General features: G+C 60.9%; 102 protein-coding genes (1 of these 102 running past the window's edge). 24 read left to right on the top strand and 78 right to left on the bottom strand.

Translation table 11 applies throughout. The features are described 5' to 3' along the window. Positions 1–33 precede the first annotated feature (33 nt). Positions 34–804: an AraC family transcriptional regulator gene (locus OP496_RS00005; protein WP_280561870.1), complete on the top strand. Its 771-nt coding sequence runs from the start codon at positions 34–36 to the stop codon at positions 802–804. Positions 805–926: 122 nt separating this feature from the next. Here OP496_RS00005 and OP496_RS00010 read toward each other — a convergent pair whose 3' ends face one another. Together OP496_RS00010 and OP496_RS00015 are read right to left on the bottom strand one after the other, a co-directional pair. Continuing rightward, positions 927–1,304 (bottom strand): histone-like nucleoid-structuring protein, MvaT/MvaU family, encoded by a 378-nt coding sequence (locus OP496_RS00010; RefSeq protein WP_280561253.1) that lies wholly within the window; start codon positions 1,302–1,304, stop codon positions 927–929. A gap of 192 nt (positions 1,305–1,496) precedes the next feature. Then, the gene (locus tag OP496_RS00015; RefSeq protein ID WP_280561254.1) at positions 1,497–2,843 is read right to left on the bottom strand and encodes a Na+/H+ antiporter family protein; all 1,347 of its coding nucleotides are present in this window, start codon (positions 2,841–2,843) and stop codon (positions 1,497–1,499) included. Between the two features lie 461 nt (positions 2,844–3,304). Between OP496_RS00015 and OP496_RS00020 the strand changes: the two genes are divergently transcribed. The 5 genes from OP496_RS00020 to OP496_RS00040 all read left to right on the top strand — a co-directional run bounded on the left by OP496_RS00020 (position 3,305) and on the right by OP496_RS00040 (position 8,159). Next, positions 3,305–4,663 carry a hypothetical protein gene (locus OP496_RS00020; protein ID WP_280561255.1) on the top strand — a complete coding sequence of 453 codons (1,359 nt, stop codon included), beginning with the start codon at positions 3,305–3,307 and terminating at the stop codon, positions 4,661–4,663. Between the two features lie 318 nt (positions 4,664–4,981). Then, on the top strand, positions 4,982–5,632 hold the full coding sequence (locus tag OP496_RS00025) for a GGDEF domain-containing protein (RefSeq protein WP_280561256.1): 651 nt from the start codon (positions 4,982–4,984) through the stop codon (positions 5,630–5,632). 227 nt (positions 5,633–5,859) lie between these two features. Beyond that, positions 5,860–6,510: a hypothetical protein gene (locus OP496_RS00030; RefSeq protein ID WP_280561257.1), complete on the top strand. Its 651-nt coding sequence runs from the start codon at positions 5,860–5,862 to the stop codon at positions 6,508–6,510. Continuing rightward, complete coding sequence (locus OP496_RS00035; RefSeq protein WP_280561258.1) at positions 6,507–7,247, top strand: DUF3307 domain-containing protein; 741 nt, start codon at positions 6,507–6,509, stop codon at positions 7,245–7,247. Before OP496_RS00030 ends, OP496_RS00035 begins: the two co-directional genes overlap by 4 nt. Before the next feature lie 24 nt (positions 7,248–7,271). Continuing rightward, a complete protein-coding gene (locus tag OP496_RS00040; RefSeq protein WP_280561260.1) occupies positions 7,272–8,159 on the top strand; it encodes an N-acetylmuramoyl-L-alanine amidase in 888 nt (295 codons plus the stop codon). A 33-nt stretch (positions 8,160–8,192) separates the two neighbouring features. Here OP496_RS00040 and OP496_RS00045 read toward each other — a convergent pair whose 3' ends face one another. After that, positions 8,193–8,750, bottom strand: a complete 558-nt coding sequence (locus tag OP496_RS00045) for a helix-turn-helix domain-containing protein (RefSeq protein ID WP_280561262.1) — start codon at positions 8,748–8,750, stop codon at positions 8,193–8,195. 150 nt (positions 8,751–8,900) lie between these two features. Between OP496_RS00045 and OP496_RS00050 the strand changes: the two genes are divergently transcribed. Then, positions 8,901–10,079: a benzoate/H(+) symporter BenE family transporter gene (locus tag OP496_RS00050; protein ID WP_280561263.1), complete on the top strand. Its 1,179-nt coding sequence runs from the start codon at positions 8,901–8,903 to the stop codon at positions 10,077–10,079. Between the two features lie 29 nt (positions 10,080–10,108). On the opposite strand, the gene ppc is transcribed toward OP496_RS00050, so the two are convergent. From ppc to cysM, 5 genes are all read right to left on the bottom strand, one after another. Then, positions 10,109–12,760, bottom strand: coding sequence for a phosphoenolpyruvate carboxylase (gene ppc / locus OP496_RS00055; RefSeq protein ID WP_280561265.1), 2,652 nt, complete (start codon positions 12,758–12,760; stop codon positions 10,109–10,111). 122 nt (positions 12,761–12,882) lie between these two features. Then, on the bottom strand, positions 12,883–13,725 hold the full coding sequence (gene mazG / locus OP496_RS00060) for a nucleoside triphosphate pyrophosphohydrolase (RefSeq protein ID WP_280561266.1): 843 nt from the start codon (positions 13,723–13,725) through the stop codon (positions 12,883–12,885). Further along, complete coding sequence (gene relA, locus OP496_RS00065; protein ID WP_280561267.1) at positions 13,722–15,974, bottom strand: GTP diphosphokinase; 2,253 nt, start codon at positions 15,972–15,974, stop codon at positions 13,722–13,724. Before relA ends, mazG begins: the two co-directional genes overlap by 4 nt. Beyond that, entirely contained in the window at positions 15,958–17,385 is a 1,428-nt protein-coding gene (rlmD, locus tag OP496_RS00070) for a 23S rRNA (uracil(1939)-C(5))-methyltransferase RlmD (protein ID WP_280561268.1), read from the bottom strand. Before rlmD ends, relA begins: the two co-directional genes overlap by 17 nt. Position 17,386: 1 nt before the next feature. Then, positions 17,387–18,283, bottom strand: a complete 897-nt coding sequence (gene cysM, locus OP496_RS00075; RefSeq protein WP_280561269.1) for a cysteine synthase CysM — start codon at positions 18,281–18,283, stop codon at positions 17,387–17,389. Between the two features lie 183 nt (positions 18,284–18,466). Between cysM and OP496_RS00080 the strand changes: the two genes are divergently transcribed. Then, positions 18,467–21,238, top strand: a complete 2,772-nt coding sequence (locus tag OP496_RS00080; protein ID WP_280561270.1) for an ATP-binding protein — start codon at positions 18,467–18,469, stop codon at positions 21,236–21,238. A gap of 11 nt (positions 21,239–21,249) precedes the next feature. On the opposite strand, the gene pdxJ is transcribed toward OP496_RS00080, so the two are convergent. The 9 genes from pdxJ to rpoE all read right to left on the bottom strand — a co-directional run bounded on the left by pdxJ (position 21,250) and on the right by rpoE (position 30,702). Further along, a complete protein-coding gene (gene pdxJ / locus OP496_RS00085; protein ID WP_280561271.1) occupies positions 21,250–22,071 on the bottom strand; it encodes a pyridoxine 5'-phosphate synthase in 822 nt (273 codons plus the stop codon). A 57-nt stretch (positions 22,072–22,128) separates the two neighbouring features. Then, positions 22,129–22,833 (bottom strand): DNA repair protein RecO, encoded by a 705-nt coding sequence (recO, locus tag OP496_RS00090; RefSeq protein ID WP_280561272.1) that lies wholly within the window; start codon positions 22,831–22,833, stop codon positions 22,129–22,131. 30 nt (positions 22,834–22,863) lie between these two features. Then, positions 22,864–23,763, bottom strand: a complete 900-nt coding sequence (era, locus tag OP496_RS00095; protein ID WP_280561273.1) for a GTPase Era — start codon at positions 23,761–23,763, stop codon at positions 22,864–22,866. Next, positions 23,760–24,452: a ribonuclease III gene (gene rnc / locus OP496_RS00100; protein WP_280561274.1), complete on the bottom strand. Its 693-nt coding sequence runs from the start codon at positions 24,450–24,452 to the stop codon at positions 23,760–23,762. The genes era and rnc overlap by 4 nt, the downstream gene beginning before the upstream one ends. 81 nt (positions 24,453–24,533) lie before the next feature. Then, on the bottom strand, positions 24,534–25,337 hold the full coding sequence (gene lepB, locus OP496_RS00105) for a signal peptidase I (RefSeq protein WP_280561276.1): 804 nt from the start codon (positions 25,335–25,337) through the stop codon (positions 24,534–24,536). A gap of 11 nt (positions 25,338–25,348) precedes the next feature. Beyond that, complete coding sequence (lepA, locus tag OP496_RS00110; RefSeq protein ID WP_280561278.1) at positions 25,349–27,169, bottom strand: translation elongation factor 4; 1,821 nt, start codon at positions 27,167–27,169, stop codon at positions 25,349–25,351. A 191-nt stretch (positions 27,170–27,360) separates the two neighbouring features. After that, positions 27,361–28,794, bottom strand: coding sequence for a DegQ family serine endoprotease (locus OP496_RS00115; protein ID WP_280561280.1), 1,434 nt, complete (start codon positions 28,792–28,794; stop codon positions 27,361–27,363). 318 nt (positions 28,795–29,112) lie between these two features. Next, a complete protein-coding gene (locus OP496_RS00120) occupies positions 29,113–29,874 on the bottom strand; it encodes a sigma-E factor negative regulatory protein (protein ID WP_280561281.1) in 762 nt (253 codons plus the stop codon). Positions 29,875–30,096: 222 nt separating this feature from the next. Continuing rightward, positions 30,097–30,702, bottom strand: coding sequence for an RNA polymerase sigma factor RpoE (gene rpoE / locus OP496_RS00125; RefSeq protein WP_280561282.1), 606 nt, complete (start codon positions 30,700–30,702; stop codon positions 30,097–30,099). Positions 30,703–31,089: 387 nt separating this feature from the next. Between rpoE and OP496_RS00130 the strand changes: the two genes are divergently transcribed. Continuing rightward, positions 31,090–32,169, top strand: coding sequence for a 3-deoxy-7-phosphoheptulonate synthase (locus OP496_RS00130; protein ID WP_280561283.1), 1,080 nt, complete (start codon positions 31,090–31,092; stop codon positions 32,167–32,169). A gap of 101 nt (positions 32,170–32,270) precedes the next feature. On the opposite strand, the gene dinG is transcribed toward OP496_RS00130, so the two are convergent. Both dinG and OP496_RS00140 read right to left on the bottom strand, forming a co-directional pair. Continuing rightward, the gene (dinG, locus tag OP496_RS00135) at positions 32,271–34,436 is read right to left on the bottom strand and encodes an ATP-dependent DNA helicase DinG (RefSeq protein ID WP_280561284.1); all 2,166 of its coding nucleotides are present in this window, start codon (positions 34,434–34,436) and stop codon (positions 32,271–32,273) included. A 3-nt stretch (positions 34,437–34,439) separates the two neighbouring features. Beyond that, positions 34,440–35,714 (bottom strand): DEAD/DEAH box helicase, encoded by a 1,275-nt coding sequence (locus OP496_RS00140; RefSeq protein WP_280561285.1) that lies wholly within the window; start codon positions 35,712–35,714, stop codon positions 34,440–34,442. 230 nt (positions 35,715–35,944) lie between these two features. On the opposite strand from OP496_RS00140, the gene OP496_RS00145 reads away from it, so the two are divergent. After that, a complete protein-coding gene (locus OP496_RS00145; protein ID WP_280561286.1) occupies positions 35,945–36,193 on the top strand; it encodes a hypothetical protein in 249 nt (82 codons plus the stop codon). After that, positions 36,193–37,008 (top strand): exodeoxyribonuclease III, encoded by an 816-nt coding sequence (gene xthA / locus OP496_RS00150; protein ID WP_280561287.1) that lies wholly within the window; start codon positions 36,193–36,195, stop codon positions 37,006–37,008. Before OP496_RS00145 ends, xthA begins: the two co-directional genes overlap by 1 nt. Before the next feature lie 38 nt (positions 37,009–37,046). Here the strand turns inward: xthA and OP496_RS00155 are convergent, their stop codons facing one another. The 8 genes from OP496_RS00155 to OP496_RS00190 all read right to left on the bottom strand — a co-directional run bounded on the left by OP496_RS00155 (position 37,047) and on the right by OP496_RS00190 (position 44,131). Continuing rightward, positions 37,047–38,315 (bottom strand): hypothetical protein, encoded by a 1,269-nt coding sequence (locus tag OP496_RS00155; RefSeq protein ID WP_280561288.1) that lies wholly within the window; start codon positions 38,313–38,315, stop codon positions 37,047–37,049. Between the two features lie 3 nt (positions 38,316–38,318). Continuing rightward, positions 38,319–39,095, bottom strand: a complete 777-nt coding sequence (locus OP496_RS00160) for a TonB family protein (protein ID WP_280561289.1) — start codon at positions 39,093–39,095, stop codon at positions 38,319–38,321. Then, entirely contained in the window at positions 39,092–39,502 is a 411-nt protein-coding gene (locus OP496_RS00165; RefSeq protein ID WP_280561290.1) for a biopolymer transporter ExbD, read from the bottom strand. Before OP496_RS00165 ends, OP496_RS00160 begins: the two co-directional genes overlap by 4 nt. Beyond that, complete coding sequence (locus OP496_RS00170; RefSeq protein ID WP_280561292.1) at positions 39,495–40,028, bottom strand: MotA/TolQ/ExbB proton channel family protein; 534 nt, start codon at positions 40,026–40,028, stop codon at positions 39,495–39,497. The genes OP496_RS00165 and OP496_RS00170 overlap by 8 nt, the downstream gene beginning before the upstream one ends. Beyond that, positions 40,012–41,436 carry a MotA/TolQ/ExbB proton channel family protein gene (locus OP496_RS00175; protein WP_280561293.1) on the bottom strand — a complete coding sequence of 475 codons (1,425 nt, stop codon included), beginning with the start codon at positions 41,434–41,436 and terminating at the stop codon, positions 40,012–40,014. The genes OP496_RS00170 and OP496_RS00175 overlap by 17 nt, the downstream gene beginning before the upstream one ends. Continuing rightward, the gene (locus OP496_RS00180) at positions 41,433–42,269 is read right to left on the bottom strand and encodes a DUF3450 domain-containing protein (RefSeq protein ID WP_280561295.1); all 837 of its coding nucleotides are present in this window, start codon (positions 42,267–42,269) and stop codon (positions 41,433–41,435) included. The genes OP496_RS00175 and OP496_RS00180 overlap by 4 nt, the downstream gene beginning before the upstream one ends. A gap of 186 nt (positions 42,270–42,455) precedes the next feature. Next, positions 42,456–43,382 (bottom strand): FAD-binding protein, encoded by a 927-nt coding sequence (locus tag OP496_RS00185; protein WP_280561296.1) that lies wholly within the window; start codon positions 43,380–43,382, stop codon positions 42,456–42,458. After that, positions 43,379–44,131 (bottom strand): electron transfer flavoprotein subunit beta/FixA family protein, encoded by a 753-nt coding sequence (locus OP496_RS00190; RefSeq protein ID WP_280561297.1) that lies wholly within the window; start codon positions 44,129–44,131, stop codon positions 43,379–43,381. The genes OP496_RS00185 and OP496_RS00190 overlap by 4 nt, the downstream gene beginning before the upstream one ends. 399 nt (positions 44,132–44,530) lie before the next feature. Between OP496_RS00190 and OP496_RS00195 the strand changes: the two genes are divergently transcribed. Then, positions 44,531–46,171, top strand: a complete 1,641-nt coding sequence (locus tag OP496_RS00195) for an electron transfer flavoprotein-ubiquinone oxidoreductase (RefSeq protein ID WP_280561872.1) — start codon at positions 44,531–44,533, stop codon at positions 46,169–46,171. On the opposite strand, the gene OP496_RS00200 is transcribed toward OP496_RS00195, so the two are convergent. The 15 genes from OP496_RS00200 to OP496_RS00270 form a co-directional block, all read right to left on the bottom strand. Continuing rightward, positions 46,156–48,345 carry an ATP-dependent helicase gene (locus OP496_RS00200; RefSeq protein WP_280561298.1) on the bottom strand — a complete coding sequence of 730 codons (2,190 nt, stop codon included), beginning with the start codon at positions 48,343–48,345 and terminating at the stop codon, positions 46,156–46,158. The two genes, OP496_RS00195 and OP496_RS00200, sit on opposite strands and share 16 nt — an antisense overlap. After that, positions 48,342–48,896, bottom strand: coding sequence for a DUF1285 domain-containing protein (locus OP496_RS00205; RefSeq protein ID WP_280561299.1), 555 nt, complete (start codon positions 48,894–48,896; stop codon positions 48,342–48,344). The genes OP496_RS00200 and OP496_RS00205 overlap by 4 nt, the downstream gene beginning before the upstream one ends. Positions 48,897–48,917: 21 nt before the next feature. Continuing rightward, positions 48,918–49,745: a TatD family hydrolase gene (locus OP496_RS00210; protein ID WP_280561300.1), complete on the bottom strand. Its 828-nt coding sequence runs from the start codon at positions 49,743–49,745 to the stop codon at positions 48,918–48,920. Between the two features lie 87 nt (positions 49,746–49,832). Then, entirely contained in the window at positions 49,833–50,162 is a 330-nt protein-coding gene (locus tag OP496_RS00215) for a PilZ domain-containing protein (RefSeq protein ID WP_280561301.1), read from the bottom strand. A 71-nt stretch (positions 50,163–50,233) separates the two neighbouring features. Beyond that, entirely contained in the window at positions 50,234–51,211 is a 978-nt protein-coding gene (locus tag OP496_RS00220) for a DNA polymerase III subunit delta' (protein ID WP_280561303.1), read from the bottom strand. Further along, positions 51,202–51,840: a dTMP kinase gene (tmk, locus tag OP496_RS00225; RefSeq protein WP_280561304.1), complete on the bottom strand. Its 639-nt coding sequence runs from the start codon at positions 51,838–51,840 to the stop codon at positions 51,202–51,204. Before tmk ends, OP496_RS00220 begins: the two co-directional genes overlap by 10 nt. A gap of 18 nt (positions 51,841–51,858) precedes the next feature. Next, on the bottom strand, positions 51,859–52,860 hold the full coding sequence (gene mltG / locus OP496_RS00230) for an endolytic transglycosylase MltG (RefSeq protein WP_280561873.1): 1,002 nt from the start codon (positions 52,858–52,860) through the stop codon (positions 51,859–51,861). Positions 52,861–52,874: 14 nt separating this feature from the next. Then, a complete protein-coding gene (gene pabC, locus OP496_RS00235; RefSeq protein ID WP_280561305.1) occupies positions 52,875–53,690 on the bottom strand; it encodes an aminodeoxychorismate lyase in 816 nt (271 codons plus the stop codon). Between the two features lie 5 nt (positions 53,691–53,695). Then, positions 53,696–54,928, bottom strand: a complete 1,233-nt coding sequence (gene fabF / locus OP496_RS00240) for a beta-ketoacyl-ACP synthase II (RefSeq protein ID WP_280561306.1) — start codon at positions 54,926–54,928, stop codon at positions 53,696–53,698. A gap of 173 nt (positions 54,929–55,101) precedes the next feature. Continuing rightward, positions 55,102–55,335: an acyl carrier protein gene (gene acpP, locus OP496_RS00245; RefSeq protein WP_011506901.1), complete on the bottom strand. Its 234-nt coding sequence runs from the start codon at positions 55,333–55,335 to the stop codon at positions 55,102–55,104. A gap of 99 nt (positions 55,336–55,434) precedes the next feature. Further along, positions 55,435–56,178 (bottom strand): 3-oxoacyl-ACP reductase FabG, encoded by a 744-nt coding sequence (fabG, locus tag OP496_RS00250; protein WP_280561307.1) that lies wholly within the window; start codon positions 56,176–56,178, stop codon positions 55,435–55,437. Positions 56,179–56,198: 20 nt separating this feature from the next. Beyond that, a complete protein-coding gene (gene fabD / locus OP496_RS00255; protein ID WP_280561308.1) occupies positions 56,199–57,155 on the bottom strand; it encodes an ACP S-malonyltransferase in 957 nt (318 codons plus the stop codon). 5 nt (positions 57,156–57,160) lie between these two features. Continuing rightward, complete coding sequence (gene plsX, locus OP496_RS00260) at positions 57,161–58,294, bottom strand: phosphate acyltransferase PlsX (protein WP_280561874.1); 1,134 nt, start codon at positions 58,292–58,294, stop codon at positions 57,161–57,163. 24 nt (positions 58,295–58,318) lie between these two features. After that, positions 58,319–58,489, bottom strand: a complete 171-nt coding sequence (rpmF, locus tag OP496_RS00265; protein ID WP_040243667.1) for a 50S ribosomal protein L32 — start codon at positions 58,487–58,489, stop codon at positions 58,319–58,321. A gap of 29 nt (positions 58,490–58,518) precedes the next feature. Next, a complete protein-coding gene (locus OP496_RS00270) occupies positions 58,519–59,046 on the bottom strand; it encodes a YceD family protein (RefSeq protein WP_280561309.1) in 528 nt (175 codons plus the stop codon). Between the two features lie 122 nt (positions 59,047–59,168). Between OP496_RS00270 and OP496_RS00275 the strand changes: the two genes are divergently transcribed. Then, positions 59,169–59,750 carry a nucleoside triphosphate pyrophosphatase gene (locus tag OP496_RS00275; RefSeq protein ID WP_280561310.1) on the top strand — a complete coding sequence of 194 codons (582 nt, stop codon included), beginning with the start codon at positions 59,169–59,171 and terminating at the stop codon, positions 59,748–59,750. Between the two features lie 16 nt (positions 59,751–59,766). Here OP496_RS00275 and sppA read toward each other — a convergent pair whose 3' ends face one another. The 3 genes from sppA to OP496_RS00290 are packed head-to-tail and all read right to left on the bottom strand — an operon-like array spanning position 59,767 to position 62,558. Then, the gene (sppA, locus tag OP496_RS00280) at positions 59,767–60,846 is read right to left on the bottom strand and encodes a signal peptide peptidase SppA (RefSeq protein WP_280561311.1); all 1,080 of its coding nucleotides are present in this window, start codon (positions 60,844–60,846) and stop codon (positions 59,767–59,769) included. Next, positions 60,843–61,553 (bottom strand): HAD-IA family hydrolase, encoded by a 711-nt coding sequence (locus OP496_RS00285; RefSeq protein ID WP_280561313.1) that lies wholly within the window; start codon positions 61,551–61,553, stop codon positions 60,843–60,845. The genes sppA and OP496_RS00285 overlap by 4 nt, the downstream gene beginning before the upstream one ends. A 57-nt stretch (positions 61,554–61,610) precedes the next feature. Further along, positions 61,611–62,558 (bottom strand): RluA family pseudouridine synthase, encoded by a 948-nt coding sequence (locus tag OP496_RS00290; RefSeq protein ID WP_280561314.1) that lies wholly within the window; start codon positions 62,556–62,558, stop codon positions 61,611–61,613. Positions 62,559–63,285: 727 nt separating this feature from the next. On the opposite strand from OP496_RS00290, the gene rne reads away from it, so the two are divergent. Beyond that, positions 63,286–66,816 (top strand): ribonuclease E, encoded by a 3,531-nt coding sequence (gene rne / locus OP496_RS00295; protein ID WP_280561315.1) that lies wholly within the window; start codon positions 63,286–63,288, stop codon positions 66,814–66,816. Between the two features lie 161 nt (positions 66,817–66,977). Here the strand turns inward: rne and murB are convergent, their stop codons facing one another. The 7 genes from murB to OP496_RS00330 all read right to left on the bottom strand — a co-directional run bounded on the left by murB (position 66,978) and on the right by OP496_RS00330 (position 74,580). Further along, a complete protein-coding gene (murB, locus tag OP496_RS00300; protein WP_280561316.1) occupies positions 66,978–67,979 on the bottom strand; it encodes a UDP-N-acetylmuramate dehydrogenase in 1,002 nt (333 codons plus the stop codon). Next, positions 67,966–68,469: a low molecular weight protein-tyrosine-phosphatase gene (locus OP496_RS00305; RefSeq protein WP_280561317.1), complete on the bottom strand. Its 504-nt coding sequence runs from the start codon at positions 68,467–68,469 to the stop codon at positions 67,966–67,968. Before OP496_RS00305 ends, murB begins: the two co-directional genes overlap by 14 nt. Then, positions 68,466–69,239: a 3-deoxy-manno-octulosonate cytidylyltransferase gene (kdsB, locus tag OP496_RS00310; protein WP_280561318.1), complete on the bottom strand. Its 774-nt coding sequence runs from the start codon at positions 69,237–69,239 to the stop codon at positions 68,466–68,468. The genes OP496_RS00305 and kdsB overlap by 4 nt, the downstream gene beginning before the upstream one ends. Next, a complete protein-coding gene (locus OP496_RS00315; RefSeq protein WP_280561319.1) occupies positions 69,236–69,460 on the bottom strand; it encodes a Trm112 family protein in 225 nt (74 codons plus the stop codon). Before OP496_RS00315 ends, kdsB begins: the two co-directional genes overlap by 4 nt. Then, positions 69,453–70,457, bottom strand: coding sequence for a tetraacyldisaccharide 4'-kinase (lpxK, locus tag OP496_RS00320; protein ID WP_280561320.1), 1,005 nt, complete (start codon positions 70,455–70,457; stop codon positions 69,453–69,455). Before lpxK ends, OP496_RS00315 begins: the two co-directional genes overlap by 8 nt. Next, positions 70,454–72,193 carry a lipid A export permease/ATP-binding protein MsbA gene (gene msbA / locus OP496_RS00325; protein ID WP_280561321.1) on the bottom strand — a complete coding sequence of 580 codons (1,740 nt, stop codon included), beginning with the start codon at positions 72,191–72,193 and terminating at the stop codon, positions 70,454–70,456. The genes lpxK and msbA overlap by 4 nt, the downstream gene beginning before the upstream one ends. A gap of 110 nt (positions 72,194–72,303) precedes the next feature. After that, positions 72,304–74,580: a DNA internalization-related competence protein ComEC/Rec2 gene (locus tag OP496_RS00330; protein WP_280561322.1), complete on the bottom strand. Its 2,277-nt coding sequence runs from the start codon at positions 74,578–74,580 to the stop codon at positions 72,304–72,306. A gap of 120 nt (positions 74,581–74,700) precedes the next feature. Between OP496_RS00330 and OP496_RS00335 the strand changes: the two genes are divergently transcribed. Then, entirely contained in the window at positions 74,701–75,228 is a 528-nt protein-coding gene (locus OP496_RS00335; RefSeq protein ID WP_280561323.1) for a DUF2062 domain-containing protein, read from the top strand. Between the two features lie 9 nt (positions 75,229–75,237). On the opposite strand, the gene OP496_RS00340 is transcribed toward OP496_RS00335, so the two are convergent. Together OP496_RS00340 and OP496_RS00345 are read right to left on the bottom strand one after the other, a co-directional pair. Next, on the bottom strand, positions 75,238–75,966 hold the full coding sequence (locus OP496_RS00340) for an ATP-binding cassette domain-containing protein (RefSeq protein ID WP_280561324.1): 729 nt from the start codon (positions 75,964–75,966) through the stop codon (positions 75,238–75,240). After that, positions 75,959–77,200, bottom strand: a complete 1,242-nt coding sequence (locus OP496_RS00345) for a lipoprotein-releasing ABC transporter permease subunit (protein WP_280561875.1) — start codon at positions 77,198–77,200, stop codon at positions 75,959–75,961. The genes OP496_RS00340 and OP496_RS00345 overlap by 8 nt, the downstream gene beginning before the upstream one ends. Positions 77,201–77,426: 226 nt before the next feature. On the opposite strand from OP496_RS00345, the gene OP496_RS00350 reads away from it, so the two are divergent. The 3 genes from OP496_RS00350 to OP496_RS00360 all read left to right on the top strand — a co-directional run bounded on the left by OP496_RS00350 (position 77,427) and on the right by OP496_RS00360 (position 80,413). Further along, complete coding sequence (locus tag OP496_RS00350; RefSeq protein ID WP_280561325.1) at positions 77,427–78,509, top strand: agmatine deiminase family protein; 1,083 nt, start codon at positions 77,427–77,429, stop codon at positions 78,507–78,509. A gap of 4 nt (positions 78,510–78,513) precedes the next feature. Next, on the top strand, positions 78,514–79,413 hold the full coding sequence (locus OP496_RS00355) for a carbon-nitrogen hydrolase (RefSeq protein ID WP_280561327.1): 900 nt from the start codon (positions 78,514–78,516) through the stop codon (positions 79,411–79,413). Between the two features lie 139 nt (positions 79,414–79,552). After that, entirely contained in the window at positions 79,553–80,413 is an 861-nt protein-coding gene (locus tag OP496_RS00360) for a DNA replication terminus site-binding protein (RefSeq protein WP_280561328.1), read from the top strand. Positions 80,414–80,418: 5 nt separating this feature from the next. On the opposite strand, the gene OP496_RS00365 is transcribed toward OP496_RS00360, so the two are convergent. From OP496_RS00365 to OP496_RS00415, 11 genes are all read right to left on the bottom strand, one after another. After that, the gene (locus OP496_RS00365) at positions 80,419–80,703 is read right to left on the bottom strand and encodes a YrhK family protein (protein WP_280561329.1); all 285 of its coding nucleotides are present in this window, start codon (positions 80,701–80,703) and stop codon (positions 80,419–80,421) included. Positions 80,704–80,835: 132 nt separating this feature from the next. Further along, positions 80,836–82,254 carry a Si-specific NAD(P)(+) transhydrogenase gene (sthA, locus tag OP496_RS00370; RefSeq protein WP_280561330.1) on the bottom strand — a complete coding sequence of 473 codons (1,419 nt, stop codon included), beginning with the start codon at positions 82,252–82,254 and terminating at the stop codon, positions 80,836–80,838. 174 nt (positions 82,255–82,428) lie between these two features. Next, positions 82,429–82,686, bottom strand: a complete 258-nt coding sequence (gene nqrM / locus OP496_RS00375; protein WP_280561331.1) for a (Na+)-NQR maturation NqrM — start codon at positions 82,684–82,686, stop codon at positions 82,429–82,431. Beyond that, entirely contained in the window at positions 82,683–83,735 is a 1,053-nt protein-coding gene (locus tag OP496_RS00380) for an FAD:protein FMN transferase (RefSeq protein ID WP_280561332.1), read from the bottom strand. Before OP496_RS00380 ends, nqrM begins: the two co-directional genes overlap by 4 nt. Continuing rightward, positions 83,732–84,964 carry an NADH:ubiquinone reductase (Na(+)-transporting) subunit F gene (gene nqrF, locus OP496_RS00385; RefSeq protein ID WP_280561333.1) on the bottom strand — a complete coding sequence of 411 codons (1,233 nt, stop codon included), beginning with the start codon at positions 84,962–84,964 and terminating at the stop codon, positions 83,732–83,734. Before nqrF ends, OP496_RS00380 begins: the two co-directional genes overlap by 4 nt. Before the next feature lie 22 nt (positions 84,965–84,986). Next, complete coding sequence (nqrE, locus tag OP496_RS00390; protein WP_280561334.1) at positions 84,987–85,607, bottom strand: NADH:ubiquinone reductase (Na(+)-transporting) subunit E; 621 nt, start codon at positions 85,605–85,607, stop codon at positions 84,987–84,989. Next, entirely contained in the window at positions 85,607–86,281 is a 675-nt protein-coding gene (locus OP496_RS00395) for an NADH:ubiquinone reductase (Na(+)-transporting) subunit D (protein WP_280561335.1), read from the bottom strand. The genes nqrE and OP496_RS00395 overlap by 1 nt, the downstream gene beginning before the upstream one ends. A gap of 2 nt (positions 86,282–86,283) precedes the next feature. Then, positions 86,284–87,060, bottom strand: a complete 777-nt coding sequence (locus OP496_RS00400; RefSeq protein ID WP_280561876.1) for a Na(+)-translocating NADH-quinone reductase subunit C — start codon at positions 87,058–87,060, stop codon at positions 86,284–86,286. Further along, complete coding sequence (locus OP496_RS00405; RefSeq protein ID WP_280561336.1) at positions 87,057–88,292, bottom strand: NADH:ubiquinone reductase (Na(+)-transporting) subunit B; 1,236 nt, start codon at positions 88,290–88,292, stop codon at positions 87,057–87,059. Before OP496_RS00405 ends, OP496_RS00400 begins: the two co-directional genes overlap by 4 nt. Positions 88,293–88,294: 2 nt before the next feature. Beyond that, entirely contained in the window at positions 88,295–89,644 is a 1,350-nt protein-coding gene (locus tag OP496_RS00410) for a Na(+)-translocating NADH-quinone reductase subunit A (RefSeq protein ID WP_280561337.1), read from the bottom strand. 319 nt (positions 89,645–89,963) lie between these two features. After that, positions 89,964–91,418 carry a glyceraldehyde-3-phosphate dehydrogenase gene (locus tag OP496_RS00415; protein WP_280561338.1) on the bottom strand — a complete coding sequence of 485 codons (1,455 nt, stop codon included), beginning with the start codon at positions 91,416–91,418 and terminating at the stop codon, positions 89,964–89,966. 274 nt (positions 91,419–91,692) lie between these two features. On the opposite strand from OP496_RS00415, the gene mfd reads away from it, so the two are divergent. After that, entirely contained in the window at positions 91,693–95,145 is a 3,453-nt protein-coding gene (mfd, locus tag OP496_RS00420; protein WP_280561339.1) for a transcription-repair coupling factor, read from the top strand. A gap of 159 nt (positions 95,146–95,304) precedes the next feature. Then, on the top strand, positions 95,305–96,462 hold the full coding sequence (locus OP496_RS00425) for a L,D-transpeptidase family protein (protein ID WP_280561340.1): 1,158 nt from the start codon (positions 95,305–95,307) through the stop codon (positions 96,460–96,462). On the opposite strand, the gene OP496_RS00430 is transcribed toward OP496_RS00425, so the two are convergent. The 6 genes from OP496_RS00430 to topA all read right to left on the bottom strand — a co-directional run bounded on the left by OP496_RS00430 (position 96,444) and on the right by topA (position 102,623). Next, entirely contained in the window at positions 96,444–96,980 is a 537-nt protein-coding gene (locus tag OP496_RS00430; protein ID WP_280561341.1) for a L,D-transpeptidase, read from the bottom strand. The two genes, OP496_RS00425 and OP496_RS00430, sit on opposite strands and share 19 nt — an antisense overlap. A 259-nt stretch (positions 96,981–97,239) precedes the next feature. Continuing rightward, positions 97,240–97,503, bottom strand: coding sequence for an Lpp/OprI family alanine-zipper lipoprotein (locus OP496_RS00435; protein WP_280561342.1), 264 nt, complete (start codon positions 97,501–97,503; stop codon positions 97,240–97,242). A 381-nt stretch (positions 97,504–97,884) separates the two neighbouring features. Then, positions 97,885–98,997: a cobalamin-independent methionine synthase II family protein gene (locus OP496_RS00440; protein WP_280561343.1), complete on the bottom strand. Its 1,113-nt coding sequence runs from the start codon at positions 98,995–98,997 to the stop codon at positions 97,885–97,887. A gap of 189 nt (positions 98,998–99,186) precedes the next feature. After that, a complete protein-coding gene (locus OP496_RS00445; RefSeq protein ID WP_280561344.1) occupies positions 99,187–99,432 on the bottom strand; it encodes a hypothetical protein in 246 nt (81 codons plus the stop codon). A gap of 99 nt (positions 99,433–99,531) precedes the next feature. Continuing rightward, positions 99,532–99,993 carry a DUF6586 family protein gene (locus OP496_RS00450; RefSeq protein ID WP_280561345.1) on the bottom strand — a complete coding sequence of 154 codons (462 nt, stop codon included), beginning with the start codon at positions 99,991–99,993 and terminating at the stop codon, positions 99,532–99,534. Further along, positions 99,990–102,623 carry a type I DNA topoisomerase gene (gene topA / locus OP496_RS00455; RefSeq protein WP_280561346.1) on the bottom strand — a complete coding sequence of 878 codons (2,634 nt, stop codon included), beginning with the start codon at positions 102,621–102,623 and terminating at the stop codon, positions 99,990–99,992. Before topA ends, OP496_RS00450 begins: the two co-directional genes overlap by 4 nt. A gap of 414 nt (positions 102,624–103,037) precedes the next feature. Here topA and pyk point away from each other — a divergent pair, with 414 nt between their 5' ends. Further along, positions 103,038–104,507 (top strand): pyruvate kinase, encoded by a 1,470-nt coding sequence (gene pyk, locus OP496_RS00460; protein ID WP_280561347.1) that lies wholly within the window; start codon positions 103,038–103,040, stop codon positions 104,505–104,507. A gap of 145 nt (positions 104,508–104,652) precedes the next feature. Here pyk and oadA read toward each other — a convergent pair whose 3' ends face one another. After that, complete coding sequence (gene oadA, locus OP496_RS00465; protein ID WP_280561348.1) at positions 104,653–106,467, bottom strand: sodium-extruding oxaloacetate decarboxylase subunit alpha; 1,815 nt, start codon at positions 106,465–106,467, stop codon at positions 104,653–104,655. A gap of 13 nt (positions 106,468–106,480) precedes the next feature. After that, a complete protein-coding gene (locus OP496_RS00470; protein ID WP_280561349.1) occupies positions 106,481–107,896 on the bottom strand; it encodes an acetyl-CoA carboxylase biotin carboxylase subunit in 1,416 nt (471 codons plus the stop codon). 176 nt (positions 107,897–108,072) lie between these two features. Here OP496_RS00470 and OP496_RS00475 point away from each other — a divergent pair, with 176 nt between their 5' ends. The 3 genes from OP496_RS00475 (at position 108,073) to lipA (ending at position 111,477) form a co-directional block, all read left to right on the top strand. Next, positions 108,073–109,047 carry a LysR family transcriptional regulator gene (locus tag OP496_RS00475; RefSeq protein ID WP_280561351.1) on the top strand — a complete coding sequence of 325 codons (975 nt, stop codon included), beginning with the start codon at positions 108,073–108,075 and terminating at the stop codon, positions 109,045–109,047. An 88-nt stretch (positions 109,048–109,135) separates the two neighbouring features. Beyond that, positions 109,136–110,158, top strand: coding sequence for a zinc-binding alcohol dehydrogenase family protein (locus OP496_RS00480; protein ID WP_280561352.1), 1,023 nt, complete (start codon positions 109,136–109,138; stop codon positions 110,156–110,158). A gap of 266 nt (positions 110,159–110,424) precedes the next feature. Next, the gene (gene lipA, locus OP496_RS00485) at positions 110,425–111,477 is read left to right on the top strand and encodes a lipoyl synthase (RefSeq protein ID WP_280561353.1); all 1,053 of its coding nucleotides are present in this window, start codon (positions 110,425–110,427) and stop codon (positions 111,475–111,477) included. A gap of 134 nt (positions 111,478–111,611) precedes the next feature. On the opposite strand, the gene lipB is transcribed toward lipA, so the two are convergent. The 5 genes from lipB to mltB form a co-directional block, all read right to left on the bottom strand. Continuing rightward, on the bottom strand, positions 111,612–112,268 hold the full coding sequence (lipB, locus tag OP496_RS00490) for a lipoyl(octanoyl) transferase LipB (protein ID WP_280561355.1): 657 nt from the start codon (positions 112,266–112,268) through the stop codon (positions 111,612–111,614). A 6-nt stretch (positions 112,269–112,274) separates the two neighbouring features. Continuing rightward, complete coding sequence (locus OP496_RS00495; protein WP_280561356.1) at positions 112,275–112,568, bottom strand: DUF493 domain-containing protein; 294 nt, start codon at positions 112,566–112,568, stop codon at positions 112,275–112,277. A 118-nt stretch (positions 112,569–112,686) separates the two neighbouring features. Next, positions 112,687–113,889: a D-alanyl-D-alanine carboxypeptidase family protein gene (locus OP496_RS00500; protein WP_348521290.1), complete on the bottom strand. Its 1,203-nt coding sequence runs from the start codon at positions 113,887–113,889 to the stop codon at positions 112,687–112,689. Positions 113,890–113,913: 24 nt separating this feature from the next. Continuing rightward, positions 113,914–114,831, bottom strand: a complete 918-nt coding sequence (locus OP496_RS00505) for a septal ring lytic transglycosylase RlpA family protein (RefSeq protein WP_280561357.1) — start codon at positions 114,829–114,831, stop codon at positions 113,914–113,916. Then, positions 114,828–115,343, bottom strand: the 3' end of a protein-coding gene (gene mltB, locus OP496_RS00510; protein WP_280561358.1) for a lytic murein transglycosylase B. It continues 516 nt past the right edge of the window; 516 of the gene's 1,032 nt are visible here — the last part of the coding sequence; its start codon lies beyond the right edge, outside the window; it ends in the stop codon at positions 114,828–114,830. Before mltB ends, OP496_RS00505 begins: the two co-directional genes overlap by 4 nt.

Consider the following 115,343-nt stretch of genomic DNA (forward strand, 5'->3'; position numbering starts at 1 on the left):
ACTGCGGCCTTACGTTCTTCGGAGTACCTTGGCATGGAAGCTCTCATACCACCCTCTCTGAGTGGGATTCAGGCGAAATCGCCATCTGGACAACTAGGCTGGCAGAGAGGGATCTCGCCCGGCCGTTATCGCGACTCACTGCGGCTGGAACGCGCGGCCTTGCTGCTATGCCGAACGCCAATGCAGGTACTCGATATCGCCATCAGTTGTGGCTATCGCAGCCACGCTATTTTCACGCGTGCTTTTCATGGCTACTTCGGCGTATCGCCCAGCGACTATCGACGTCGCTTTCATGACCGCTTGCGCGACACGATTACACGGCGCGCCCCCGAGGCGTTGACGATCGAGGCGCGACCACAGATCCGTTGTTTCTTGACGCGGCATTACGGCGATGTACCGATGAGGGATCAGCCTTCCTTGTGGCGCCACTACGCACAACCATGGCGCCATCACTTGAAGGGGTGCGAGGTCACGCGAACCTGGATATATCACGATGATCCGAATATCACCCCCGCGGGCAGGATGCGGATCGACTTCGGTTTCAAGGTCGAAGGCGACTGTATGACACCTCCCGCAATGGCATTTAGGCAGGTCCGCATTCCTGCCAGACGGCAGGTCAAGATGCATGTGGCGGGTAGGGAGAACATCGCCGGCGCATTTGCTCACCTACTTTATGAGTGGCTACCCACGCATAATGAGTGGTTGAGTGGCGAACCGGTCATGGTGACGTGGCGGGAAACCTCATCACCACATGCGCAGCTCGAAAGGTTTGAACTGGGCGTGCCGCTCTTGACGATTCATTAATTCCCCGGTTCACCACAAGGCAAATAAAAAGGCTGATGCTCTAGAGCATCAGCCTTTTTCAGACAGTACGGCTTGGCGTACTTAATGCGCTTTCACTGATAAGCGCTTATCTCGAAGGACGCTTAGTCCTCGACGCGCACCAACCAAGACTCGACGGTCTCGTTGCCGTACTGATCTTTCCACGCCTTGAGCGTTTTTTGGTTACCACCCCGTGTTTCCACCACTTCACCGGTGTTGGGGTTCTTGTAGATCTTCAGCTTGCGCTTGCGGCGCCCGCCGGTGTTTGCCTGAGACGCTGACTCGGGACGAGAAGCCGGCTGCGGATCGAGCATTTCGATAACGGCGGCAGGCGTCTTGTCGTACTCTTTCATCAAGGCTTCGAGCTTTTCCTTGAACTCCAGCTCAGATGTCAGGCGCTGGTCCTTTTCCAACTGCTGCAACTCTTCGCTGAGTTGCTTTAGCAGCTGTTCCTTTTTCATGTACTCGCTCAACAGAGACATTTTTTACCTCTAGACAGTTGGGATGCCGCTATATTATCTCTATTTCTTTGCTTATTGCCAAGTCCTGTCTTTGTTTTTTAGTTATCCCAGCTCAAGCTTTGCCTTTTTCAGTCGCCTTTAATGCCTTCAAGCACGTTGGGCAACACTACTACGCCGCCCTTAAGCCGTTCCTTAAAATGGGCAAGCGCTCATTTAAAGCCACATTGCCGCTAGCCATCCAAAGACAATGAGCGGGATGTTGTAATGAATGAAGGTGGGAACGACCGAGTCCCAGATGTGGTCGTGCTGGCGGTCGACATTGAGCCCCGAGGTCGGCCCGAGCGTCGAATCGGACGCCGGCGAGCCGGCATCGCCCAACGCGGCGGCGGAGCCTACCAACGCCACCGTGGCCATGGGCGAGAAGCCGAACTGCACGGCTAGCGGAACGTAGATCGCGGCGATGATGGGAATCGTCGAAAACGACGAGCCGATCCCCAGCGTGATGAACAAACCAACTAACAACATGATCAATGCGGCGAGCCCTTGATGGTCACCGATAATGGCGAAGGCATTTTCAACCAGCGTGTCGATATCGCCCGTGGCTTGCATGACCGAGGCAAACCCCGCCGCCGTGATCATGATGAAGCCGATCAATGCCATCATGCGCATTCCGCTGGTGAAAAGATCATCGGCTTCACGCCATTTGAAGATGCCGCCCAGCGATAACAGGGCGAAACCGACGAGCCCACCCATAATCATCGAACCGCTATACAGTTGAATCGACAAGGCGGCGACGATAGCCACGACGGCCATCACCAATCCACGAGTGTGGAGACTGACCTCACCGGAATGATTCGGTGCGTTACTCGTCACGACATCGCGCACTTCATAATCTCGCGGCTTGCGATAGGAATAGAACACAGCCACCAAGAGCCCCAGCGCCATACCAGCGACCGGAATTCCCATCGCCAGCGGCACCATGCCACGCGTTACTTCAAGCCCCACGGCCTCACCCGCCGAATTGATGTTGGCCAACAGAATATCGTTGAGGAAAATCGCCCCGAACCCGACAGGTAACAGCATATAGGGCGCCGTCAGGCCAAAAGTCAGAACGCACGCCACCATGCGTCGATCCAGACGCAGGGGATTGATGATCTTGAGCAGCGGCGGGACCAGAATGGGAATGAAGGCAATATGCACGGGAATCAGGTTCTGCGAGCAAATCGCCACCAATAGCAAGGCTACGAGCAGGATGTATTTCACCGCCGATTGGCGTTTATATGACGCTTCGTGCCCGAGCAGACGAATCAAGCGTTGAGCCAACAAGTCGGGAAGCCCTGAGCGTGAAATCGCCACCGCGAACGCCCCCAGCGTTGCATAGGCCAGCGCCACCTTGGCGCCGCCTCCCACGCCATCGTTGAACGCCGCCAGCGTGTCCTCGAGCCCCAGACCGCCGACCAGGCCACCCACCAAGGCGCCCACTATAAGCGCAAACACTACCGATACTCGCGCCAATGCGAGCCCCACCATGACCAGAACGGCCAAAATAACCGCGTTCATTGCCGTGTTCCCGTTGAGTGTGTTGTATCAAAAGTGCGGAATATTAACAGAAGTGGCCATCAGAAGCGGTCATCAATAGCAGCTATCAAAGGTCGCCATCAGAAGTAGCTATCAGAGGTAACCATGAAAACGTCATATCCGTGACGCGACATTGCCCTTCATAAGCGCTCATACGGGGGTTTTCCTACCATTCCATAACACCTGTTTATGTAACGGCAGATTTTCGGTATGATGCGCTCCATAATTAAAAATGAAGAAAATTCAGGGAACGTTTGAACCGCATACCACTACATGGTTTGCCATCGCTCAATGCCCCCCACTCGCAGGGTGAATGCGCCTTCGTGCATCCCATGAACGAGGGGTCATGTGATACCCGGTTCGATGTTTCCTTGACGTCAGTTCGCAAGGGCGACCCAGCCCATTCGACGACTCACGACCCTAAGTAGGAAACGGAGAAAAAAGTGGCACAACTATCATTCAAGGCAGCCGGCCTCGCCATGGGCGTTACCGGCACACTGGCTTTTGCTGCACCGGCTTTGGCACAACAAGACACCGAGGCCATGCAGCGTCAGTTGGATGCCCTGCGCGCACAAGTCGAGCGCATGGAGCAGCAACTGGAAGCTCAGCAGTCGACCACCACTGCCGACAGCAGCCAGGCAAGTTCGCAGACGCGTGATCTGGCCGAGGAAAACCGCTCGCTGATCGACTCGATCCAGAATTCCCAGTTCAGCGGTACGCTCCAGTTGAAAGGCGTTTACAACGACTGGAATACAGCCGACAAGGACACCGCCGGCGACATGGACTTCGGCAAGTTCGTGCTCGGTGTCGACGGTCAGCATGGCAATTTCCTGTATTCGTTCGAGTATCGCTTCTACGACGGTTACCAGTTTCTCAAGAAGGGCTGGATGGGCTATCAGGCCAGCGATAACGACACCGTCAAGGTGGGTCTGGTCCAGACACCGTTCGGCAACATGGATTACGGCTATCTGGGCTGGTACGGCAACCTGCCTTATCTTGCCGGTTTCAACGACAACCAGAACGCGGGTATCAAGTGGGATCACACCCAGGGCGCCTGGAATACCTCACTGGCCTTCTTCAAGAGCGATCAGCTAGGTGATAGCAATGAGCACTACGGTGCCAACGCCATCGGCGGTACCACTGATGCCACTTATGAAGACAATGGCGATCTCGACACACGCGGCAATCAAGGCAATACCGAAGAAAATCAGGTAGCTGCGCGTGTCGCCTATACCTTCGGTCAGGGCACCGACTACACCACCGAGATCAACTTCTCGGCCAAGGGCGGTCAACTCTATAACAACCAGACCAACGACAGCGGCAGCAACTGGCAAGCCGCCGTGGGCTTGAACGGCAGCTACGGTTCCTGGCTGACGCAACTGCAGGCCACCGCCTACGAATACGATGCCGAGAATCCCGACGTCGAAGAAAGCGGTATCTCCGATGATGTGATTCAGATTGGCGCATTTGGCTTCAACTATCTGATTCCCGCCGAAGGCCAAATGTACTCCGCCAGCGTGGGTTACAGCATGAACGTCGACTGGGGTGACATCGACAATGTCTACTTCTACAACGACTTCAGCTATGTCAGCCCGAACGGCGATTATTCGCCGAACAAGGGCGGCTTCGGCGAGAATGCTGACGACCCGATGCTCAACGACTTGGGCATGAAGGTCACCGCCGGCCCCTACTACGCCTGGTTCAGTGTTGTTTCCAACAAGAACGCGCTTGGTTACTTCGGTTCGCCGGACGATGATGGCTGGCACACCAGCCTGCAGACCAACTTCGGTCTCAACTTCTAAGAAGACCTCTCTTGACTAGCTGACGTTTTAGCGCCCCGCTCTCCATGAGCGGGGCTTTTTTATGTCCTGAATTCAACTAATACGTACGTCACCTGCTCACAGGGAATGCAGCACGTCGCTTAGCACCGCACTGCACCGGACGCCCCCATTCGACTTTTCGAACAAAGCCTAGCTTTTATTAAATCGATACTTTACAAGATAACCGACACTTCGATACCTGGTTGGCCTTACACCATTTTCAAACGACCGTCCCACCTGATGTGAGTCAACTCACAGGAAGCTAATTTTATTTTACTTATAAGATACCTTACCCACCTCATGATGACGACTTATCTCACCGAACGTCACGATGAAGTCGGCGAGCTGACACGCCAATTCCAGCAGTTGGTCGAGGACCTCAAGACACACAATGCTCAATTGCTGGAACAATCACTGGTCGATCCGCTCACGAAACTGGGCAATCGCCGCATGCTGGAAAACCGTATCGATGTCGCCCTACCACTGACGCGCCGCTTGGATTGTGCGGTGTCGGTGTTGATGATGGATGTCGACCATTTCAAACCTTATAACGACTACTACGGCCATCCAGCCGGCGATGAATGCCTAGTGCAGATCTCTGGCGTATTGCGCGATACCTTCCGCCGTGAAACGGATATCGTCGTTCGTTTGGGCGGCGAGGAGTTTCTCGTCTTGCTCATCGATACCCCCAGCCAAGAGGCCTGGCGCTTGGCCGATGCCACGCGTAGCATGATCCAGGCCATGGGAATACCTCATGAATACTCGCCCACCGCCGACGTAGTGACCGTCAGCGTGGGGGGCGTCACCAGCCCACCCGGCACCAGCGCGGACATCGACGACATGATCGCCTGCGCCGATGAAGCCCTGTATTCCTGCAAGGCCCAAGGCCGCAATACCACCCAGGCGCAGATGCTCTCATCCCCCGCCGAGGCACTTGAAACGCAAGCCTGATAGCATCCGACCGGGAATGCCAGGGCGACAGATACCATGATCACCATCCCGCTCTACTGACACGGTGGTACCTTGCAGGGTTCGTCTGCCTCAATTACTGTATATAATTACAGAACATACAGTATCGTGCCAGCCTAGCAAAAAATCGTATAATTTTACGATTACCTAGACTTATATAATTATTATACTATTATTGCCATATATCGTATTTAAAGGCGATAAAAGACATGAATGAAACCCCGCTCGGCGTACTGACCGGCGACATCGTCGGGTCACGCCGCATCAAGGATCACACACGGCTCGATCAAGCGCTCGAGAGCGCACTAGGACTCCTCGAATCGCAATACGGGGCATACGTGGACCGCTACCGAGGCGATGGCTTTCAAGTCGCCTTGCGCTCACCCGCGCAGGTTATGACGGCCGCCGTACTGGCTCGTGCCGCGTTGATACGGCACTCCCCTTCTCGACGCGAGACCTGGGACGCCCGCATCGCAGTGGCGGTCGGTCCGGGGCATTTACCCGAGGCGGGACGTTTCGCCTCGGCCAATGGCGAGGTTTACGTGCGCTCCGGCCAGGCCCTGGATGCCTTGAGCGAGGGCGATACACGCTTTGCGCTGTCATTGCTCAAGCCCGATGACACCCTGGCCCTGTTGACCCGCTTCGCCGATGCCATCATTCAGGGCTGGACCCATAACGCCGCCGAAGTGACGTACTGGCAACTGCAGCAGGCCGAAACCCAGAAGGCTTTGGCCGAACGTCTCGAACGCGCGCAATCGACTATCCATCAGCGCTTGCACGCCGCACGTTGGCCGCTGATCGAAGAGTATCTCACGCATGTCGGCCAGCGTATCGCCACCATCTTGGAGGCTCCGCGATGATCGGTTCGCCCTTGACCACGCTATTGCTGTTGCTGATCGCGCATCTGGCCGGTGACTTTCTGCTCCAGAGCGCTGCCTGGGTTCGCGACAAGAACGCTCGTCGCCAGCGTTCCCGAGCCCTTTACTTGCATGCCGGCGTGCATGGCGCGTTGGCCTGGCTGGTATTCATCAGTTCTCAATCCCTTGCCACCGCTATGCTAGGGGCGGTTTTCATCGCGGTCACGCATCTCGTCATCGATGCCTTCAAGACCCACGCCCCGGCCGAACGCATACGTTACTTCGTCGTCGATCAGGCCCTGCATGTCACCGTGCTCGTCATCACCTGGGCATGGCTGGTCGATGACGGCGCTTGGCTCGGCCAGGCCATCGCATGGCTACTGCATCCACGGACCCTGCTGGTGGCCTTGGCGTATTTGATCGTCATGCGGCCGTTCTCGATTCTCATCGCTCTGATCATGCGGCGTTGGAGCCATAGCGTGGACAACAGCGGCACGCTCGCCGATGCGGGCGCGCGGATCGGCATGCTCGAGCGGTTTCTGGTGCTGACATTCGTGCTGGCTGGCCAGCTCGTGCCCATCGGATTCCTGCTGGCTGCCAAGTCAGTATTGCGTTTCGGCGATCTACGTGAGGATCGCGACCGCAAGCTCACCGAGTACGTCCTGCTGGGCACCATGCTGAGCTTCTCGTTGACACTCACACTGGGCATACTGATCGCTCACTGGTATGCCGCCCTGTAATACGTCAACGCCGGAGACGCCGCCATGCCGACGTCACGCCTTCATTTGCATCAATCGCCATGGCGACTCTCCGTGCCCTGCCTTCCGCTGGCCTGCATCGTTATCGCCTGCCTGCTCACGCTGACGGCGTGCAGCGGCACACCGACAACCGAATCACGTGACGGCTACCGAGTCGATCATCGTTATCAGTCCAGCGCGCAGAGCAGCCGCGTGCGCCACTTGGTGCTGCATTACACCGACAGCGATGCACGACGTGCGCTCCGCACCCTGACCGGGCCACACGTAAGCTCGCACTATCTGGTGACACGCACGCCGACGGTCTATCAACTGGTCGATGAATCGCGGCGCGCCTGGCATGCCGGGGCCAGCGCCTGGGGGTCGCGTTCGAACCTCAATGACACGTCCATCGGTATCGAAATCGTCAATCGTGGGCCGCGCGATACGTCCCATGGACGCACCTGGACGCCTTATCCCGCACGCCAGATCGATATGCTCATCGACCTGGCGCGGGACGTCATCGAGCGCCACGACATCGCCCCCATGGATGTCGTCGGCCATGCCGATATCGCCCCGCAACGCAAGATCGATCCTGGCCCTCGCTTTCCTTGGTACCGGCTTTATCGCGCGGGCATCGGTGCCTGGCCCGACGCCGACCGCGTCGCGGCTTATCAAGAATACTTCACGCAGCATCCACGGAGCGTGGGGCAGTTACAGCGTGCGTTGGCGGCTTACGGCTACCCGGTGCGTATCACGGGAACCTTCGATGCACTCACGCATGACACCTTGCGTGCCTTTCAGATGCATTTTCGGCCCGCGCGCTACGATGGATTCCCCGATACGCAAAGCGCGGCCATCCTCTGGGCATTGCTGGAGAAATATAGGCCCGAGGCCTTAGAGGACATCCGTAAATAGCACGTCGGTGGTTGAAACGACATGAACACTAACTCAAGTACTCGGGTAATGAATCACGTCGTGAAAGCGGACCACCCGATCGCCAAGGTTACGATAGCCGTGCTCGCGGTCGGCGGCGAAACGGCGCGCCTCGCCGGTGCTGAGCGTGTTCCACGTCCCATCGAGGCCCAGATCCAGCGCACCTTCGAGCACCACGACATGCTCGACAACGCCAGGTTCGTGGGGCGATGACTCGCTACACGCGCCCGGCGCCAGTTCGATCAGGAACATCTCGAAGCACAGGTCCGGGTCGAAGGCGAAGAGCGGTGTTACCGTCATGCCGGCGGCGGCGTCTTCCAATACCGCAGTGGCAGCGTTGTCCGGCGGAGCGCCCTGTATCGAGGCCTGGTCGAAGAACAACGAGAACGATACGCGGAACCCACCCGAGATTTTCCATAACGTTGCCACGGTGGGGCTCGACTCGCCACGCTCGATCTGGCCCAGCATCGCCTTGCTGACGCCCGTCACGTGTGATGCCCGATCCAGGCTCCAGCCTTGCGCGGCGCGCAGCGTCTTGAGTGTCGCGGCGATATGCGGTGTCGGTTCCTGCATATACCTAGCCTCCGATAAACCGTCCTTGGAATGACTGCACCGTGGATTAACTGCACCGTGGATCAATTGTACGTCATCGTCGGCGCTGCTACTGTGCGTTATAACGCACATCATGCCAAAATCCGCCGACCGCCTGAGCAAGGAGCCACCATGCGTCAGCCGTTTTTCCTACGCGATCTTTCCGTCTCGGCTATCGTGGCGGGGTTCGTGGCCGTGCTGGTGAGCTACGCCAGTTCAGCGGTGATCGTCTTTCAAGCGGCCGAGGCCGCCGGCGCCAGCCCCGCACAAATTGGCGGCTGGCTGAGCGTGCTGGGGCTGGGCATGGGCGTCACCTCGTTGGGGTTGTCACTTTACTATCGCGTGCCGGTGCTCACCGCGTGGTCTACCCCCGGCGCGGCGTTACTGGCGACGAGCCTCGGCGACTATACGCTCGCCGAGGCCATCGGCGTGTTCCTGTTCTCGGGGGCACTGATGGTGCTATGCGGGGTCACGGGAATCTTCGCGCGGCTCATGGAGCGCATTCCGCACGCTCTTGCCGCTGCCATGCTCGGGGGAGTATTGCTGCGCTTCGGGCTCGAGGCCTTCGCCTCGCTCGAGGATAACCTGTCCCTGGTAGGCGCCATGTGCATCGCGTATCTGCTGGGGCGGCGCTATTGCCCGCGCTACGCAGTGCTCGGTGTCCTTCTGGCGGGGTTGGCCGTCGCCGGATGGCAAGGCGGCATCGACACGACGCGCGTCACGCTGGCCATCGATATGCCCGAACCGATCGCGCCACGCTTCACACTGTCCTCGCTGATCGGCGTGGGTATTCCGCTATTCGTGGTCAGCATGGCCTCCCAGAACGCGCCGGGGGTGGCCACGTTGCGCGCAGCGGGCTATACGCCCCCGTTGTCACCGTTGATCGCCTGCACGGGATTGGCGACGCTGATATTGGCACCACTGGGCGGTTTCTCGATCTGCCTGGCGGCGATCACCGCTGCCATCTGCATGGGACCCGAGGCGCATCCAGACCCCGGGCGACGCTACATGGCGGCCGCTTGCGCAGGGGCTTTCTACTTGCTGGCGGGCGTCTTCGGCGGTTCCATCGGCACGCTGTTTGCCGCCCTGCCCGGCCCTTTAGTGCTGGCCATCGCGGGGCTGGCGCTATTGACCACCATCGGCGGTAGCCTGCATAACGCCCTGCATGACGCGTCCCAACGTGACGCGGCGCTGGTCACCTTTCTCATCACCGCCTCGGGCGTGACGCTACTGGGTGTCGGCGCGGCGTTCTGGGGCCTCGTCGGCGGCATGCTGACGCGGACGCTGCTGACGCCCGCCCGCCAGTCATGACCAACGTTCGGGGCAAGAAAAAGCAGCACTTACCCGGTATTACGCAGACCCGCGGCGATCCCCGCCATGGTGACCATCAAGGCCCGCGACAGCTCGGGGCTGATCGCGCCGTCAGCGTCGCGGTTACGCTGAAGAAGCTCCGCCTGCAGGCCATGCAAGGGGTCGATATAGGGGTTGCGCACCTCGATGGCCTGGCGAATCAGCGGCGTATGCTCGAGCAGCTCATCCTGGTCGAGAATATCCAGCAACGCCGTGTGCAGATGCGCCAGACGCTCGCGTAGCGACTTGCCCAGGGCTTGCAGCGCCGGTTCATCGACCAGACGGCGCTCGTAATAGGCGGCGATATCCGGGTCAGCCTTGGCCAGCAGCATCTCGAGCATGTCCAGATACGTGCCGAAAAACGGCCAGCGTTCACGCATGTCGCGCAGGCGCTCGCGACCGTCGGGTTCGGCAAGACGCGTGGCGAAGGCTTCGCCGCTGCCCAGCCAGGCCGGCAGCATGAGGCGCGTTTGGGTCCAGGCGAAGATCCAGGGAATCGCGCGCAGCGATTCCACGCCGCCCTCCTGGCGTCGCTTCGCCGGGCGCGAGCCTAGCGGTAGACGGCCCAGCGCGCTTTCCGGCGTCACCGAGCGGAAATAAGGCACGAAGTCGGGGTCCTCGCGCACCACGCCGACGTAGGCACGATGTGCGATATCGGACAGCCGGTCCATTTCCTCGCGCCATGCCGGTTCGGGGTCGGGAGGCGGCAGCAGTGTGGCTTCGAGCACCGCACAGGCGTAGATTTCCATGGAACGCAAGGCGATATCCGGCTGACCGAACTTGAAGCGGATCATCTCGCCCTGCTCGGTGACGCGCAAGCTGCCGTTCACCGAGCCCGGCGGCTGCGAGAGAATTGCCGCATGCGCCGGGCCGCCGCCGCGCCCCACGGTACCACCACGCCCATGGAACAGCGTCAACGCGACGCCGTGCTCGCGGCAGATGCCGACCAGTTGTTCCTGGGCGCGGTACTGAGCCCAGGCGGCAGCCAACTGACCGGCGTCCTTGGCCGAATCCGAATAGCCAATCATGACTTCCTGGCCATCGCCGGCCATGCGCCGGTAGCCCGGCAATGACAGCAATCGGGAGATGACGTCGCCGGCGCGGTTGAGGTCATCGAGCGTCTCGAACAGCGGCGCGATAGGCAGGTGCATGTCGCCGCCGACTTCTTTCATCAAGAGCGCCACCGCCAGCACGTCGGACGGCTGCCCCGCCATGGAGATGACGTAGGTGCCCAGCGCCTCGCGGTGCTCGCGAGCGATGACGCGGAAGGTATCGATGACCTCGCGGGTTTCCGACGAGCAATCCCAGCGCCGAGGAATCAACGGACGCGGTGATTCCAGCTCTTCGAGCAGGAAAGCCTGACGCTGTTCTTCGTCCCACTCGCGGTAGTGACCCAGCCCCAGGCAATCGCTGAGCTCGTCGAAGACCTGAGCATGACGACTGGATTCCTGACGGATATCCAGCTTGGTGAGCGAGACGCCGAATACCGCCACGCGCCGCAGGGTATCCAGCAGGCTGCCGTTGGCGATGGTATCCAGACCCACGTCGCACAACGAGCGATAGCAGGACAACAGCGGCGCATAGAGCTGATCGCGAGTTTCTATGATCGGTACATCGCTGTCGAAGGGACGTCCATCGAGGCGCGCCTTGGCCCAGTCGCGCGTCGCCTCGACCCTTGCCAGCAAGCGCTTGAGCAAGGCCCGATACGGCTCCGGGACACTGCCGACCTCGGCACGCAACGCGCCGTTGGCCTTCCACATCGAGAGCTCCGACTTGAGACGCAACAGGTCGCGGGCATAGAGATCGGCGGCCATCCAGCGGCCCAGCAGCAGGACTTCCTCGGTGACCTTCCCGGTGACGTTGGGATTGCCGTCGCGATCGCCGCCCATCCACGAGGCAAAGCGCAACGGTGCGGCGTCCAGCGGCAAGCGCTCACCGGCGGAGGCCAGCAACAGGTCATCCAGCTCACGATGAAAATCGGGCACCGCTTGCCACAACGAGTTCTCGATCACCGCGAAGCCCCATTTGGCTTCATCTACCGGGGTCGGACGTTCATGGCGAATCTCGTCGGTATGCCAGGCCTGGCCGATCAATTCCTCGAGCCGCCCGCGGGCGCGGTCGGCGATTTCCTCCCGCTCGGTAGCGCCTTCCATGGTGCTCAGGCACTCGTCTATGGCGTCGTACTTGCGGATCAAAGTACGTCGGATGACCTCGGTGGGATGCGCCGTCAGCACCAGTTCCACGCGCATGGCGGCCAGCGTCTCGACCAGCTTGCGCGGCGCATGGCCCGCGCTTCGAATGCGCCCGAACAGTTCGCCGAGATCGGGCTGGGTGCCGGGTTTGTAGTCCTCGACACGACGAAAACGCGCCCGGTAATGCTGCTCGGCGATATTGGAGAAGTTGAGAAACTGATTGAAAGCACGCGTCACCGGCAGCAAATCCTGCTCGGGCAGCGCGCGCAGGTATTCGATCAATTCACGGCGGCCTTCGCTGTCTTCCTGACGCCCTTGCTTGGCCAGGCTGCGAATGGTCTCGATCTTGTCGACGAAGCCGTCGCCCAGGTCATCGGCAATGGTGCGCCCCAGGCTATCGCCGAGGATGCGGACGTTATCGCGCAGCGATTCATGCAAGTCGTGACTCATGATGCCCTCCGTGGTGGATGTGCCGGTCATCTCAGTAACCAACATGGCAAGTCGTTGTCTTGACTATTGTTGTCTTGACTACATTACCCGGGCACGCCGACACCCACAACGGATGTTCTCCCTCAGGACGCAGAGGTTTCGCGGCGCTTGGCGGTTTGCCAGTGACGCTCCAGCTCGTCGAGGGAGGAGGCCTCGAGGGAATCGCCCTGCTCCGCCAGCGCACTCTCCACATGACGAAAGCGGCGCTCGAACTTGCCATTGGCTTCGCGCAGCGCGCGCTCGGGATCGACGTCAAAGCGCCTCGCCAGGTTGGTCACGGCGAACAGCAGATCGCCGATTTCCTCGCGCGCGTGGTCGACGTCCTGCTGCTCTGTGGCCTCCTGGACTTCCGCCAGCTCTTCGCGAATCTTGTCGAAAACGCCCCGCTCATCCGGCCAGTCGAAGCCGCCCCGCGCGGCGCGCTTGGAGAGCTTGGCGCCACGCGACAGGGCCGGCAGCGTGCGCGGCACGTCATCGAGTACCGAGACCGCCTCGCGGGTCTCGCGCTCCTGCGCCTTGAGGGTTTCCCAGCGCGTCTTGACATCCGCCGTTTCGACCTCATCGGCCGAGACGCCAGCAGGACGCCGTGAGTCAAGCGTTCCCTCGGGGAAAACATGCGGATGGCGCGCCACCATCTTGGCGGTCAGCACATCGATGACATCGTGAAAATCGAAGCGCCCTTCCTCGTGCGCGAACTGGCTGTAGTAGACGACCTGAAACAGCAAGTCGCCCAGCTCGCCGGGCAGCTCGTCGAAGGCGCGGCGCTCGATGGCATCGGCCACTTCGTAGGCTTCTTCCAGGGTGTGCGGGACGATGCTGTCCCAGTCCTGCTTGACGTCCCAGGGGCAGCCTTGATCGGCGTCTCGCAACACCGCCATCAACGTCAAAAGATCGTCGAGACCGTAACGCACGGGTGTGTTGCTCATGCCTTCTTGCCTCCTCCACTGCGCAGCCGCTTGACATCGATGACGTTGGGCAACTGCTGAATGCGCGAAAAGATGCGTTCCAGCGCTTCGAGACCGTCGACTTCCAGCGTGATCTTCATACGCGCCAGATTATCGTGCTTATCGGTCAGCGTATTGACCGACAGCACATTGAGGCGATCACTGGTCAGAATATGCGTGACATCACGCAACAACCCCGAGCGATCCCAGGCTTCGATCTCGATATCCACCGGATACTGAGCGCTGGCATTGCCCCACTCGACATCGACGATGCGGCGCGGCTCCTCGGCACGTAGCTGCAGGATATTGGGACAGTCCTGACGGTGGATGGTCACGCCGCGCCCCTGAGTGATATAGCCGACGATCTGATCGCCGGGTACCGGATGGCAGCAATTGGCCATCGAGGTCTTGAGATTGCCGACCCCCAGCACGGTGATGTCGTCCACCGCCGCTTTGGACGAGCGACGCGGCTTGGCCAGCAGGCGGTCGAGTTGTTCCTGATCGTCGGTATCGCCGAAGAGTTGCTGCGCCTGGTGCAGCACTTGCCCGATGCGCAGATCGCCGCCACCGATGGCGGCATACATGTCGTCGACCGTCTGGTAATTGACGGCCTGCGCCAGGGCATCGAAGTCCACGCCCACGATGTCCAGCCGCTTGAATGCCTTCTCGAACAGGCTGCGGCCTTCCTCGATGTTCTGGCTGCGCGCCTGGTACTTGAACCACGACTGGATCTTGGCCCGCGCCCGCGAGGTCTTGACGAAGCCAAGGTTAGGATTGAGCCAGTCACGACTCGGCCCGCCCTTGGTCGCGGTGAGGATCTCGACCTGCTGCCCGGTTTCGAGTTGATAGGTCAATGGCACGATGCGGCCATCGACCTTGGCGCCCCGGCAAAGATGACCGATCTCGGTGTGCACGCGATAGGCGAAATCGATGGGCGTGGCAATCTTGGGCATGTCGATGACATGGCCGTCCGGTGTAAAGACGTAGATACGGTCCGGCGCCACATCGCTGGTGAGCCCCTCGCTCAAGTCGCCCAGCTCGCCGACTTCTTCCTGCCATTCGAGCACCTGGCGCAACCAGGCGATCTTCTCCTCGTAGCTGCGGCTTTTCGAGTCGACATCGTGGCCCTTGTAACGCCAGTGGGCACAGACACCGAGCTCGGCCTCCTCGTGCATGGCGAAGGTACGGATCTGAATCTCCAGTACCTTGTTTTCAGGGCCAATCACGGCGGTGTGCAGCGATTGGTAGCCATTGCGCTTGGGGTTGGCGATGTAATCGTCGAATTCATGCGGCACGTGATGCCAGTTCGAATGCACGATGCCCAATGCGGTGTAGCAGTCGGCGACTTCCGGCACCAGAACGCGCACCGCGCGCACGTCGTAGACCTGCGAGAAGTCAATGTGCTTGCGCTGCATCTTGCGCCAGATCGAATAGATATGCTTGGCACGGCCATCGACATCGTATTGCTGGATGCCTTGCTGATCGAGCAATCCCTTGAGGGTTTCCACCACGTCATGGATGTAGCGGTCGCGGTCGAGGCGCTTCTCGGCCAGCTGCTTGGCGATGATCTTGTAATCGCTCTCTTGCAGATAGCGGAACGACAGGTCCTCGAGCTCCCACTTGAGCTGCCCGATACCCAGGCGGTGGGCCAGCGGCGCGTAGATATCGAAGACCTCGCGCGCCACCCGCAGACGCTTGTCGCGCGGCGCATCGCGCACCATGCGCAGCGCACAGGTACGCTCGGCGATCTTGATCAAGGCGACGCGTACGTCGTCGACCATCGCCACCAGCATCTTGCGCAGGTTTTCCTGCTGATTGTGCTGCGATAACCCCTGACGCGGCGCTTGCAATTGGCTGATCGCTGCCATGTGCAGCACACCGTCGATCAGCGAGGCCACTTCCGAGCCAAAGCGCTTCTCGATGGCCTCCAGCGTGATCAGCCCTTCGCGCACCACGCGATACAGTACTGCCGCTTCGAGAATTGCCTGATCGAGCTTGAGCTCGCCGAGGATATCGGCCATTTCCAGACCGGTACGGAAGCTCGAAGCCGGCTCGGCCCAATTGTGGTGCGGTTTCTCGGCGTTACAGGCCAGATGTCGGGCAAGCTCGCAGGCCTCGTGCATCTCCGCGACATCGCGTAGTGCGATATCGTCCTGGAGGCGCTGCAACCACAATGCGATATCGACATCGCCGGTCTGCGTCAGCGGCTGGTCTTCACGGACCTTGACCATGATCTTCCCTTTCTACGGACATGGACCGACCGCGCGACGACTCGCGGGTCAGCAACAGCATGGACTCCAAGTGTGCGGTGTGCGGAAACATATCGACCACCGCGGCACGTTCGATGCGGTAACCACCTTGCACAAGATGTGCCATATCCCGCGCCAGCGCGGCGGGATCGCACGACACATACAGCACCTTTTCCACTGGCTGCTCGGCAAGCCCCCGACACAGCGCTTCGGCACCGCCACGTGGCGGGTCGAGCACGACCCAGTCGACATCGTCGACATCGGGCATGCGCGTGGTCAGATCGGTCTGATGTGCCTCGACATGGTGCAAACCGGCACGGCGCGCGTTGTCGGCCAGGCGCTCGGCCATCGCCGGGCTGCCTTCGATGCCGCTGATCGCCGCCACATGCGGCGATAGCGCCAGCGTAAAGTTGCCCACGCCGGCGAACAGATCGAGCACCCGTTCGTGCCCTCGTGGTGCAAGCCAGCGTAGCGCCGTGCGTACCAACTGGGCATTGACCTCGGCGTTGATCTGCAGGAAATCGCCCGGCGCGCATCCCAATTGCAAGGTGGTGTCGTCCAGCGTCAGCGTGACGTGCAGCGTCTCGCCAAACGGCGCATGCAGCCAGCGCCGCGTGGGTGAGTCACGCCCCACTTGCCAGATCAGAGTGATATCGCGTTCGGCGGCGAAACGTTGCCAACGGGCTTCGTCACCGGGCACATCGCGCAATTGACGTATCACCACACAGGCGCCTTCGGCGGTGGCGAGCAGTTCGATGTGGCCAACGCGGCGTGGCGCCTCCAGTGTGGTCAGGCATTCGCGCAGCGGCGCAATCAAGTCCGAGAGTGCGGGCTCGAGCACCATGCAGTTGTCGATATCGACCAGGTGTTCACTGCCCCGTGCTCGAAAGCCGAGATGCGGCGTTCCCTCGGCATCGCATTTGACGCCCAGGCGAGCGCGACGCCGATAGCCCAGGCCTTCGCCGGCCAAGCGCTGCACCTCGGGGAGGTCGAGCCCCTGACGCGTGAACAGTTCCTCGAGCGTGCGCTGTTTATGGGTGCGCTGCTCTGCGAGCGCCAGATGCTGCAAGTCACAACCGCCGCAACGCCCGTAGTATGCGCAAGGCGGTGTCACCCGCTGTGGAGAGGGTTCGAGACACTCGACGACATGCGCCTCATCGAAGCGCTTGCGCTGACGATGCACGGCGATGCGCACACGCTCGCCGGGGAGCGCTTGATCGACGAACACCGTCTTGCCATGCGGGTCGCGTGCCACGCCACGACCATCATGCGCCAGGCGCTCGATGGTCAACGTATCTGCCGACTCGCCACTACGCGGCGCATTCGTCCCATTTTCTCTACGCACACGGTTTGTGGCGGCGCGCGGTGGACGCCGTTTGCCCAGCATCGCCATCTCAGCGCTCCGGGGCAAACAAACCGGTGGATAGATAACGATCGCCCCGGTCGCAGACGATGAACACGATCACCGCGTTTTCCACTTGCTCGGCGATCCGCAGCGCCCCCGCCAGCGCGCCACCGGAAGAGACCCCCGCCAGAATGCCTTCTTCGCGGGCGAGCAGACGCATATGCTCCTCGGCTTCCTGCTGGCCGATATCCAGGGTGACATCGACTCTTGAGGCATCGAAAATGCTCGGCAGGTACTCACGCGGCCAACGACGAATACCGGCGATGCTGGCGCCATCGGCGGGTTGCAGGCCGACGATCTGAACGTCGGAACGCTGCTCCTTGAGATACTGCGAAACGCCCATGATAGTGCCGGTGGTACCCATCGAACTGACGAAATGGGTGATTTGCCCGTCGGTCTGATCCCAGAGCTCCGGCCCGGTGGTGCGATAATGCGACAATGAATTATCGGTATTGGCGAACTGATTGAGCGGCTTTCCGTCACCGCGCGCGATCATTTCGTCGGCCAGGTCACGCGCACCTTCCATGCCTGCGTCCTTGCTGACCTCGATCAACTGCGCGCCATAAGCGGCCATCGCCTGCTTGCGCTCGCTGGAAGCGCTCTCGGGCATGATCAAGGACATGCGGTAGCCCTTGATCGCCGCCGCCATGGCCAGCGCGATGCCAGTGTTGCCCGAGGTCGCCTCGATCAGGGTATCACCAGGACTGATCTCGCCACGCGCCTCGGCTTCTCCTAGCATCGACAGAGCCGGACGATCCTTGACCGAACCCGCCGGGTTGTTGCCTTCGAGCTTGGCCAGTAGCGTGTTGCCATGACCTGCCTGCAGCCGGTTCAAACGCACCAGCGGCGTGTGGCCGACCACATCCGCGAGAGTGGGAAATTGCATGGATTCATCCTTTGCTGACCGCGACCCCCATCGATACGCCGGGCGTGAGCGATGCGCGTCGCGTCAAAACGCATTCGTGGGTTATTCGATGCGTCCAATTATATCCGGGACGGCCCGTCGGCGACAGGCGAACCCGCTGAGTGTGGCATACTGCCGATGGGGAACACGAAGGGAGCGGTCGGAATGTCACTAAGGCTGCGCTTGCTGCTTTTATTGCTGGGTTTGCCACTGGGCGTGGGAATCGCCTATGGGGCGTACGATATCTATGCCGGACGCCAGGAGGCGCGTCAGGCACTCGCCACACGCGTCGACGATGTCACCACGACGCTGGCGCCGGCCTTCACGCTGGCGCTCGATGAAGGGCGTGACGAACACCTCCGCCAGTTGGCCCAACATCTGCTGGATATCGATGAGATCCACGCCGTCAGCGTTCGCGACGGCGATGGCGAGGCCGTGCTCAGCCTCGGCGAAACGCAGCCCGCCCCCGCGCGACCGCTACCGGCCCAGGGTACATTGCAGGGGCACGCGCAACGCTGGCACTGGCTACAACCCTTGGGTACGGTCAATATGGACTCGGAGACAGCAAACGCGCCCACGGCCTACTGGCTGGATGTCGATCTGGGCACCACCGCGCTGACGCTGGCCTTTTATCGCCAGCTGGCCGGCCACGGCATAGTCGGTTTGGTACTGGGCCTGCTGCTGTTCTTGCTCGCTTACCCGCTGAGCCGCCGCCTGACCCGGCCGCTGCAACATCAGATCGACCTGCTCGAACGCCTTAACGGCGGCGATTACAGCGCCCGCCTGAAGCCTCGTGGTGCGCGTGAACTGGCCACGCTGGGGCACCAGCTCAACGCCCTGGGCGATCACATGATGCGGCTGCGCGAGGACACCCAGGCGCAAATCGATCAGACGACCTTCGATTTGCGCGAGTCGATGGAAACCATCGAGGTCAAGAACATAGAGCTCGACATGGCCCATCGCCGCGCGCTGGAAGCCAATCGCATCAAGTCCCAGTTCCTGGCCAATATCAGCCATGAAATTCGTACGCCACTCAATGGCATCATCGGTTTCTGCCAACTGCTCGGACGAAGTGCACTGGACAGCCGCCAGCGCGAATGGCTCGAACAAGTGCAAACCGCCTCGGACAATCTCCTCTCGCTGATCAGCGATGTGCTGGATTTCTCCAAGATCGAGGCCGGCAAGCTCGAACTGGAAACCGTACCGATAGACATGGTCGCCCTGATCGACGAAGTCCTCGGCCTTCAGGCCCCCAACGCCCAGCACAAGAGCCTGCATCTGCTGGGACTGGTCTACGACGATGTGCCCGATCAATTGCTCGGCGACCCCCTGCGCATCAAACAGGTGCTCACCAACCTGGTCAATAATGCCGTCAAGTTCACCGAGCGCGGCGAGGTCGTGGTACGCGTCATGCTCGATGAGCTCAGCACCACCAACACCAAGCTGCACATCAGCGTCCGCGATACGGGAATCGGCCTCGATCTGGCAAGCCGCGAGCGACTTTTCCAGGCCTTCAGTCAGGGCGATGCCAGCCGCTCGCGCCAATACGGCGGTACCGGGCTGGGGCTGATGATCAGCAAGCGCCTGGTTGAGCAGATGGGCGGCGAGATCGATGTCGAAAGCGAAAGCGGCGAAGGCACGACCTTCACGTTTTCGCTGACGCTGATCGCGACGCAACAGCGCGAGCGTCTGCCCGAGTTGAATCTGGGCGGCTATCGCGTCGGCCTGTTCGAACCCCACGCCGCCACCCGGCGAGCCTTCACGCACCTGCTCGAGCGCTGGGATGCTCACGTCGTGCCACTGCCCTCGCGGGATGCCTGCACGAACCCACCACCGGAGATCGACCTATTGTTGCTGGGGCTGACCCAGGATGACTTGCGACCTCGCGAGATCACCGCCTGGCGCGAAGCGCTGAATCACTGCGCGTGCCCCGGGCTGCTGCTGATCAATGCCGATCCCTTCGAGCTGCCCGACCTGGCGCTCCCCCACGGCGGCGAGATCACCACCAAGCCCGTGTCGCGACGCGGCCTGGGCAATGCCATCAACGCCTTGCTGATGGTCGAGGGCGAGCCGGCGCACGCACCAGCGGAGACTCCATCGCCAGCGCCGAGCGGCAAAGTGCTGGTCGTCGATGACACGCCCTCCAACCGCCTGCTGGTCAAGGAGCTATTGCAGGACCGCGGCTTGTCACCGCTACTCGCCGGAAGCGGCGAGGAAGCGCTGGCGATGGCGCAAAGCGAGTCCATTGCGCTGGTATTGATGGACATCCAGATGCCCGGCATGAACGGCGTAGACGCCATGAAAGCGCTCCGCGCGCTAGGCGACGACTGGCAGCGGCGGCCCATCGTAGCGCTGACCGCGCATGCGCTCGAAGAAGAGCGTCAACAGCTCCTGCACGTCGGCATGAGCGACTGCTTGATCAAACCCATCCGCGAACTGGCACTGAATGCCATTCTCGAGCACCACCTGGGTACAATCGCTCATTCCGCGCCCGAGCCTCATTCCGCGCCCGAGCCTCATCCCACGGCGCTTCCCGCACCACCTGGCGAAGCACCGGCGCAAGAGCCGCAGGACGATACCGCCGGGGATGAGTTGCCCGTGGTCGATATGCAACTTGGCATGCGCATGGCCGGTGGACGCGAGGCATTGGCACACGACATGCTCAGCCTGCTCTTCCAACATCTGGATGAATCCGAGCAGGCAATTCACGCCGCCTGGGTCGCTCAGGATGCCGAGGCTTTCCATGAACAGGTCCACCGCCTCAATGGCGCCTGCCGCTACTGCGGCGTGCCGCAACTGGCCCTATTGGCGGAGACGCTGGAAACCCGCTTCAAGGCACAGGGACTCGAAGCCTGCCAGGGACTCTACGCTGCGCTTCAGACCGCGATCACGCGACTACGCGAGTGGCAGGCCCAGCACTGGCAGACCGAGGACTGACGAGTGCAGGCTCAAGCGCCGCAGCACTCGCCGCTATCGTCATGCTCGTGGTCGTGGCTGTGGCCGTGCTCGTGTTCATCGAGCTGCGCCATGACCCCGGCTTCCTGCCCGGCGACCGCGAGGCGCTTCATTTCCGTCACGGCCTCTTTAAGGCCCACGAACAACGCCCGCGCGATAACGGCATGTCCGATATTCAGTTCATGAACGCCGGGGATCGCGGCAATCGCCTCGACGTTGTGGTAATGCAGACCATGACCGGCATTGACCGTCAGCCCCAGTTCGAACGCCATCTCGGCCGCCGCCACCAGGCGTTGGTACTCGATACGCTGTTCTTCGCCACTGGCTTCGGCATAGGCCCCGGTATGCAGCTCGACGGTGGGCGCGCCCAACTCGAACGCGGCCTGGATCTGGGCGGGCTCGGGGTCGATGAACAGCGATACGTCGCTGCCCGTTGCGGCTAGCCGGCGGCAAGCCTCATCCACCCGTTCACAGGCGCCCACGACATCGAGCCCACCCTCGGTGGTGAGCTCTTCGCGCTGCTCGGGCACCAGGCAGACATTGGCGGGACGCAACGCCTCAGCGAAAGCGATCATCTCCTCGGTCACGGCCATTTCCAGATTCATGCGCGTCGTCAGTGTCTCGGCCAGTATGCGCACGTCGCGTTCCTGGATATGGCGGCGGTCCTCGCGCAGATGCAGGGTAATGCTATCGGCGCCGGCTTCTTCGGCCAGCATGGCCGCCTGCACGGGATCGGGATAACGCGTCCCGCGGGTCTGGCGCAGCGTGGCGATATGATCGATGTTGACGCCCAACAGGATACGTGGCGGATTCATGGCGGATTCCTTTCAATGAAAAAGTATGAAATGCGCGATTAGGCTTGCGTTCAGTATTTAGTTGGCGCGTCGACGCTCGGCCAGTCGCCGCATCAATTCTCGCGAGCGCAGGGGGCGCTCACCCAATAAAGGCGCCAATGCCGCACGCGTGACATGCTTGGCAACGCCTGCCAGTCCCGGCGCCTCCCAGTCGCCCCGCGCCAACCACTTGAGGCTGCGCCCATCGATGCCGCTCTCTCCGGCAGCTACGGCGCGAAAACAATACCGCTCGGCGTGGTATCGATAATGCGTGTAGGCGTCCAACGGGGCATCGTGTTCATCGACGAAACGCGGTGCCATGTCGAGGCTCTCCAGCAGAGTGACTTCCAGACGTCTCAACGCTCCCGCCCGCTTGGCAGGCGATGGCAAGGCCTCGAGCGTCAGCGCGTAAAGCGAAAAAACCTCATTCACCGGATACTCCAGCGGCAATACGCGCGCCATGAGTTCGTTGGCGTAAAGTCCGCACAGCAACCCTTCACCGGCCAACAAGGCCGTATTGCCCTGACTTTCAAGCAGTCGCAAACGCTTGAGTTCGCCTTTGCCACTCCAGGTGACGTGCAGGGGGGAGTATGGCTGCAGGATCCCGCGCGCCTTGCTGCCACCGCGTTGCACGCCTTGGGCAACGGCACGCACACGCCCCTGGGTGAGCGTCAGCAACTCGACGATGGCGCTGGTCTCACGGTAGGGACGTTTGTGCAGTAGAAAGGCCGGTTCAGGCGTCATCGCGGCATCCATGCGCCAGGGCAAGCGCCATCAGTCGAGATCGTAACCCAAGCTCTTCAGGGCGCGATCGTCGTCGGACCATCCACCCTTGACCTTCACCCACAGGTTGAGCATGACCTTGGCATCGAAGGCACGCTCCATCTCCAGACGAGCTTCACGGCCGATGCTCTTGATACGTTCTCCCTGGTCGCCGATCAGGATTTTTTTCTGTCCCGAGCGCTCGACCAGAATCAAGGCACTGATGTGCAGCGTCTTGCCGTCATCCTTGAATTCCTCGATCTCGACGGTCATCTGATACGGCAGTTCGTCACCCAACTGGCGCATGATCTTTTCGCGCACCAACTCGGCGGCCAGGAAGCGCTGACTCTTGTTGGTGATCTGGTCTTCGGAAAAGTAATGCACGCTTTCGGGCAAGCGTTGGGCGACTTCGGCTTCAAGCTCGGGCACGTTGGTACCATTCTTGGCCGAGAGCGGCACTACGGCGGCGAACTCGCGCTTCTTGCTCACGCTATCCAGCCACGGCAGCAGACTGCTCTTGTCCTCGAGCCAATCGACCTTGTTGACGGCCAGAATCACCGGTGCCGGTACGTTGCTGAGCTTCTCGAGCACCACGTCGTCTTCCTCGGTCCACTTGGTGCGGTCGACGATGAAGATCACGCAATCGATATCGCGCAGGGCGTGCGTGGCGGCCTGATTCATGAAGCGATTGATCGCCTTGTCGCGACCTCGTGTCTGAATGTGCATGCCCGGTGTATCGACATAGACGAACTGGGTGTCTTCCTCGGTCTTGATACCCATCACCTGATGGCGCGTCGTTTGCGGACGCCGCGCAGTAATGGAAATCTTCTGGCCGAGAATCCGGTTCATCAGCGTCGACTTGCCGACATTGGGGCGGCCAACGATGGCCACGAAACCACAGTGTTGCGTCATGCGTGCCTGCTCTGAGAAGGTTCGAGTATTTCCAGCGCCTTTTCGGCGGCTTGCTGTTCAGCGTGGCGGCGGCTGGAACCGACACCAAGTGTATGATCCTCGAGCATCTCGACATGACACTCGATGGTAAAGACCTGCGCGTGCGCTTCGCCTTCGACCGAGACTACCTCATAGCGTGGCAAAGACGACTGCCGCGACTGCAAGAATTCCTGAAGTCGCGTCTTGGGGTCTTTCTGGTTGTCCTGTAGATCGAGGGTTTCCAGGCGCGTCGCGTACCACGACAGCACCCGCGCCTTGGCGACGTCCATGCCCGCATCGAGATAGATGGCGCCGATCAGCGCTTCGACGCCATCGGCGAGAATCGAATCGCGCCGGTGGCCACCGCTTTTCATCTCGCCGGAGCCGAGTCGCAGGCATTCGCCCAACTCGAACTCACGCGCCAGTTCGGCCAGGGTCTGCCCTTTCACCAGGCGCGCGCGCAAACGCGATAACTGACCTTCTCGCGCTTGGGGGAAGCGCTGAAAAAGCGCTTCACCGATCACGAAGTTGACGATGGAGTCACCCAGAAATTCCAGGCGCTCGTTGTTCTTGCCCCCATAGCTACGATGGGTCACCGCCAATTCAAGCCGCGCGGTATCGCGAAACTGGTAACCGATTCGTTTACTGAGGGCATGCAAAGGGCTACTCACGACACTGCCTTTTTCATCTGTTCTGGGTGAAGCGGCGGAGAGCATGGCTCTCCCCCAGTATGCGTCAGTCAAGAGTATGGTTCATTCGATGACTCTGACACTAGAGAAACTCGGCAAGCCGCTATCCCAGTGCATCCACACTGCGAACGCCTTGCCCACGATATTCTCTTCAGGTACGAAGCCCCAGTAGCGGCTATCGTTGGAATGATCGCGGTTGTCGCCCATCATGAAGTACTGACCTTCGGGCACCACGACCTCCCGCATGTGCGGACCGGGATCGTCGGGATTGTTATAAATGGCATGCGCCACACCATCCAACTGCTCCTCGAGCAGTCGCTCGCCGGGCGCTATCTCTAGATCAGAGTCGGTCAACGATTTGCCGACCGGCTTCCCGTTGACGTAAAGCTGCTTATCTTCATAACGAATGCGGTCCCCTGGCAAGCCGACGACACGTTTGATGAAGTCGACCGAGGGATCGTCCGGGAAGCGAAACACCATGACATCGCCACGCTCGGGCTCGCCGACATCGACGACCTTGGTGTTGATGACGGGTAGCCGCAGCCCGTAGGTGAACTTGTTGACCAGGATGAAGTCTCCGACCTTGAGTGTCGGGCGCATCGAGCCGGAAGGAATCTGAAACGGCTCGACCACGAAACTCCGCAGCACCAGCACGATCAGCAGCACGGGGAAGAAGGAACGCGCATAATCCACCGCCCAGGGTTCCTTGCCCAACTTGTCCCGCGTGGCGGTGTCCAGCCCACCTTCGACTTGCGATTCGGCCTTTTCCAGACGAGCACGGCGGGTTCGCCGCCACCATACGATATCAACCAGCCAGACAACGCCGGTGATGGCGACCGCCAACACCAGCAACAACGAAAAATCCATGGCTATGATTCCTAATCATTCATCTTGAGGACGGCAAGGAAGGCATCCTGTGGAATTTCTACTTTACCTACCTGCTTCATGCGCTTTTTGCCTGCCTTTTGCTTTTCGAGCAATTTCCGCTTGCGGGTCACATCGCCACCGTAACACTTGGCGGTGACGTTCTTGCGCAGCGCCTTGACGGTCGAACGTGCGACCACCTGCCCGCCCAACGTCGCCTGGATGGCAACGTCGAACATTTGACGCGGAATCAGCTCTTTCATCTTTTCCACTAGCGCGCGTCCACGCGGATGCGCATGATCGCGATGCACGATGGTGGCGAGTGCATCGACGCGGTCACCATTGATCAATACGTCGAGACGCACGAGATTGGCGGCTTCGAAACGCTCGAAGTTGTATTCGAGCGAGGCATAGCCCTTGGAGATCGACTTCAAGCGATCGAAGAAGTCCATCACCACTTCGCTCATCGGCAATTCGTAGGTGAGCTGAATCTGACTGCCCAGGAACAACATGTCGAGCTGTGTCCCGCGACGCTGTTCGCACTCGGTGATGATATTGCCGACGTATTCCTGCGGCACCAGAATGCTGGCACGCACGATGGGCTCGCGCATCTCTTCGATGTCGGCCATGTCCGGCAGTTTGGACGGATTGGATACGTATTGTATCTCACCATCTTTCATGACCAGTTCGTAGATGACCGTCGGCGCCGTGGTCAGAAGGTCCAGGTCGTACTCACGCTCGAGACGTTCCTGGATGATCTCCATGTGCAAGGTGCCGAGGAAGCCGACGCGGAAACCGAAGCCCAATGCATCGGAGTTTTCCGGCTCGTAATCCAGCGACGCATCGTTGAGGGCCAGCTTCTCCAGCGCATCGCGGAAGTCTTCGTAATCGTCGGAGCTGACCGGAAAAATGCCTGCATAGACCTGGGGCTTGACCTTCTGGAAGCCGGGCAAGCGCGCGACGTCATCTCCCCCCTTGGCATGCACGATGGTGTCACCCACCGGCGCGCCGTGAATGTCCTTGATGCCGGCCACGACGAAACCGACTTCACCGGCACGCAGCACACCGGTTTGTTTTCGCTTGGGCGTGAAGATGCCGACTTCGCTGACTTCCCAGGCGCGCTCGGTGGACTTCATGCGGATCTTGTCGCCCTTCTTGATCGTGCCGTCGAACAGGCGCACCAGGGAAATCACACCCAGATAATTGTCGAACCACGAATCGACGATCAGCGCCTGCAACGGCACCTCGGGGTTGCCTTGGGGCGGCGGCACGTCACGCACCAGACGCTCGAGCAGAGCGTCCATGCCCAGGCCGCTCTTCGCGGAAATCTGGCAGGCATCGGAGGCATCGATGCCGATGATTTCCTCAACCTCATGGGCCACGCGATCGGGATCGGCCTGGGGCAGGTCGATCTTGTTGAGGACCGGCAGGACTTCGAGCCCTTGCTCCACTGCCGTGTAGCAATTGGCCACTGATTGCGCCTCGACGCCTTGCGCCGCATCGACCACCAGCAACGAGCCCTCGCAGGCATAAAGCGAGCGCGACACTTCGTAGGAAAAATCGACGTGGCCTGGCGTATCGATGAAGTTGAGCTGATAGACCTGACCATCCTCGGCCTTGTAGTCCAGCGTCACGGACTGCGCCTTGATGGTGATGCCTCGCTCACGCTCGAGATCCATCGAGTCGAGCACCTGCTCCTTCGTCTCGCGCTCGGTCAAGCCACCGCAGATCTGGATGATGCGGTCGGAAAGCGTCGACTTGCCGTGGTCGATGTGGGCAATGATGGAGAAATTGCGAATGAGTGGAAGCGTTGCGTTATTTTCGTCGCGGCTCATCAAGTCCTACCTGGGTCAGAAACACGATCCGGCCAAGCAATGAAGCAAGCGTATGCGGACCGATGGACAATTCAATTGAAAGGCATTGTACCGGCAAGCACCTTCCATGGACAGCGAGGGCGTGTGATCGACACGACGAGGCCCCGACGGAGCGGGGCCTCGATGCCTAGCGTCTGCACGCCGACCCGGTATCAGTCATCGGCGGGCTGCAGCCGCAGCGCCACGAACAGCGATTGTCCGTCACGCATGATACGCACCGGAATGGCACGGTCAGTGGGTGCATTCTTCACCGCTTCCAGCAAGGCATCGGTGTTTGCGATGGCCTTGCTATCGAAGCTGACGATGACGTCACCGCGGGCGATTCCGGCCGCGGCTGCCGCACCTCGTGGGTCGATCTGACGCACCAGGACACCGTTGTCGACGTCCAGTTGCTTGCGCATCTGCTCGTCAAGGTCGCTGATCGCGACGCCCAGGCGCGCTTGACTGTCATTCTCCTGGGGCTGTTGGCTGGACGCCATTTTGCCCTCTTCCGGCCAGTTGCCTACGGTGACCTCGACCTTCTGAGGCTCGCCATCACGCAGGATGTTCAGCGTCACGTCGTCGCCAGGCGATACACGGCCCACCAAACGGGGCAAGGTGGTGGAATCCTCGACCTTTTCGTCGTCGACCGCGAGCACCACATCGCCGGCCTTGAGTCCGGCCTCGCTGGCAGGGCCATCATCGGTGACATCGGCAATCAACGCACCGCGCGTATCGTCAAGACCGAAGGATTCCGCCAAATCGTCCGATACGGGCTGTATCACCACCCCGAGCCACCCACGGCTGACGTGCCCTGAGTCTTTCAACTGATCGGCGATGTCCATCGCCACATTGATCGGGATGGCGAAAGAAACCCCCATGAAGCCACCGCTACGGGTGTAGATCTGGGAGTTGATGCCCACGACCTCGCCATCGAGATTGAACAAAGGGCCGCCGGAATTGCCAGGGTTGATCGCCACATCGGTCTGGATGAAGGGGACGTAAGCGTCACTCGGCAGGGTGCGATTGATGGCGCTGACGATGCCTGAAGTGACCGAATGATCGAACCCGAAGGGCGAGCCAATGGCCGCGACCCATTCGCCAACCTGCAGGTCGTCGGAGTCCCCCATGTCGAGTGTCGACAAATCGTCGGCATCGACCTTGAGTACGGCAACGTCGGTTTTCTTGTCGGCGCCCACCAGAGTGGCCTCGAGCTCGCGGCGATCATTGAGTCGCACCACGATCTCGTCGGCACCGTCCACCACATGCGCGTTGGTCATGATGTAGCCATCACGGCTGATCACGAACCCCGACCCTAGCGAGTGGCGTTCTTGACTGCCCTGACCGGGCGCTCCCGGCGTCATGGGCGGCATCTGATCGCCGAAGAAGTGGCGAAAGATATCGGGGACGCCCTGATCTCCAAACGGCGATCCAGACATGCCCCGGGGTTCGACCGTACTGGTAGTGGAAATGTTGACGACGCCCGGCGCGGCGTCTTCGACCAATTGAGTGAAATCCGGCAGTTCGCGCGCCTGAGCGATCTGCGCAGCGCATAACGTAACGAACGCCAATAACAATGGGGTGACATAACGAGAGAGACGTTGCATAAAAGACTCCTGATGAAAAGCGTGAACTCGTTGACTAAAACGAGGAGTCACATTGACAACTGCCGGGATGCACACCGGCCTACCAAGGGTCGATAGCCAAGAGATCTCGTATCGACACCTTCATTGCTACATTAAAGGGAGAAGCATTCACGGAAAAGCATCATTGGCTCAATGGGCGTCCCTGCTACCTGTCAGCCGCCTCCCGCACCTATCCACACAGCACGTCGCCGAAGCGCCAAACGACAAAGGCGCGCTCCTGACAACAGGTAACGCGCCTTGGCACGGGATCGTCACACGCGGACGACAGACGGCATGGAATTAACGCTGACTCGATACCTCGGCACCCGAGCCATCGGATGCGCGAGAAGACGACATCCAAGCCTCGCTAGCTCCCTGCTGCTGGTTCAAGTACGCCTGCAGAAGGCGCGCCTGCTCATGGTCGCTGCTTAACGCCTGACGCGGAGAGTCGGAAAAGAGCGACGCATCCATACCGACCTCCATGGCACCGCCGGGCCCTGAAGGCGCCATGCTGGGAAATACTGGATTCGCCCCAGACGAGGTCAAGAACCCGTTTCCGTCGCCGCCGAAACTCGCTAGCCTGGCGCCGACACCGCCCCCCGAGGGCGCGCTCTGCAGCGATGCTGGCTGCACGCTGGCGCCGCCCTCGGCGGAAGGCGTCTCGCTGGAAGAGGCATTGCCGCTGGCGAATTCAGCCCCTTCACCAGTGACACCGTCCGGCGAATTGGCGTTGTACACCTGAACGCCGGTAATGACCATCAGCGACACCGCAGCCGCGACGGCGGCACTTCCTGCGAAGGAAGACGGCACCACACGACGCGAGTTGGTCGCCTCCTGAGGTCCGGATTCGTCGGCAAGGCGCGCCATTATGCCGGCGGACAGATCCGCACTGACATCCACACCACGATCACGCTGCATCATGCTGCGCGCCAAGTGATAACGCCGCCATGTCTCGGCGTCTTCAGGCGCGTCTTGCAACGACTTCATGACACGGCGTATCTCGAGCTCGTCGCCCTCATTATCCATCAGCGCGGACAAGGGCTCTCGCACGTTCTGATTCATACCTACACCCTCACATTCGAGAAGACGACTGCCCATCGTCTACTGGGCGCTACGCAGCGGTTCACGTGTGGCAACACCTTTTCTTGATATCTTGCACGAGCGTCTTGCCCACCTGACGCGATAGCGCCCACTCATTCCACTGGTACTCGTTGAGACGTCAAAGGCGCCGGACAGTTCAATTTTGCATGCGTCGAGTGACACTTTTTTTATCACCCGGCTTGATCACTCGACCGTGGCATCGGCCTGACGCGGCGCATTGAGCATCGGCTCGATGGCTTTATCCACCGCCTCACGTGCTCTGAAAATGCGCGAGCGCACCGTGCCGACCGGACACTGCATGATATTGGCGATGTCCTCATAGGCGAGACCATCCATCTCACGCAAGGTGATCGCGGTCCGGAGATCTTCCGGCAGGTTCTCGATGGCCTCGAACACCACCGCCTCGAGCTGATCGCGCTGCAAGGCGGCTTCCGGAGTCTCGATGTCGGAAAGACGACCGCTATGGTCGACCACCTCGGCATCCACGATGTCCATATCGCTGCCCGGCGGCCGTCGGCCGCGGGAAACAAGATGATTCTTGGCGGTGTTGATGGCGATGCGATACATCCACGTATAAAAGGCACTATCGGAGCGAAACTTGCTCAAGGCGCGGTATGCCTTGATGAAAGCTTCTTGGGCGACATCCTGCACTTCGGCAGGGTCATGCACATAACGCCCGATCAAGCCGAGGATCTTGTGCTGGTACTTCTTGACCAGGAGATCGAAAGCCCGGGTGTCTCCCTTCTGGGCACGCTCGACGAGCTGGTGGTCGGTATCCCTGGTGCCCATTCATTCCTCCCCCATGCCGGAGGCACTATAAAGCGAAGCGCCGACAACGGCGCCAGCGCAGGAAAATTGTATCTGCTGTGTGGTCATCATGTTCCAGTCGAGCCCACAGGGCACTGAAGAATCAAAGTAATAGACGAAATTGGGCGAAGACCTAGGGTCATGTGGCCGATCCACTTGCTTGACTTAAGTAGTGCCTAGTGTTCCTTTTTCTGCCCGCCCCATCAAGGCGATAAAGCGGCGGATGCGCTGATGGCATCCGAGCATTGACCGTCATCATGGCGAGAAGTTCGGCCATGACATTGATTTTCCCAGCGCTGACAGGCGATAGTAACGATTCTTAGCAAGCGAAACCGATGCCCTTCGCGACACATATCTACAGGTAGCGGAATGTCAGAACAGCAGGTCAATAACATTAACGTCCTTTCTCAGGACGTACTGGTCACACCCGAAGCGCTCAAGCGTGAAATTCCTCTTTCCGAGGAGGCCGAGCGCACGGTACTCGAAGGGCGCCGAACCGTTCAACGGATTCTCGACGGCGACGACCCGCGTCTTGTTGTCGTCATCGGCCCCTGCTCGATCCACGATGTGGATGCGGCACGCGATTATGCTCGCCGTCTGCGCCAACTGGCCGACGAGGTAAGCGACAGCCTGTACGTGGTCATGCGTGTGTATTTCGAGAAGCCGCGCACGACCGTCGGCTGGAAGGGGCTGATCAACGACCCGCACCTCGACGACACCTTCGACATCCAGGAAGGGCTGCGCACCGCCCGGCGCCTTCTGGTGGAGCTCACCGAAATGGGCCTGCCGTTGGCCACCGAGGCGCTGGATCCCATCTCGCCGCAGTATTTGCAGGATTGCATCAGCTGGTCGGCCATCGGGGCACGCACCACCGAATCCCAGACACACCGTGAAATGGCCTCCGGTCTCTCGTCGCCGGTCGGCTTCAAGAACGGCACCGACGGCAGTCTCGACGTCGCGGTCAACGCGCTCAAGTCCGTCGCCAATCCGCATAACTTCCTGGGTATCGACCAGGGCGGACAAGTCGCCGTCATTCGCACACGTGGCAACCCCTACGGCCATGTCGTGTTGCGCGGCGGCAACGGCAAGCCCAATTACGACAGCGTCAGCGTTACTCTCGCCGACCAGGAGCTGCGCAAGGCGGGCGTGATACCTAATATCATGGTCGACTGCTCGCACGCCAACTCCAACAAGGATCCGTCCTTGCAGCCCTTGGTAATGGATAACATCGCCAACCAGATCCTCGAGGGCAACACCTCGATCATGGGGCTGATGGTCGAATCGCACATCGGCTGGGGGAACCAGAAGATTCCCGAGGATCGCTCGCAGCTTCAGTACGGCGTTTCCATCACCGATGCCTGTATCGACTGGCCGACCACCGAAACGGCCATGCGCGAGATGAACGAGAAGTTGAAGCCGGCACTGCCCCAGCGCCAGCGCGGCGAATAAGTCCCTTGCGCCCCCTCTCCACGACCCCGCCTCACCCGCGGGGTCGGTTCATCGACGACCTCTTAAGAGACTAGGCGCTGTCTGCAACGTGTTTCAGAACCTTACTGTGCCATGCCGTCGATTTCACGTCGGAAAGGCGGTAATGAATCGAGCAGTGCCCGTCCATAACGACGCGTCAGCACACGCCGGTCGAGTAATGTGATGCGCCCCTGATCGGCTTCCTTGCGGATCAACCGACCGCAGGCCTGGACCAGACGAATCGAGGCATCCGGCACCGAGATGCGCATGAACGGATTCCCGCCCCGGCTTTCGATCCACTCCGCCAGCGTCGCCCCTACCGGATCATCAGGCACGGAAAACGGCAGCCGAGTAATGACCACATGCGTCAGGTATTCCCCCGGTAGATCGATCCCCTCGGCGAAACTTGCCAACCCGAAGATGACACTGCCCTCCCCGGCATCGATGCGCGCGCGATGACGCTGCAACAAGTCACGTTTAGGCAGGTGATTTTGAGCCAACACCCGCTGACGCACCGCCTCCGGCAACGCTTCGAGCACGGCACGCATCTGCTTGCGTGACGAGAACAGCATGAGCACGGCTTCGCGTTCACCCAACGCTTGGGTGAAATCGAGCAGCGCACGCTCGTGGGCCTCACGATTGCTGGGATCGACGGCTTCCGGCGGCACGCTGAGCACGGCCCGCGAGTAATCGAAAGGGCTAGGTAGACGTTGATAGCGATAGCGATTGGCAAGCCCGGCGCGTTCTTGCAAACGCTCGAAGCGATTGAGCGCCGTCAGCGTCGCCGAGGTCACCACCGCCCCATAGCATGTGCCCCACAGATGCCGGGCCAAGGTCTCGGCGGCCGAGACGGGGCTTGCCGAAAACGTCAGCTCCACCTCGCCGGCGACACGCTCGAAGGTCAGCCAACGTGCCTGCGGCACGCCGTCCTCAGGGTCCGTCGTGGCCAACGCCTGCCACAAGGCGTGCGCATCCAGAGCACGGCCGTGCAGCAGGGCGATCAACGGCAGCCAGGCCTCGGCCTGTTCGCGCGATAACCCCGTGGCTTTTTCCGGATCGAGGCTCTCACGCAGGATATCGGCCATGCTCTCGAGCGTACGTGACAACTCGGCAAACGCCGTGACCATCGCCCCGGCCTGCTCGGAAAGCGCCTCGGGCACCCGCCCCATGGAGAAGCGATGATGCACGGCGTCATTAGTCTCTTCAGGCAGCCCGTTTTCCAGTTCGGCGATACGATGCCCCATGGCAAACGCCTCACCGAGGCGCGGCTCCAGCGCAGCGATGGCTTCCGGCAAGCTCGCCAACAATCGGGCCAGGGTCGGCTGCACGGCCAGCGCGGTATTCAGCTCGGTCAGCGACTTCTTCAGCGTGCGCAGCCAGCGAAGCGTACCGTTGACCGGCAAACGGTGATAGAAGTGATCGAGAGCCTTGTCGGGTAGATGGTGCCCTTCGTCGAAGACGTAGATGCACTCCTTGGGCGAGGGCAATACCAACCCGCCCCCCAGGGAAAGATCCGCCAGCACAAGGTCGTGATTGGCGACGATGATATCGGCCTGATCGAGACCGCGGCGGGCACGAAAGAAGGCGCAGGCACCGAAGTGGCCACAGCGGCGGTTGGTGCACTGGCGATGATCGATGGTCAGACGGCGCCAATCGGCATCGTCGATTCCCGTCGGCCAGCTATCGCGATCCCCCTCCCAGCGCCCTGCCGAGTAGGCGTCGGCCATCTCCTGCGCCAAGGCCTGAAAGTCGTCACCATCGCGGGACGTCATCGCTTCCTCGAAAAGCGATAGCGTAGGGTTGTCTTCCCCACCTTCCAGGACTTGATCGAGCCGTGCCACGCACAGATAGCGCCCCCGGCCCTTGGCCAGGGCGTATTCGAAATCGAGGCCACTGTGCGCCTTGAGGGCCGGTAGATCGTGGTGCAGCACCTGCTCTTGGAGCGCCACCGTGGCGGTGGAAATCACCAGGCGCTTACCGCGTGCCTGAGCGATGGGCAGCGCGGCCAGCAAGTAGGCCAACGTCTTGCCAGTACCGGTACCCGCTTCAAGCACGCAGACATGCTCGTTGGAAAGACGTCGCCCAGCATCATCCGCCTCGATGCCGCCCAGGGTCCGCGCGATCTCGGCGATCATCAGGCGCTGCCCATAACGCGGCGTCAGCTCGAGCCCATCGAGCACCTTTCGGTAGGCCCCCTGGATGGTTGCCTTGAGCTCAGGGTCGAGCGCTTTGGATGCCGTCTCTGCCAAGGGTCAGAGCAGCCCTTCGGGAGGATGCTGACAGGGCAGCTTGGCGTCGATGTAGGATTCGATTCCCGGCAGCGCAAAGGCATCTTCTTCGCCGACGAAACTGATCGATACACCCTCGGCGCCGGCACGTCCCGTGCGGCCGATACGGTGCACGTAATCTTCGGGATCTTCCGGCAGGGTGTAATTCACCACATGGCTGACATCATCGATATGAATGCCACGCCCTGCCACATCGGTGGCAACCAGCACATCCACCTCGCCGTTACGGAAACGGTCGAGCGTTTCGATACGCGCTTTTTGCGGTACATCACCGGAGAGCATCGCCACGTTGACCCCTGCCTGGCGCAGTTCGCTGTCGAGGTTGCGCACCAGGTCGCGCCGATTGCCGAACACGATCACGCGCTCCATGCTCTCCTGGTTGAGCAAGTTGATCAGCAGGCGTTGCTTGTCGCTGTCGCCCACCAGGTAGACGCGCTGATCGATGTTGGCGGCATTCTCGAGGCTGGCCTCGATCTCGACGTGTGTGGCGCCATGCGTCCACTGCTTGGCCAAGTTGAGAATGTCCGGACTGAACGTCGCCGAGAAAAGGAAAGTCTGGCGTTCTTCGGTCTTGGGCGTATGTTGGATGATGCGCTTGACGTCGGGGATGAAGCCCATCGACAGCATACGATCCGCTTCGTCGAGGACCAGCACTTCGGTTTGCGTCAAATCGACATCGTGCTTCTCGTGGAAGTCGAGCAGACGCCCCGGCGTCGCAACCAGCACATCGAGCTTGCGCGACAACTGATCGCGCTGCTTCTGATAGTCCATGCCACCGACGACACTGGCCACATTGAGCGAAGTGAAGCGCGCCAGTGCCTTGGCGTCTTTCTCGATCTGCAGCGCCAACTCCCGTGTCGGCGCGACGATCAACGCACGTGGCGCACCGGGCTTCTGGCCGTCAGGGGCTTTCTCTTCCAGGAAGTACGCCAGAGTCGAAATCAGGAAAGCGGCGGTCTTGCCGGTCCCCGTCTGCGCCTTGCCGACCACATCGCCACCTAGCAGCGTATGGGTCAAGGCTTCTGCCTGGATCGGCGTGCAGTATTCGAACCCCAGGGCGTGAATCGCGCGCATGAGCGGCACAGGAAGATCGAAATCGTGAAAACGCCACTTGCCCGCCACCGGTGTCACCTGGAACTGCTTGATGTCCCACTGGGACTGCGAACGACGCGGCTTGCGACGCCGACGCTTTGGCTTGCGGTTCTGGGCCGGTTCTGGGGTTTTATCCGACTCACTCATAGGCTTCTATGTCTGTCCATATTCGTACGCAAATGCATGAATCCAGCGCGCTTGTCCGCTTTTCCGGAGCGCGCCACGGCCATCGCGACAGCCAAGCTGGATCACGACGCAAGCAGACATTGTATCAGTCATTGCCGAGCATCGCGCGGGCATCGCGCTCAAGCACGGATGCCGCTCGGCGGCGCGACTGGTAGAATGATTCTCAAGTCAATACGACACAGGGTCACGACATGACACGCAGCAAGAAAACGCGCTCGATCGCCAGCAAGGTGACGATTCGCACCGGGCGTCGCAAGGATTTCCGTAAATGGCGCCACGACAACCCCGATCAGGTCAAATCGTCGCCGCGCTACGTACAGAAGAAACGCCAGCAACGCAAACTACAGGCCGCACGTCGCCTGGCACGTCAACAGCAGGCGCCAACCCTCGACGTGCATGGCGCGCCGACACGCGACGACGATTCACGGGGTGATCGCTGATGCGCCTGGTCTCCTTCAACATCAACGGAATCCGCGCTCGCCTGCATCAACTGGAAGCGCTCATCGAAGCGCATCGTCCCGATATCATCGGTCTCCAGGAAACCAAGGTGCAGGACAGTGAGTTCCCGCGTGAAAGCGTCGAAGCGCTCGGCTATCACGTCGCTTTTCACGGGCAGAAAGGCCATTACGGCGTCGCGCTACTCACCCGACAGGCCCCCGAGGTCGTGCATTACGGCTTACCCGACGATGGCGAAGAGGCCCAGCGACGCTTGATCGGCGTCCGCATCAGCTGTGACGACGGCGACACCATGACCGTGTACAACGGTTACTTCCCGCAGGGTGAGAATATCGAGCACCCCACCAAGTTCCCCGCCAAACGCGATTTCTATGCCCGCCTCACGGCATTGCTGCAAGAGCGACATACGCCCAATGAGCGGCTCGCGGTCATGGGAGACTTCAACATCTCGCCCGCCGACATCGACATCGGCATCGGCGAGTCCAATCGCAAGCGCTGGCTGCGCGAGGGCAAGACCAGTTTCCAACCCGTGGAGCGTGAATGGCTCACGCGACTCGCCGACTGGGGACTGAGCGATTGCTATCGTCTGCGCTACCCCGAAGTCGACGATCGCTTCAGCTGGTTCGACTATCGTTCGCGGGGCTTCGAGCGCGAGCCTAAACGCGGCCTGCGGATCGACTACATCATGGTCACCCCCACGCTGTGCGAGCAGGTGGAAGACGCCGGTATCGATTACGCACTACGCGGCATACAGCGTCCTTCGGATCATGCCCCGGTATGGGCACAGCTCGCGTTGTAATACGCATCAACGTCCGTAAAAAGCGTGTGTCACATGCGTCATTGCGTATCGGAGAGCACCTGAGGCGTTGCCTCATCGGGTAATGCGTCGACGTCAGGCGCTTTCCCGACATCCCCTTCGCCGAGCGATGCCAGCCAGGACTCGGCCTGCGACGCACCGGCATCGCGCGCCGCTTCGAACGCCTCTCGCGCCGCCTCTTCATCCGACGACGCCAGTTGCGACACGCCCTCCAAGAGCCAGGTTCGCGCGGGATCGGCTCCCTGCTCACGTGCTTGGTGAAGCGCTTCTATCGCCGTCGACCATTCGCCCCAACCGTAGGCCAGCTCGCCGAGCTGGCGCCAGTCCTCGGCGGCCTGGGTCTCTTCAGCCAGCGCGCGCCACGCCGACAGCGCCTTGTGGTGCGCGCGCGCCGACGTCCAGGCCTCGGCAAGAAGACGCCGGTGCTCGCGATCGCGTGGCAGCGTGCCTTTCTCGAATGCCGTTTCCAGATGCTCGGCGGCACGCGCCGGGGTGCCGCCCGCCAGATGTAGCCGAATCAAACGCTCGAGATCGTCCTCGCCCGCGAGCGCGCCCCGCCGCCAACCGGCCTCCCATAACGCCGCTGCCAATCCCGGCTGCTGCATGCGCTGCGCCAGCGCGGCGGCACGCCGCCATGCCTGGGGATCGTCACTATTGCTTTGCAACTGATCATTGAGCAGCGCCAGTGCCGCGTCGTAACGCTCGGCATGCTGATAAACGCTGGCCGCCAGGCGACGCCTATCGGCCTCCATACCACCTGCGCGCCGCGCGCGATCGACCCACTGCGCCGCCTGCGACCACTGCTCGAGCGTCGCCTGGGCTTGCACCATCAACCACAGGCTGTCGCGGTCACCGCCATGACGCTCGATCCACTCGCCCAGCAATTCGGCGCCTTGCGCGGTCAGCCCCGCGCGCAGCCTCAAACGTGCTTCCTGGTTGAGCCAGCGCCGGCGCGAATCGCTCCCCACACCGTCAATGCGCCGTGCTTGATAAAACAAATCCGCAGCGGCAGCTTCCCGACCTCGATGCGCCTCACCCGTGGCCGCCAATTGCAGAAACAAGGCACGTGCCCAGCGATCCGCCCGATTACCGCCTTGTAACCGCTCAGCGGCCGCCTTGGCGTCATCGATGGCGCTCTCGCTGGCGTTATCCTGCATGCGCTGCTGAAGCGACTCCAACGCCTGCACCATATCGGGTGCCAGTGCCGGCCCGGCGGCACTGGCACTCGTGCTGGCCATTCCCAGCCCCAGACATAGCATCGCTACACATCCCCAATGACGCCACTGCATGCGTTACCTCTCGAGACGAAATTCCAGCCGCTGACGCGCTTCACGCGGATGATCGCTTTGCGAAAACTGCCAATCGGCGACGGCCTTGAGCGCCGCACGTTCGAACGTACTACGCGGCTCGGCATCAGTGACGTGCAAGGAATCGCGATCGACTCGCCCATTGGGCTTGATCGTGAAGCTCACCTCCACGAACCCCTCGATGCCACGCCGTTGCGCCCGCGACGGATACTCCGGCGGCACGCGTTCGGTGGGCTGCGGCGAGCCGACTTTTTCAGCGTCCTGCTCACTCGTTTCACCGTTCGCCGAGGCATCGGCATCTGAGGCGTCCGCGCTGTCGCCTTGCGACGCTGCATCCGCAGGTGACGTTGCTTCTGCAGGCTCAGGCTGCGGTTCGGGCTCAGGCTCAGGCGCCGGCTCGGGTTCCGGCTCTGGAGTGGGCTCGACTTCCTCGAGCTCGGGCAACGACTCCTCAGGCACTTCCGGCGAGGGAGGCGCCGAGGCTTGCGGCTCGGGCAACGTCAGCGAACTGTCACTCTGGGTCGCGGGCACTGGCGAGGGCGGCGGAGGCGGCGGCGTTTGAGCCGGTGGCGTCGGGGCATCCGGTGCAGCCGCTTCCGGTGCCGACGCCTGCTGTGCCTCGGGCGCCTCGACGCGTGACACCGACATCGGCTGCTCGACCGGCTCATGGTTATCCTCCGGCGGCGCCACCAGCAAGGCCAACAGATAGAAAAGCCCCAATGCCATCAAGATGCCGCCTGCAGCGCCTGCGATCGCTCTCATCCGTCGGCGCCTCGGTCCGCCGCCACGGCGACGTTTTCAACGCCGGCATCGCGAATGGCATCCATGACTTCGATGAGCAGCCCAGTGGTCGATTGGCGATCGGCCTGAATCACCACGCCGCCTTCGTCGCTCATCAGACTGGCCACTTCATTGCCGACGCGATGTGCATCCACCGGCTGTCCATCGACCCACACGGCGTCCTCGGCAGTGATCGCCACCATGACCTGCGCTTCGGGGCGCGCGGTCGCGGAGGACGATTCGGGACGGTCGATTTCCACGCCACTCTCCTTGATGAAGCTGGTCGTCACGATGAAGAAGATCAACATGATGAACACCACATCCAGCATCGGCGTGAGGTTTATTTCCTGGGCGTCGTCATTGACGTCCTGTAGTCGACGCCTACGCATTGGCATCCTCCACGGCACGTGCCATGCGGTCATGAAGCCGCTGATCCTCGCGCCGAATCACGTGTTCTAGACGGGTGGTGAACAATAGCCCCACCACGGCGACTGCCATGCCGGTCAATGTCGGTAACGTCGCGCGGGCCACGCCATCGGCCATGGCCCGCGCCTGGTTGACGTCGGTCAAGGAGAGGCTATCGAAGACCTGAATCATCCCGGTGACCGTTCCCAGCAATCCCAGCAGCGGGCACAGCCCCACCAGGAGTTTGAGCCACGGCAGAGGGCGCCGCAGTTGACCGATGAGCTCCGAGGTCCAGACCTCGCGCAGCGTCAACGCGCTCCAGCTGGCGTGATCGCGGCGCGCGACCCAGCGCGCCACCAATGCCCGACGACGACGGCGATGCACGAATTGCCAGTACAGACCACGCTCCAGCCCCATGGCGAAAAGCGCCATGGCAACCAGGGCAATCACCACCAGCACCGGACCACCGGCATGAACCAGCCAGACGATGGGCTCAGCGAGCGTGGACATCGGCCTGCGTCCTCGTATGCCCGTATGAGGCCTCGAGATGCTCGGCCAGCACGGCACTCGCCCGACCCTCGAGCGTGCCGAGCAATTCGCGGCTGCGACTGCTCAAGGCGGTATGCGCGAATAGAAGCGGCACGGCGACGATCAGGCCCAGCACGGTGGTCACCAATGCCTGGCTGATCCCGCCGGCCATGAGCTGCGGATCGCCGGTGCCAAACACGGTGATCGCTTGGAAGGTGCCGATCATCCCGGTCACGGTCCCCAACAGCCCCAGCAAGGGGGCGACGGCCGCCATGAGCTTGACCAAAGGCTGACCACGCTCGAGACGCGGCTTTTCGGCCAGTAGCGCTTCATCGAGGCGTGCCTCCAACGCTTCCGGTGCATGATCGTGACCCAGTGCCGCGAAGCGGCCGAGCACCCGCCCCAGCGGATTATCGCTGCGCAAGGTCTCGGGAGTGCGGAGCTGACGACGCAGACGCAGGCTGACCATCAGCAAATACGCGTATTGCGACAACGCCACCAGCAACCCCACGATCCCCAGCACGACGATGACGTAGCCGACTGAGCCGCCTTGCTGAAAACGCTCCCACAGCGAGGGTTGTTGCGCCAAGGCATCGAGCACATTGCCTTGCGTGGGATCGAAAACCACGCGGTCGCTGTCACCATTCTGGAAGGATTGCAGCGCGTCGCTGGCATCTTCGGGTGTATGTGAGATCACACGCAGACCAGCTTCGTCCGCTTGATTGCCCGCGTCACGTGTCAGAAGCTTGCCACCGCTGAAGGCGAGAAAGTCGCCCAGGCGTACCGCCTCACGTTGCTCGACATTACCTTCGGCATCGGCGATGGGCGCCTCGAAGCGCACGCCACGCCCGGTCTCCGCTGTCAGCTCGGCAAACGTCCGCCCCAGGTTTTCCAGTGTCTGGGTATCGATGATGGCGTCATCGTCGAGCCGTTCCGGCAGCGTCGTCTGCGTCCCCACTGTCAACCAACCGTCACCCAGCGCATCGCGCAATTCGCCGATTTGTCCTTGCGCCACATCGAATACGCCATCGAGATCGCCCGCTTCATCGCGACGCCGCTGGTTGACTTCATCGAGCGCTTCACGCTGACGCGTTTGCGTTGCCTCCAGCTCGTCGCGCCGTTGACGCGCGTCATCGCGTTCGCTTTCCGCTTTTTCCACCGCGTCGCGCAGTGCAGTGCGGTCGTCCACCAGTGCGTTCAAGCGCTCTCGGTCTCGCGCCTCGGCAGCTTCGCTATCCGTGCGCAGACTTTCCAGCATTTGCTGCAGCGAGGGGCTCGAGTCACTCTCCTGAGCCATCGCCGATGGCACGATGCCCGGCAGTGCCATCGTCAATATCAGCACCGGGGCCAATGCCAATACCCGGGACCGCAGAGACTTCCATGTGCTCATGATGCCCCCTCGTCCTGGGCTGGAGAATTCGCGTCGTCGGCCGATTGCGTCTCGAGCGTTACCGAGACTGGAAGGTCGAGCAATGCCGGCGCTCGCTGATCACGCGCAATACGCAGCCCCTTGCGCAGTTCATCGAGCGCATCGCCCTCGAGGGGTTGCCATTCCTCGGCATCGGCACGCCAGACGCCACCGGCGCGGCCATCCGGCGTGGCGTAATAGAGCCCGATACGCCCTACGCGGAGGTAATCGACCTGGCGGTCGTCGTCGCCCACCAGCGGACCTTGCCAGGCATCCATCTCGCGACCATAGTCGAGCTCCGTGCGCCAGGCGGAGAGCACGCGATCGAGCTTGTCACCCGCACTCATCTCGCTGTCATCGAGCATCGTATCGAGACTCTCGACGCGTGCCAGGCGCTCCTCGCGCAAGAATGGCAAGTCGGCTTCGATCAGGGTGCGCAATTGCGACACCATATCGCGCAACTGCCCCGGCAGGGCTTCACGCGTCACCGAGAGTTGATCGATGGCCTCGCGGCGCTTCTCGATCAAGGCCTGCTGCGCCTGATTACGGCGGGCAAGCTCGTCGTTGTAGCGCTCGAGCCGCGAGGCCTCGCGGCTAGCATCGCGCAAGCGCGTCAGCAATTCACGCGTTTCGTCGTCGGCCGCGTCTATCTTGTCCTGCAGCGCCGCCTGTTCTTGCTGCGCCTGCGCACTGGCGTCTCGCAATGACGTCTGCTGCGCCCAGGCCGTTGCCGAAACGCCCATCAATAACGCCATACCGGCGCAGGCCGCACGCCGGCATGTCCGTGTTCGGCTTCGCGTGTCGTTAGGCACCACGCTTTCTCCCGTTGCTTGATCGTGTCGAACGCTCATCAGCGCCGACGAATGGACGGCTAGTACGCTAATACAAACAATAATAATTATCAATCATGTACCATGAAACAGAAAACCGGCCACCCAGGGCCGGTTCAGCAATGCAGTGCGCGCCAATAGTCTTTGGCAGGCCACACTCATACCTACGACTTACAATTTGGATTCGAGTTCGGGAAGTACTTCGAACAAGTCGCCCACCAGGCCGTAATCGGCGACCTGGAAGATCGGTGCCTCGTCGTCCTTGTTGATCGCCACGATGATCTTGGCGTCCTTCATGCCCGCCAGATGCTGGATGGCGCCACTGATGCCCACGGCGATATACAGCTCCGGGGCAACGATCTTGCCGGTCTGCCCGACCTGCATGTCGTTGGGCACGAAGCCGGCGTCCACGGCCGCGCGCGAAGCACCAATCGCCGCGCCGAGCTTGTCGGCGATGCCGTCGAGCAGTGTGAAGTTCTCGCCGTTACCCATGCCGCGACCGCCGGAAACGACCACGCGCGCACTGCCCAGTTCGGGACGATCGCTGCTGGCCAGCTCCTCGCCGATGAACCGCGACAGGGTATTCTCGACGGTGGCACTGATCGCCTCGACCCCGGCGCTACCCGTTGCGTCGACGGCATCGAAGGCCGTGGTGCGCACGGTGAGTACCTTGAGGGCATCGTTCGACTGCACGGTGGCAATCGCGTTGCCCGCATAGATAGGACGCTGGAAGGTATCGGGGCTTTCCACGCCGATTACCTCCGACAGTGCGGCCACGTCCTTGAGCGCGGCGACGCGCGGCAACACGTTTTTGCCATGGGTGGACGCGGCAGCCAGCACATGGCTGTAGTCGCCGGCAAGTCCGGCGATGAGCTCGGCCATCGGCTCGGCGAGCTGGTACGCATAGACGCCGTCGTCGGCGGTTCTCACCTTGGCGACACCGGACAGCTTGGCGGCCGCCTCGGCGGCGCCTGCGGCGTTATCACCCGCCACCAGGATATCGATGTCTCCGCCGATGGCCTGGGCCGCGGCGACCACGTGGGCAGTGCTGTCTGCCAGTTGGCCGTTATGATGTTCGGCGATAACCAGAATGCTCATGCGATCACCTTGGCTTCGTTCTTGAGTTTGTCGACGAGTTCATCCACGGAGGCCACCTTGGTGCCGCCCTGGCGTTCCGCCGGCGATTCCACCTTGAGCACGCTCAGGCTGGACGCTACGGCGACGCCCATGTCATCGGGACTCTTGACGTCGATGGACTTTTTCTTGGCCTTCATGATGTCGGGCAGCTTGGCATAGCGTGGCTCGTTGAGGCGCAAGTCGGTGGTAATCACCGCCGGCAGCTTGAGCGCGACGGTCTGCAGACCGCCGTCGACTTCACGGGTCACCTGAACTTCGTCGTCCTCGACCTGTACCTCGGAGGCGAACGTGCCCTGCCCCATGCCCGCCAGCGCGGCCAGCATCTGGCCGGTCTGGTTGTTGTCGGTGTCGATAGACTGCTTGCCGAGAATCGTCAGGCCCGGCTGTTCGTCGTCGGCGACCCGTTTGAGGAGCTTCGCGGCGGTCAGCGACTCGACCTTGTCGTCGGTCTCGACGTGGATCGCGCGATCGGCACCCAGCGCCAGGGCAGTACGCAGTTGCTCCTGCGCCGCCTTGGGACCGATGGTGACGGCGACTACCTCGCTGGCCACTCCTTTTTCCTTGAGGCGCACCGCTTCTTCCACAGCGATCTCGCAGAACGGATTCATGGCCATCTTGACGTTGGTGAGATCGACGTCGGAATGATCCGGCTTGACTCGGATCTTGACGTTATAATCGATGACGCGTTTGACCGCGACGAGTACTTTCATGGTGTCCTCGCTTGGTTAGAACCGGCAGGCATGCCCTTAGAATAAATTCATTCAAGCGTTTGATAGGGGGCGTGTCCCGAAAAATGTCGCCCGTTAAACACGCGGCGACCCTATATAATATTGCGTGAACTCGTCCAACCTGGTCAAACCCTGAAGCGCCGTCATGGCAGCGCCAGCGGCCTATCGAGCTGCCCCAGGACAAACCACGCGGAAAATGACATCATGCGGGCCGGTCGCCCCATGTAGAATCAAACGGCCGTTTAAAATACAATCTTTAGAATACAACCAAGAAAAACGCGACTTGTCCATGCATCATTGCTCGAAAGACACTGTGCATGCTCGGGCGCGTCGACCGCCCAACGCGAAGATGGAGGAGATCAAGCCGTGGAACGCGAATACATGGATTTCGACGTCGTCATCGTCGGCGCCGGCCCGTCCGGACTATCGGCAGCGTGTCGCCTGATGCAGCAGGCCCACGAGGCCCAGCGCGAACTCAGCGTCTGCGTGGTCGAAAAAGGCTCCGAGGTGGGCGCGCATATTCTGTCCGGTGCCGTGCTCGAGACACGCGCCCTTCGCGAACTCTTCCCCGACTGGGAATCACGCGGCGCGCCGTTGACCACTCCCGTGGTCAGTGACGATCTCTACCTGCTCAAGGACGCCGATAACGCTCAGAAGCTACCCAATGTCCTGGTGCCCAAAAGCATGCACAACACCGGCGGCGCGTATGACAACTATGTCATCAGCGCCGGCAACCTGTGTCGCTGGCTGGCCGAACAGGCGGAAGAACTGGGCGTGGAAATTTTCCCCGGCTTCGCCGCCCAGGAAAGCCTGCACGATGATGATGGCACGGTACGCGGCATCCTCGTCGGCGACATGGGCGTGGCCGCCGACGGCAGCGAAAAATCCGGCCACATGCCGGGCATGGAACTGCGCGCCAAATATACGCTATTCGCCGAGGGCGCACATGGGCATCTCGGTAAGCGCCTGATCGAGCGCTTTGGCCTCGACGAGGGTCGCGATCCGCAACACTATGCTCTGGGTTTCAAGGAACTCTGGGACGTGCCCGCCGATCAGCACGCGCCAGGGCGCGTCTTGCATGGCTCGGGCTGGCCGCTGCCCAGCGACACACATGGTGGCTGGTTTCTCTACCACGCCGAAAACCAGCAAGTCGTGGTGGGGTTGATCGTCGATCTTTCCTACGACAACCCTTATCTCTCGCCCTTCGATGAATTTCAACGCATGAAGCACCATCCGGTGCTCAAACAGCATCTCGAGGGCGGCTCCCGCGTTTCTTACGGGGCTCGCGCGATCACCAAGGGGGGTGCCAATAGTCTGCCCAGGATGACCTTCCCCGGTGGCCTATTGATCGGCTGCGATGCCGGCACGCTCAACTTCGCCAAGATCAAGGGCATCCACATGGCGATGAAATCCGGCCTGGTCGCCGCAGAGTCCGTGTTCGAAGCTTTCGTCGCGGGTGACGAAGGCGGCACGGAACTGACCGCGTTCACCTCGAAGTGGCAAAATAGCTGGGCTTGGGCGGAGTTGACCGAAAGCCGCAGTTTCGGGCCGGCGATTCACAAGTACGGCACCGTCAAGGGCGGCGCCTACAATTTCCTGGATCAACTGCTGGGCGGAAAATTGCCCACCGTGCACGACACCACCTCCGATCATGCACGCATGCGCCATGCCAGCGAGGCGACGCGCATCGACTATCCCAAGCCGGATGGCAAGCTCTCGTTCGACAAGTCTTCGTCGGTATTCCTCTCCAATACCAACCATGAAGAGGATCAACCTTGTCACTTGCGGCTCACCGATCCCGAGATTCCGGTACGCGTCAACTTGCCGGAATACGCCGAGCCCGCGCAGCGTTACTGTCCCGCCGGAGTCTACGAAATCGTCGAGGAAGACGGCGAGCCCAAGTTCCAGATCAACTTCCAGAACTGCGTGCACTGCAAGACCTGTGATATCAAAGACCCTGCCCAGAACATCACCTGGGTGGCGCCGGAAGGTGGCGGCGGTCCCAACTATCCCAACATGTGAGCCACAGGCTCCAGCGGGGCTCGTGCGGCAATCAACCGCCGGCGCCCCGCCTGCGTGAAACGTACCTCGATGACCGGATTGGCGGGATCGCCCTCGAGCAACACGACCTCGCCCTCGCCGAAGACGCCATGTCGCACCCACTGCCCCACCGCCCATGTCGCAGACGCTGGTTCAGAGGCTGTCTCTGACGCTCGGGTAACGGCTAGATTCAGGCCGCAACGTTCGAGATACTGCCCGACCACCTCCGGCGCCCGCACCGCCAGCGACTCACACGGTGTCTCGCCGAGCGCGGCGGCGGCGCGATGACAGTCCTCCCAGGCGGTTTCCTCGAGAAAGCGACTGGGACGATGATCGCCGCCATCATGCAGGACCAGCAAACGCTCGCGTGCCCGGGTGATCGCCACATAATAGAGACGCCGTTCCTCCTCTAGGCGCTCGGCATCAAGGGGCGTCTCACGCGTGTAGTGCGGAAAGTCTTCCTCGTTGACGCCCCACAGCGCGACCATCGGCCATTCGAGTCCCTTGGCGCCATGCACCGTGGTCACCAATACGCCATCCTCGCGCGCTTCGACCGGTTGGCTGAGTAGTTCGATGAAGCCTTCGGGGTCGTTGGCTAGTTCACCGGCCTGTTCGATCAACACGTCGAGCAGGCGCACGTCATCTTCGGCCTTGGCGCGACGCGAGGCGGCGCGCTTGAGGGCCTTGTCCGCTTCGGTGGCCTCGACGACATGTTCGAGCAGCTTGGCCGGCGGCCAATTCGACATGCGCGGCAGTTCGCATAACAACTGCCAGCGACGTTTGAGGTTGCGCCGCTGAAGGGGCTTCAACGCATTCAACAAAGGGTCGTGCCGCTCAGGCCATTGCTGGGTCTGAGCCAGTTGGTGCGCCAAGGCGGTCAGCGTCTCGCGGGGCACGAAGACCGTCGGTTGTGATAACAGCAGGTTGAGCTGCTCGGGGTCCTGCAGACGGCGCCCATCACGCGCCAGGGCCAGATACCCCGCCAGCGCCTGCACCAGCGGCAGACGAAACACGAAGCGATCCTCGCGCGCGAGCCGGAATGGAATGCCGGCACGCAACAGCTGCAACTGCACAGAGACGGACAACGCCCAACTGCGCACCAGAACACAGGCCTCGCCCAGGGCTCGCCCGTCGCCACGCCACTGCTGAAGGGCATCGAGCAGCGCACTGCTGCCCACCGCCACGTCGGCGCGGGTCGTCGGCGTGCCAGGCGCGGCCAGGCATAGCTGATCGGGACGCCGACGATTGGCGCGGATGGCGTGGTTGGCCGCCAAGGCCAAGACATGGCCATGGCGAAAGGTATACGACAGCGGATAATCGTGAGCACTGCCGAACAAGGTAGTAAAGCGTTCGAACATGGCATCGGGACGCGCTCCGCGCCACTCGTAGATGCACTGATTGGCATCGCCGACTGCCATCACCTGCGCGGAAGACCCCGCGAGAATCGCCAATAAGCGCTGCTGCACCTCATTGATGTCTTGATACTCGTCGACGATCACATGATCGAGAAAGCCCTGCACCCGGGAACGTGCCTCGGGAGCCGCTTCCAGGCAGCGCAGCGGCCGATAGAGAAGATCGGCGTAGGTCATCAAGGCGTGATCCTCGAGCAACCCCTCGAAGACCGCATACGCTTCGCAGAAATGCTGGGTGCCGTCACCGAAATCCATGCGTTCGTGGAGCAACTCCGGGGCGCACATCTCGGCCTTGACCAGTTCGCAGAACTGCGCCAGCGCTTCGAGACGATCCGACTCCAGCGCGGCGTGGCGTTGACTATCGTCGGCGTGTTCCAGGCTCATCTGCACTGCCTGACGCAACAGCCGCTCGCGCTGCCAGTCGGCGGCGATCAATTGACGCGATGACAGATACCCCCAGCGCGTCAGGGTCTGGGTCAGGCGATGGCCGATGGAGTGAAAGGTTCGTACGTCGGGAAGGCGCTGCCCCGCCGCCTCATGAGCCAGCTTGTGGGTGAAGTCCTCGCGCGCGGCGCGATTGAACATCAGCACCAACATACGTTGCGGTGGCACGCGGTTGGCCAGCAGGTGCAAGACGCGTTGTACGAGCGTGGTGGTCTTGCCGGCACCGGCGACCGCCGACACGCGCGCATGTCCCTCGCCATGCGCGACTACGGCGTGCTGTTCAGGCGTCGCCTCGCTCACGGCGTCTCCTCGGGCAACCAGCCGAGGGGCTGCCAGACGCCGGCGCTATATATCCCCAGCTCGCTACCGTCGAGCGTCTCATGCATCTCGGCGGTATCGATCAGGCGATAGTAGACGTTGCGGTTGAGCCGTGCCGACAATCCAAAGCGAATGGCGACCTCGGGCACCGGATCGCCGGCCGGCATGGCGCTGACCACGAGGCGGCGTTGCGCACCCAAGGTGACGCTATCGCCGAGATTGGTAGTCAGCGTCCACACCCCGTCGCGGCAATCGGCATCGGCGATCAGGAACGCTCTGTCCTCGACCTGAATACGCAGTTTTTCGACCGGTGTGACCAGGTAATAATCGCCATCTTCTTCCCGACGCAGCAGGCGCGACAGCAAACCGACCAAGCGTGCGCGCCCGATCGGCGTGCCCTCATGCCACCAGCGGCCATCGGCGGCGATGGTCAACGCCATGTCACCGCAGAAAGGCGGATTCCAGGTATCAACCGGCGGCAACGCTGCCGTCGGTGATGCGTCGAGATGCGACGTCAACGACTCTAGTGGCATGCTCGCTCCTCGTGCTGGGCGTTACTGACCGCTCATCTGTGCCAATGCCTCGCGCACATCGTCGGGCGCCTCGGGCAGTGCAGCGCGGAACAGCCGGTAGAAATTGGCACTCGTCTGCATCGCGACTTCATCGACACTGATGCCCCGCTCGGCGGCGATGCATTCCGCCACCTCCAAGACCCACTGAGGCTCATTGGGCTTGCCACGATGCGGCACCGGCGCCAGATAAGGGCTATCGGTCTCGATCAATAGCCGGTCGAGGGGCACAAGACGCGCCAGTTCGCGAACCGAGGTCGCGTTACGGAAGGTCACGATACCGGCAAGCGAAATATAGAAACCCAGCCTCACCGCCTCCCGCGCCATGTCGAGATCGTCAGTGAAGCAATGCAGGACACCCCCCACGGCAGGGTCGATATGCTCACGAATCAACGCCAAGGTGTCTTCCTTGGCATCACGGGTATGCACGATCACCGGCAGTTCGAGTTCGCGCGCGGCGCGCAAGTGGTCGGCGAAACGCCGTCGCTGAACCTCGTGGGCCACTTCATCGTAGTGATAGTCCAGCCCGGTCTCGCCAATCGCCACCGCTTCATGACGCTGGGCACAGTCGACAATGGCTTTCACGTCGGGTTCGTGCTCGACTCGGTGCAATGGGTGTACCCCGGCGGAGAGCGAGACGTCATCATGGACACGGGCGATATCGACCAAGTTGGGCACGTCGTCCAGCGTGACGGCGATCGCTAGGAAATGACGCACGCCACGTTGGCGGGCGACTTCCAGGGCGCCCTCGAGCTTGCCGTCATGGGCAGTGAGATCGAGTCGATCGAGATGACAATGGGAATCAACGAACATGCGGTACCTAAAGAATCGAAAAAGGGGTGGCCCAGCCCATGGCATAAGGCACTGTCTGAAAAGTGCCTGCGCTCGATCAGACGAGACCTAAAGGGTATAGCTAGGGCGTGTGGCGGTGACACCTACAAGCTGGGTGTCGATCAGTTCTCTCACACGCTGATCGGCGTCGCTGAAATGCACACCGATTCCCGGGACTCGACGCCCGCCGACACCCGGCGGCGACAGCCAGGCGACCGTACCCGAAACCGGTAGGCGCTCAGCGTCATCCGGCAAGGTGATCAGCAGATACACTGCATCGCCGAGCGCATAACGCTCCTGCGTGGGAACGAAGACACCACCCCGTTCCAGCCAAGGCATATGAGCTGCCTGCAGGGTCTGCGTATCGTGGAACGTCAGGGATAAGGCTTTTTGCGCCACGCCGGGTACTCCTCGGTCAGGGTGCACGACTCGCTTCATGCACAATATTCATGCCCGCCGGCGCGGCACTTTCATGAGCGCAACAGCGACGCCCAACGTACCAGCCAGGCTTCCAGCACCAACTGTGCATTGGGGTTGCCCCCGGCGGCGATCAAACGGCGCTGTTCACGCGCGTAGTCAAGCAGGCGGAACCAATCGCGAACCCGGGCATTCTTGGCTGCCTGGCGATACAACGGCAGCAGATCCGGATTGCGCACGTACTGTGCTTCGCCGGAGACACCCAATCGAATCAGGTCTTCGAGCCAGACGATACCGTACCACAGCACGCGGTCCAACGACTGGGGATCGAGACGCGCCGCCTCGGCGACCGGCTCCGCGCCGCGCACCAGGGCATCGAAGAGCTCGCGCAGCTCCTGGCGCAAGCCGCGCCCCTCGGCCAGCTCGACGGCAAACTGGGGCAAGCCACCGGCCACGCGCAACCAGAAACGCGCCTGTTCGGGATCCTCGAAACGTTCGTTCAGCCATTCAAGGGCGCTGTGTGGCTCGGGCACGCCCAGGCTCCAATGCTGGCAGCGCGAACGAATGGTCGGCAACATGCGCGAAGGAATATCCGCCAGGAGCACGAACAGCGTCTTCGCGCCTGGCTCTTCGAGACTCTTGAGGAGCGCGTTGGAGGCAGCCACGTTCATGGCCTCCGCGGGATGCAGACGAATCACGCGATAACCGCCTTGTTGTGCGGTCTGCGACACGAAAGCGTTGACCTGCCGAATCGGATCGATGCGTATCTGGCGGCGCTTTTCGGCCGGGGTAATATCGAGCAGGTCAGGATGGTACCCCGACGCCAGCATGTGACAGGCATGGCACTCACCACAGGCGGTGTCGCCCGGCGCATGACACAGCGTGCGGGCTACCAGTGCATCGGCGAGATCGTGCTTGCCGACCCCATGCGCACCCGAAATCAATAGTGCATGCGCCAGACGGCCCGCGTCCTGTTGGCGAGTCAGATGTTGCCACAAGTCACGCTGCCAAGGCAGAGGCGTCACGACCATAACGCGCTTCTCGCTGCCAGGTGATCAGCGATCGACGCCTGTACCGCATCCAGCTCTCGGTCGGCATCGATCACGGCGAACCGTGCCGGCGCCTGGGCGGCGCGGGAAAGGTAGCTCTCACGCACGGCGGTGAAGAAGTGCTTCCGTTCGCGCTCGAAGCGGTCGCGTGAGGTGCCACGACGTTCGACACGATGCTGGGCAGCCTCGACCGGCATATCCAGTAAAAGCGTCAGGTCGGGTTGCAGATCGTCTTGCACCAAAGCTTCAAGTGTCGCAATACGCGTCTCATCCAGCCCACGTCCGCCCCCCTGATAGGCGAAGGTCGCATCGGTAAAACGGTCGCAGACCACCCACACGCCCCGTGCCAAGGCGGGACGGATCTTGGCCGCCAGGTGCTGGGCGCGAGCCGCGAACATCAGCAGCAATTCGGCCGTCTCGTCGAGCGGCTCCTGCGGGGCGGGGTCGAGCAGCAGTGCACGAATCGCTTCGGCTCGTGGGGTGCCACCCGGCTCACGCGTGCGCAGCACTTCGATACCGCGTGCGCTCAACCAGTCGCACACGAAATCCACGTTGGTGGACTTCCCCACCCCTTCGCCCCCCTCGAGGGTGATGAAACGTCCTGGCGTCATGGCAATGGTCTACCCCGCTCAGCGGTTGAGAATGTAACGACGTACCGCGGCATTGTGCTCGGCCAGCGTACTGGAAAAGTGATGCGACCCATCGCCTTGAGAGACGAAATACAAGGCATCCCCCGGGGCCGGATCCACGGCGGCCTGTAACGATCCCGCACCCGGCATCGCAATCGGTGTCGGTGGAAGCCCGTCGATCACGTAGGTGTTATAGGGCGTCTCGCGACGCAGGTCGGCTCGCGTGATATTGCCATCGTAGTCGTCTCCCATGCCATATATCACTGTGGGATCTGTCTGCAGCCGCATGCCGCTTTCGAGGCGTCGCGTGAAGACGCCGGCAATCTGACGTCGCTCTTCCGGGACCCCCGTCTCGCGTTCGATCAACGAAGCCAAGATGAGCGCATCGTAAGCGCTATCGATAGGCAGGTCGGCATGCCGCTGCGCCCAGACATCCTCCAGAGTAACCGCCATACGATCGTAAGCGCGACGTAATACCTCAAGGTCCGTCATCCCCTTTTGATAGCGATACGTATCGGGGAAAAAACGCCCCTCGGGATGTTCATCCTCGTGCCCCAGGGCCGTCATGACCTCTTCATCGCTCATGTCTCGAGTACGATGCTCGAGCTTGGCCGCGGCATCCAGTTCGCGACGCATCTGCGCGAACGTCCACCCTTCGGGAATGGTAAACCGATAGGACACGACGTTATCGCTGGAAAGTCGCGCCACCATGTCGTTGCCGCTCATTGTGGGGTCGAGCTCGAACTCGCCGGAACGCAGTCCGTTGACCTTGTCGGGCGAGAGCTTTGCCAGGACGCGATACGGCCAGGCGGTGTCGATGATGCCACGCTCTTCGAGCTCGCCTATGACACGCAAGAATCCTGCACCGCGCGGCACTTCGTAAATCGTCGTCTGTTCCAAGGCCAGCGGAGCCGCCAGGCGAGATTGCCAATACTGATAGGCCCCCAACACCAACACACCAGCCAATATCGCAATCCCTATGAAAACCTTCACCACTCGCATGTCGATACCTTGTCTCACGCCTCATCGAAGGCGTCATGGGGATAGCCCAGCAATGGGTGGGCATGCTGTTGCAGATGCCGATGCGTCGTGTTTATCGCCCACCGCTTCAGGCAAGTACCGTCGGTATCGTCCAGTTGCCTCAGAGGCCACACGCCCTGAACCGAGTTGACGACCCAGGCCGCGTCGGTCTCCATCAATGTCTCGACCCCCGTTTCGCGCGTGTGGATCGGCAAACGCTCGCGCAACGCCGCCAGCAGCGTACCTTCCACGCCACATGCCGTCAGATCGGGGGTCTCGAGAATGCCGTGCCGCCGCCACACCAAGTTCATGCTGGTCGCCTCGACGAGACGATCGTGATGATCGCACAACACGCCCTCGGCAACGTCGGGATCGCACCACTCACGGCGCGCCATGACATTCTCGAGACGGTTGAGGTGTTTGATGCCTGCCAATAAAGGCTGGTGCCCCAAGCGCAGCCGGCACAGGCGAACGCGCACGCCATCGCGCCAATGCGCAGACTGTGGCGTGAATGGCATATACCGCCAACGCAGACGCGGCACGGGCGATTCGGGAGATACATACCCACGCCCACCGCTGCCACGGGTCACGAGTAGCTTGAGCACGAACAAGCCATCCCCTGCATGCCCCGGCAAGCTCGCCAGGGTCTGCGCATCCGGCAATGGAATTTCCAGCCGCTCGGCACCGCGTGCCAGTCGCCGTAGATGCGCGTTCCATAATAAAGGCTGGCCATCACGTACGAGGACGGTCTCGAAGAGACCGTCCCCATAAGCGACGCCGCGATCATCGAACGGCACTGCCTCGTCGGCCATGGCGCCTAAACGCGGCCGAAGATCAGTGAGCCATTGGTGCCGCCGAAGCCGAAGGAATTCGACAGGCTATATCTCACCGACCTCTCGCGCGACTCGTTGGGCACGTAATCTAGCGTGCACCCCTCGTCAGGCTCTTCGAGGTTGATGGTTGGCGGCACAACGCTGTCGCGGATGGCGAGCACGCTGAATATCGCTTCGACAGCGCCGGCGGCTCCCAGCAGGTGACCGATCATCGACTTGGTGGAACTGACCGTCACGGACTTGGCCGCCTCGCCCATGATGCGCTCCACAGCATGGCTCTCGGCGACATCGCCCGCCTGGGTCGAAGTCCCGTGCGCGTTGATGTAATCCAGTTGACCGGCATCGATAGCGGCGTCCTTGACGGCATTGCGCATGGCCATTTCCGCCCCCTGACCGTTGGGCGCAGTCATGTGGTAGGCGTCATCGCTCATGCCAAAGCCCAGAAGCTCGGCATAGATAGGCGCGCCACGCTGCTTGGCATGCTCGTACTCCTCGAGCACCAGCACTCCGGCGCCATCGGAGAGCACGAAGCCATCTCGTTCGCGGTCCCAGGGACGGCTTGCAGCAGCAGGGTCGTCATTGCGCGTAGACAGCGCGCGCGCCGACGAGAAACCACCCAGGCCCAGGGGCGTGGTGGCCATTTCGGCTCCCCCGCAGACCATGGCATCCGCATCGCCATAGGCGATGGTACGCGCCGCGTAGCCGATGTTGTGCGTACCCGTGGTACACGCCGTGGTAATGGCGATGTTGGGCCCACGAAAACCATGCTGGATCGCCAGGTTGCCGGAGATCATATTGATGATCGACCCAGGTACGAAAAACGGCGAGATCTTGCGTGGGCCACCGCGATTCAAGGCATTGTGGTTATGCTCGATCATCGGCAGCCCCCCGATGCCCGAGCCGATCGCCACACCGATGCGATCTGCATTGTCCTCGTCGCTCTCCAGTCCGGCATCGGCAATGGCCTGTCCCGCCGCCGCGATTCCGTACTGAATGAACAGATCCATCTTGCGCGCCTCCTTGGGATTCAGGTAAGGACTGATGTCGAAGTCCTTCACCGAACCGCCAAAACGCGTATTGAATCCCGTGGTATCGAAGTGGTCGATCGGTGCGATGCCGCTCTTGCCTGCCAGGAGATTGTCCCAGCTTTCCTTGACATTATTACCGACCGGGGTTACCAGTCCCAGTCCGGTTACCACGACCCTTTTACGAGGCATCAGCTCTCCTCCAGACTTGCGAGTTGGCACGGCAGTGCCGTGTTTGGCGCGCATTATACCCGAAACACCGACGGGATGGAGACCGCACGCATGCACAAACGACGAAGGCCGCCCTGATGACAGAGCGGCCTTCGCGAGTCGATGTCGAACCGGGCAACCCGGTACCGCTCTACTTACTGGTGAGCGACGACGTAGTCGATCGCTTCCTGAACGGTCGTGATCTTCTCGGCTTCTTCGTCGGGAATCTCGGTGTCGAATTCTTCTTCGAGCGCCATCACCAGCTCGACAGTGTCCAGCGAGTCGGCGCCGAGATCCTCGGTGAAGGAAGACGTGTTCTGGATGTCTTCTTCCTTGACGTTCAGGCGCTCAGCCACAACCTTCTTCACGCGCTCTTCGATGGTGCTCATTCTCTTGTTACTCCTAGTGGTACGAATCCGCTAGCTCTGGAAAAGCTGCGGCTAGTTTATAGACCGCTCCCAGACGACGCAACAGCGCCCTGGAGAGCGTCAACGCATATTCATGCCGCCGTTGACCTGCAGCGTCTCACCGGTAATGTAGCCGGCATTGTCGCTGGTGAGAAAGCCCACGGCAGCGGCAATTTCCTCGGGGGCACCCAGACGCGAGAGCGGAATCTGTCCCAGCAACGCTTCGTGCTGGGCCTCGGGTAGCGCCTGCGTCATGTCGGTGGCGATGAATCCCGGCGCGACACTATTGACGGTAATGCCACGCGAAGCGACTTCACGCGCCAGGGAGCGAGAAAACCCTTCCATTCCGGCCTTGGCCGCCGCATAGTTGGTCTGCCCCAGGTTGCCCATGCTGGCGACGACCGAGCTGATACTGACGATACGCCCGAAGCGTGCCTTGGTCATGCCGCGTACGCACGCCTTGGTGACGCGATAAAGCGACTTGAGATTGGTGTCGAGCACCGCGTCCCACTCGTCTTCTTTCATGCGCATCAGCAGATTGTCGCGCGTAATACCCGCATTGTTGACCAGTATGGTCGGCACACCGAACTCGTCGCCAATCGCCTTGATCAGGCTCTCGACGCTGGCCTGGTCGGTAACGTCGAGCATACGACCAGCACCCTCGACATCGTGCGCCTTTAGATCGGCATCGATCTCGTCGGCGCCGGCTTGGCTGGTTGAAGTGCCGATCACCACACGTCCTTGACGGCCCAGCTCACGGGCGATCGCTTGTCCAATGCCGCGACTGGCACCGGTGACCAGGGCTATCCTGCGTTCGCTTGTCATCTGGTTTCCCGCATTCATCACTAAGACTGCTCCCCTTCGCTACGCGCCAATTCCAGCGCGCTCTCGAGCGATTCGGGGTCGTTGACGGCAAGCCCCTTGGCTTGGCGTTGTATTCGCTTATTGAGTCCGGTCAGGGCTTTACCCGGCCCGCATTCGACAAAGACCCGGGCGCCGCGCTCGTACATGGCGTTGACGCAATCCGTCCAACGTACCGGGCGATAAAGCTGCTCGACGAGGCGCTGACTGAGCGTTTGAACGTCCTCATGCGCGAGCGCATCGACATTCTGAACCACAGTGTAACGTGGCGTTCTGAGATCGAGTCGATCGATCTCCGCTGCGAGGCGCTCGGCGGCCGGCTGCATCAAGTTGCAATGCGAAGGCACCGACACCGGCAGCGGCAAGGCTCGCTTGGCACCGGCTTCCTGGCACAAGCCAATGGCCCGCTCGACGGCGGCTTTGTTACCCGCTATCACGACTTGCCCCGGAGCATTATAATTGACCGCCGCGACCACTTCACCTTGCGCCGCTTCACGACACGCCGTCTCGACCGTCGCGTCATCGAGACCCAGCACCGCCGCCATCGCACCCTGGCCTTCCGGTACTGCCGCCTGCATCGCCTCACCGCGCAGACGCACCAGACGCACGCCTTCCGCGAAGCTGATGACACCGGCACATACCATGGCGCTGTATTCACCCAGGCTATGGCCCGCCATCACCAGAGGGCGCGGGCCCTCAAGCTCTTGCCAGACGCGCCAGATCGCAACGCTAGAGGTCAGCAGTGCTGGTTGCGTACAGGCGGTAGCGTTCAAGGCGCTCTCGGGGCCTTCTTGCACGACTTTCCAGAGGTCGTAACCTAATGCACCGGACGCTTCGTCGAACGTGGTCCGCACGACGCTGTAACGCTCGGCCAGCTCCCTCAGCATGCCGATCTGCTGGGAGCCCTGCCCCGGAAAGACGAGGGCGAGGGATTGTGTCATGACAGTCACCTTTGAGGATGGGGGGCGTCGGGTTGAGCATCGCTCGCCAACCCACTATCCGCTCGACCGCTATCGGGGTCGACCGAGAGGATAGAAGGCTCAGGACGCACCGCATCGCCCAACTCCCGTACCAGATGCGAAGGTAAGTCCATGTCGACCTCGCGCACTGCACGTGAAATGGCATAGGCAAAGCCTTTGGCGTCGACCCCGCCGTGACTCTTGACGACAATACCCGACAGCCCCAGCAGACTAGCGCCATTATAGCGTACCGGGTCGAGCCGTCGCTTGAGACGTAGTAACGCAGGCCTTGCCATGGCACGCACCACACGCGTGGCAAAATGCGCCTCGAACGTCTCCTGAAGACGCGATAGCAACATCGTCGCCAAGCCCTCGCTGGCTTTTAAAACCGCATTGCCCACGAAACCGTCGCACACCACGACATCCGCCGCCCCCGAGAAGATGCCATCACCTTCGAGGTAGCCGATATACTCGAAGCCATCGCCATCTTGCTGGTACGCCATCCCTTGGCGCAGATTTTCATCTGCCTCACGTACGCTGGGCACGCCTTTATTGGCTTCGACACCGATATTCAACAGCGCCACACGCGGTATCGCCACATCATCGATCACTCGCGCCATGATCGCGCCCATGCGCGCAAAATCGACCAGATTACGAGCCTGGACACCGACATTGGCTCCCAGGTCGAGCAGATAACACCGCCCGCCACCCTGAGTAGGCACCGCCGTGCTGATGGCAGGCCGGGCAATGCCCTTGACCGTGCCCAGCTCACGCCTCGCCAACGCCATCAACGCCCCGGTATTACCCGCGCTGACACAGGCATGTGCCTGGCCATCGCGAACGCTCGCGATGGCACCGAGCATGCTGGACCCATCGGCCTCACGCACGGCGTTCGCTACCCGCATGGCCTGTGAGATCACACGCGGCGCGTGCTGCAGGACGAGACGGGAGCGATAGCCGGAAAGGCGTTTAGGAAGGGACTCTAGCTCGGCTTCCAAGGCGTCGCGAGGGCCGTGCATGTGAATCTCGAGATTCGAGTGCATGGCGAGCGCCTGGAGAGCGCCGATAACGGTGGCGCGGGGACCCAGGTCCCCGCCCATCGCATCGATAGCGATTCGCACGGTCACGTGCGCGTCTTCGACGTCTTAAACGTCGAAGACCTTGCGGCCACGGTAGAAACCATCGGACGCCACGTGGTGACGACGATGCGTGGTGCCGGTCTCCTTGTCCTGAGACAGAGTCGGGGCGCTCAACGCATCGTGGCTACGACGCATGCCACGCTTGGAACGGCTCTTGCGTACTTTTTGAACTGCCATGGGTTACACTCCAGAGTGTCGACGATGATTCAAAGTTTGCCTTTCAAGTTGCGCAGCACTTCGAAAGGGCTTGTAGAACGCTGCTCCGACACCTCGGCATCAGCGCCGCTTTCCAACTGATCGCGCGAAACGGCGCAATCCGCTTCGTCATGATAAATCACCTGCGGCAGACTCAGGATGAGCTCATCCTCGACCACCAGCAGAAGATTCAGCTGCTCGTTTTCCACCAATACCGGCTCATAGTCGCTCGGCAAGTCACTCGCCAGACTATCATCGGTGACCAGTCCCAGCAGGAAGTGACTCTCCAGCGTCACCGGCATGGGCTCCAGGCAACGTCTGCAAGGCATCTGCACCTGCGCCAGGAGCTGGCCGTCCATGAGGCGCCGCCCTTGCGTATCGATATCGAAACTCAGGCGTACCTCGCAGTCGCCCTGCTGCGCGCCGATCTCTTCGCCAAGGCGCGACATCGCATCGAGTGCCGCCAGGCCTTCGAGACGTTCACGATTGACAGCGAGCTTATAAGGCTCGACCTGCTTGGGAAGTCGTGTGGTCAACATAGGCGCGCAATAATAGGGACTCACCCCGACGCTGTCAAAATAAGCGCACTGTACAGAACCAACGGAGCGCGGCAGACTGCGTATTGACGCGCCACCCCGCCATCGTCTTTCAAGGAGACGCCATGACTCGCCTCGTCCTCGCTTCCGGCTCCCGTTGGCGCCGCCAGCTTCTCGACCGGCTCGAACTGCCTTATGCGTGGGCCGCGCCGGAGATCGACGAAACGCCACGTGCTCGTGAATCGCCCCAGGCCCTGGTGCATCGCCTCGCCCTGGGCAAGGCCACGGCGCTCGCCGACGACTACCTCGAGCACTTGATCATCGGCTCGGATCAGGCCTGCATGTTCGACGGCGAGATACTCGGCAAACCCGGCGACATGGCCACCGCACGCGCCAACTTGCACCGTTTTTCGGGCCGACACGTTCGTTTTCTAACCGGCATCGCGCTAATCGATACCGCCCACGCGCGCCACTGGGTCGATCACGAGCGTTACGACGTGGTATTTCGCGAACTCAGCGACACTCAGATCGAGCGTTACGTCGAGAAGGAGCGCCCACTGGATAGCGCCGGCAGTTTTCGCATGGAAGGGCTGGGTATCACACTCTTCGAGCGCCTCGAGGGACGCGACCCGAACACCCTGATCGGCCTGCCGCTGATACGTCTGTGTGAAATGTTGCGCGAGGCCGGCCTCGACCCGCTGGGCTGATACCGGCCTGGTGTCATTATTGCACCTGATAACGCACGGGCGACGCATTGCTGGAGACCCCGGCCCACTCGGCCGCGACACGCCCCAGTTGGCGTGATAAGCGGCTCAAGGGATCGAGCGCCGGCGTATAATCATGCAGTTGCACATCATCGAAACGCTCCCGTGACAATCCATCGAGGCTCTCCAAGCCGTCGATCAACCCCAGGTCGAGCGCTTGCTCCCCGGTCCAGACCAGGCCGGAAAAGAGCCTTGGGTCGTCGGCCAGGCGTTCGCCGCGTGCGCCCTTGACATCCTCGATGAATTGACGATGGGTGGTATCCAGCACGTCCTGCCAGAAATCCCGCTGCTCATCGCGCATCGGAGAGAAGGGGTCGAGAAACGCCTTGTTGTCGCCGGAGGTAAAAACTCGACGTTCGATACCCAGCTTGTCGATGGCCTCCTGCATCCCAAAGCCGGAATAAATGACACCGATGGAGCCCACCAGGCTCGCCGGGGCGGCATAGATATCGTCCGCTGCCGACGCCATGTAATAGGCACCGCTCGCCCCGATATCCTCGATCACCGCCACGACCGGCTTGTCGCCCTTTTCCGTCAAACGGCGTACTTCATCATAGACACGCTGTGACTGCACCGGGCTACCGCCAGGGCTATTGATATGCAGCACTACTGCCCGCGACGACGGTGCCTGCCACGCGGCACGCAGCCCCTCGATGATGCGCTCGGCACTGGCCTCACCATCGGCATCGATGACACCGTCGACCTCGACGACACCCAGATGGGGCGCACCGACACTACCGGTCATGTCGCGACCGGCGAAGAATAGCGCGTACGCCGTCATCGCCAGCGACGACGCAATCAACAGCACAACCACTAGACGAAAGAACAGTTTCCAGCGCCGCGAACGCCGCTGCTCGACGAGCACGCCATCGATCCAGCGATCGAGCATGCGCTGCTCACGCAGACGCCGAAGCTCGCGCAAGCGCTCGGGATCGCTTGTCGACTCCTCGAAGGACTCGTCGGCCTGATTGCGTTCGCGCGGCGCACGCCCGACCTCGGCGCCCTGCGTCCAAGCGTCCTCGCGTTTATCATCACTCATGAGATTTCACTCCGACTCACCGTGCCCATTCCTGTATCACGTATGTCATCGTGGTGATCTACATACAACCAATCCATCAACGCCGAGAACGTATCGACCATCAGCACCGGCTCGCTACGCGCCAGGCGCTCACGGGCATGAACGCCATAGGTCACCGCCACGCGATCCATGCCCAGTGCCCGCGCCATCTCCATGTCGTACTCGGTATCGCCGACCATCAACGCCTCTTCCGGCGACAAGCGCATCTCGGCCAGCAATTCTTCCAGCATGCGAGGGTGCGGCTTGGACAGCGTTTCATCGGCCGTACGACTCGCGTGGAACCATTCACCACTGCCTGTGCTCGTAAAGATACGCTCCAGACCACGGCGACTCTTGCCGGTCGCCACGGCCAGTCGCAGGCTCGACTCGCTGCGCAGGTGTTTCATGCCGGATGCTACCCCCTCGAAGAAGTGCATCGGCTCACGCTCGGCGGCAACGAAATGTGCCGCGTAACGCTCGCGCAAACGCTCACGCTGCTCCGCAGTCATACCCGGGTACAGTTTGGCGATGGCTTCCGGCAGCCCCAGCCCGATAATGTCACGTACCGCCGCATCCGACAGCGGCGTCCAGCCGATATCCTGCGCGGCTGCCTGCATGCAGGCGACGATACGCGCCGCAGAATCCATCAAGGTGCCATCCCAGTCGAAGATCACTAAACGATAGCGCAACCCACTTTCCTCTCATCGGCGTTATTCGAGGCCGCACCCTCGCGACTCATGAACCAATCAATTGGCACGGCGCGCTCTCGCCAATACCGCTTCGAGCGTTTCCCCCAGCGGCGCCTTGACGTGCACCGGGCGACCGCTCGACGGCTCGGGAAAGGTCAAGGCATGGGAATGCAGGAACAAACGATCGAGCTTCAACTCACGCGCCAAGCGTGCGCCCTCGCGAGTACCGTACTTGTCATCCCCCAACAATGCATGCCCGGCATGACCGGCATGCACGCGAATCTGGTGCGTGCGTCCGGTCACCGGCTCGGCCTCGATCAGCGTGACACGCGAGAATGCTTCGCGCACGGCGAAACGCGTGCGCGACACCTTGCCTTGCTTATCGACACGCACACGACGCTCGCCGTTGCCCGCATTGAAGCGATCGAGTCGGGCGCTGACGAACTCGCGCCGCGCCGGCCAGCGCCCCTGAACCAGGGCCAGATACTGCTTATCCATCTGATGTGCCTTGAGCGCCTGATTCAAGGTCACCAACGCCTCGCGCGACTTGGCCAACAACAGACAACCGGAGGTATCACGATCCAGGCGATGCACCAGCTCCAGGAAATCGAGATCGTCACGGACCTGGCGCAACGCCTCGATCAGCCCGATCTTCACGCCACTACCGCCATGCACGGCGAGTCCGGCCGGCTTGTTGAGCACCAACCAGTCGGGGCCCTCGACCAACACGCTGCCCGCCAGCAAGTTGCGTAGTCCGTCACTGACGTCGCGCACGGCTTCTTCAGGTGCCAGACGTAGCGGCGGTATGCGGACCATGTCGCCCAGCACCAGGCGGTAGTCCGCCTTGACCCGCTTCTTGTTGACGCGAATCTCGCCCTTGCGCACGATACGATAGATCAAGGACTTGGGCGCTCCCTTAAGCCGCGTACGCAAGAAATTGTCGATACGTTGCCCGACCTGTCCTTCGCTTATTTCTACCCACTGTACGTCGCGGCCCTCGGCCATGCGCACCCTCTCCTTTACGAATCGCCACCGAATTGTCGCCTACTTGACGCCAACCAACATTCTACCGCAGCGAGACCTGCTTGACTCCAATTGCTGCGTTATCGCTTTACTGTTATATTCGAGACTCGTTCGAATGGGTATCAAGCGCCCGTCAATTGCGCCTGCTCTACAGACACGCAGGCCCGAACGAAGAACATGACATCCCCGCTGGCGACGACATCATTGCCGCACTTGGGGAAACGAACGTCTGGAACGCCATGCCCGCCAGGGGCGCACGATATTGTCGGCGCCACCACACGGGGTGACATAAACACCGTGCCGGGGCCGGCGTCGCCGAATCGACTTATTGCTAGCTGTCTGGCGGATGACCGCAGGGCCGGACGGGCACACTCCCGCCGGGACATGTCCTGCCTCCGCCGAGTACTCAACATGCTCTTACAGTGTTCAGGGATGTATACGACAGGATCGATACGAACGGGATAACGAAGTTGAACACCCCTCGAAGCGCTGGCGGGCCCCTCGTCCACCGCATTCGGCGGCCATCATCACGCGCATCGTCCCCGGCGGGCGATGACGACCGTTGGTATGCCTGTCTTGTCGCCCACGGCCTCCGGGTCGCTAAGACATCGTCACGACATGCACTGAGCACAAGCATGCAAGCAAACGATTCGACGCGCCGTTGCCACGCCTTGTCGTTAGACCGGCACGCTTAGTCAGTGAGACTTGCATGAAACGAATGCTCATCAATGCGACACAGCCCGAAGAGCTGCGCGTCGCGCTCGTCGATGGACAACGCCTGTACGATCTCGACATCGAATCCGGTGCCCGGGAACAGAAAAAGGCCAACATCTACCGTGGCCGCATCACGCGTATCGAGCCCAGCCTCGAAGCCGCCTTCGTCGATTTCGGTGCCGAACGCCACGGTTTTCTCCCGCTCAAGGAAATTTCGCGGGAGTACTTCACCAAAGAACCTTCCGGGCGCCCCAACATCAAGGAAGTCCTCAAGGAAAACCAGGAAGTCATCGTCCAGGTCGACAAGGAAGAACGCGGTAACAAAGGCGCCGCGCTGACCACCTTCATCAGCCTGGCCGGGCGCTTCCTCGTGCTGATGCCCAATAATCCCCGTGCCGGTGGTATCTCGCGTCGCATCGAGGGCGAAGACCGCGCGCAGCTCAAGGACGCCATGGGCCAGCTCACCGTTCCCGACAAGATGGGCGTCATCGTGCGTACCGCCGGGATCGGGCGTTCCCCCGAAGAGCTCCAGTGGGACATGGATTACCTGGTGCAAGTCTGGGAAGCGATTACCGAAGAAGCCGGCAAGCGTAGTGCCCCCTTCCTCATCTATCGCGAGTCCAACGTCATCATTCGCGCCATGCGCGATTACCTGCGCCATGATATCGGCGAGGTCCTGATCGACAGCCCCGAGGTGCACGAGGAAGCCCTGCATTTCATCCGCCAGGTCATGCCCTCCTACCAGAACAAGATCAAGCTCTACGCCGACGACGTTCCGCTTTTCTCGCGCTTCCAGATCGAGTCGCAGATCGAGACCGCCTATCAGCGTGAAGTCAAACTGCCCTCCGGCGGCGCCGTGGTCATCGACCACACCGAAGCCCTGGTATCCATCGACATCAACTCGGCACGCGCCACACGCGGCAGCGATATCGAGGAAACGGCGCTTCAGACCAATCTCGAAGCCGCCGACGAGATCGCACGGCAATTGCGGCTCCGCGACATCGGCGGCCTGGTGGTCATCGACTTCATCGACATGACGCCAGCCAAGAACCAGCGCGAAGTGGAAAATCGTGTCCGCGATGCGCTCAAGCTCGACCGTGCCCGCGTGCAGATCGGGCGCATCTCGCGTTTCGGCCTGATGGAAATGTCGCGCCAGCGCCTGCGGCCCTCGCTCGGCGAAACCAGCGGCGTGGTCTGCCCGCGTTGCAACGGTCAAGGCACCATCCGCGATATACGCTCCATCTCGCTGTCCATCATGCGCCTCATCGAAGAAGAAGCCATGAAGGAGCGCAGCTCGCAGATTCGCGCGGTGCTTCCAGTACCGGTAGCAACCTATCTGCTCAACGAAAAGCGCAGTGTGCTCAACGACATCGAGCAACGGCAAGCCGTCCAGGTCGTTCTCTTGCCCAACCCCGACATGGATACGCCGCACTACGACATGCAGCGTCTGCGCGACGATCAAGTCAATGAAGAAGACGGCCAGCGTTCGAGCTTCGAATTGGCCACCGAAACCGAGGATACCCACGAGCCCGATCCAGTTTTCGACAAGCCGGCGCAGCGCGCCGAAGCTGCTGTCAAGAGCGTCGCGCACAATACCCCGGCACCTACTTCGCTGCAGACCGACGCCGAGCCCCAAGGCAAATCGAGTACTGCAAGCGCCACCACGACGCCTGCGACAGCGCCCGAAAGTGGGCTTTTCTCACGCATGGTGAAAGGCCTCGGCAAGCTGCTCAATGGCGATGATAGCGCCGCCCCGTCACAGGGCACTGAGTCCGGTGCCGAGTCGCCAAAACGCGCGGCCAGCAAGTCGTCCACGGCGGATTCCTCGCAACAGCGCAACCGTAATGGCAACAGCCAAGCGGGACGTTCAGGCGACAAGAAGACCGCCGACAAGCAGCAGCGTCAGACGTCACGTGACAATCAAACGTCACGCAACAATCAAACGTCACGCGACAATGATGAGACGCGCCGCGATACAGCCTCCAGCAGTGGCAACAATAACCGCAAAGGCAATAATAACCGCCAGCGCCGTAATGGCGAGGAATCACAAGAGCGCCAGGCATCGCGTAACGAAGGCCGTCGCGAAGAGAACAACAACTCGCAGTCCAACCGCAACTCAAAGCCTTCGCGTGGTTCCGGCAAGTCGAACAATGGCGAACGTAGTGAAAAAGCCAGTAACGGCGACAACTCGAAGCAGAACACGCGTAACGACGGGCGCAATGAAACCCGTAACACCGGTAAATCCAACAAGCCCCGCACGGAAAACAAAGACACCAAAGACACCAAAGCCAACAAGCCCAAGTCGGAGTCCACATCACAAGCAACACCCGATGACAAGACCTCAGCCTCTTCTGCACAAGGCCAAACGCCGAAGGCAGACAGCAAGCCGAAGCGCACGCGCAATAACCCGCGCCAGCGCAGTCGCAAGCATGCCGTGAACCCGCAATCCGTCGCCGAGCAGGAAAAACTGCAAGCTCAGCAGCAGGAAGCGGCAAGTGAACCGGCACAAGACGTTAAGGGCGAAGCTTCCAGCGCTGCGGTCTCGCCCGCCACGTCGACAGAAGACAAAGCGAGTGCCAAACCGAGCGAAGCAGCATCGTCTGCCATGACCGAAGCGACGCCCGAGGCCGCGACACAGACCGACGAGCTTCAGCCTGCGGCCACGGCCGAGCACGACTCGGCGGACACGCCCCGCGCGGACGCCACGAAGCCGTCATCCCCGGCCGAGGCACCGGCGACCGGTCGTGTTACCGATGCCTCGAAAGACGATGCGGCACAAGTCGACACCACGGAGCCGAAAGCGGACAACGCCGAGCGCCCCGCCGCCCAGGCGACATCGGAAGAAGCACCCGCTGAGGGCTCTTCACAAGCGCACGCTGAGGGCTCTTCACAAACACCCGCTGAAGACTCTTCACAAACGCCCGCTGATGGCTCTCCGGCACAGGCGCCGACGCACACCGCGCCCGAAGATGCAGACGACATCGCCGAAGCCCCCAAGGCGGAAAGCGGCCCAGCGTCTCAGGCCGAGAAGCAGGCTCCCGAGGCCAGCGACGCGCCGGTCGCGAGTGAGACATCTGCGCCGTCTACGCCCACCGAGCCCCGAGCGGCGCAGGCAAGCGATGACAAGACGGAAAACGATGACGTGACGCCGTCCTCCCAAGCTGAGGGCGAGAACGTCACCGCCACCGATACGACCGCTGCGACAACGTCCAAGGACAGCGCCGAAGCACAGGTCAGTTCGGCTTCGACTGCGACGCCCACAACGGCGTCCAAGGACGAAACGCCGGCCTCGATCGACGCCCCGACCAGCACCGAGGAAACGTCTGCGACGCCGGCCGAGTCTCCGGCACCGACAGCCACACCTCGTGCCGAGGAGGCATCCGCTCCGGCAGCCACTACCACGGTAGCGTCGCAAGCGCCCCAGGAAACGACCGCGCCGCGTCAGCGCCGTCGCGCCCACAACGACCCGCGCGAACAGCGTCATCGTCTCCAGGAAAATCTCTTCCGCGGCGACGACAACGCCTAAGTTCCCAAGGCGGCCGGCTCGGCCGCCTGCCGGACACAAAAACGCCTGAAGGATGATGCCTTCAGGCGTTTTTTTATGGTCACTTCACCTGGGTATTCAATAATGCATTGCCACAAGACTTCGCCAGACACACTGGCGAACGTGGATACTTCGCGGGCGCACTACCCCATCAGGCGGGGCTCTCGCTCCAGCAACACCCCGAATACCTGATACACGGTATCGCGAACATGATCGGCCAGTGCCAATAGTTCCTGTTTGTCGCCACCCCCGAAGTGCACCAGCACCAATGCCTGGCGCTCATGCACGCCAAAGGCGCCCCAGCGAGTTCCTTTGAAGCCGCAGCGCTCGATCAACCATCCCGCAGCCAGCTTGACGCGCCCATCCGGTTGCGGGAAATGCGGCATCGCCGGATATTCGCGCAGAAGACACTCGGCTTGAGTTACCTCGAGCACAGGATTGGTGAAGAAACTGCCGGCGTTACCCAGCACGTCGGGGTCGGGCAGCTTCTCTCGCCTCACCGCACACACGGCATCAAAGATCTCCTGTACCTCGGGATGAACCGAAACACGCTTGGCAAGATCGCCGTAACCCAAGCGAGGCGCAGGGCGGCGCGACAACCTCAACACCACCTGCGTTACCACGACACGCCCTGCCAAGGCGCGCTTGAAAATACTGTCACGGTAGGCGAATTCACAATCATCGCGCGAGAAAACGGCGTCGCGGCCATCATCGCAGTGCATGACATGCACCGCATCCAATACGTCGGCAAGTTCGACACCGTAAGCGCCGATATTCTGGATCGGCGCGGCACCGACATGGCCGGGGATCAACGCCAGGTTTTCGATTCCCCACCAGCCGCGTTCGACACATGCCGTGACAAGATCGTGCCAGGGCATCCCCGCCTGGGCGTATACGAGAATCGTCTGGTCATCGCTTTCTTCCCACCACCAGTCGTCACTCGCCACCTGCAAGGTCACCCCTGAGAGACGGGGCGCCAAGATCAGATTGCTGGCGCCGCCCACGATATTGAGCGGGACCGCCTCGTCTTCTGCCATGACCAGCGCAGTGCGTATCTCATCGTGCGTGGTGGCCGCGATGAAACGTTGTGCACGACAGGGCAACCCTAGCGTATTATCGAGTGTCGCGGCCTCAGCGAGCGCCATCGCCCGGCTCCGAACACTGCACTTCAAGGCGTTGACGGCAAGTGTCGATCAAGCCGTCGGCAGCCTGCTCGATCAAGGCGAATACATTGGCAAACCCGTCCCCCGGCCCGTAATACGGATCCGGCACGGAGCGCTCGGGGGTCCCTGCGAAATCCAGCAGCAGACCGAGATGCGCTTGGCAGTCGGCAGGCGCCATACGTCGCATATGAGCCAGGTTGTCTGCATCCATGGCCAGCAGGTAATCGAACGCCTGAAAGTCGTCGACTCGAAGCTGGCGCGCGCATAGCGAGCTGATATCGATACCTCGCGCTCGCGCTTCTTTCTGGGCACGCGGGTCGGGCGGTTCGCCCACATGCCAGCGCCCGGTACCGCAGGAATCGAGCGCCACGGCCTCCGCAAGGCCCGCCGCATGCAGACGCGCACTGACGATACCTTCGGCAGTGGGCGAGCGACATATATTGCCCAGACACACGAAGAGGATGCGGATCATGTCGCGCCCTCCTCCTCGGCGATCAGGCGACGCACCCGTTCGAGGTCCTCCTGAGTGTCGATCCCCGCCGGATGGGCCTCGCAGGCCAGCGCCACCTGAATGCGATGCCCATGATGCATGGCCCGCAATTGCTCGAGCTGCTCCAGTTGCTCGAGCGACGACGGCAACCAATCGACATACTCGGCCAGGAAACCGGCACGATACGCATAGAGTCCGATATGGCGTAGCCAGGCATCGGTCTCCAGATGATCGGGACGCTGGGCGAAGCTCTCTCGGTCCCAGGGTACCGGCGCACGGGAGAAATACAGGGCGCGCCCGTATAGATCGCGCACCACCTTGACCACGTTGGGGTTGAACAAGGCCTCGACGTCACCGATGGGTTCCGCCAGGGTGGCAACCGAGGCACTCGCATCGTCGGCGAGACGCCATGCCACCTGATCGATCAGCGACGCCGGAATGAACGGCTCATCGCCTTGCACATTGACCACGATGGTACCGACATCCAAGCCTAGACGTGCCGCCACTTCAGCGAGGCGATCGGTACCGGAGGGATGGTCACGCTCGGTCAGCATGACCTCGGCTTCATAGGGCCGCATGGCCGACTCGATACGCGCATCATCGGTGGCCACCACCACACGCGTGGCACCGCTTTGACAGGCACGTCGCCATACGCGTGCGATCATGGGCTCGCCGTGGATATCCAACAAGGGCTTGCCCGGTAGCCGTGACGCGCCATAGCGCGCCGGTATCACCACGACCACATCATTCATGTCGCGTCATCCCGCGCCTCTCCGGCACCGCTACGCGTCTTGGCCAGCTTCTCGTCGGCATCCATGCGGCGCGCTTGTTCTGCCAGCATCACCGGAATGTCATCTTCAACGGGATATGCCAGGCCATCGAAGTGACACTTGAGTTCACCGCGCTCGCGGTCGTACTTGAGCTTGCCCTGGCAGTGTGGGCACACCAGCATTGCCAGCATTTGCTTATCCATGGTTCACCTCGTCGGTCAATGCCGCCAAGCGGCCTTCTAGCCAGGTCATGAGCGCCGGGTCGGGATGCGCTTCGACATCCAGTACCCAGCACCGTTCATGCGCGAAAGGACGACACTTGACCGCATCCTTGGCTGTCATGACCACCGGACGATTGTCGGAAAATTGCAGGTCGGCGGCATCGAAGCGATGGTGATCGGCCAACGGGCAAGGATCGAATTCGACGTTCAATCCCGCCAGTGTCTCGAAGAAACGCGATGGATGACCGATTCCCGCCAGGGCATGCACGCGCCCATTGAATGGCCGCCCTTCGATGGGATAGCAGACGTCATCGATCAAATGCCGCCAACGCGACGGCGTCAGATGCATGCTGTAGTGAGGCACCGGCAATTCCTCTTGCAGGGAGCCGTTGCCGATGACTGCATCCACGTCTTCCAACCGGGAAAGCGGTTCACGCAGCGGCCCCGCGGGCAGACAGCGACCATTACCGAAGCCGCGCGCGCCATCCACCACTACGAGTTCGATATCGCGCCCCATGGCCAGATGCTGCAGCCCATCATCGGACAACAGGATATCGCAGCCGGCCGCGATCAACTTGCGCGCGGCACGTGAGCGATCAGGGTCGACCGCGACGGGAAGTCCCGTCTGAGCCGCCAGCATGACCGGCTCGTCGCCTGCTTCTGCAGGGGAGGTTTCCGGCGTCACGTATAGCGGATAACGCCGCGCATGGCCGCCATAGCCGCGCGACACGATGCCCGGGTGCCAGCCATGCTCGGCGAGCCAGCGCGCCATCCAGGCCACCAGAGGTGACTTGCCAGTGCCTCCCACGGAAAGATTGCCGATCACGATCAATGGCACCGGAGGTGCCCAGATCGTCTTAGTGCCACGCTGATAGGCCCTGCGTCGCGCCCCCATGGCCGAGGCATAAAGCCCCGCCAAGGGACGCAGCGGCGTGAGCCAGGCCGCGTCACGGTACCAGGCATCCTGCAAGCGACTCACTCGGCCTCCTGGAATTGCAGTTGATGAAGCGCAGCATAGGCGCCATCCTGCGCCAGCAATTCAGTATGCGTGCCGCTTTCGATGATCTCGCCCTGCTCCATGACCAGAATACGGTCGGCGCGCTCGATGGTCGACAAGCGATGGGCAATGACGAAGGTCGTGCGCCCACGGCATACCGTTTCCAACGCTTGCTGAATATAACGCTCGGACTCTGTGTCCAGCGCCGAAGTGGCCTCGTCGAGTACCAGCACGGGAGCGTCCTTGAAAATCGCCCGCGCGATGGCCAGGCGCTGCCGCTGGCCGCCGGACAGCATCACTCCGTTATCGCCGACGACGGTATCGTAGCCGTTCGACAGCTGTTCGATGAACTCATGCGCGTAGGCCGCGCGTGCGGCGCGCTCGACCGCTTCCCGGTCGGAATCCGGGTGCCCGTACGCAATATTGGCACCGATGGTGGTGTTAAAAAGCGTTACTTGCTGGGAGACCAGCGCGATACGCTGACGCAGAGGCGACAGCGAATAGGTCTGGATATCCACGTCATCCAGCGTCAATCGCCCCTCGGTGGGGCGATAAAAACGTGGCAGCAAGCTCACCAGGGTCGACTTGCCGCTACCGGAACGCCCCACGATGGCGACCATCTCTCCGGCGGGGATATCCAGATCGATCCCCTTGAGCACCTCGGCCTGGTCCTCGCCATAACGAAAGCGAACACCTTCAAAATGTACACGCCCGTCGATGCGCGTCGGCACATAGGAGCCCTCGTCGACTTCGGGGGATTGCTCGAGAAGACCGAACAACTCCTGCGCGGCGGAAAGTCCCTTCTGGATCGTGCTGTTGACCTCGGTAAGCTGCCGCACCGGCTTGGCCATCAACGACGCAGCGGTGATGAAGGCCACGAACTCGCCCGGCGTCATCGAGGCCATCAAGGCCGGCGCCATCGCCAGCCATACCAGTCCCGCCAGCGAAAGCGCCACCAATAGCTGGATGACCGGCGTGCTGACGGCCTTGGTAAACGCCACCTTCATACTCTGCTCGCGGTTGTAGTCGCTAGCTTCGGCGAAACGCGCCTTTTCATAGCTTTCGGCGCCGTGGGTACGCACCACGCGATACCCTGATAGCGCTTCGGACGCGACATGGGTGACATCGCCCATCGAATTCTGAATGCGCCGCGACAAGCGTCGGAAGCGCTTGCTGGTGTAACTGACCACCAGCCCGATCAACGGTGTGACGGCCAAGAAGAGCAATGCCAGCATCCAGTTGGTCCAGAGGAGATAACCGACCAGGCCAATCACGAACAGGCCTTCACGCAGGATGATAGTGATGGCGTTGGTCGCGGCCCCGGTCACCTGCTCGACATGGTAGGTGACGCGTGACAACAAATGGCCGCTGGAGTGCATATCGAAAAAACGCCCCGGCAGGCTCAACATGTGATTGAACACTTCGCAGCGCAACGCATGCACCACATTACGAGCCACATCGCTCATGTAGTAGGTACCCAGGAATGTCCCCACGCCCCGCGCCGCGAACATGCCAATCACGAACAGAGGCAACATCAGGCGAAAGGCCGCATCGGGATTCTGGATGCCGTCGATCAGGCGCTTCATCATTTCCGCCAACGCGGTGCTCGAGGCCGCATAGATGGCATATCCCACCACGGCGGCCATGAATGCCTTCCAATGCGGTTTAACATATCCCAGCAAGCGACGGTAAAGGGACCAACTGGTAGCGTTTCTCACGGCGTCTCCGCTGGTTGAGAGGCTTGCTCGCCCCGTTCAAGGGGGCACTGCTGCAGTAAGTGGCGCATTAGCCGCAGGGCGGTATGCCAGTTGAATACGATGCACAAGCATCAAACGCCGGATTCTACCCCAATGCACGCCCCTTCGACACCGCCGGGCGGGCGCGCCGGATGCATGCGCGACGCCGGTCCACCCAACGTGAAGCGCAACGCGCCGTCCGTGGCAGTATTCCATAAGCAACTGCCGACGCGACGAAAACGGCGCACCACTTCGGGATGCGGATGCCCATGTGCATTATACCGGCCAGCGCTGAAGATGACGTGCTCCGGCCGAGTGCGGGCCACGAACGCCGGCGAGGAACTGGTGCGACTGCCATGATGCCCCGCGACCAGGACCGTCAATGGGGTCGCGAACCCCGCCAGCAAGCGCTGCTCGATGTCGCTGCCCGCATCCCCCGTGATCAGCAGGCGTTGATCGCCAGCCGTTACCTGCAATACGCACGAACGATCATTATCGGAGCGCGTCACGTCACCTGCCACGGGCGATAGAAACCGATAGTCGACGCCGTCCCTTTGCCACTCCACGCCCCGGCGACAAGCCCGTGTGGCAATGCCTACGGGCATTTCCGGCGGCCCCCACCAGCGCGCGACATGATGCATCCTGTCAATCGTCTCTACGCCACCGGCATGATCGCGATCGCTATGACTGACGATGACATCGTCGAAGTGCCGCCCCGGTGGCCACAGCGACTCTGCGGGAGTGAATCCCGAGCCATAGCGTGGCCCGGTGTCGAACAGCAGATGTTGCGTGGCACTGCGCAGCTCGACCAACTGCCCCTGCCCCACATCCTGCACAGTGACCACGACCCGCCCCGGCGCAATAGCGGGTGGACGCAGGACGAACGCCAAGGCAATCAGACTCACCGAGGCCCATAGGCGTAGATACCCCACCAGCCCGGGAATCAGCCACACCACGCCTAGCGCCGCCAATATCAGTGCCAGCGGCCACGTTTCCCATATCGGCGGTGACCACACAGGCAGCCATGCGGCAGCCAGCGTCAGTCCTTGCCAAACGCCCTGTGCGAGCACATCGAACACTCCCCACGGGAGCATCGCCAGACTCGGCGACCAGGCCAGCGCCCAGCCTAGCAGACCCAGCGGCACCATGATGCTGCCGACCAGTGGCACCGCAAGCAGGTTGACCAGCGGCCCCACCGGCGCCAACCGTTCGAAACCGACCAGCACGGCGGCAGCCATGAACGGCGCCAGCAAGCATTGCGAACGCGCCAGTGCCCACAGCCATCCTCGCACACCACGCGGCGCGGGACGCCCCTGCCAGGCCGCGATCAAAACGCCCACCGCTAGAAACGATAGCCACAGCCCGGGGCGCCACAGTGTCAGAGGATCACTCACAACGATCACCAGCAACGCCAGCCACCAGGCCTGCCAAGGCCCTGGCGCATGACGTCCGCTGGCCACCCACAACCCTAGCAAGACCATCACTGTGGCACGTAGCGCGGGCGGTTCGAACCCTGCCATAGCGGCATATCCCAGCGTCGCAAGCCCTGCTAGCCACCACGGCCAAGTCGCGAGGCGCCAATGCCCTGGCGTCACACCTCGCGCCAGCAGACGCAGCAACACCAGCGTCACGCTTGCCACCAAGCCGACATGCAATCCGGAAATCACCATCAGGTGCGTGGTGCCGGTCGCGTTGAGCAAATCCCAGTCGTCTTGCGTCAGACGCTCACTAGCCCCCAGGGTAAGCGCCGCCAGCCAGCGGGTAGCAAGCTCGGACAACGACTGCGCATCCACAAACGCCAAGCCGGCATCGCGCATATCAGGAGACGCGGTCATCAAACGCTGTGTCACGGACGAATCACGCACATACCCCGTCGCCTGGATGCCCTCGCGCCATAGCCAAGCCGCATAATCGAAGCCGTAACCATTGGCGAAGCCCTGCGGCGGACGCATGCGCACGCGCCATCGCCAACGGTCACCGACATGCAAGGACGGGGCGTCGTACCATGACAGCCGCACCTTCGAAAGCGCATCGCATGACGGCAAACCTGCCTCTTGCGGCGCGCAATGAGTCACCGCGACGCGCATGCGTGTCAGCCCTTGATCTTCACTGACCTGCGTTACCCGCCCGACGAGCGTAATATCCTGACGCGACAAGCCCTCAGGCAACGTGCCTACGCGCTGCTCGGTCACCTGCCACGCGCATAACCCCGCCACGACAAGCATCACAAGCCACCGCCGGCGTCCGCGCGCCACAGCCAACACAACGGCCAGCCCCCACACACAAATACCGCTGACCAGTCCCCACCAACCCCAGACACTGCCGACGAGTGCTGCCAGAGCCAGCGGCATCGCCCACCCCAGGTTCATTCATCATCCTTGTCTTAGCTAATGGTGATATATCATCGACTGCTGCGCGCTGGAGCGCAACGATAGCGAGAGCCCAGAGTTGTATGGATAATGAATCGACACTTCGATAGCTCGTGGACCATGCCCCGCCGACTTCTGCAGCGTTACATGCCCCGGCCGGAAACGCTGAAACGCCAAAGATCGTTGCGTTTCATGCACCACCTGCTGGGCGATCCGTCTCTATGGATGCTGTCGCGCCGTAGCGTAGGCAATGCGTTCATGGTGGGGCTCTTCGTTGCGCTACTCCCCATACCATTACAGATGGTCGTCGCTGCTTTCGGTGCTTGGCTGCTGCGCTGCAACCTGCCTTTGTCGGTCAGCCTCGTCTGGCTGACCAATCCGCTTACCATGCCGGTGATCTTCTACTTCAACTACCGGGTGGGCACCTGGCTTCTGGATACGCCCGCGCGGCACATGCCGGATAGACTATCTACGACCTGGGTTGCCGAGAAAATGGCGGATATCTTGCCCGCCTTGCTGACGGGCTCGCTCGTGGTGGCGATCATCGTGGGTTTGCTCAGCAACCTGATCATTCGACTGATCTGGCGTTGGCAGGTGGCCCGAAGCTGGCAGCGTCGCGCACGACGGCGCCGCCAGCGTCAGACGTGAACTCCTGACTCAGTCCGCGCTAAGACGACCCTGATCAAGGCGCATCACGCGGTCCTGGTGGGCGGCGAGGCCAGTGTCATGGGTGACGATGATGAAGGCGCAGGCGCTACGTGCTGCAAGACTATCCATCAACGACAGAATATTGCCCGCCGTGGTCTGATCGAGATTACCGGTCGGCTCATCCATCAGTACCAGGCTGGGATCGGTCACCAAGGCGCGTGCTATCGCTACGCGTTGCCGCTCCCCGCCCGAAAGTTCGCCCGGCTTGTGCTCGCAACGCTCTGCCATGCCCACGCGGGAAAGAATGTCACGCGCTTTTTCCTGCGCCTCCTGCCGCTTTTGCCCGCGAATGAGCAATGGCATGGCGACATTTTCCAGCGCCGAAAACTCTGCCAGCAGATGGTGGAACTGGTACACGAAGCCGATATGTCGATTGCGAAAGCTCCCCAGTGCGGCCTCCCCCATCTCGGCGAGCGACTGACCGGCAATGCGTACATGCCCTGCACTTGGGCGGTCGACGCCGCCCAAGAGATTAAGCAGTGTGGTCTTACCTGATCCCGAGCTACCCACTACGGCAACCCGCTCACCGGCACGCACTTCCAGTTCCAGCGCATCGAGCACCGTAACGTCCTGCGGGCCCTCGCGATAAATACGCGTCAGGCCATCGCACTGCAGCATGATCTCATTGTTGGCGAATGCGGAAGCGCCATTCGACGCCATCGCGGTTTCCTCATTCATAACGCAATACCTCGGCCGGTTGAATACGCGCCGCACGCCAAGCGGGATACAGCGTCGACAGGAATGTCAGCACGAAGGCCGATCCCGAGATGATACCCACGTCGCCCCACTGAAGCTGCGAAGGCAGATAGCTGATGAAATAGACGTTGGGATCCAGGAATTGGATACCCGTCAATGCTTCGAACCAGGCAATCAAGTCCGAGACCGACAACGCCAGCACTACACCGAGCGCCACTCCCACGACGATACCGATGAGCCCGATTGTCATGCCCTGCACCATGAAGATACGCATGATGGTCCCCGGCTTGGCACCGATGGTCCGCAAGATCGCGATGTCAGCATGCTTGTCCGTCACCACCATGACCAATGTGGAGACGATGTTGAATGCCGCCACGGCGACGATCACCATCAACAACAACCCGATCATGCGTTTTTCCATCTGGATCGCCTGAAAAAGGTTGCCGTGGGTATAGGTCCAGTCAATCCCACGGTAACCACTGCCCAGATCGTCCACGATCGCATTGGTGACCGATCCCGCCTGGAAGAGATCATCCAGTTCCAGGCGTAGGCCACCGACCGAATCTCCCAGGCGGCCCAGCTTCTGCATGTCCTTGATATTGGCATAGGCCAGATTGGCATCGAGATCGGCGCCTATCTTGAAGATGCCACTGACGGTGAAACGCTTGAGGCGTGGGAAAACGCCCCCCGGCGTAATCGAGGCCTCGGGTACCAGCAATGTCACGCGATCCCCCACGCCCACACCAAGGTTGCGTGCCAGCAAGTCACCCAGCACCACATGCCACTCGCCGGGCGCAAGATCGTCTAGCGAGCCTTGCGTCATGTGCTCGTCGATGATCGACACCTTGCCTTCATAGCTCGGCTTGATCCCGTTGACCATAGCTCCCTGGGTACGTCCTTCAGAGGAAAACATGCCTTGCTGCTGAACGTACGGCGCCGCGCCGATGACGTGGTCACGCTTCTCCAGGCGTTCGGCGAGTGCTTTCCAGTCCGTCATGCCCCCTTGGGCTTCGATCTTGGTATGCGGCACCATGCCCAATATGCGTGTCCGCAATTCATGATCGAATCCGTTCATGACCGACAACACGAGGATCAATACCGCCACGCCCAGCATCAAGCCCAGCATGGACGTCAGGGATATGAATGAAATGAAATGGTTGCGACGTTTCGCGCGTACATAGCGCAATCCGATAAGAAACGGCAAGCGATCCAGCATCGACATCGATTCCTTGGTATGAGCCGGGCTCATGGTACGTGTTTTTGCATGCTCCTGCATGAGCCAATGACGGCGAAAAAACCATTCGATGGCATCATCATGGGCAGCACCTGGTAGTACTTGCATCCGTGTCGGCGAGGACTAAAATCCTGCAGCTACCGTCATCATCGACATGGCAACGAAATCCTGCCACGGCGTCGTGCCTCAACCCCCATAGGAGACCGCAATGCTCCCACGCCTGTTCCCCGAATGGCATCCCCAGGACGCCATTCAACTCACGTGGCCCAGTGCCGAAAGCGATTGGGAGCCCCTGCTCGAGCGTATCGAAGCCTCTCTGGAAGCCTTGGTCGTAGCGATCACACGATATCAGCCCGTATTGGTTATCGTCGCCGATGACGTGACACGCCAACGCCTCGATTCACGCTTTTCCCGCCTGGGCATTCATCCCAAGCAATGGCACCTCATTGAAGCGCCGTCGGACGACACCTGGACCCGCGACCACGGGCCGATTGCCATCGAACGCGACGGCAAGATCATGCTGCTCGATTATGGCTTCACGGGCTGGGGCGGTAAGTTCGCAGCCGAGCGCGATAACGCCCTGACTGCGGCCCTCTCGGATATGGGGATTTACGCCGCCCCGCGGGAGACTCGCGAGATGGTCCTGGAAGGCGGCGCCATCGAGGGTGACGGCGATGACACATTACTGCTCACCGAAACTTGCCTGCTCAATCCGAACCGTAATCCTCACCTGACGCGTGAAGACATCGAAGCCGCTTTGCGCGATGACATGGGCATCGAGCGTTGCCTGTGGCTCACTCAAGGCCATCTCGAAGGTGACGATACCGATAGCCACATCGACACCTTGGCCCGTTTTTGCGATGCCGAGACTATCGCTTATGTACGCTGCGAAGACCCCGACGACCCGCATTTCCCCGCGTTAACGCAGATGGAGAGCGAGCTCAAGGCCTTTCGGCGCGCCGATGGCGAGCCTTATCGCCTTATTCCCTTGCCCTTGCCGCGCGCATGCTATGACCCCGATGATGGCCATCGCCTGCCCGCCACCTATGCCAACTTCCTGATCATCAACGGTGCGGTGCTCGTGCCCACCTATGCCGATGCTGCCGATGGCGTGGCCTTGACGGCACTGGCCAGCGCGTTCCCCGGACGCGATATCATTCCCATCGACTGTCGCACCGTGATCCGCCAACATGGCAGCCTCCACTGCCTGACCATGCAGCTACCACGCGGCGCTTTCTTCACCGCGTCCGCCGCCGATCCCCATGACAACGTTACCAATAACAAGGAGTGACGCCATGCCTTCGACGCTCAAGGTAGGACTCGTTCAGCAACGATCCTGGCCCGACAAGGCCCGTAGTCTGCAGGAAAGCGACGTTGGCATTCGTGAGCTGGCGGAGAAAGGCGCCGAACTGATCCTGCTTCAGGAACTGCATGCCACGCACTACTTCTGCCAAACCGAAGACGATAGCCTGTTCGATCTGGCCGAACCACTCGACGGCCCCAGCGCCCAGCATCTCGCTGCCCTCGCCGCCGAACTCGACGTCGTGCTCGTCGGATCGCTTTTCGAACGCCGCGCTGCGGGACTCTACCATAATACTGCCGTGGTATTTGACCGCCAGCGAGGCTGCGTGGGCCACTATCGCAAGATGCATATTCCCGACGATCCAGGGTTCTACGAAAAATTCTATTTCACGCCCGGCGATGCCGAAGAAAATACCGGATTCGAGCCCATCGAGACGTCCGTCGGCCGGCTCGGTGTCTTGGTCTGCTGGGATCAATGGTACCCGGAAGCCGCGCGCCTGATGGCCCTCGCCGGGGCCGATCTCTTGCTCTATCCCACCGCCATCGGCTGGAGCCAGTCCGATGACGACGCCGAGAAGCACCGCCAGAAAGACGCCTGGACATTGATTCAGCGCTCGCATGGCGTGGCCAATGGCCTACCGGTCTTGGTCGCCAATCGCGTCGGTCACGAAGCAGACCCTTCGCATGCGACGTCGGGCATCGACTTCTGGGGCGGTAGCTTCATCTGCGGTCCACAGGGCGAGATATTGGCCCAGGCCGGCGATGAAACGACGCATCTATTGGCCGAGCTCGACATGACACGTAGCGAACAAGTGCGGCGAGCTTGGCCATACCTGCGTGACCGACGCGTCGATGCCTACGCCGATCTCACCAAGCGTTACCGCGACCGTTGAGTGGCGGGCCGTACTGGCCCGCCATCCATGGGCAGGCGCGGCCCATCTCACACGACCGACATTGAACGCCAGGCATACTTGCCAAGACGCACCAAGCTTGCCACTATAGGGCCATTAGAATGGATATAACGGTATAAAAATGGAGCGGCAATATCACCTCTTGGCCCGACTCGAGCACGACTTCGATCATGTGATCGAAGCCTGCGAGGCACTCATCGAGCATGTCGAACACGCTCCCCCGAAAGGCTGGGTACTGGGCGATACTCCCTTCGATATCGCATGGCTACGCCATGCACTACTCGACTTCTGGTATCAAGATGGACAAGACGGTCGCGCGACGCGCAATTACATCGGCCTGATCGCCGCCACCCCCACATTGCTGGCATACGTCGCCGACATCAATCACGCCAAGCAGACATTCGCGGCGACACTGGCCGAGATTCGTCAAGACGCACCGAACCTGCTCCACGAGATCAAGGCCGTGCTGCCCTTTCGTCATCCCACACTGCACAGCCATCTACGCGGCCAAGGCTTGGCACGTCTGCACCTCAAGCAATGCTGGCGACACCTACCCGTAGCGGACGCGCCGCTGTCGCGCGTGCGTCTCGCCTGGTATACCAGCGGGCGCTCCATCAAGCGCTTGAGCGTACGTGATGCCGAACGGCGGCTTTTGGAAATGGATACCGAAAGCCCACATATTCGCATTCAGCTACGCCACTTGGCGGATATTCCCGACGGCGAGCCATTGGCACAGGTACAAACTCAGGCCCCCGTCATGCGCGCCAACCTGTTCTTTCATGAAGCGCTGGCCGATGGGCGCATGCGTCGTGCCATGAATCTACCACTGCCTCTATTCATTCCCAGCGAAGACGCTCGCCTGCCTTCGCACAACGCTCCGAAGGCAAAGCCGCCCGACAAGCGAACTCGCGCCCAACGTGCCGACACGAAGCTCGAAGACACGCCCTTCCTGCCCAGCTTGCGGGTCTATCGCTATCGGTAGTCGCTTCAGAATTCCTGACTACTTGCAGGCAACTGCTTGAGCGTGATCTGGCGATGCAAACGAATCAACGGACGGATAAGCAGTTGCACGCTGCCCAACACGAATAGCCAGACGCCCGCCTCCTTGACGCTGCCTTGGTAGAAGAAACATACGCTGCCGATCGTGAACCACAGCCCCAGCAAGAGGTCGTTTATCGTGCTGGCCAATTCGTGGCGATGGTGGATGGTCAACTCTTCGCGTCCCAACGTGAACGTCGTTTCGTCGCTATGCTGCTTGTCCTCCCGATACATAAAACCTCCTTGTGCTCATGTGACGATAGATGCCCCAATGCAACGAGCCGGCAAAAGTGCCGGCTCGTCGAATGCCGATCCAGGCCGGCAAATGCCCGAGGCCTTCGACCGCAGGCCCCCTATTGGCGCGTATCAGAATATACGATTCAGTCCGTTTTGCGCCGCAACGCGATACGCCTCGGCCATGGTCGGATAGTTGAAGGTGGTATTGATGAAATACTTTAGGGTATTGGCCTCGCCCTTTTGCTGCATGATGGCCTGGCCGATATGCACAATCTCGGAAGCCTGGTCGCCGAAGCAATGAATGCCCAGAATCTCGAGTGTCTCGCGATGGAACAGAATCTTGAGCATCCCCACCGTGTCCCCGGTGATCTGCGCACGCGCGGTGTCCTTGAAGAACGCCTGCGCTATCTCATAAGGCACCTTGGCTTCGGTCAACTCGCGCTCGTTCTTGCCCACCGAGCTGATCTCGGGAATCGTGTAGATACCGGTGGGGATATCCTCGACGAAGCGGAAGTCTTCTTCCAGGAAGTCATCGCTGGCACTACGCCCCTGGTCGTAAGCGGCACTGGCCAGACTCGGCCAACCGATGACATCCCCCACGGCATAGATATGCGGCACCATGGTGCGATAATGGTCATCGACCTGTAGCTGCCCGCGCCCATTGGGTTCGAGCCCGATGTTTTCCAGCCCCAATTGATCGGTATTGCCGGTACGCCCATTGGCCCACAGAAACGCATCCGCGCGCAGACGCTTGCCGGACTTGAGCTTGACGATCACCCCGGACTCATCGCCTTCGATGCTTTCGTATTCTTCGTTATGGCGCACCAATACACCATTCTGGCGCAGATGGTAGGAAAGCGCGTCGCTGATCTCATCGTCGAGGAACGACAGCAAACGCTCGCGCATATCGATCAAGTCGACCTTGACACCGAGTCCTGAAAAGATCGACGCATACTCGGAGCCGATGACCCCGGCCCCGAAGATGATCAAGGTACGGGGCGTGTGAGAAAGCCCCAGGACGGTGTCCGCGCAATAAATGCGTGGATGCCGGAAGTTGATATCGGCGGGACGATAAGGGCGAGAGCCCGTGGCAATCACGAACTGCTGAGCGCACAACTCCTCGACGCCTTCCTGATTGTCCCGCACGATCAGAGTGTGCTCGTCACGGAAGTTCGCCACGCCGAAGAAAAGATCGATGCGATTGCGTGAATAGAACTGGGTGCGCATCTCGACCTGCTGGTCAATGGTCACCTTGGAACGTTCGAGCACACGAGGAAAGGAAAACCAGCGCGGTTCGCCGATATCGCGGAACATGCGGTTGGTATTGAACTGCATGATCTGCTTGACCTGGTGGCGTAGCGCCTTGGAGGGAATCGTGCCCCAGTGAGTGCAGTTGCCGCCCACCGCTTGTTGCTTCTCGACGATGGCCACACGCTTGCCATGCTTGGCCGCGTTGATCGCCGCGCTTTCTCCTGCGGGGCCCGAGCCAATCACCACCACATCATAATTGTGAACTGCCATTAGGTTCGCCTGCTCCTCTCGATGCATGAGGAACCGCTGCGATAAGCCTCAACGCAAGACTGGCCACGGCAAGCGGGAATGACGGGACGTGCCGCCTACAGGGCGCATACCCGGATTTCCCGCGATATCATGTCGGGACACGCCCTAAGGCGCCTTGGACTCAACCAACGATTCCACGTCAGTATTGATTGACGAGTGCAATCAGCGTCGAACGGCGTCGTAGCCGAGGTCGGCGCCCCGATTCTCGTCGCTGGAACGACGCCCACTCTTGCGGCGCTTTTGATTCTCTTCTTCGCAGGCCTTGTCGTCCCCGCCACAGATATCGCATCCCTCCTTGAGGCCCAACTGATTGAGTCCCCCGCACGAACCTGCGATGGGCTTACGGCCGAGAATGACGCCGATGGCCATGCCGGCCAGCAGCAACAGCATCAATGCGAATACCAAAAGCCATACTGTCATTGCTTTTCCCCTTCGGACGACTCATCCGCAAGATAGGTATGAAACGCCTCGCTGAGCTCTGTCTTGAAACCCTCATCGGTTTTGACGATGAAATACGCCGCAATATCCTCGCGGTTGGCCAACGCCATGCCCTTTTCGGGCCCCAGGACCTCCAGAGCCGTCGCCAGCCCATCGGCCGTCGCACTACGCTCGGAAACAACCGTCACCGAGGCAAGGTGATGCGTGATCGGGCGACCGGTACGCGGATCGATGGTATGCGAAAAACGCTGCCCATCTTCTTCGTAATAATTGCGGTAATCCCCCGATGTCGCCACCGCCACGTCTTCGAGTTCGAGCACGCGTTGTACGCTACGTTCCCGAGAAACCGGTTTTTCCACGGCGATACGCCAAGGCTCGCCATTGGGCTTTTCCCCCCGCGTGCGGATCTCGCCGCCGACTTCCACGAGATAAGACGTCACGCCCAGCGCATCCAGGCGAGCCGCCACTTGGTCGACCCCGAACCCCTTGGCGATGCCCGAAAGATCGACATACACCGGCTTGGTCTTGGTCAGGTGATTGCCTTTCAACTTCAACGCCTGGTAATCGACCTTGTCCAGCGCCTGGGCGATTTTATCATCGCTGGGCACTTCGTCCGGACGCATCTCGGGACCGAAGCCCCACAGGTTGACCACGCTACCGATGGTGACATCGAAAGCGCCATTCGAGAGATCGCCGATGTCGATGGCTTCCCCGATCACGCTGGCCGTCGACGATGACAGCTCGAACGGTTCATCCACTGGCGCGGCATTGAAACGCGACAACTCCGAGTCGGCCTTGTAGGTCGACATCAAGTTGTCGACCTTGTCGAGCGACTCCTTGATGCCATCATCCAGCGAGGCAAGTTGCTTATCGCTGAAGTCGCCATAGACGGTCACATGATACCCCGTCCCGAAGATGGGGCCCTCGAAGCGATGCGCCTGCGGCGGTTGATCGCAACCAGCCAGCACCAATACTACAAACAGGACCAGCCCTTTCCAGGCCGGCCCTGCACAGTGTGCTGTCAGTCTCATCCGCCGAAGTCATCCAGCATGATGTTTTCAGGCTCTACACCCATGTCGGTCAGCATCTTGATGACGGATGCGTTCATGATCGGCGGGCCGCACATATAGTATTCGCAATCTTCCGGCGCCGGATGATCCTTGAGGTACTTCTCGTAAAGTACGTTATGGATGAAGCCGGTGTCGCCTTCCCAGTTATCCTCTGGCAAGGGGTCGGAGAGCGCGAGATGCCATTCGAAATTCTCGAACTCTGCAGCCAACTGATCGTATTCTTCATTATAGAAGGTCTCACGCCAGGAGCGGGCACCGTACCAGAACGAGATCTTGCGCTTCGATTCAAGGCGCTTGAGCTGATCGAAGATATGGCTGCGCATGGGCGCCATGCCTGCACCACCACCGATGAAGATCATTTCCGCATCGGATTCCTTGGCAAAGAACTCACCGAAGGGTCCCATCACCGTCACCTTGTCACCCGGCTTGAGCGCGAAGGTATACGTCGACATGACCCCGGGGGGATGATCGGTATTGGGCGGCGGCGTAGCGATACGAATGTTGAACTTGAGGATACCCTTTTCATCCGGGTAATTCGCCATCGAGTACGCGCGGATGATCTCCTCGTCGCTCTTGTGGGAGGTATCGAAGAGATTGAACTTGTCCCAATCGCCGCGATATTCATCTTCGATCTCGAAGTCAGAGAACTTGATGTCGTAAGGCGGCGCCACCAGTTGGACATAGCCCCCGGCCCGGAAAGCCACATCCTCGCCTTCAGGAAGCTTGAGGTTGAGCTCCTTGATGAAGGTGGCGACGTTGGGATTCTCGGTGACCTCACATTCCCACTTCTTGACGCCGAAGACCTCCTCGGGAACCTCGACCTTCATGTCCTGCTTGACCGGGACCTGACAAGACAGCCGCCAGCCCTCCTTCTTCTCACGCAGGGTGAAGTGAGACTCTTCGGTGGGCAGAATCGAGCCCCCGCCATCCGCCACGCGGCATCTGCACTGTGCGCAGGAACCGCCACCGCCGCATGCGGAGGAAAGAAAGATGCCATTGGCGGCCAGCGTTTGCAGCAACTTGCCGCCTGCCTGGGTCGTCAAGGTGTTCTCGGGATCGCCGTTGATCTCGATGGAGACGTCGCCACTGCTGACCAGACGACTGCGCGCCGTCAGGATCACGACCACCAGACCAAGCACGATCACGGTGAACATGACGACGCCGAGCACGATGATGGATGTATTGACCATGTCGGTTTCCTATTTCCGTTGCCTAGAGCTGGATGCCGGAGAAGGACATGAAGCCCAGTGACATCAGTCCGACGGTAATGAAGGTGATCCCCAACCCTTGGAGGCTGGCCGGCACGTCACTGTACTTGAGCTTTTCACGAATCCCCGCCAATGCAGTGATCGCCAGCGCCCAGCCGAAGCCAGCCCCGGCACCGTAGATCACAGACTCGCCGAAATTATAGCTACGTTCGACCATGAATAGTGAAGCGCCGAGAATCGCGCAATTCACCGTAATCAACGGCAGGAAAACCCCCAGCGCGTTATAGAGCGAGGGGACGAACTTATCGAGAAACATCTCGAGGATCTGCACCAGTGCTGCAATGACCCCGATATAACTCAAAAGTCCCAAAAACGACAGGTCGATATTTTCGGCGCCTTCAAGGCCCGTCCAGGTCAGAGCCCCTTCCTTCAACAGATACGTCAGGATCAGGTTATTGACCGGCACGGTGATGGTTAGCACCACCACGACCGCGATCCCCAGCCCGATGGCCGAGGAAACTTTCTTGGAAACGGCAAGAAACGTGCACATGCCGAGAAAGAAAGCCAGTGCCATGTTTTCCACGAACACTGCCTTGACGAAGAGGCTCAGGTAATGCTCGAACATCACACGGACTCCTTAATCTTAGCCTTGCTGTTGGCCACGATTCGGTACTCGGCTTTTTCGACCTGCTCGGTACGAATGCTCCGCAGAACCCAGATCATCAAGCCAATGACGAAGAATGCCGAGGGCGGCAACAGCATCAGGCCGTTGGGTACATACCAGCCACCGTCCTGCACCGGCGTCAGCACAGTGAAGCCGAAGACGCTACCGGACCCGAAAAGCTCACGGAAGAAGCCGACAACGAGCAGAATCATGGCATAACCCAAGCCGTTACCGACCCCATCGAGAAAGCTCATGACGGGGCCGTTTTGCATGGCATAGGCCTCGGCACGGCCCATGACGATGCAGTTGGTGATGATCAGCCCGACGAAGACCGACAACTGCTTGGACATCTCGTAGGCATACGCCTTGAGCACCTGATCGACAACGATGACCAGCGAGGCAATGATGGTCATCTGCACGATGATGCGGATCGACGACGGAATATGCTGACGAATCAATGAAACGAACAGGTTGGAACACGCCGTGACCGCGATAACGGCCAGGCCCATGACCAACGACACACTCATGGAATTGGTCACCGCCAGTGCCGAACAAATCCCCAGCACCTGCAGCGCGATCGGGTTGTTCTTGAAGACCGGCGAGAGAACAACGTCTTTTACGGAATCAGCAGCCATGTTCACGCTCCTTCGGAGTTGCCGTGGAAGCGGGCGAGATAGGGGCCGAAGCCACTCTCGCTCAGCCAGAAATGCAGCATATTGGTCACGCCGCGGCTCGTCAGCGTCGCCCCCGACAAGGCATCGACTTCATACTTGCTCTCGGCACCGCCCTTGACCAGGGAGATGTCGGGATTCATGCCATCTTCTGCATAAATCTTCTTGCCTTGCCACTTCGCCTTCCAACGGGGATTGTCGACCTCGCCGCCAAGCCCCGGCGTTTCGGAATGAGAGTAGTAGGACAATCCGACGATGGTGTTGCCATCGCCTTCAATGGCGAAGAAGCCACGCATCAGCCCCCACAGCCCTTGTCCACGAATCGGCAGAATAATCTGGTCCGGGTCATCGGGGTCGTCACCCACCAGATAGACCGTCGAGTACATCTCTTCACGCCCGATGCCAGCGCTATCCTCTTCACCGGACAAGGTGCGTGATGTCGCCGGGTCTTTGGCGGCATCGAACTGATCGTAGCTTTGCGGATCGAAACGATCACTGTACTCGCCGGTCTTCAGATTGATCACACGCGAGGTAATCAACTCATCGAACGCATCGTCGACGTCCATCCCCGGCTCATAGAGATTGGCCACCTGCAGGATGTTGCTCTTGCGGTCGAGCTCTTGGTTCTTCTGCTGGGTAGGCTGCAAGACCACGGCAGCAGTCGATACCACCACCGAGCACACGATGCAAAGCGCGAGTGCGACCGTTAGCGTCTTCTTGATGGAATTGTTACTGGCCATCAGGTGGCCTCCTCGGTCGTCGCGGTGGAGTACGCGGCATCACGCTTCTGGCGGCGCTTGATATTGGCCTGCACGAAGAAGTAATCGATCATCGGCGCGAACAGGTTGGCGAACAGAATCGCCAGCATGATGCCTTCCGGAAACGCGGGATTGACCACGCGGATCAATACCGTCATCACCCCGATCAAGAGGCCGAACAGCAACTTGCCACGATCAGTCATCGACGCCGATACCGGGTCGGTGGCCATGAACACCATACCGAAGGCGAAGCCGCCAAGCACGAAATGCCAGTACCACGGCATACCGAACATCGGATTGCTATTCGAGCCGATGGTGGTGAACAGCATCGCGGTCAGCGCCATGCCCACGAACACGCCCAGCATGATACGCCACGAGGCGATACGCGTGATCAGCAAGACCACCGCGCCGATGAGGATCGCCAATGTCGAGGTTTCTCCTACCGAGCCAGGGATGAAACCCAAAAAGGCGTCCCACCAGCTATATGCCTGCTGCACGGCACCCATGCCGTTCTGGGCCGCCGCGGAGAGCGCGGTAGCGCCGGTATAGCCGTCGGCAGGGACCCATACGCTATCGCCGGAGATCTGCGCCGGATAGGCGAAATACAAGAAGGCGCGCCCGGTCAGCGCCGGATTCAGGAAGTTCTTGCCGGTGCCGCCGAAGATTTCCTTGCCGATCACGACCCCGAAGGTAATCCCCAAGGCCACCTGCCACAATGGAATAGTCGCCGGCAGGATCAGCGCATAAAGCACGGAAGTGACGAAGAAGCCTTCATTGACCTCGTGGCCACGCTTGACGGCGAACAGTACTTCCCAGAACCCGCCGACGACGAAGGTCATCAGATAGATAGGCAGAAAATAAGTGGCACCCAGTACGAAATTGGCCCAGATGCTGCCGGGATCGTGACTCCCCGCCAGCGCCATGGTGATGGCTTCACGCCATCCGCTCAGCGCACCGAAGCCGTCGCCGATTGCCATGTTGGCCTGCAGGCCAGCGTTGTACATGCCGAAGAACATCGCCGGAAAGGTACACAGCCATACCGTGATCATGATGCGCTTCAGATCGATGCCATCACGCACGTGCGCCGTGCTCTTGGTCACGTCCGGGGGGGTATAGAAGATCGTATCGACCGCTTCGTACAGCGCGTAGAACTTCTCGTATTTACCACCCTGGTGAAAGTGCGGCTCGAGCTTGTCGAGCGTATTACGAATTCCCATCGTCAGACCTCTTTCTCGATCATGGTGAGGTTATCACGCAGGATGGGGCCGTACTCGTACTTGCCGGGGCAAACGTAGGTACAAAGCGCGAGATCTTCTTCATCCAGCTCCAGACAGCCAAGCTCCATCGAACTCTCGATGTCGCCCACGATCAAAGAGCGCAATAACTGCGTCGGCATGATATCCAGCGGCATCACGCGTTCGTAGGCGCCCACCGGCACCATGGCGCGCTCGGAACCGTTGGTGGACGTATTCGGCGAATACTGATTGAGCCCCAGAAACTGAGAGACATAGATGCCCATCACCGAATGACGCCGCAACCCAAATGACAGCCATCCCAGGAAGGCACGCTTATTGCCCTCTTCAAGCAGCGAGAACTGGCGATGGAAACGCCCCAGGAAGCGCCGCGAACCTTCGGCGATCTCGCCACCGAAGACCGAGCCTGAAATCACGCGGGTGTCCTCGGGCGCTTCGATTTCGCCTTCCAGCAATTCACTGCTGCTCGCCCCGAGGCGCGTCCGCAACAAGCGCGGCTGCTTGGCGCGCGGACCGCCGACGGCCACTACGCGCTGTGTTTCAAGGCGCCCTTCGGCAAACATCTTGCCGAAGGCGATGACATCCTGATAGCCGAGATGCCATACCTGATGCGCAAGGCTCACCGGGGAGAGATAATGGATATGAGTACCCACCAGCCCAGCGGGATGCCGGCCAGAAAAGGCCTCGAAATGCACGCCTTCGAGCTCGCGGCCCGGTAGCTCGGCGCCTTGCCCATGGCAGACGAACACCTGACCCGGCGTCAGGTGTTTGAGAACTTTGAGCCCCTGCTCGAACGCCGCGGCGTCCTCACCGATCACCACATTGGGGTCGGCGGCAAGGGGATGTGTATCGATGGCGGTAACGAAAATATCGGCGGGCGTAGCATCAGGTGCAGGCGTGCGAGAGTAAGGGCGAGTCCTGAATGCGGTCCAGAGCCCTGAATCAACCAGTTGATCGACGACCGTCTGGCGCTCCAACCGATCCAGCGCGTCCGCGCCATGCGCCGTGAAGGGTACGGCCTCTTCGTGATCATCGAGCTTGATGACGACCGACAGCAGGCGCCGCTTCTCGCCACGGTTGATCGCTACCACCTCGCCTGCGCCTGGTGCCGTGAACCGTACACCCGGGACCTTCTTGTCGGTGAACAGTAGCTGGCCCAGTTTTACCTTGTCCCCCTCTCGGACCTCCATCGTCGGCTTCATGCCCACGTAGTCGGTGCCGAGGATCGCCACCTGCCGCACGGACGGCGCATCGTATATGCGCTGCTCGGGCGACCCGGCGATGGGGAGATCCAGGCCTCGTTTGACTTCGATCATAGTCTCGCCCAGTTGTCGGATCTGATGTTTCGAAAGGAAAGGGGTCCATGAACGGCCACACGCTTGCCACGCGTCTTTTAACCATGCTGAACAGCGCGGGCAACCTTCACGGTGGTCGGATTCTTTTCTTATCAGACGATTGCTTCTTTCGGCCCATGGCCAAAGGCCGTCCCCAAAATCGAGCACCATTATAGAGAGACAAGTCCCGAATGACTACATAACACTACATAACCTTAGGAAGTGCAGGGCTTACGATGACGCATGCGAGACACGACTGCGCCCCGGTTCCGGGGCGCAGCGGAGATATGGCGGGGAATACTCAGCGCGTCTCGCGCGGCAAGTACACGAAACGCACGTTGGACATGTGTTGGAGGATACGCACGACCTGACAGCTATACCCGAATTCATTGTCATACCACACATAGAGCACGACCTGACGATCATCGGCGATCGTCGCCTGAGCATCGATGATGCCGGCATGGCGATTGCCCACAAAATCGGACGACACCACCTCCGGCGAGTCGACGTAATCGATCTGCTTTTGCATGCGTGAATGCAAGGCCATGTCGCGCAGGTACTCGTTCAGTGCCTCACGGTCAGTGGCCTTGTCCAGCGTAAGGTTGAGGATAGCCATGGACACATCAGGCGTAGGTACGCGAATGGCATTCCCGGAGAGCTTGCCCGACAGTTCGGGCAATGCCTTGGCCACGGCCTTGGCGGCGCCGGTTTCGGTCAACACCATGTTCAGCGCAGCACTGCGCCCCCGCCGGTCGCCCTTGTGATAGTTATCGATCAGGTTCTGATCGTTGGTGTAGGCATGCACCGTCTCGACATGCCCATGCAGGATACCGAACTCGTCGTTGATCGCCTTGAGGACGGGCACGATCGCATTGGTCGTACACGACGCCGCCGAAATCACGCGGTCGTCGTCGGTCATCTCGTCGTGGTTGATGCCTTGGACGATATTCTTGACATCGCCTTTGCCGGGCGCGGTCAGCAACACCTTCGCCACGCCCTTGGACGCTAGATGCTGGGACAGACCTTCCGCGTCACGCCACTTGCCGGTGTTATCGACGACTAGAGCACTCTGGATATCATACGCGGTGTAATCGATCTCACTGGGCGAGTCGGCATGAATGATCTGGATGTAGTTGCCGTTGGCGATGATCGCCTCGTTCTCATGATCGACCCGGATCGAACCGGCGAAAGGCCCATGCACACTATCGCGACGCAACAGACTGGCACGCTTCTCCAGGTCATCGCCGCCGCCCCGCACCACAATGGCACGCAAACGCAGCAAGTTACCGCCACCCGCTTTTTCGATCAGGATACGCGCCAGCAAACGACCGATGCGCCCGAAGCCATAGAGCACGACATCCTTGGGCTCGCCACCCATGCCGGTATCGGCATGGCGACCCACGATATCGGCCAGTTCCGTTTCGAGGAAGGCCCTGATGTCGTCTTGCTCGGAGCGCTTGAACGCCACTCCCAACTTGCCGATATCGATGTGCGCCGGCCCCAGCTCGAGTTCGGTCATGGCCTCGACCATCGGCAACGTCTCGCGCACCGAAAGTTCGGTACCCTCGACCTTCTTGACGTAGCGATGATTCTTGAGAATGCGAATCACCGAGCGATTGATCAACGAACGACCAAACAGGGATGGTACGACATTGTACTTACGGTAGAGGCGTCCCAGCAGGGGGATCATCTCCTCGGCCAATGCTTCGTTTTCTTGCCAATCCTGAAAATAGCTCTCGAGCTTTTCTTGACTCACGGCGGGCCTCGTCACGGCAGCGGGGAACGAAAAACGAGCGCATTATCCGGAGCTTTTCATCTCCTTGGCAATGCTTGCTTGGTCGCATGCGGTGTAATTCCACTACACCAACAGGGCCTTGACTACAGGGCCGAAAAAAGGCATTGAACGCCGATTCATGCCGCTATTTTCGACTACAAGGCCGATATCGGGCCTGGCTTTAAATCCCCGCGCATTGCCCCCATCCCTTGCTTTGCCTGCTATCATCATCTCGACACAGAAAATGAAGCACACCATGTCGTATTTTTCACCGCTCGATCCACCGCATCCTCAGGGCGTGCGTGACACCGTCTACTGGCAGCATCCGCACGCCGCCGCTGGCGCACTGGCGCTGGCACGCCTCGCCGACGACGCTCCGCTGATGGTGGTGACCCCCGATACCTCCAGCGCTCAACGGCTCGAAGGCGCACTGCAATTCTTCGCCGATCATCCCATCTTATCGTTCCCCGACTGGGAAACGTTGCCCTACGATAGCTTTTCGCCGCATCAGGACATCGTCTCGACACGCCTCAAGACACTGCGCCAGTTGCAAGAAGGGACGCGCGGTATCGTCGTGGTGCCCATCAATACCTTGATGCAACGACTCCCGCCCACCGATTACATCGCCGGTCGTGTACTCACCTTGCATACCGGCATGCAACTCGATCGAGAAGGATTCCGGGAGCGTCTATCGCGAGCTGGCTACCGCGCCGTGGAGACCGTTTACGAACCCGGTGAATACGCGCTGCGTGGTGCCTTGATCGACCTTTACCCGATGGGCAGCGATCATCCCCTACGTATCGATCTGTTCGATGACGAAGTCGATACCTTGCGGTATTTCAATCCCGACTCTCAGCGCTCCCTGGATAAGGTCGAGCGCGTAGAGTTGCTACCGGCACACGAATATTCGCTGTCACGCTCGGCAATCGCCTGCTTCCGCGAGGGGTTCGAGACATTGTTCGACGTCGACCCGCGCCAATGCCCGCTGTACAACGATGCGATCAAGGGCATTCCGTCACCCGGGCTGGAGCAGTACCTGCCGCTTTTCTTCGAGGACACCGCAAGTCTGTTCGAACATCTGAATGCGCATACGCGCATTGCGCTGATGCCCGGCGTCCACGACGCAGCCGAGCACCACTGGAGTGCCATCGAAAGTCGCTACGACAATCTTGGCGTCGACCCCACGCGGCCCTTGCTGCCGCCGGCACATGCCTTCTTACCCGTGCCCGAGGTATTCGCCTCCATCAAGCAGCACCCACGCGTGGCGCTGGTTGACGATGACGAACCGCATCCGCATGCCAAGGTACCGAACACGCACTCGCTCCCGGATGTAGCCATCCACGCACGTGGTCATCACCCCCTCGCCAAACTGGAGGCCTTTCTCGGTGCCCCCGACGCTCCGCGCGTCTTGCTGGTCGCCGAGTCGAGTGGACGCCGCGAAGCACTGGAAGAAACCCTCGCCCCACTGGGGCGCACGCTGGCCGTGGCCGATGGCTGGCAACACTTCATGGATGGTAGTGCGCCACTGGCAATTTGCGCAGGCGATCTCGATGAAGGGCTATGGCTCGATAGCCCCGCCACCTGCGTCATCACCGAAACCGAGCTGTACGGCGATGTCGTTCGCCAAGCACGCCGCCGTGGGCGGGTGACCGATGACAACGAGCTCGCCGTACGTCACCTGGCGGAATTGCGCCCCGGCTCTCCGGTGGTTCACCAAAGCCACGGCGTAGGTCGCTACCAAGGGCTCGAGACACTGGAAGCCGGCGGCCAGGCCGCTGAATTTCTGGCACTGGAATATGCCGGCGGCGCCAAGCTCTACGTTCCGGTAGACAGTCTGCATCTTATTTCACGTTATGCCGGCGCCACCGATGAACTGGCGCCGCTGCATAAACTCGGCTCGGAAACCTGGGACAAGGCTAAGCGCAAGGCGGCCGAGAAGGTACGCGATACCGCCGCCGAGCTTTTGGATACCTACGCCCGACGCGAGGCGCGCGAAGGCTTCGCCTGCGACTCACCCGGCGAGGAATACGCACGCTTCACGGCCAGCTTCCCTTTCGAGGAAACACCCGATCAACACGCTGCCATCGATGCGGTCATCGGCGACATGACCGCACCGCGCCCGATGGACCGCGTGGTTTGCGGCGACGTGGGCTTCGGCAAGACCGAGGTCGCCATGCGCGCGGCTTTTCTCGCCGTGCACTCCGATCGCCAAGTCGTGGTACTGGTCCCCACTACCCTGCTGGCCCAACAGCACTATGACAATTTCCGCGACCGCTTCGCGGACACTGCGGTGCAGATCGAGCTGCTTTCGCGCTTCACCGCCGGCAAAGGACAACAAGCGTCGCTGGAGCGCATCAACGAAGGCCGTGCCGATATCGTCATCGGCACCCACAAGCTGCTTTCCAAGACGATGTCGCTCCCCAATATGGGGCTGCTGATCATCGACGAGGAACACCGCTTCGGCGTTTCCCAGAAGGAAAAACTCAAGAGTCTGCGCTCCGAAGTCGATATTCTCACGCTCACCGCGACACCGATCCCCCGCACCTTGAACATGGCGATGAGCGGTATTCGCGACCTCTCGATCATCGCCACGCCCCCGGCACGCCGCCTATCGGTCAAGACCTTCGTGCAGCAGCGCAACGAAGGCGTCCTGAAGGAAGCCCTGCTGCGTGAAATTCTGCGCGGTGGCCAAGTCTACTTTCTCCACAACGAAGTCAAGACGATAGAGACCACTGCCGAACGCGTTGCCGAGCTGGTGCCCGAGGCACGCGTGGCCGTTGCCCACGGCCAGCTACCCGAGCGTACGCTGGAACGCGTGATGTCGGACTTCTATCACAAACGTTTCAATGTGCTGGTGTGCTCGACGATCATCGAGACCGGCATCGACGTACCGAGCGCCAATACCATCATCATCGAACGCGCCGATAAGTTCGGGCTCGCTCAGTTGCACCAGCTCCGTGGGCGTGTCGGTCGCAGCCATCATCAGGCATATGCCTATCTTCTCACGCCACCACCCAAGGCCATGACCCAAGATGCGCTCAAGCGCCTCGAAGCGATCGGCCTGGCGGAGGATCTCGGGGCCGGCTTCACCCTCGCCAGTCACGACATGGAAATTCGTGGCGCTGGCGAACTACTGGGCGATGAACAAAGCGGGCAGATGGAAACGGTCGGCTACAGCCTTTACATGCAAATGCTCGACCGCGCGGTCAAGGCCATCAAGAGCGGCAAGACGCCCAACATCGAGTCTCCGCTGGACGATGGTGTGGAAATCAGCCTCAGCTTGCCGTCATTGATCCCCAACGATTATTTGCCCGACGTACAGCAACGCCTGATCATGTACAAGCGCATCGCCAACGCCGAGGATGAAGCCGAGCTTCAGGAATTGCAGGTCGAAATGATCGACCGCTTTGGCTTACTACCCGCGCCTCTCAAGACGTTTTTCCGTCAGACCCGGCTCCGCCAGCGTGCCGAACGTCTGGGCATCGTGCGCCTTGAGGCCGGCGCCGAGCGTGGCCGCCTCACTTTCGGCACACAAACCGTCGTCGACCCCATGACGCTGGTCCAGATGATCCAGAAGCACCCAGCGCACTACCGGCTGGACGGCGCGGATACATTGCGTTTCGAAGGCGATATGAGCGACGAGGAAAAGCGCTTTTCCTTGCTTGAAGCGTTACTCGAACAACTCAACCGCAAGACGGAAGCAGCATAACAGGCAGCATCCGCCATGCGGGTGCCCTGCCAGACCCTTACACAGACGCACGGATGCGCGTCATAAGCCCGCTGAAGGCTTGTGTCGGCATGAAAATACGCCAGAATGCAGGTGAGTGTGGCATCCGCCACTTGCCTGACCGAAAAAGAGTCTTTATCCATGCCGGTTACATCTCGTGGCCTATCCCCCTTTCTGCTGGCCCCCTTGCTGTCTCTGTCCACACTGGCACTTGCCGACGACGCGCCGGGCCCAGTGATCGACCCCGAGGCAGCGACACCTGCCGAATCCGCTCCGGGCCCCGTGATCGACCCTGAAGCGGCTAGTTTGCCGCAAACCGAGGCGGCCCCCCATGAACAGCGCGTCACGCGCTTCGAGATCGATGACAACAGCAATATCGTCGGCAAGATACGCGTCATCGAGGCCGAACAGGAGGATACGCTGCTCGATATCGGCCGCCAGTATGGCATCGGCTACGAAGAGATGCGCCGCGCCAACCCCGACGTCAGTGTCTGGTATCCCGGCGAAGGTACAGAAGTCACGGTGCCCACACGCTTCATTCTGCCCGATGCCGACCGCGAAGGCGTCGTGGTCAACATTCCCGAAATGCGCCTCTATTACTATCCCGAGCGAAAGGAGGGAGAACCGGCACGGGTGGAGACCTATGCCATCAGCGTCGGACGCATGGACTGGTCGACGCCGTTGGGCAAGACACGGATTACCGAGAAGCAGAAAAATCCGCCCTGGTATCCGCCTCAGTCAATCATCAAGGAGCACGCCGAGGACGACCGGGAACTCCCGGATGTGGTGCCGCCCGGCCCCGATAACCCGCTGGGCAAGTACAAGATGCGCCTGGGCATTCCCGGCTACCTGATTCACGGCACCAACCGACCCCAAGGTATCGGCATGCGCGTCACGCATGGCTGTATTCGCATGTTCCCGGAGGATGTGGAGCATCTTTTCGACAAACTGCCGGTGGGCACCCAGGTGAACCTGGTCAGCGAGCCGACCAAGTTCGGGTGGCGCGACGAGACACTCTACGTGCAGTCCTTCCCCCTGCTCGAGGAAGACCGCCGTTCACCAGTCATCAAGCGTGTGCTCGACGCTGACGAATCCCTCGTAGCCACCTTGAAACGCCACGCTATCGACACCGATATCGATCACCGGCGTCTAGCGGACGCGGTGTTGATTCCCGATGGCGCAGCGGTGGCACTGAACGTCGAGCCCGAAGAAGAGACTCCGCACGAACCATTGCCAGGCAGCCTGTATGACGCCCTGCCGATACTGCCGCACCTGCTTTATCAATCCGTCGAAATCTGAGTGCTTGCCCGAGGCTTGTCGCGCAGAGAATCGATCGGTGCATCGTCGTCTCCACGAATCACGACGCGTGTGCCGATCGAGACCAGGCGCGTCAATTCTTCGATCTGATCGTTGGTGACGGCCACACACCCTTCCGTCCAGTTAAAGCGCCGATGAATATCGGGGTCACTGCTCCCCAGCCCATGAATGCCGATGTAGCCGCCCAGCACCGTATCCTGCGGCGGCGCCCCATCACGGTAATAGGCATCCTGGAAATCGGCATACTCGGTTGGAGACATCAACCCGGCCCGCATCGCCTCGCGTGCAGTATCGAGCTTGGGATAATCCAGTCCCAGAAAGATATTGAACTTGCTGTCGCGATTGATACGGTTGATGTGAAATTCGCCGGTAGGCGTCATCCTGCTGCCTCGCTGGCGAACGCGCGCCGTTCCACCCCGCCCCAGCGCCACCGGCTCGAAACGCTCGATGCGTGTATCGCCGCGATAGATATCCAGCGTGGAATCATTATCGTCGATCAAGATCCAAACCTCGTCATCGGCGTTCGCCAGCGCGCATGACCCACTCCCAACCGCTAACGACAAAACACTCAAGGTCATTGCCAAAGCACGCGCCCATCGCCTCATGTTCCACTCCGAATGATCGTGACAAGGCGCTAGCGTACACCGAGAGCCCCGGGGGACGTCATCCCCGTCGGCTGCAAACGAAAAGGACCCCACCAATGGCGGGGCCCTTTTTCTGGACCAGACGCTGAAACGCCGGCCCCATACTGCCTACGCATTACTTGCGCATGGACTTCTCGAACATACGATCCATTTCGTCGCGATTGCGCTGAGTCGCTTCGAGAGCGGCATTCGCATCGCGCTGCGCTTTCTCGGCAGCATTCATTGCCTGCTGAGACATGCTCTTGGCTTCAGCCGCATCAGCCTGCGCCTGATCGATATCGCTCTTCATCTGTTCCTGGCCAGAAGCACAACCTGCCAAAACGGCCAGTGAGCCAGCGGCGACCAGAAGCTTGAGCGTGTTCTTGCTGTTGGACAACATCTGCGTTCTCCTTGAAAACCTTTCTGTGTGTGGTGATGAAGCCCTGATACATCAGGTCCCTCATGTACCGCCCACAGGATAATACGAATAACGCTAATCTCGCCAATATCAATTGCCTGAGAAACGATAAATTTTCCCACACTGCCCATGATCAAGGGGAAAAGACGCCCCCAATCGTCGCCGAATGGACACACCGCTGACGTCGATAAGCGTCATAATTCCTCCTCGTAGAAGCGATAACTTTCCGTTACATGGCAGGATGGCTTACCGACCAACGCGCAATCCGCCTCGCCTTCATTGAACTGGCACGCGAGCGCCAACCAATAAAACGCCCCCACATGCGAGCATGCAGGGGCGAACACCAGACCAGTACAGTAGAACTCAGTCTTGCCAGACGGCCTTGGCAATATCCACGACATGGCGCAGCTTGTCCCACTGCTGCGTTTCGCTGAGCAAATTACCTTCCTCGGTCGAGGCAAAACCGCACTGAGGGCTCAGGCAAAGCTGGGAAAGCGGCGCGTAGCGTGACGCTTCGGCGATGCGAGCACTAACTGTATCGGCGGGCTCGAGCTCACCACTCTTGCTGGTAATCAGCCCCAGGACAGCCTGCTTGTGACCTTCCGGCAGGAAACGCAGCGGCTCGAAGCCGCCCGCCCGTTCGGTGTCATATTCGAGGAAGTAGGCATCGACATCGACGCGTCCCAGAAGCGTCTCGGCAACCGGCTCGTAGCCCCCCTCGCTGATCCACGTCGAGCGGAAGTTACCGCGGCAGACGTGCAGACTGACATGCAGATCGTCGGGACGATCTGCCAGCGCATGGTTGAGCACTTCGGCATAGATGTGTTGCAGACGATCGGCGTCCTCGCCACGCTCACGTGCTGCCGCGAGTTCCTTATCGGAACACAGATACGCCCACACCGTGTCATCGAGCTGCAGATAACGACAGCCTGCCGCATAGAAATGCTTGACCACGTCACGGTAAGTGTCGGCCAGGTCGGCGAAGAAGGTATCCAGGGAAGGATAGACACTACTGTCGATACTGCGGCGACCACCACGGAAATGCAGCACGCTGGGACTGGGCAGCGTCATCTTCGGCGTCGCCTTATCGACCGTGTCCGCCAGGAAGCGGAAGTGTCCGAGCATCGGGTGCTCAGGGTCGAAACCCAGTTTGTCGGTCACGCGCACGCTGCGCGCCTGCGTCTGACGCCCCTGAAACTGGATCCCTTGATCCGCGCTATAACCTTCTACGCCCTTGAGACCTTCAAGAAAATCGAAATGCCACCAGGCGCGGCGGAACTCGCCATCGGTGACCGCCTTGAGGCCCAGCGCTTCCTGCTTGGCGACGACACGTCGAATCTCGGCGTTTTCGACATCGCGCAATGCCGCATAGTCGATTTCCCCCGCTTGAAAACGGCGTCTCGCCTGTTTGAGCTCGTCGCTCCGCAACAGGCTACCCACGGTGTCGGCACGAAATGGAGGGTGATACTGGCTCATAGCGTTTTTCGACTCTCGTCTCGAAGATTAGGGCGCTTACTGTGCCGTGCCATAGCGGCCATGACCACTGCATATCCTTCAATCAAGCATGAAAGAAATTCATGGCGCTATATACGATGACGCTCGGCGCCTTATCGGCAGCCGAACATCATGGCGACAACACTCACATCGACCTTCAAGCAAAGCGCATCAATGCACCGTTTCCGGGGCCTCTTGCGACTCTTCCTCATTGCCTTCCCACAGGCGCGTGCGCGTGATCGCATGGTCGATCATCTGACGCGCCACCTCGAAGCGGCTCTGACGCAATAGATCCAGCGCCTCCTCCGAGAAGCGAATGCTTACCAATGCCTCGCCGTCGGCGTCGGCTTCGGAAGACCGCAGCACGACTTCACCATCGGCAAGTTCGACGATTTCCAGAATCGCGGTATCGGACACGCTATATTCTCCCGTTTGACCCAATAAAAAACGACCAAGGCAAACGCCATGGTCGTTTCTTTTCGTTACTTATCAGGATACCACCGCATGCATGCGTCGTCACCACTCCTCGCTGGTCTCGCGCAGTTCGTCAAGCTGAACCTTGAACGCCGCTATACATGCATCGAGCTCCTCGGGCAAGGCCATGCCCGAGGCGCTGGCGATCATGCCCGAACCACCGGTTCGGCGACGCGACGCGCCCTCGACGTCATGCAAAGACTCGAGACGCGCTAGCAATCGATCTAACCAGCTATCTTCCCGTCGCGCCAGCTCGCGCAACTGTACGACACCCGCTAGCGCCGGGCCCTGATCGGACAACAGCTCGCGCCAATCGTGGCGCGAGAGTTGCGCATGCTCTGTCAGCTCACGCAGCGCCGCGTTGAGCGCCAGCTCCAGCATGGCCAAGGCGCCTTCTTCATGCGCCATACGCCGGGCATCGGTATGCTCGTCATCTTCCCAGGCGGTATACAATAAAAGCTGGGCATGATAAAGCAGCTGGTTAGTACGACCTCTCGGCGTCATTTGCGCTTATCCTCGATCCGCCACTTTCCGTCTTCGAACTCGGCCCGCCAGCCGCTCGCCTTGCCATCACGTTCACTCATCACGTACTGGCTTTTGGTCTTGCGCGAGAAGCGAATCTGCGCGTCACGCCCCTCGGGATCTTCCCCCGGCGCGTCGAGCAGGAAATGATACTTCTCGGGTAGCTCGTCGCGATGCGCCTTGAGCTCCTTGACCAAGGGAGGACGCGTTTCACGGTTCTTGGGAAACTGACTCGCCGCCAGAAACAGGCCGCTGGCGCCATCGCGCAAGACGTAATGATCCTCCACCTTCTGACAAGCCAGCTCGGGCATGGGGATCGGATCCATCTTGGGTGGCGCGACTTCGCCGCTCTTGAGAAGCTTGCGGGTATTCTTGCAGTTCTCGTTGGTACAGCCGAAGTACTTACCGAAACGCCCGGACTTGAGCTGCATCTCGCTACCGCACTTGTCGCACTCGATGACCGGACCGTCGTACCCTTTGATACGAAACTTGCCCTGCTCGATTTCATGCCCGCTGCAATCGGGACTATTACCGCAGATGTGCAGCTTGCGCGCCTCGTCGATCAGGTAGCTATCCATCGCCGTGCCACATTCCGGGCAACGGTGCTTGGCCCGCAAGGCCTCGGTTTCGGCCTCCTCATCGGCATCCGACGCCACGGCTTCGTCACCGGCGGTAAGATCGATGGTCGTCTTGCAACGTTCCTTGGGCGGCAGGTTATATCCCGAGCACCCCAGGAAGACACCGGTCGACGCCGTACGAATCTGCATCTTGCGGCCACAAGTGGGACAGTCGATGTCCGTCGGCACCGGCTGATTCGGCCGCATGCCTTCTTCGGCCTCGGCATGCTCGAGCTTGGCCTTGAACTCGGCGTAGAAGGCATCCAGCAGCTCACGCCATTCGCGGTTGCCGGTGGCGATCTCGTCGAGGTGGTCTTCCATGCGTGCGGTGAAGCCGTAATCCATCAGGTCGCTGAACGATTCGGCGAGACGATCGGTGACGATATCGCCCAGCTTCTCGGCATAGAAACGGCGGCTCTCGAGCTTGACGTAGCCACGATCCTGGATCGTGGAGATGATCGAGGCATAGGTGGAAGGTCGCCCGATCCCCCGCTTTTCGAGCTCCTTGACCAGGCTTGCCTCGGTATAACGCGCCGTCGGCTTGGTGAAATGCTGCTGAGGATCGAGGGCCTGCAGAGTCATCGATTGCCCTTTCTCGAGATCCGGCAGTGCCTGATCTTCCTCTTTCTTGCCCGCCGGCTTCATCACCTTCGTGTAACCGTCGAATTTGAGCACTCGACCACGCGCCTTGAGCTCGAACTCTTCGGCCTCGACGGTCAGCGTCGTCGCCAGGTATTCCGCCGGCACCATCTGGCAGGCCACGAACTGGCGCCAGATCAACTCATACAAACGCTGGGCATCGCGCTCCACTGCAAGCTCGTCACCGTTTTGCGCCACCTCGGTAGGGCGAATCGCCTCGTGCGCCTCCTGCGCCCCCTCCTTGCTGGCATAACGGTTGGGCGACTCAGGCAGATACGCCTGGCCGAAACGTTCGTCGATATACGCCCGGGCACTCTCCACCGCGTCTTGCGAGAGGTTGGTCGAGTCGGTACGCATATAGGTGATGTACCCCGCCTCGTAGAGACGCTGCGCCAGAGTCATGGTCTTCTTCACTGAAAACCCGAGACGTCCACTGGCGGCCTGCTGCAGGGTCGAGGTAATGAACGGGGCGTTCGGTTTGGAGCGTGTCGGCTTGGTCTCACGATCGGTGATCGCCAGCGCCGCCTCGCGAAGCGGCGCGATGCGCTCTAGCGTTTCCTGTTCAGAGGTGGGACGAAACGCCTGGCCTTCATGACGTGCTACCTCGAAACGAATCGGCGTCGCATCGCCCTTTTCAGCTACGAGATCGGCGTGGACATCCCAGAATTCTTCGGGAACGAAGGCGCGAATCTCACGCTCGCGCTCGACGATCAAGCGCACCGCCACCGACTGGACCCGGCCCGCCGACAGTCCCCGTGCGATCTTGCTCCACAGCAACGGCGACAGCATGAAGCCGACGACACGGTCCAGGAAACGCCGTGCCTGCTGCGCTTCGACGCGTGACAGGTCCAGCTCGCCGGGTGTCTTGAACGCCTCCTGAATGGCATTCTTGGTGATCTCATTGAAGACCACGCGACGATAGCGGGACGCATCGCCACCAATGGTTTCCTGCAGGTGCCAGGCGATGGCCTCCCCTTCACGATCCAGGTCGGTCGCGAGATAGACGGCATCGGCCTTTTCGGCGTGCTTCTTGAGCTCGGCAACGACTTTTTCCTTGCCCGGCAGTATCTCGTAGTTGGCGTCCCAGCCATGCTCAGGATCGATCCCCATGCGCCGTACCAGCTGGGTCCACTGCTTCTGCTTTTTATAGGTGGCTTTTTCATCGGGCGACATCTTGCGTGTCGCCGCCGCCTGGCGGGCTCGCTCTTTAGGATCGGTGGCGTTCTTGCCGCTGCCACTCGTCGGCAAGTCACGGATGTGCCCGACACTCGACTTCACCACGAAATCGTTGCCGAGATACTTGTTGATCGTCTTGGCCTTGGCCGGCGACTCCACGATGACCAGTGACTTGCCCATAACGCTCCGCTCGAATGGCCGACGCGCCCTAACATGGCGCCGGCAGTGATATCGTGACCGGGAACCGCCCGGCGAAAAATGCGCCTACCCTACCTTAGCGCCTCGTTGCGCGCCAGTCCGTCAAGTGCATGACTGTCTTTACGCCACTGGCTTGGAAAACACTAGACGCGACACCTGACTACCGGCAAGCACAACCCGCGCCCAAATCGACATGCTTCCCATGACCATGGCACTGGCAAGCATCTCCAGAGTCATCCAACCTAGGGGCATGTCCCGCATGCTAAAAGTGATAATCTGACGTTCACGACTTGGGGGCCATCGCACCTGTCGAGACGATGAGGCACAATGTCGTAAAATAACGACATGGCTCGCACAGAGCCGCTATTACCCTTTCATGAGGCCAAGGAGAATTCCATGCAGAATGCGTTTCACGGTCCGATGCGCCGCACCAAGATCGTCGCGACCCTGGGTCCGGCCAGCGACCGCGACGGGGTCCTCGAAGACATGATCTCCGCAGGCGTCGACGTGGTACGACTCAACTTCTCCCACGGCTCTGCGGACGACCATCGGCAGCGGCTAAAGGCGGTACGCGACGCGGCCGCACGCGTCGGACGTACCGTCGCCGCCTTGGGCGACCTGCAAGGCCCCAAGATCCGCATCGCCCGCTTCAAGGAAGGCGCCGTCACCCTCGAGCAGAACCAACCTTTCATCATCGACGTTTCCCTAGAACGCGATGCCGGCGACGCGAACCAGGTCGGCTGCGATTACGAGGACTTGGCCGCCGACGTCGCACCCGGCGATGTGCTGCTGCTAGATGACGGTCGCCTTGAGCTGCAGGTCGAGCGCGTCGATGCCCCAGCGATCCACACTACGGTCAAAGTCGGAGGCAAGCTCTCCAATAACAAGGGCATCAACAAGCAAGGCGGCGGCCTGTCCGCGGCCGCACTGACCGACAAGGACCGCGAGGACCTCAAGACCGCCATCGACATCGGTGTCGACTACCTGGCCGTGTCTTTCCCGCGGCATGGCGACGACATACGCCTGGCCCGCGACCTGCTCGGCGAAGCGGGTAGCGAGATCGGTCTTGTCGCCAAGGTCGAGCGCGCCGAAGCGGTCGCCGATGACGACACATTGAATGATATCATCCGCGCTAGCGAAGCCGTCATGGTCGCGCGTGGCGATCTGGGCGTGGAAATCGGCGATGCCCAACTGATCGGCGTGCAGAAGCGCATCATCCAGCATGCACGTAGCCTTAACAAAGTGGTGATTACCGCGACACAGATGATGGAGTCGATGATCGAGTCGCCACTACCGACCCGCGCCGAGGTCTTCGACGTCGCCAATGCAGTGCTCGATGGTACCGACGCCGTCATGCTCTCCGCCGAGACCGCTGCCGGCGACTACCCCGTGGAAACCATCAAGGCCATGGAGCGTCTCTGCCTGGGTGCCGAACGCGAGCGTGCCGCGCAGCAATCGCAGCACCGCATCCACGAAGGCTTCACCCGGGTCGATGAAACCGTGGCACTTTCGGCCATGTACGCCGCCAACCATCTCGATGGGGTCTCCGCCATCGTCTGCATGACCGCCACCGGTTATACGCCATTGATCGCCTCGCGCATTCGTTCCGGCCTGCCGATCGTCGCCTTGGCACATACCGAAATCGCGCAGCGCCGCATGGCATTGTATCGCGGGGTCGTCTCATTGCCCTTCGACACGCAAAGTCTCGCGCCCACTGAGTTCAATAACCACGCCGTCGACAATCTCGTCTCGCTGGGCATCGTCAAGCAGGGCGATCACGTCATCCTGACACGCGGCGATCATATGAATGCCCATGGCGGCACCAACACCATGAAGGTCATCCAAGTAGGCGACGAGATTGATTGATCAGCACCTTTGCCGGCGAGCTGCACATTGCTTGCCGCTTTGAAGGACCACGACGCATGCCACTTATTTGCGGCATGCGTCGATTTCACAGACCAGACTCGTAGCACCGAATCACGAGGCGCCACGGTCATGAGCGACGTTCCGATCAGGTGATCTCGATCAGCACCTCGCCTGGCGTCACGCGATCACCCTTGGCAACGTGGACCGCTTCGACGATACCCGAGACCCGTGCCTGGACTTCGGTTTCCATCTTCATCGCCTCGGTGATCAATACCGCCTGACCTTCCTCGACGCGATCGCCCTTGGCCACCAGCACATCGACGATGTTGCCGGGCATGGAGGTCGTGACGTGGCCGGGTTGCGAGGCACGCGCACGGCCCGAGGTCTCGCCGCCGACGAAGGCATCCTTGGCCTCGAAGACGACCTCTTCCGGCATGCCATCGAGCGTCAGGTACACCTGCCGCTTGCCACCGCTGTTACCGCCCACGCCGGTGATCTGCACTTCATAAGACTCGCCGTGCACGTCGATCACGAACTCGGTCGGCACGCCCTCGGTCACCGGGCGACTGGCGTCTCCCGCATCGGGCGCGGGAATCGGCTCCGAGACCAGCGTGCCATCGCACCGCCCCTGCAGGTAATCGCGCCCCAGTTCGGGGAACATGGCGTAGGTCAGCACGTCCTCCTCGCCCTCGGCCAGTTCACCGATATCCTTCTTCAGCCTTTCCATCTCGGGGTTCAACCGGTCAGCGGGACGCGCCTCTTCCATCGGGGAGTTACCGATGGCCTGACGGCGCACGTCGTCATCCACCGGCGCTGGCGGATGACCATAACCCCCCTGAAGATAGCGCTTCACCTCGTTGGTAATGGTCTTGTAGCGCTCGCCAGTGAGCACGTTCATCACCGCCTGGGTACCGACGATCTGCGAGGTCGGCGTCACCAGAGGCGGATAACCGAGATCGGCGCGCACGCAGGGAATCTCGTTGAACACGTCGCGGATCTTGGACAACGCGTTCTGTTCCTTGAGCTGATTGGCGAGGTTGGACATCATGCCACCCGGGACCTGATTGATCTGTACCGAGACATCCTCGCGGGTGAACTCGCTTTCGAAGGCGGCATACTTCTGGCGCACGCCCCGAAAATAGTCGCCGCTCTCCTTGAGCGCTTCGAGATCCAAGCCGCTGTCGTATTCGGTGCCCTGAAAGGCAGCGACCATGGCTTCCGTCGATGGGTGGCTGGTACCGCCGGCAAACGCCGAGATACAGGTATCGATATGCCGGCACCCCGCTTCCACGGCCTTGAGATGGCACAGCGGGGCCAGCCCCGAGGTGGCATGGGCATGCAGATGAACCGGCACGTCTACGGCCTCGACCAAGGCTGATACTAGCTCGCTCGTGGCATATGGCGTCAAAAGCCCCGCCATGTCCTTGATCGCAATAGAGTCGGCGCCCATATCGACCAGGCGCTTGGCTTGATCCACGTACATCGCCAGGGTGTGCACCGGGCTCACCGTGTAGCAGATGGTGCCCTGGGCATGCTTGCCACTGGCCTTGACCGCACGCATGGCGGTTTCCAGATTGCGCAGATCGTTGAGCGCATCGAAGACGCGAAACACATCGACGCCGTTATCCGCCGACTTGGCGACGAAACGCTCGACGACATCGTCGGCATAGTGACGATATCCCAGCAGATTCTGACCGCGCAGCAGCATCTGCAACGGAGTATTGGGCATCGCGTCCTTGAAGGCGCGCAGTCGCTCCCACGGGTCTTCCTTGAGAAAGCGCACGCAGGCATCGAAGGTTGCTCCGCCCCAGACTTCCAGCGAATGATAGCCGATGGCGTCCAGCTTGGCGCAGGCAGGCAGCATGTCTTCCGTGCGCAGGCGCGTGGCGATCAGCGATTGATGGCCGTCACGCAATACGACGTCGGTGATGTTGACTTGGGAAGATGATACGGCATTCATGATGGGTATCTCCTTATAAACCGGCGTGGGCGGCGATGGCGGCGGCAATTGCCAGAGCGACTTCCTCGGGATTGCGCTTGACCGAATAATTGAGCAGTTCGGGGTGGCTGGGCACGAAGCCGGTATCGAAGTGCCCGCTGCGGAAATCGGGGTGACGGAGAATTTCCTGGTAGTAAGGCGCAGTCGTCTTGACCCCCTGAAGGCGCATATCGTTTAGGGCACGAATCCCACGATCGAGGGTTTCCTCCCAGCTCATGCCCCATACGATCAGCTTCAAGCACATGGAGTCGAAATACGGTGGAATGGTATAGCCGGTATAGATCGCGGTGTCGGTGCGCACTCCTGGCCCACCCGGCGCGTAGTAACGCGTGATACGTCCGAAGGAAGGCAGGAAGTCATTCTTGGGATCTTCGGCGTTGACGCGAAACTGAATAGCATAGCCGTGGTGGCGAATGTCCTCCTGTCGATAGGCGAGCTTCAGCCCCGCGGCGATGCGCAATTGCTCGCGTACGATATCCACCCCGGTAATCGCTTCGGAGATGGTGTGCTCGACCTGCACGCGCGTATTCATCTCCATGAAGTAGACCTCGTTACCCTTGACGAGGAACTCCACGGTGCCCGCGTTTTCGTAACCCACGGCGCTCGCCGCACGTACGGCCATTTCGCCGACGTAGGCACGTTGCTCGGGCGTTAGCTGAGGGCTCGGCGCGATTTCGATGAGCTTCTGGTTACGGCGCTGGATGGAACAGTCGCGTTCGAAGAGATGGATCACGTTGCCAATGCTGTCGGCGAGAATCTGCACCTCGATGTGATGCGGCTCAACGACGCATTTCTCCATGAACACATCGGCGCTGCCGAACGCCTTGGTCGCTTCGGAGATCACGCGCTCCCAGGCCTGCTCGAGTTGCGCCGGCGTATCACAACGGCGAATGCCGCGCCCACCACCGCCCGAGGTCGCCTTGAGCATCACTGGGTAGCCGATGGTCTCGGCCAGCGACAAAGCTTCTTCACAGGTGTCGAGATTGTTTTCCGAGCCCGGCGTGACGGGAACGCCAGCGTCGCGCATCGCCGTACGTGCCGCCGTCTTGTCTCCCATCCGCGCGATCACCTCGGCGCTGGGTCCGACGAAAGCAATGCCAGCATCCTCGCAGATGCGTGCAAAATCGTCATTTTCCGAGAGAAAGCCGTAGCCGGGGTGAATTGCGTCACAGCCGGTCTCTCGAGCCAGGTCGACGATACGCCGCAGATCGAGATATCCCGCCAGCGGGTCTTCGCCGACGAAATGCGCCTCATCGGCGCGCTTGACATGCAGCGCGAAGCGATCGGGCTCGGTGTAGATCGCCACCGAGCGGATGCCCATCTCAGCGCAGGCGCGTACAATGCGTACAGCAATTTCGCCACGATTGGCGATGAGAAGTTTCTTGAACACCGTCTGCCCTCCGGTTGTGGACGTCGCGTTGACATAGCGTGTCATCGTGGCGCCCTTTGGGTCGCTGAGTGCTTGTCATTATCGTACTCTCACGCTACCCACCGAAGGATCAATAGAAAAATTGATATTTTTTTGCCAAGCTATAAACAATAGCTTATGACAACGCCGGGGGCGTCATGTCACGACCCAATCTGCTCAATCGTCTGACCTTTCGCCAGTTGCAGGTTTTCCAGGCCGTGCACCGGCAGCAGTCCTATTCGCGTGCGGCCGAACAACTGGGCCTCACACAGCCCGCCGTCAGCGCACAGATCCGCCAACTCGAGCAAGCGCTCGAGCAGCCACTCTTCAAGTACGCGGGCAAGACGCTGCATGTGCTGCCGGCCGCCGATGCGCTGGCCGCCTCAGTACAGTCGATCTTCGGTCAGGTTTCGAGCTTACAGATGGAACTTTCCGAATTGGCAGGGACCATACGCGGCGAGCTCAATCTCGCCGCCGTCAGCACCGCGCAGTATGTCGTGCCGCACATCCTGGCCCGCTTTCGCGCCCGCTACCCGGAGGTACAGGTCCGCCTGCGTGTCTGCAATCGCGGCCAGGCGCTGGAGCGTCTTGCCGAGCGGCGCGACGACCTGGTGATCATGGGCATGGTGCCCGAGGATGCCAATCTCGCCTTCATGCCGATCCTCGACAACGAGATGATTCCCGTGGTGTGGCCCGGGCATCCGCTGTTGACGGACGACGCGCCCACACTCGAGGATTTCACGCGCTATTACGTCCTGATGCGCGAGCCCGGCTCAGGGACACGCACCGCGTTCGAGGATTTCGCCGCCCGTGAGCGGGTATCGCTGCGCCATACCCTAGAACTTGGCACCAACGAGGCGATCAAGCAGGGTGTCATGGCGCATCTCGGGGTCGCCGTGCTGCCGCGCCTGGCGGTCCAGCTCGAGCTCGCTTCGGGTCTGCTGGCGTCACCGACGCTACCCGGTTTCCCACTGCGTCGGTCCTGGTGCACCGTACACCCCAAGGATCGCTACCCTACGCCCGTGACCGAGCTTTTCCTGCGCTTCGTCCGTGAACTGTTGCCCGAGCTGAATGCGCACTTCAAGGCGCCACTGGCGCCCGCGCCTGGCCCCAGCTTCGCCTGCACGCCCTGAATCAGCCGCGCTTGACTTGACTCCGATCTAGACGGTCCTCATTTAATAGGCAGTGCCATCACGTTTCGCCTTTTATAGGGAGTCAATCATGCAAGTAGTCGCCACCACCGGTCAGCCTCAAGCAGCGCCCCTGGACGCTTTCGAGCGCCACGAACGCGAGATGCCCACCCCCGGCGAACGGGATCTTCTCGTGCGCGTCGAGGCGATATCGGTCAATCCGGTGGATACCAAGATTCGCCAGGGCGCGTTCCTGCCCAGCGACCAGCACAACGTCCTCGGCTGGGATGCCGTGGGCCGAGTGGAACGTGTCGGTGCCAGCGTCGAGCACTTCGCCCCAGGAGATCGCGTGTACTATGCCGGCGAAGTCGAGCGCCCCGGCTGCAACGCCGAATACCAGCTGGTCGATGCGCGCCTTACCGCCAAGGCACCGAGCAAATTAAGCGCAGAAGAAGCGGCCGCCATGCCGTTGACGGCACTCACCGCCTGGGAAGCCCTTTTCGACAAGCTCAAGCTCTCGCAAGGCGACGATACGCACCGCGACCAGACCCTGCTGATCATCAACGGCGCCGGTGGCGTCGGCTCGATCGCGACGCAAATGGCTCGCCAACTCACTGGCATCAAGGTCATCGCCACGGCGTCGCGCGATACGTCCATCGAGTGGTGCCGACGCATGGGTGCGCATGAGGTCGTCGATCACCACGATCTCGTGTCGAACATGCAACATGCCGGTCACGAGCAGGTCGATTACATCTTCAATTGCCACGATATCGGCGACCACTGGGAGAACATGACCACGCTCATGCGCCCCTTGGGCCACATCGTGGCCATCGCCGAGACCCAGAAGAACGTCGACCTCAACGCCCTGCAAGGCAAGGCAGTGACGTTCAGTTGGGAATTCATGTTCGCGCGGCCGCTGCATGGGGCCGATATCGCCCATCAGGGGCAGATCCTGGCGACGCTGGCCAAGCGTTTCGACGCCGGTCATCTGCGCAGCACGCTCAGTGATATCGTCGGCCCATTGACCCCGGCCAATCTCGGGGAGGCCCATCGCCGCCTCGAAACCGGCCATACCACGGGCAAGCTGATATTGAGTGCCATGCCCGAGGCGTGACATTCAGCACTGACTCGCCCCTGCGCAATACGACACGCTCGGCATTGGCCGGGCGTGGTATCGCGTGCGGCCAGGCGTCGTCCTTGGCACTGACGCGCCATTGACAGCCTGTCCAGCACTACGCCTTTTGTGGTATGCTGAAGACATCAATTCACGCATCATCAGACGTGCCAGGCCCCCCCGGAAACGTCGACCGACGCCCTTCCCCTCCTTCTGTGGTAGCGTCGCCTCGGCGCCGTCGGCCGGCTTGCAGAGAGGCTCACGCTATGAGCGACACTCCTACCCACCGCATCACCAGCGGCAAGAAATACCGCAACGACCAAGGCATCGCCGCCATCAAGGATGGCATGAAATCACGCGAGCAATCCGCAGGCGATGGCGTCGGCGGCCGCAAGCCCTCATGGCTACGCGTCCAGATGCCCGGCGGCGAACGCTTCGAGGCGGTCAAGCGCAACGTGAAGGAGCACCGGCTCAGCACCGTCTGTGCCGAGTCTCACTGTCCGAACATGGGCGAGTGCTGGAGTAACGGCACTGCCACCATCATGCTGATGGGATCGGTATGTACCCGAGCCTGTCGCTTCTGCGCCGTCGACACCGGCAACCCGCGTGGCTGGCTGGACTCCGAGGAACCGGCGAACACCGCCGAGTCGGTGGAGCTGATGGGGCTGCGTTACGTGGTACTGACCTCGGTTGACCGCGACGACCTATCCGACGCTGGCGCTGGCCACTACGCCGACTGCATTCGCGCGATCAAGGCGCGTACGCCCCAGGTGGCAGTGGAAGCGCTGACCCCGGACTTCGATGGCATCCCCAGTGCCGTCGAGCGCGTGGTGGATTCCGGCCTAGAGGTATTCGCCCAGAACGTCGAGACCGTGGAGCGCCTGACCGGGCGCGTGCGCGACCCGCGTGCCGGTTATCGCAAGACCCTCGACGTGCTGGCGCATGCCAAGCGTCACCGCCCTGAGGTGATCACCAAGACCAGCATCATGCTGGGCCTCGGCGAAACCGAAGAAGAGATCCTCGAGACCTTCGACGATCTTCGCGCTATCGGTGTCGATATCGTGACACTGGGTCAATACCTGCAACCGACCCACAACCACCTGCCGGTGGAACGCTGGGTAACGCCCGACGAATTCGAACACTACCGCCAGCAGGGCCTGGCAAAAGGCTTCATGGAAGTGCCGTCAGGGCCGTTGGTACGCTCCAGCTATCGCGCCGACAGAGTGTTCGAGAAGAACAATCTGGGGTTGGCGGCACCCGCTGAGGTGCCCGGCCAATCGCCCGATCCCGACCGCATCGCAGCCGTCAACGTCAGCTAGACACGACGCTTTCCAGGCCCAGGCCTTGGAAAACCATGAAAATGGCCCGCCGTGGACTCAGTCCACGGCGGGCCATTTTCATGGAGACGCGTCGTTCAATCTTGAAGGACGGCGACACGCTCAGGCACTGGCTGTCAGGCGTGCTCGTTGGTAGCCGGCACCAGCGTTCGTTCCAGCGTTCGTGCCAGACGCTCGGCCAGCTCGACGGCGACCGTATCGCTATCCGGACAGGCGTCAATCAAATCGGCAAGCCGCGTCATGGTCATGCCGGCATAACCACAGGGATTGATGCGCTGGAAGGGGGCTAAGTCGCCATCGACGTTGAGCGCAATGCCATGAAAGCTGGCACCGCGCCGAATACGCAAGCCTAGCGAGGCAATCTTGGCCTCGCCGACATAGACACCCGGCGCGTCAGGGCGCGCATGCGCCTCCACGCCATACGCGGCCAGCAACGCGATCGCCGTGTTCTCGAGCGCCGATACCAGCTCCCGTACGCCCAGCTTGGCACGACGTACGTCGATCAGTGGATAAAGCACGACCTGGCCCGGTCCATGATACGTCACCTGCCCGCCACGATCCGTGACAACGACCGGAATATCGCCGGGCATTAGCAGGTGTTCGGGCTTTCCAGCCTGCCCCTGCGTGAACACTGGCTCGTGCTCCACTAGCCATAATTGATCAGGCGTTGTGGCATCACGTTCATCGGTGAGCTTGCGCATGGCCTGCCACACCGGTTCATAGGCACGACGCCCCAGGCGGTGCAACTGCACCGGCGAACATTCGTCGCTCATCGCCACCTACAGCACCATATGCACACGGCCCGTCGCCTTCAGCGAATGGAACAGTGCATTGAGCTGGTCTTGTCCAGTGGCGTGAATCACTACACGCACGGATTGAAAGCGGCTATTGCGGCTATCGACCATGCGCACGCTACGACGATCAAAACCAGGCGCGTGTTGCTCGACGATGTCGACCACGGTGACCTTGAAGTCCGGTTCCGCGTCACCGACGATCTTGATGGGATATTGACAGGGAAACTCGATCTTGGGCGCATCTTGTGCACCCTGCTCGGTGGGTGAAGTCTTTTGCATGGAGAACGGCCTCACATGGGCTCTGCATGATATTTCCGAGTATTCTACTCAACCTTATCATATCGACCAAGGGCGAAGCCTTCGCAACGCTTCGCCCTCAAAACCGAACTACAGTGAATCAGTCGAAGAATCCATACATGAATTGCAGTACGCTATCCCAGACTCGCTTGAAAAAACCACCTTCGGAGACTGATTCCAACGCTACCAGAGGCCGCTTATCGAGTACTTCCCCGTTGAGCTTGATCTTCAATGTGCCGAGCTGCTCTCCCTTCTCGATCGGCGCATCGATGGTTTTCTTGATGTCGAGCTGGGCGTTCAATTCGTCGCTATGACCACGCGGCATGGTCAAATACACGTCGTTGGCCACGCCCAGACGCAGCTCGTCCTTTTCGCCTCCCCAGATACGCGGCTTATTGAGCACAGCGCCACTTTCGTAGAGACGCTGTGTCTCGAAGAAGCGGAACCCGTAGCTCAACAGCTTCTGGGTCTCTTGCGCCCGCGCCTCGTCGGAATCGGTCCCCATCACCACGGCCACAAGGCGTGTGTCGTCCTTCTTGGCAGATGCCACCAGGCAGTAACCCGCTGCCTTGGTATGCCCTGTCTTCAAACCATCGACATTGGGATCGCGCCATAACAGGCGGTTACGGTTGGGCTGCCGAATATCGTTCCAGGTGAAGTACTTCTCTGCATAGACCTCGTAGTGGTCGGGATAGTCCTCGATGATGTGCTGCGCAATGACCGCCAGATCGTGGGCCGAAGAATAGTGGTCATCATGCGGCAAGCCGGTGGGGTTCATGAAATGCGTATGCTGGAGGTTCATACGCGAGGCCTGCTGATTCATGAGATCGGCGAAGGCGTCTTCACTGCCCGCGATATGCTCCGACAGAGCAACGCTGGCATCGTTGCCCGACTGAATCACGACCCCTCTGAGCAAGTTGTCGACGCTTACCTTGTTTCCCGGGTTGAGAAACATCCGCGAGCCGCCAGTGCGCCACGCATTCTCGCTAATCGTTACCTTGTCGTCGGCATCGATATTCTCGGCATCGATTTCACGCTCGACGATATAGGCGGTCATCATCTTGGTCAGGCTGGCCGGCGGCAGCTCCTTGTCGGCATTGTGCTCGACCAGGATCTTGCCACTATCGGCATCCATCAAAACCCAGGAAGACGCTGCCAGATTCGGCGCCGACGGCACCATAGACGACGGCACCGGCGAGGGCTCGGGGGGATCCTCGGCTTGCGCCATAGGGATGAGACCACCGACACCTAGCGTGACCAATAAAACAATGCGTAACAATGACGATCGGGCGAACACTCTCATGACAACTTTTCTCGCTAAGCGGGGTTACTCGGTAGCGGAAACGACGAACGACTGGTCAAAACCCGCCGCTTGCAATTCCGCTTTGATGGAATCGATATGCGACGCATCATGCACAGGCCCTACCTGAACACGATACAAGGACGCCTCTTCCCTTACGCGTACCGGACGCGATACTTGTCCTTGCAAGCGCTTTTCCAGCGCCTTGGCCCTGGCCGCGGAACTCAGTGCCGCGACCTGAACATATTGTCCCGTGCCACCCTGGCGCTCAGTGACACGATCTTGCCGGGGCGCCTCGGCGGTCGAGGCGTCATCCACTGCCCCCTGCATCGACTCTCGAGCCGATACGCCCGAGGACGCCTTGGCCACATCCTCTGGGGAAGCTGACTCGGTGGAACGCTCATGCTGCTCGGCCCATTGCTCGGGGTCAATGGCCTCCACACGCACATGCCCCGTTCCGTGTCCCAGGATATCCAGGCGTGCTGCGGCGGCATAAGACAGATCGATCAGCCGATCGCCATGAAACGGGCCACGATCGTTGACGCGCACGATGACACTGCGCCGATTGTCGAGGTTGGTCACGCGGACATAAGTCGGCAGTGGTAGCGTGCGATGTGCCGCCGACATCTTGTACATGTCGTAGGTTTCCCCGCTCGCGGTATCGTAGCCCTGGAACTTGGTGCCATACCAGGACGCATCGCCTTCTTCTACATAGCCGCTGGGATCCGACAGCACATGATAGGTCTCGCCCCATACCTCATATGTGGAACGATTACCGCTCTTGGCAAGTGGCTCGTCCTTGGGCACCGCATCGGGAACATCCGACACATCGGGCGGCGCGTCCGGATAAGCATCGTTTTGCTGCGCATAACGACCGCCGCCGTCACTGGCGCATCCTGCCACCAACAGCATCAACAGACATACAAGTACACCGCCGACTCTCATGCATCATCCTTGTCGAGCGCTGTCTGGATACCTGCCGCGAGCTCTGTGACAGCCATCGCATATAGATAACTGTGGTTATAACGCGTGATCACATAGAAGTTTTCATGTCCCAGCGCGTAGCGGTAATTCCCCGACTCGAGTGCCAAGGAGAGCGGAATGACACGTGACGCGTCGAGCTCATCACGCGGATGAATACCGACATCGGCAAGAGTCGCCAATTTCACGTAAGGCTCACGCGTGCGGTTGAAATCGATCGCTTGCGGAGGCTTCTCGGGGCCATCGACGGGCGTCACGACTGGCCCCCCTCGGCGCCACCCATGCTCGGCGAAGTAGTTGCCCACGCTGCCGATCGCATCCACGGGATCGTCCCACAAATCGCGCCGCCCATCGTCATCGAAATCGACGGCATAGGCGCGGTAACTGGTCGGAATGAATTGTGGGTAGCCCATGGCACCGGCATAGGAGCCTTTAGGGGCTTCCGGCGAAATCCCCTGATCCAGGGTGATTTCGAG

This window comes from Chromohalobacter sp. 48-RD10, from assembly GCF_029889785.1.
In the GTDB taxonomy this organism is placed as follows: domain Bacteria; phylum Pseudomonadota; class Gammaproteobacteria; order Pseudomonadales; family Halomonadaceae; genus Chromohalobacter.

Excerpts from the sequence above, each read along its gene's own strand:
- OP496_RS00440 (WP_280561343.1), bottom strand. The coding sequence starts at position 98,997 with ATGAGCCAGTATCACCCTCCATTTCGTGCCGACACCGTGGGTAGCCTG.
- OP496_RS00275 (WP_280561310.1), top strand. The coding sequence starts at position 59,169 with ATGACTCGCCTCGTCCTCGCTTCCGGCTCCCGTTGGCGCCGCCAGCTT.
- oadA (WP_280561348.1), bottom strand. The coding sequence starts at position 106,467 with ATGAATGCCGTATCATCTTCCCAAGTCAACATCACCGACGTCGTATTG.
- xthA (WP_280561287.1), top strand. The coding sequence starts at position 36,193 with ATGCGCCTGGTCTCCTTCAACATCAACGGAATCCGCGCTCGCCTGCAT.
- OP496_RS00130 (WP_280561283.1), top strand. The coding sequence starts at position 31,090 with ATGTCAGAACAGCAGGTCAATAACATTAACGTCCTTTCTCAGGACGTA.
- OP496_RS00190 (WP_280561297.1), bottom strand. The coding sequence starts at position 44,131 with ATGAAAGTACTCGTCGCGGTCAAACGCGTCATCGATTATAACGTCAAG.
- OP496_RS00315 (WP_280561319.1), bottom strand. The coding sequence starts at position 69,460 with ATGGATAAGCAAATGCTGGCAATGCTGGTGTGCCCACACTGCCAGGGC.
- nqrF (WP_280561333.1), bottom strand. The coding sequence starts at position 84,964 with ATGGTCAATACATCCATCATCGTGCTCGGCGTCGTCATGTTCACCGTG.
- murB (WP_280561316.1), bottom strand. The coding sequence starts at position 67,979 with ATGGCGCTCGCTGAGGCCGCGACACTCGATAATACGCTAGGGTTGCCC.
- era (WP_280561273.1), bottom strand. The coding sequence starts at position 23,763 with ATGACGCAACACTGTGGTTTCGTGGCCATCGTTGGCCGCCCCAATGTC.
- OP496_RS00120 (WP_280561281.1), bottom strand. The coding sequence starts at position 29,874 with ATGAATCAGAACGTGCGAGAGCCCTTGTCCGCGCTGATGGATAATGAG.
- OP496_RS00210 (WP_280561300.1), bottom strand. The coding sequence starts at position 49,745 with ATGTTCGTTGATTCCCATTGTCATCTCGATCGACTCGATCTCACTGCC.
- nqrE (WP_280561334.1), bottom strand. The coding sequence starts at position 85,607 with ATGTTCGAGCATTACCTGAGCCTCTTCGTCAAGGCAGTGTTCGTGGAA.
- OP496_RS00035 (WP_280561258.1), top strand. The coding sequence starts at position 6,507 with ATGATCGGTTCGCCCTTGACCACGCTATTGCTGTTGCTGATCGCGCAT.
- OP496_RS00030 (WP_280561257.1), top strand. The coding sequence starts at position 5,860 with ATGAATGAAACCCCGCTCGGCGTACTGACCGGCGACATCGTCGGGTCA.
- pyk (WP_280561347.1), top strand. The coding sequence starts at position 103,038 with ATGCAGAATGCGTTTCACGGTCCGATGCGCCGCACCAAGATCGTCGCG.
- OP496_RS00480 (WP_280561352.1), top strand. The coding sequence starts at position 109,136 with ATGCAAGTAGTCGCCACCACCGGTCAGCCTCAAGCAGCGCCCCTGGAC.
- OP496_RS00040 (WP_280561260.1), top strand. The coding sequence starts at position 7,272 with ATGCCGACGTCACGCCTTCATTTGCATCAATCGCCATGGCGACTCTCC.
- recO (WP_280561272.1), bottom strand. The coding sequence starts at position 22,833 with ATGACGCCTGAACCGGCCTTTCTACTGCACAAACGTCCCTACCGTGAG.
- OP496_RS00195 (WP_280561872.1), top strand. The coding sequence starts at position 44,531 with ATGGATTTCGACGTCGTCATCGTCGGCGCCGGCCCGTCCGGACTATCG.
- OP496_RS00175 (WP_280561293.1), bottom strand. The coding sequence starts at position 41,436 with ATGAGCACATGGAAGTCTCTGCGGTCCCGGGTATTGGCATTGGCCCCG.
- OP496_RS00015 (WP_280561254.1), bottom strand. The coding sequence starts at position 2,843 with ATGAACGCGGTTATTTTGGCCGTTCTGGTCATGGTGGGGCTCGCATTG.
- OP496_RS00155 (WP_280561288.1), bottom strand. The coding sequence starts at position 38,315 with ATGCAGTGGCGTCATTGGGGATGTGTAGCGATGCTATGTCTGGGGCTG.
- rpoE (WP_280561282.1), bottom strand. The coding sequence starts at position 30,702 with ATGGGCACCAGGGATACCGACCACCAGCTCGTCGAGCGTGCCCAGAAG.
- OP496_RS00080 (WP_280561270.1), top strand. The coding sequence starts at position 18,467 with ATGTCACTAAGGCTGCGCTTGCTGCTTTTATTGCTGGGTTTGCCACTG.
- OP496_RS00050 (WP_280561263.1), top strand. The coding sequence starts at position 8,901 with ATGCGTCAGCCGTTTTTCCTACGCGATCTTTCCGTCTCGGCTATCGTG.
- pabC (WP_280561305.1), bottom strand. The coding sequence starts at position 53,690 with ATGGCCGACGAGGCAGTGCCGTTCGATGATCGCGGCGTCGCTTATGGG.
- OP496_RS00395 (WP_280561335.1), bottom strand. The coding sequence starts at position 86,281 with ATGGCTGCTGATTCCGTAAAAGACGTTGTTCTCTCGCCGGTCTTCAAG.
- OP496_RS00335 (WP_280561323.1), top strand. The coding sequence starts at position 74,701 with ATGCCCCGCCGACTTCTGCAGCGTTACATGCCCCGGCCGGAAACGCTG.
- rne (WP_280561315.1), top strand. The coding sequence starts at position 63,286 with ATGAAACGAATGCTCATCAATGCGACACAGCCCGAAGAGCTGCGCGTC.
- OP496_RS00045 (WP_280561262.1), bottom strand. The coding sequence starts at position 8,750 with ATGCAGGAACCGACACCGCATATCGCCGCGACACTCAAGACGCTGCGC.
- OP496_RS00450 (WP_280561345.1), bottom strand. The coding sequence starts at position 99,993 with ATGACGCCGAGAGGTCGTACTAACCAGCTGCTTTATCATGCCCAGCTT.
- kdsB (WP_280561318.1), bottom strand. The coding sequence starts at position 69,239 with ATGAATGATGTGGTCGTGGTGATACCGGCGCGCTATGGCGCGTCACGG.
- OP496_RS00355 (WP_280561327.1), top strand. The coding sequence starts at position 78,514 with ATGCCTTCGACGCTCAAGGTAGGACTCGTTCAGCAACGATCCTGGCCC.
- OP496_RS00025 (WP_280561256.1), top strand. The coding sequence starts at position 4,982 with ATGATGACGACTTATCTCACCGAACGTCACGATGAAGTCGGCGAGCTG.
- OP496_RS00475 (WP_280561351.1), top strand. The coding sequence starts at position 108,073 with ATGTCACGACCCAATCTGCTCAATCGTCTGACCTTTCGCCAGTTGCAG.
- rpmF (WP_040243667.1), bottom strand. The coding sequence starts at position 58,489 with ATGGCAGTTCAAAAAGTACGCAAGAGCCGTTCCAAGCGTGGCATGCGT.
- OP496_RS00165 (WP_280561290.1), bottom strand. The coding sequence starts at position 39,502 with ATGCGTAGGCGTCGACTACAGGACGTCAATGACGACGCCCAGGAAATA.
- OP496_RS00380 (WP_280561332.1), bottom strand. The coding sequence starts at position 83,735 with ATGAGACTGACAGCACACTGTGCAGGGCCGGCCTGGAAAGGGCTGGTC.
- fabD (WP_280561308.1), bottom strand. The coding sequence starts at position 57,155 with ATGACACAATCCCTCGCCCTCGTCTTTCCGGGGCAGGGCTCCCAGCAG.
- OP496_RS00205 (WP_280561299.1), bottom strand. The coding sequence starts at position 48,896 with ATGCCACTAGAGTCGTTGACGTCGCATCTCGACGCATCACCGACGGCA.
- lepB (WP_280561276.1), bottom strand. The coding sequence starts at position 25,337 with ATGGATTTTTCGTTGTTGCTGGTGTTGGCGGTCGCCATCACCGGCGTT.
- OP496_RS00330 (WP_280561322.1), bottom strand. The coding sequence starts at position 74,580 with ATGAACCTGGGGTGGGCGATGCCGCTGGCTCTGGCAGCACTCGTCGGC.
- rlmD (WP_280561268.1), bottom strand. The coding sequence starts at position 17,385 with ATGGCGATGCTGGGCAAACGGCGTCCACCGCGCGCCGCCACAAACCGT.
- cysM (WP_280561269.1), bottom strand. The coding sequence starts at position 18,283 with ATGCAATTTCCCACTCTCGCGGATGTGGTCGGCCACACGCCGCTGGTG.
- OP496_RS00115 (WP_280561280.1), bottom strand. The coding sequence starts at position 28,794 with ATGCAACGTCTCTCTCGTTATGTCACCCCATTGTTATTGGCGTTCGTT.
- mazG (WP_280561266.1), bottom strand. The coding sequence starts at position 13,725 with ATGAGCAACACACCCGTGCGTTACGGTCTCGACGATCTTTTGACGTTG.
- OP496_RS00435 (WP_280561342.1), bottom strand. The coding sequence starts at position 97,503 with ATGTTGTCCAACAGCAAGAACACGCTCAAGCTTCTGGTCGCCGCTGGC.
- relA (WP_280561267.1), bottom strand. The coding sequence starts at position 15,974 with ATGGTCAAGGTCCGTGAAGACCAGCCGCTGACGCAGACCGGCGATGTC.
- nqrM (WP_280561331.1), bottom strand. The coding sequence starts at position 82,686 with ATGACAGTATGGCTTTTGGTATTCGCATTGATGCTGTTGCTGCTGGCC.
- OP496_RS00290 (WP_280561314.1), bottom strand. The coding sequence starts at position 62,558 with ATGGCCGAGGGCCGCGACGTACAGTGGGTAGAAATAAGCGAAGGACAG.
- OP496_RS00305 (WP_280561317.1), bottom strand. The coding sequence starts at position 68,469 with ATGATCCGCATCCTCTTCGTGTGTCTGGGCAATATATGTCGCTCGCCC.
- lepA (WP_280561278.1), bottom strand. The coding sequence starts at position 27,169 with ATGAGCCGCGACGAAAATAACGCAACGCTTCCACTCATTCGCAATTTC.
- OP496_RS00410 (WP_280561337.1), bottom strand. The coding sequence starts at position 89,644 with ATGATCGAAGTCAAACGAGGCCTGGATCTCCCCATCGCCGGGTCGCCC.
- lipA (WP_280561353.1), top strand. The coding sequence starts at position 110,425 with ATGAGCGACACTCCTACCCACCGCATCACCAGCGGCAAGAAATACCGC.
- sthA (WP_280561330.1), bottom strand. The coding sequence starts at position 82,254 with ATGCATCGAGAGGAGCAGGCGAACCTAATGGCAGTTCACAATTATGAT.
- OP496_RS00365 (WP_280561329.1), bottom strand. The coding sequence starts at position 80,703 with ATGTATCGGGAGGACAAGCAGCATAGCGACGAAACGACGTTCACGTTG.
- OP496_RS00005 (WP_280561870.1), top strand. The coding sequence starts at position 34 with ATGGAAGCTCTCATACCACCCTCTCTGAGTGGGATTCAGGCGAAATCG.
- OP496_RS00495 (WP_280561356.1), bottom strand. The coding sequence starts at position 112,568 with ATGCAAAAGACTTCACCCACCGAGCAGGGTGCACAAGATGCGCCCAAG.
- mfd (WP_280561339.1), top strand. The coding sequence starts at position 91,693 with ATGTCGTATTTTTCACCGCTCGATCCACCGCATCCTCAGGGCGTGCGT.
- OP496_RS00500 (WP_348521290.1), bottom strand. The coding sequence starts at position 113,889 with ATGAGAGTGTTCGCCCGATCGTCATTGTTACGCATTGTTTTATTGGTC.
- OP496_RS00425 (WP_280561340.1), top strand. The coding sequence starts at position 95,305 with ATGCCGGTTACATCTCGTGGCCTATCCCCCTTTCTGCTGGCCCCCTTG.
- OP496_RS00270 (WP_280561309.1), bottom strand. The coding sequence starts at position 59,046 with ATGTTGACCACACGACTTCCCAAGCAGGTCGAGCCTTATAAGCTCGCT.
- pdxJ (WP_280561271.1), bottom strand. The coding sequence starts at position 22,071 with ATGAATCCGCCACGTATCCTGTTGGGCGTCAACATCGATCATATCGCC.
- OP496_RS00160 (WP_280561289.1), bottom strand. The coding sequence starts at position 39,095 with ATGAGAGCGATCGCAGGCGCTGCAGGCGGCATCTTGATGGCATTGGGG.
- OP496_RS00185 (WP_280561296.1), bottom strand. The coding sequence starts at position 43,382 with ATGAGCATTCTGGTTATCGCCGAACATCATAACGGCCAACTGGCAGAC.
- OP496_RS00340 (WP_280561324.1), bottom strand. The coding sequence starts at position 75,966 with ATGAATGAGGAAACCGCGATGGCGTCGAATGGCGCTTCCGCATTCGCC.
- OP496_RS00360 (WP_280561328.1), top strand. The coding sequence starts at position 79,553 with ATGGAGCGGCAATATCACCTCTTGGCCCGACTCGAGCACGACTTCGAT.
- OP496_RS00220 (WP_280561303.1), bottom strand. The coding sequence starts at position 51,211 with ATGGTCGTGACGCCTCTGCCTTGGCAGCGTGACTTGTGGCAACATCTG.
- tmk (WP_280561304.1), bottom strand. The coding sequence starts at position 51,840 with ATGACGCCAGGACGTTTCATCACCCTCGAGGGGGGCGAAGGGGTGGGG.
- OP496_RS00145 (WP_280561286.1), top strand. The coding sequence starts at position 35,945 with ATGACACGCAGCAAGAAAACGCGCTCGATCGCCAGCAAGGTGACGATT.
- fabF (WP_280561306.1), bottom strand. The coding sequence starts at position 54,928 with ATGCCTCGTAAAAGGGTCGTGGTAACCGGACTGGGACTGGTAACCCCG.
- OP496_RS00170 (WP_280561292.1), bottom strand. The coding sequence starts at position 40,028 with ATGTCCACGCTCGCTGAGCCCATCGTCTGGCTGGTTCATGCCGGTGGT.
- OP496_RS00505 (WP_280561357.1), bottom strand. The coding sequence starts at position 114,831 with ATGAGAGTCGGCGGTGTACTTGTATGTCTGTTGATGCTGTTGGTGGCA.
- topA (WP_280561346.1), bottom strand. The coding sequence starts at position 102,623 with ATGGGCAAGTCACTGGTCATCGTGGAGTCGCCGGCCAAGGCCAAGACG.
- lipB (WP_280561355.1), bottom strand. The coding sequence starts at position 112,268 with ATGAGCGACGAATGTTCGCCGGTGCAGTTGCACCGCCTGGGGCGTCGT.
- OP496_RS00345 (WP_280561875.1), bottom strand. The coding sequence starts at position 77,200 with ATGCTGGATCGCTTGCCGTTTCTTATCGGATTGCGCTATGTACGCGCG.
- OP496_RS00405 (WP_280561336.1), bottom strand. The coding sequence starts at position 88,292 with ATGGGAATTCGTAATACGCTCGACAAGCTCGAGCCGCACTTTCACCAG.
- OP496_RS00140 (WP_280561285.1), bottom strand. The coding sequence starts at position 35,714 with ATGAGTGAGTCGGATAAAACCCCAGAACCGGCCCAGAACCGCAAGCCA.
- fabG (WP_280561307.1), bottom strand. The coding sequence starts at position 56,178 with ATGACAAGCGAACGCAGGATAGCCCTGGTCACCGGTGCCAGTCGCGGC.
- mltG (WP_280561873.1), bottom strand. The coding sequence starts at position 52,860 with ATGCGAGTGGTGAAGGTTTTCATAGGGATTGCGATATTGGCTGGTGTG.
- OP496_RS00350 (WP_280561325.1), top strand. The coding sequence starts at position 77,427 with ATGCTCCCACGCCTGTTCCCCGAATGGCATCCCCAGGACGCCATTCAA.
- sppA (WP_280561311.1), bottom strand. The coding sequence starts at position 60,846 with ATGAGTGATGATAAACGCGAGGACGCTTGGACGCAGGGCGCCGAGGTC.
- acpP (WP_011506901.1), bottom strand. The coding sequence starts at position 55,335 with ATGAGCACCATCGAAGAGCGCGTGAAGAAGGTTGTGGCTGAGCGCCTG.
- ppc (WP_280561265.1), bottom strand. The coding sequence starts at position 12,760 with ATGAGTCACGACTTGCATGAATCGCTGCGCGATAACGTCCGCATCCTC.
- OP496_RS00010 (WP_280561253.1), bottom strand. The coding sequence starts at position 1,304 with ATGTCTCTGTTGAGCGAGTACATGAAAAAGGAACAGCTGCTAAAGCAA.